Below are 112,673 nucleotides of genomic sequence, written 5' to 3'. Positions count from 1 at the left end.
CACCCTCTTCCGGCGGCGGTGCGCCCTCCTCGGCCGGCTGGAAGATCAGCATCACCTGGCCCGGCAGGTCCTTCTTCATCGACACCAGTGCTTCGGCCACGCCGAGCAGGGTCGCGGTGTGGGCGTCATGGCCACAGGCATGCATCACGCCCACGGTCTGCCCGCGGTACTGGTCAGTGGCCTTGGAGGCGAACGGCAGGCCGGTCTGCTCGGTCACCGGCAGCGCGTCCATGTCGGCGCGCAGGGCGATCTTCGGCCCCGGCTTGCCGCCCTCGATGATCGCCACCACGCCGTGGTGGGCGATGCCGGTCTTCGGCTTCAGGCCCATCGCACGCAGGCGCTTGGCGACCTCGGCCGAGGTGCGCGCCTCGCGGTTGGACAACTCCGGATGCTGGTGGAAATCGCGGCGCCATTCGACCACCTTGGCCTGCAGCCGCTGCGCGGCGGCGGTCACTTCCGGGCGCTGCCCGTCCTGGGCGTGGGCAAGGGCCGGCAGGGCCAGCAGCAGGGCGGACAGCAGCAGCGAACGGCGCATCGCAATCTCCACGGCAGAAGGGTTCCAGCTGAATGTAGGGCAACACCGCCGCCACGGGAACCTCCGGCGCTCGATCCGGTCTTAGCGCCCGTCCCATCCGTCATGCAGGAAACGTGATGTGGCACAGGTATGCTTTGCGCATTGCCCCGGCGTCCCGCCTGGTCCAGCCCTCTCGGAGTCCTCGTAATGTCACGTGTTTGGAAGATCGTGCTGCTGGTCGTGGCAGTGCTGGTGCTGGCCGTGGTCGGCCTGCGCGTCATGGGCGGGGGCAAGGACAAGGCCGGTGGTGCAGCTGCGGGGGCGCGCCAGGGCGGCGAGGATCCGAATGCCGGTCCAGTACCGGTGACCGTGGTGGAGGCCACGCGCCAGGACGTGCCGGTGTATGCCAGCGCGCTGGGCACGGTGACTGCGATGAACACCGTTACCGTCAGCCCGCAGGTCGGCGGCCAGCTGATGAGCCTGAATTTCCGCGAAGGCCAGGAAGTGAAGCAGGGTGACGTGCTGGCGGTGATCGATCCGCGCACGGCCCAGGCCAGCTATGACCAGGCCGCCGCAGCCAAGCGCCAGAACGAAGCCCTGCTGGCCACTGCGCGCTCCAACTTCCAGCGCTCGAACGCGCCTGAGTATCGCCAGTACGTCGCCAAGACCGATCTGGATACACAGCGAAACCAAGTGGCACAGTACGAAAGCGCCGTGGCCGCCAACGAGGCCAGCATGCGTTCGGCGCAGGTGCAGCTGCAGTACACCAAGGTCACCGCACCGATCTCCGGCATCGCCGGCATCCGCGCGGTCGACGCGGGCAACGTGGTCAACGCCGGCACCGCGCTGGTCACGCTGACCCAGATCCATCCGATCCACGTGCTGTTCAACCTGCCCGAGCGCCAGCTCGGCGACGTGCGCCAGGCGCAGGCCGCCGGCACGGTGCCGGTGGCCGCGCTGGACCGTGCCGATTCGCATGTGTTGTCCGGCGACGGCAAGCTCGACGTGGTCGACAACCTGATCAGTGCCGACAGCGGCACGTTCAAGGCGCGCGCGATTTTCGACAACACCGACAACGGCCTGTGGCCGGGCCAGTTCGTCAACGTGCGCATGCAGCTGCGCACGATCGCCGGTGGTGTGGTCATCCCTACCCAGGCGGTGCTGCGTGGCCCGGATGGCGAGTACGTCTACATCGTGCAGGGCGACAACACGGTAAAGATGCAGACCGTGCGCAGCGGCGTGGAAGTGGGCGACAGCCAGGTGCAGATCGCCGAAGGCCTGAAGGGCGGCGAGCGGGTGGTCAGTGAAGGCCAGTTCCGCCTGAAGCCGGGCAGCAAGGTCACCGCGCTGAAGCCGGGGGAGACCCCGGCCGCACCGACCGAGGCCGAACTGAAGGCGGCCGAGCAGAAGAACGCAGGCGGCGGTGGCCGCCGCGGTGGTGGCCCGCGCTGAGCGCAGGCCACTGATCTCCCTCGCGCCGGCATACCCGCCGGCGCCGACATTGAAGTGCCAGCAAGGATCAGTCCGTGGGCTTTTCGACGATCTTCATCCGCCGCCCGATCGCCACCTCGCTGTTGATGGCGGGCCTGTTGCTGCTGGGCATCCTCGGTTACCGCAAGCTGCCGGTGTCGGCGCTGCCGGAAATCGATGCGCCCAGCCTGGTGGTCACCACCCAGTACCCCGGCGCCAACGCCACCACCATGGCCTCGCTGGTCACCACCCCGCTGGAGCGCCAGTTCGGGCAGATTTCCGGGTTGGAGCTGATGACCTCCGACTCGTCGGCCGGGTTGTCGACGATCATCCTGCAGTTCTCGATGGACCGCGACATCGACATCGCCGCGCAGGACGTGCAGGCGGCGATCCGCCAGGCCACCCTGCCCTCGTCGCTGCCCTACCAGCCGGTCTACAACCGGGTGAATCCGGCCGACGCGGCCATCGTCACCCTGAAGCTGACCTCCGACACGCGCCCGCTGCGCGACGTCAACAATTACGCCGACTCGATCCTGGCCCAGCGCCTGTCGCAGGTGCAGGGCGTGGGACTGGTGTCGATCGCCGGCAACGTGCGCCCTGCCGTGCGCATCCAGGTCAATCCGGCGCAGTTGTCGAACATGGGCCTGACCCTGGAGCAGCTGCGCAGCGCACTGACCCAGGCCAACGTCAATGCGCCCAAGGGCTCGTTGAACGGCAAGACGCAGTCCTACAGCATCGGCACCAACGACCAGCTGGCCAGCGCCGCCGAGTACCGCGACACCATCATCAGCTACAAGAACGGCCGCCCGGTGCGCCTGTCGGACGTGGCCGAGGTGATCGATGGCGTGGAGAACGACCAGCTGGCCGCCTGGGCCGATGGAAAGCCGGCGGTGCTGCTGGAAGTCCGGCGCCAGCCTGGTGCCAACATCGTGCAGACCGTCGAGCGCATCCGCGCGATCCTGCCGCAGCTGCAGGGCGTGCTGCCGGCCGACGTGCACCTGGAGATCTTCAACGACCGCACTGAGACCATCCGCGCCTCGGTGCATGAAGTGCAGTTCACCCTGATCCTCACCATCGGCCTGGTGGTGGCGGTGATCTTCGTGTTCCTGCGCCGGTTGTGGGCCACGATCATCCCGTCGGTGGCAGTGCCGTTGTCGCTGGCCGGCACCTTCGCGGTGATGGCCTTCGCCGGGATGTCGCTGGACAACCTCTCGCTGATGGCGCTGGTGGTGGCCACCGGCTTCGTGGTCGACGATGCGATCGTGATGATCGAGAACATCGTGCGCTACATCGAGCAGGGCAAGAGTGGCAAGGAAGCGGCCGAGATCGGCGCGCGCCAGATCGGCTTCACCGTGCTGTCGCTGACCGTCTCGCTGGTGGCGGTGTTCCTGCCGCTGCTGCTGATGCCCGGCGTCACCGGACGCCTGTTCCACGAGTTCGCGTGGGTGCTGAGCATCGCGGTGGTGCTGTCGATGCTGATCTCGCTGACGCTCACCCCGATGATGTGTGCCTACCTGCTCAAGCCCGACGCCCTGCCCGAGGGCGAGGACGCGCATGAGCGCGCGGCAGCGGCCGGCAAGCAGAACCTGTGGACGCGCACCGTCGGCCTGTACGAGCACAGCCTGGACTGGGTGCTGGGCCACCAGCGCCTGACCCTGGCCGTGGCCGGCGGCGCGCTGGTGCTGACCGTGCTGCTGTATGTGCTGATTCCCAAGGGCCTGCTGCCCGAACAGGACACCGGCCTGATCACCGGCGTGGTGCAGGCCGACCAGAACATCGCCTTCCCGCAGATGGAACAGCGCACCAAGCAGGTCGCCGAAGCACTGCGGCACGATCCGGATGTGACCGGCGTGTCGGCGTTCATCGGTGCCGGCAGCATGAACCCCACGCTCAACCAGGGCCAGCTGTCGATCGTGCTGAAGGAGCGCAGCCAGCGCGATGGCCTGGACGAGATCCTGCCGCGCCTGCAGAAGGCGGTGGCCGGCATTCCCGGCGTGGCGCTGTACCTGAAGCCGGTGCAGGACGTGACCCTGGATACCCGCGTGGCCGCTACCGAGTACCAGTACTCGCTGTCGGACGTCGATTCGGCAACGGTGGCCACCCAGGCCACGCGCCTGACCGAAGCGCTGCGCAAGCGCCCGGAACTGGCTGACGTGGACAACAACCTGTCCAACCAGGGCCGCGCCCTGGAGCTGAACATCGACCGCGACAAGGCCAGTGTCCTGGGCGTGCCGATGCAGACCATCGACGACACGCTCTACGATGCGTTCGGCCAGCGCCAGATCTCCACCATCTTCACCGAGCTCAACCAGTATCGCGTGGTGCTGGAAGTGGCGCCGGAGTTCCGCACCAGCACCGCGTTGATGGAGCAGCTGGCGGTGGCCTCCAACGGCGCCGGCGCACTGACCGGCACCAATGCCACCAGCTTCGGCCAGGTCACCTCGTCCAACTCGTCGACCGCCACCGGCATCGGCGCGCAGAACACCGGCATCACCGTCGGCGCCGGCAACATCATCCCGCTGTCGGCGCTGGCCGAAGGCAAGGTCAGCAGCGCGCCGCTGGTGGTCAGCCACCAGCAGCAGCTGCCGGCGGTGACGGTCTCGTTCAACGTGGCGCCGGGCTATTCGCTGTCCGAAGCGGTGCGTGCAATCCAGGAGACCAAGGACAGCCTGGACATGCCCACCCACCTGCATGCCGAGTTCATCGGCAAGGCCGCCGAGTTCACTGGCAGCCAGACGGACGTGGTGTGGCTGCTGCTGGCCTCGCTGGTGGTGATCTACATCGTGCTGGGCGTGCTGTACGAGAGCTACATCCACCCGATCACGATCATCTCCACGCTGCCGCCGGCCGGTGTCGGCGCGCTGCTGGCGCTGATGCTGTGCGGCCTGAGCCTGTCGGTGGATGGCATCGTCGGCATCGTGCTGCTGATCGGCATCGTCAAGAAGAACGGCATCATGATGGTGGACTTCGCGATCGAGGCCCGCCGCGCCGGTGCCAACGCGCACGAAGCGATCCGCCGTGCCTGCCTGCTGCGCTTCCGCCCGATCATGATGACCACCGCCGCGGCCATGCTGGGCGCGCTGCCGCTGGCCCTGGGCACCGGGATCGGCTCGGAGCTGCGCCGCCCGCTGGGCATCGCCATCGTCGGTGGCCTGCTGCTGTCGCAGCTGGTGACCCTGTACACCACCCCGGTGATCTACCTGTACATGGAGCGCTTCTCCGAGTGGCTTGCCCGCCGCCGCGAGCAGCGTGCGTTGCGCGACGGTTCGCTGCAGGAGCCGCAGGCATGATCCACGCCCCGCTGCTGCAAGGGGCCGCACGATGAACCTGTCCGGCCCCTTCATCCGCCGCCCGATCGGCACCGCGCTGCTGGCCATCGGCCTGTTCATGGTCGGCCTGATCTGCTACCTGCGCCTGGGCGTATCGGCACTGCCGAATATCGAGATCCCGGTGATCTTCGTGCATGCAAGCCAGTCCGGCGCCGATGCGGCGACCATGGCCTCCACGGTCACCGCGCCGCTGGAACGCCATCTCGGCCAGCTGCCGGGCATCGACCGCATGCGCTCGTCGAGCTCGGAAGGCAGCTCGCTGGTGTTCATGATCTTCCAGAGCGGCCACAACATCGATTCGGCCGCGCTGGACGTACAGACCGCGATCAACTCGGCGCAAGCCGACCTGCCCTCGGGCATGGGCTCGCCGATGTACCAGAAGGCGAACCCGAACGACGACCCGGTCATCGCCATCGCGCTGACCTCGCAGACGCAGTCGGCCGACGAACTGTACAACGTCGCCGATTCACTGCTGGCGCAGCGCATCCGCCAGATCAGCGGCGTTGCCTCGGTCGACATCGCCGGTGCCTCCACGCCAGCGGTGCGGGTGGACGTCAACCTGCGCCTGATGAACGCGCTGGGACTCACTGCTGACGACCTGCGCAACGCCGTGCGCGCGGCCAACGTGACCTCGCCCACCGGCTTCCTCAGCGATGGCAACACCACCACTGCGATCATCGCCAACGATTCGGTGGCGCGTGCGGCCGACTTCGCCGACCTGGTGGTCAAGACCCAGGGCGATGGCCGGGTGATCCGCCTGAAGGACATCGCCAATGTCTACGACGGCCAGCAGGATGCCTACCAGGCCGCATGGTTCGACCACAAACCGGCGGTGGTGATGTACGTGTTCACCCGTGCCGGCGCCAACATCGTGGAGACCGTGGACCGGGTCAAGGCGCAGATCCCGACCCTGCGCGACTACCTGCAGCCCGGCACCACGATGACGCCGTACTTCGACCGTACGCCGACCATTCGTTCGTCGCTGCATGAAGTGCAGATCACCCTGCTGATCAGCCTGGCGATGGTGGTGCTGACCATGGCGCTGTTCCTGCGCCGGCTGGCACCGACGCTGATCGCCGCAGTGACCGTGCCGCTGTCGCTGGCCGGTGCCGCGCTGGTGATGTACGTGATGGGCTTCACCCTGAACAACCTGAGCCTGCTGGCGCTGGTGATCGCGATCGGCTTCGTCGTGGACGATGCGATCGTGGTGATCGAGAACATCATGCGCCACCTCGATGAGGGCATGCCGCGCATGCAGGCGGCGCTGACCGGTGCGCGCGAGATCGGCTTCACCATTGTCTCGATCACCGCCTCGCTGGTCGCGGTGTTCATCCCGCTGCTGTTCGCCAGCGGCATGATGGGCGCGTTCTTCCGCGAGTTCACCGTCACCCTGGTGGCGGCCATCGTGGTCTCGATGATCGTTTCGCTGACGTTGACCCCGGCGCTGTGCAGCCGCTTCCTCAGCGCCCATGACCACAGCGCGCCGCCGTCGCGCTTCGGACGCTGGCTGGATGCCGGCCACGAGCGCATGCTGCGCATCTACACCGTGTTCCTGGACTTCTCGCTGCGCCACGCGCTGCTGCTGTCGCTGACGCCGCTGATCCTGATCGGCGTCACCATCTTCCTGTTCGGGGCGGTGAAGAAGGGCGCGTTCCCGCCGCAGGACACCGGCCTGATCTGGGGCCGCGCCAATTCCAGCGCCACCGTCTCCTTCGAGGACATGGTCGCCCGCCAGCGTCGCATCACCGACATGCTGATGGCCGACCCGGCAGTGAAAACCGTGGGTGTGCGCCTCGGCAGCGGCCGTCAGGGCTCCAGTGCACAGTTCAACATCGAGCTGAAGTCACGCAGCGACGGTCGCCGCGAAACCACCGCACATGCGTTGGCGCGACTCAGTGCCAAGGCCGATCGCTACCCCGACCTGCAGCTGCGCCTGCGCGCGATCCAGGACCTGCCCAGCAACGATGGCGGCGGTTCCAGCCAGGGCGCGCAGTACCGCATTTCCCTGCAGGGCAACGACCTGGCTGCTTTGCAGGAATGGCTGCCCAAGCTGCAGGCGGAACTGAAGAAGAACCCGAAGCTGCGTGACGTCGGCACCGACGTGGACAATGCCGGACTGCGCCAGAACATCCAGATCGACCGCGCCAAGGCCGCGCGCCTGGGCATCACTGTCGGCGCCATCGACGGCGCGCTGTACGGTGCGTTCGGCCAGCGCCAGATCTCCACCATCTATTCGGACATCAACCAGTACAGCGTGGTGGTCAACGCCCTGCCCTCGCAGACCGCCACCCCGGCGGCGCTGGATGAGGTGTACGTGCGTGCGCGCAACGGCGACATGGTGCCGATCACCGCGGTGGCCACACAGATGCCCGGCCTGGCTCCCTCGCAGATCACCCACGAGAACCAGTACACGACGATGGACCTCAGCTACAACCTGGCTCCGAACGTGAGCATGGGTGAGGCCAAGGCGATCATCGATGCCACCGTCGCCGGCATGCGCATGCCTGGCGACATCCGCCTGGCCGACGATGCGGGCTTCGGCTTCAATTCAGATCCCAGCGACATGCTGATCCTGGTGTTTGCCGCGATCCTGACCGTCTACCTGGTGCTGGGCATGCTCTACGAGAGCCTGATCCACCCGGTCACCATCCTGTCCACGCTGCCGGCGGCGGGCGTCGGTGCGCTGCTGGCGTTGTTCGGCACCAACACCGAACTGTCGGTGATCTCGATGATCGCGCTGGTTCTGCTGATCGGCATCGTCAAGAAGAACGCGATCATGATGATCGACTTCGCCCTGGTGGCGCAGCGCGAGCATGGGCTGGCGCCGCGCGATGCCGCACGCGAGGCCAGCATCGTGCGCTTCCGCCCGATCATGATGACCACGATGGTCGCGATCCTGGCGGCGGTGCCGCTGGCGATCGGTCTGGGTGAAGGGTCCGAGCTGCGCCGCCCGCTGGGCATCGCGATGATCGGCGGCCTGCTGTTCTCGCAGAGCCTGACCCTTCTCAGCACGCCGGCGCTGTACGTGATCTTCTCGTGCCTGGCCGAGCGTTGGCGCGCACGCCGCGCACGCAGGCGCGAAGCCAAGCTGCTCAAGCGCGCGCAGCGGGCGTAGAAGGGCCCATCCACGCGCGGCGTGGATCTATGGGTAGAGCCGGCCGCTGGCCGGCTTTCTCCGTACCGCAAATCTGCCGGCCAGCGGCCGGCACTACCACTACCGTGGGTGCGGACCGTTGGTCCGCACTCCATATTTCACCCCACACCCGCAATAATGGTCGGAGACCCTTCCGCCGAGCCTGCATGTCCGCCCGACAATCCCGCCTCAGCCGCCTGTGGGCCCACGAGAAGGCCAGTTACGGCCTGCGGGTGTTCATCGCCCTGACCGCGGCGCTGGCGGTGTGCTGGCAGCTGGATGCGCTGACCGCCCTGCCCGGCGTGTTCCTCGGCATCATCGCCAGTGCCATCGCCGAAACCGATGACAACTGGTGGGGCCGGACCAAGGCGGTGGCGCTGTCGCTGCTGTGCTTCTGCATTGCCGCAGCATCGGTCATCTGGCTGTTCCCGTGGCCGTGGATCTTCATCGGCGCGCTGGCGCTGTCCACCTTCGGCCTGACCCTGCTCGGCGCGCTCGGCGAGCGCTATGCGTCCATTGCCCAGGCCACGGTGACGCTGGCGATCTACACCATGATCGGCCTGGAACAGCACGGTGCCAGCGACCTGCACAGTGCGCTGGAAGCGGTCAGCCACCTGCTGGCCGGTGCGGTCTGGTACGGCCTGCTGTCGATCCTGTGGACCGCGCTGTTCGCCAACCGGCCGGTCCGCGAGCGGGTGGCGCGACTGTACGTTGAGCTGGGCCGCTACCTGCAGCTGAAGGCCGCGCTGTTCGAGCCGGTGCGCGAAGCCGACCTGCAACGTCGCCAGCTCGACCTGGCCGAACAGAACCGCCGCGTGGTCGGCGCGCTGAACGAGGCCAAGACCGCGATCCTGGCCCGCTTCGGCCGCTCCGGCCGACCCGGCGTGAACTCCGGCCTTTACCTGCGCCTGTACTACATGGCGCAGGATTTCCACGAGCGCGCCAGTTCCTCGCATTACCCGTACGGCGCGCTGGTGGACGCGTTCTTCCACAGCGACGTGCTGTACCGCTGCCAGCGCCTGCTTGACCTGCAGGGACAGGCCTGTGCCCGCCTGGGCGAGGCAATCCGGCTGCGCCGTCCGTTCGTGTACGGCGAAGGCAACCAGCAGGCCGGGCGCGACCTGGCCGATGCGCTGGCCTACCTGCGCGACCAGCAGCGGCCGCAATGGCAGCGCCTGCTGGGCTCGCTGGACCTGCTGGTGCACAACCTGCGCAGCATCGAACGGCGCCTGCTGGATGCCGAGCGCTCCGAAGCCAGCCTGGACAACGTCGATACCCGCCTGCGCGACAGCAACCCGCACACCCTGCGCGAGATGGGCGTGCGCATCCGCCAGCAGCTCACGCCCGGCTCGGTGCTGTTCCGGCATGGGCTGCGCATGGCGCTGGCGCTGATTGCCGGCTTTGCAGCGATCCGCCTGTTCAATGCGCAGAACGGTTCGTGGGTACTGCTGACCATCGTGTTCGTGTGCCGGCCCAACTTCGGCGCCACCCGCCAACGCCTGGCCCAGCGCATCGTCGGTACCCTGGCCGGACTGGTGCTGACCTGGGCGCTGCTGCAGCTGTTCCCGCAGCTGCACGTGCAGCTGCTGATCGCCTTGCTCTCTGCACTTCTGTTCTTCTTCACCCGCACCGACCGCTACCTGGTGGCGTCGGCGGCGATCACGGTGATGGCACTGACCTGCTTCAACCTGATCGGCGACGGCTTCGTGCTGATCGTGCCGCGCATGGTCGATACGGTGCTGGGTTGCGCGATCGCAGCGGCGGCCGCGTTCCTGGTCCTGCCCGACTGGCAGGGCCGGCAGCTGCATCTCGTCCTGGCACGCGTGCTGGACACTGCGGCTCGCTACCTGGATTCGGTGCTGGGCCAGTACCGCAGCGGCATGCGCGACGACCTGGCCTACCGCATCGCGCGGCGCGACATGCACAATGCCGATGCCGCGCTGTCCACCGCACTGTCGAACATGCTGCGTGAGCCCGGCCATGTGCGCCGCAATCTGGATGCCGGCTTCCGCTTCCTGGCGCTGTCCAACACACTGCTGGGACACCTGTCGGCGCTGGGCGCGCATCGCGACCAGGTGGACAGCTATGCGGGCGACCCGCTGGCATTGGCGGCCGGCGAGCGCGTGCGCAAGGCACTGCAGCAACTGGCCTCGGCGCTGACCGCACGGCAACCGGTCGCCGACGATGACAACGACGCCGACCGCGCGGTGGCCGCCGAGCTGGAGCAGATCGACGAGGCGATGCCGCCGAAACTGCAGCTGATCCGCACGCAGATGGCGCTGGTACTGCGGATGCTGCCGAAGGTGCGGGCAGCGGCCAATGAAGCGGTGACCAGCCTGACCTGACTCCTCATCGCTGATCGGAGATCCCACCCACGCGTGGCATGGGTCAATTGCGCCGTGTGCAACGGCGCGTTGCGCCTGGCGCTGCGGTTCGATCACGCGGCCGCGCGGATACTGGGCAATCCCCCCGCTCCGGACTATCGCCATGAAAATCGAGCTCAGTGGCCGCACCGCGCTGGTCACCGCCTCCACCGCCGGCATCGGCCGGGCCATCGCCCAAGGACTGGCCAGCGCTGGTGCGCGAGTCATTCTCAATGGCCGCAGCACCGACAGCGTCGAGCGCGCCCGCCGGCACCTGCTCGCCACCGTGCCGGGAGCCGACGTGGTCGGCGTCGCCGCCGATCTCTCTGATGCAGCCGGTGTCGAAACACTGTTGGCCGGCCTGCCCAAGGTCGACATCCTGGTCAACAACGCCGGCATCTTCGGCCCACAGGACTTCTTCGAGACCGATGACGCGACCTGGGAGCGCTACTGGCAGACCAACGTGATGTCGGGCGTGCGCCTGTCGCGTGCGCTGCTACCGGCAATGGTCGATGCCGGCTGGGGCCGCGTGCTGTTCATTTCCTCCGAATCAGCGCGCAACATTCCCGCCGACATGATCCATTACGGGGTCAGCAAGACCGCGCAGCTGTCGTTGTCGCGCGGCCTGGCCAAGCGCGTGGCCGGCAGTGGCGTCACCGTCAACGCGGTGCTGCCCGGCCCGACCCTCTCCGACGGTTTTGCGGCGATGTTCGAGGATGAACGCCAGCGCAGCGGCAAGCCGCTGGAGCAGATCGGCCGTGAGTTCGTGATGGCGCACCGGCCGTCCTCGGTGATCCAGCGCACCGCCACGGTCGAGGAAGTGGCCAACATGGTGGTGTACCTGGCCTCGCCGCAGGCCTCGGCAACCTCGGGTGCGGCGCTGCGCGTGGATGGCGGCGTGGTCGACGATATCGTCTGAGAGTGCTGGCAGGTGTGCGGACCAACGGTCCGCACCCACAGGTCCGCATCCACAGCGGAGGGGAAGGAATGCTAGGCTGCGCCGGTCAAGGAGGTTCCATGTCCGGTCACAACCAGTTCGCCCTGCTGCGCCAGCGCCGTTTCCTGCCGTTCTTCGTGGTCCAGGCGCTCGGTGCGTTCAACGACAACGTGTACCGGCAGGCGATCATCAGCATGTTGCTGTTCATGGCTGTGCCGGAGGAAGAACTGGGGTTGTACGCCACCCTGGCACCGGCCATCTTCATCCTGCCATATTTCCTGTTCTCGGCGCTGGCCGGGCAGATCGCCGACAAACTGGAAAAATCGCGACTGATCGTGATCACCACCACCATGGAGATCGTGATCATGTCGCTGGCGGCCACCGGCTTCCTCACCCAGAGCCTGCCGGTGCTGCTGGTCGCGCTGTTCTGCACCGGCATGCAGTCCACCCTGTTCGGCCCGGTGAAGTACTCAGTGCTGCCGTCGGTGCTCAGGCCAGAAGAGCTGACCGGCGGCAACGGCCTGGTCGAGATGGGCACCTCGATGTCGATCCTCTCCGGCATGATCGTCGGCGGCCTGGTGTTCACCGTGGCTGGCAGTCACGGCACGGTGGTGGCCGCGTGCGCGATCATCGCCCTGGCGATCTGCGGCAACATCGCCGCGCGCCTGATTCCCAAGGTCGATGCCGGCGACCCGAATCTGAAGATCAACTGGAACCCGTTGCCGGAATCGCTGGCGGTGCTGCGCATGGCGCGCCAGCAGAAAGCCGTACGCAACTCGATCCTGGGCGTGTCCTGGTTCTGGTTCGTCGGCACCGTGCTGACCTCGCAGTTGCCGGCCTATGCGGTGACCAACCTGGGCGGCCAGCCGACCCTGTACATCTTCGCGCTGGCCCTGTTCTCGGTGGGCACCGGCGTCGGCTCGCTGCTGTGCGAGAAGCTGTCAGCACGTACGGTGGAAATCGGCCTGGTACCGCTGGGCGCGTTCGGCATGACCGCGTTCCTGCTCGACCTGTACTTCGCCCGCAGCGGCGAAGCGACAGTGCACGGGCTGACCATCGGGCCGTTCCTGCAGCAGCCCGGCAGCATCCGCATCGTCATCGACCTGATCGGCATCGGCCTGTTCACCGGCATCTTCGTGGTGCCGCTGTTCGCACTGATCCAGAGCCGCACGCCGAAGGCGCAGATGTCGCGCGTGTTCGCCGCACTGAACATCCAGAACTCGGGCTTCATCGTCGCTGCGGCGCTGCTGTCGCTGGCCGCCCACAAGCTGCTGCACTGGACCATTCCGCAGCAGTTCCTGGCGCTGGCCATCGCCAACGCGCTGGTGGCGATCTACATCTTCACCATCGTCCCCGAATTCCTGATGCGCTTCCTCAGCTGGCTGATGGTGCGCACCCTGTACCGGCTGCGCCCGCACGGCATCGAGGCCAACGTGCCGGACGAAGGCGCCGCACTGCTGGTCTGCAACCACGTCAGCTACATGGACGCGCTGATCCTGTCGGCGACCATCCCGCGCCCGGTGCGCTTCGTCATGTACTACAGGATCTTCAACATCCCGGTGATGCGCTGGATCTTCCGGACCGCCAAGGCGATCCCGATTGCCGGGGCGCGCGAAGACCCGGCGCTGATGCAGCGTGCGTTCGATGAGATCGACGCGGCGCTGGCCGAAGGCGAACTGGTCTGCATCTTCCCCGAGGGCGCGCTGACCCGCGACGGGCAGATGGCGCCGTTCAAGTCCGGCGTCGAGAAGATCCTCGAGCGGCGGCCGGTGCCGGTGGTGCCGATGGCGCTGCGCGGCATGTGGTCGAGCATGTGGAGCCGCCGCGACAGCCGCCTTGGCCGCATGCGGGTGCCGCGTCGTTTCCGCGCCACGGTCGAGGTGGTGGCGGCACCGGCCGTGGATGGCCGCATCACCAGCGCCCCGGTGCTGGAGGCCCAGGTGCGGGCCCTGCGTGGTGATCACGCCTGATCGACCGCACGGACACGGGTAGACCGTCCCAGCGACAAGCCCCCATCCTCGCCCTCCGATGCATCGCAGAGGTCCGTCAGATGCGTCAGATCAAGGGCCATACCGGCCAGTATCTGACTGTAACCGCATACATGCAGCGCGGGTTGAGGTAGATTACGCACCCACAGGGGGGAGGTTCGGCCGTTTCATCATGGCCGGCCACCAAGGAATGGAGTCTTGCTTTGAATCAACCGCCACCGCTCAGCCGCCCGGTCTACATCCCCAACCATCTGGTCTGGGCGATCCTGACGACGCTGTTCTGCTGCCTGCCGTTGGGCGTGGTGTCGATCGTCTATGCCTCCCAGGTCGATAGCCGCCGCGCCGCCGGCGACCTGCCGGGGGCCTACAGTGCGTCGCGCAAGGCGGGCTGGTGGGCGGTGGCTTCGGCCGTGGCCCTGCCGGTCCTGTTGCTGTTGTGGTTCGGGCTGTTCGGCGGCTTGGCCGTACTGGGCGCTCTTTCCGACCAATGATTCACCACCACCACCCATCAAGGAGCTTGAACCCATGAACACCGCCACTCCGCAGGTCCCGAACAATCTGGTCTGGGCCATCCTGAGCACCCTGTTCTGCTGCCTGCCGGCCGGCATCGTGTCGATCGTCTACGCCGCGCAGGTCAACGGCAAGCTGGCCGCTGGCGACATCGCCGGTGCCCAGGACTCCGCCGCCAAGGCCAAGAAGTGGGCGATCTGGTCGGCCATCGCCGCCGTCGTGGTCGGCGTGCTGTACGGCATCCTGATCGTCGCTGTCGGCGGCATGGGTGCAATGAACAACAGCGGCTACTGATCCGCGTGGACGGATCCGGCGCCTGCGCCGGATCCGTTGCTGCAATGTCCGCACTTCCCGCCCGCTCCCGATTCGCCCGCTGGGCACCGCTGCTGGCCGCCACCGGCCTGGCCGCCGGTGCCGCGGTGGTGCTGCGCAACGTCAATCCGTATGTCGCCGGCAATCCTTTGCCGAGCTGCCCGCTGTACGCGCTGACCGGCCTGTACTGCCCGGGCTGTGGCAGCACCCGCTGCCTGTATTCACTGGTCCATTTCGACCTGCCCGGCGCGATGGCGATGAACCCGCTGCTGGTCATCAGCCTGCCGTTCCTGCTGCTGATGCTGCTGAACGTCGCCGGCATCCGTCCGCGCGTGCTCGACCCGCTGATGCGGGTACTGGCCAATCCCACGTTCTGGCTCTGGGTGCTGCCCGGGTATGCGCTGCTGCGCAACCTGCCGTGGGCACCGTTCACCGCACTGGCACCCGTCTAGGTTTTCCAGCCAACGGCGCAGCCCCTCGCGGTGGGCGGCGTTTGAAGGCAAAAGCCTTGGGGTTGGCCGGACGGGATGGGTTTGCGGGGGACGCCGTGAATCCGTCCATGGAGGCTTGGCCGCGGCATCCATGCCGCGGACACCCCCGCAAACCCATCCCGCCCGACCACGGACAGTTTCCGTGTGCCCACCACGGAAAAGAAAGAGAAGATCAAAAGCGGAAGCGGATCGCTTCGCTCTGTATCCACGCATGGCGTGGATCGACCGTGTCGACCAAGGTCGACACCCACCGGCAGTCGCGGTTGACCCACCGTCACCGGGAAACTGTCGGGGGTGGGGCGGTGTGGGGCAGCAGGACCGTTGGCGCCATGGATGGCGCCATCGAGCCCCCAGGGACGGGTTTACGACGTGTCCTGCAGCCCCACACCGCCCCGCCCAACCCTCAGCAATCCAGAGCCGCTTTGGCTTTGGCTTTGGCTTTGGCCTCTGCAGGTGCAGGGCTGCAAGCCCTGCAAAGCAACTACGTCACCCAGCCTGCAATCACCAGCAGGGCGAGGACCGCCAGCCACAGCAGCAGCATCCGCCACACCAGGCTCATCGCATCACGCAGGTCCGGCAACCGCTGCCACACCGGCAGCAACCCTGCCTCGGTGTAATCGTGCGCATCCTCACGCAGCTCGGCGTTGACGCTGGCCCGCGCCACCGCGCCAAGGAACCCGATGTTGCCGGCCAGGCGTTCGCCATGGGCCTGGCGCCAGGCCTTCCACGCCGTATCGAAATTGCCCACCAGCGCCATCGAGAAGGCCATCAGCTGCGCCACCGGCCACTCGATCCAGCCCAGCAGGCGCTGCGCCAGCGCCAGCGGCTCCACCGGCACGCGTGCGCGCATCGGGCTCTCCGCCATCAGCGCCAGCAGCCGGTAACCGAGCGCGCCAGCCGGGCCCAGCAACAGGAACCAGAACAGCACCGCGAACCAGCGCCGCAGTGCGTTGAGCACCGTCGCCTCGACCAGTGACGGAATGTCCTCGCGCAGGCTGCCGCCGGCCGACTGCAGGTTGCGCACTGCAGCCTGCCGCGTCGCCGCATCATCGGCATCGATAATGGCCTCGATATCGCGGTCCAGGTCACGCGGGCCCCAGCACCAGGCCAGCACCGCCACGCCCAGCAGCAGCGACGGCAGGCCGAACAGCACCCCGCGCAACAGCCACGCCAGCAGCACCATCAGCAACAGCGGCGGCAGCAGTGCCAAGGCAACGCCGGCCGGTCCCTGCCAGGCCTTGCCACCACGCGCATCCAGCCAGCCCAGCCAACGCCGGAAACCGTCGAAACGGCGCAGCGAGGCAGCAGCGGCCGGAGCAACATGGCCCAGGGCCAGTGCCACCAGCACGGCGGCCAGAGTGGTGAACATGGCAGGTCTCCCTACGAAACAAAACGCTCGGCGCCGCTACCTTACCTGTCGCAGCGGCGCCCTCCGCGATGACCCGCACTGTAACCCGGGCCGTGTTCAGGTGGCGGCAATGCAATCGCCCCAGCCGGCCCGGCTCAGCCCTTCTGCTGCCGGTACCAATGCTCGATCAGGCCGCGCGAAATCGAGATCGGCGGCGACAGGCGGATACCCTGGCCATCGTCCTCCACGTCGCGCGCCAGTGCCGCGCCGACCTCGTCGGCACTGAACCAGCGCGCGTCTTCCAGCTCACCGTCCACGGTCGGCAGGTCATCCTGCGCCTGTGCGCGGAAGCCAACCATCAGCGCACCCGGGAATGGCCAGGGCTGCGAACCGAGGTACTGGCAGGCCGTCACCCGCACCTTGCTCTCTTCATGGACTTCGCGCACCACGGTCTGCTCGAAGGTCTCGCCGGGTTCGACGAAGCCGGCCAGCACCGAGTAGCGACGCGGGGCCCAGTTCGACTGCCGGCCCAGCAGCAGCCGGCCCTGGTTTTCCACGGCGACGATCACCGCCGGGTCGACACGCGGGTAGTGCTCGGTGGAACACTGCCCGCAGCGGCCGACGAAGCCACCACGGGCAAACGCCACGGCGCCGCCGCACACGCCGCAGAAGCGGGTGCGCGAGTGCCAGTACGACATGCCGCGGGCATAGCTGAAGGCGGTCGCATCGGCCATCGACCACAGCAGCGCGGCCTGGCGCAGATCAAGCCGGCGTGGTGCGCTGATGGTGACGTTGGTGGCTTCAACCGAGAACCACGCCTGCTCTCCGCGCAGGCCGAGGAAGATCGCGGCACCCGGGCCGCCGCCGATGTCGGCGCCGGTCAGCGCCAGTGGCTGATCGTCATCGCCGGTGAAGGCGCTGCCGTCCTGATCGAGCACGAGAATGCGCGCGCCCGGCCACAGGCGCGCCAGTGCATCGGCATCTTCGCGCAGGGCATCGGCGCGCTCCAGCGGTTCACCCACGAAGGCGAAACCGGAAAGCGGCGAAGGAGTATTGGGCATCCTGCAAGCGTGCCGCCAATCGATGCGGGTGGCAAGGTCGGCGCTGTGCGCAATCTGCCGTTGTGGATGCAGGAAGGATCATCCACGCATGGCGTGGATCTACCCGCTCTGGCAGGTGCCAACCCTGGTTGGCACATTCCGGCCACAGGCCTTTTACATGCTGAAGCTGCTGCCGCAGCCGCAGGTGGTCTTTGCGTTCGGGTTGCGGATCACGAACTGGGCACCGGTCAGGCTCTCGGTGTAGTCCACCTCGGCGCCCATCAGGTACTGCAGGCTCAGCGGGTCGACCAGCAGGGTCACCCCGCTGGTCTGTACCGCCAGGTCATCCTCGGCACGGTTCTCGTCGAACTCGAACCCGTACTGGAAGCCCGAACAGCCGCCGCCCTCGATGTACACACGCAGGGCCAGGTCGGGGTTGCCCTCTTCCTGGATCAGGGATTTGACCTTGGCGGCCGCCGACTCGGTGAAGTTCAGCGGGCGCTCCAGCGATTGGTAATCGGGCGCGGCAAGCGGGGTGGCGCCGGGCAGGGAGACTAGCGTGCTCATGGTGCCAGCATGGGGGTGCCGGGGATGGCTTTCAAGCCATCGCCTCGGCCAGCTTGCGGCGTGCGGCGGTGTCGCCCTTGCCGCCATTGGCCTCATCGCCTTCCGGCGCCGGCAGGGCCGCCATCGGGGCGCTGGCATGGATCAGGCGGCCGTTCAGCTGGGCGCCCGCATTCATCTCCACCACCTGGTAATGGACGTTGCCATTGACCCGTGCGCTGGGGGTCAGCTCGACCTTCTCGGTGGCGTGTACATCGCCGTCCAGACGGCCGCTGATGACCACCACCTGGGCCCGGATCTCACCCTCGATCACGCCATGCTCGGCGACCGTCAGGGTCGCGCCGCTGGCGCCTTCTGTGGCGATCACCTTGCCGTGGATGCGACCTTCCACATACAGGCCACCACTGAATTCCACATCACCGCGGATCACCACCTGGTTGCCGATCAGGGCATCCACCACCAGCTGGCCTTCACGGTTGGATTTGCTGCTTCCGAACATCTGCCTACTCCCCTTTGCTGGCCGGCGCGCCGGCCTGTTTCCAGTCGAATACCTGGGTGGTACCCCCCGTACCACTCCCCAATGTCACCCGCACGCGTTGCGGGGTGAAGTCAGCCGGCAGCATCACGCTGCCGGTGAGCTGCTGGAAGTACCGGAACGAGTAATCCTGTCCCGGCACCTTGCTGCGCTGGTGCAGATCATCCCAGCTGATCGTGGCCAGCTTGCCGTTCTTCACGCCTTCCACGGTGAAGCGCATCTGCCCCTGGCTGATGGCGCCGCGGTTGAGGTTCTGGGTCAGCACGGCGGTGTACTGCCAGGTGCCGGCCGCTTCCGGGCTGAACTCGATCGAGTGGGTGTTCAGGCCCTTGCGCTGGCTGGTCGAACCCACCAGGCGCTCATAGAAGGCAACGTCGGCGCGCAGGCCGGCGATTTCCTCATCGCGCTCGGCCAGCGAGGACTGCACCTCGTTATTGGCGGCGCGGCTGATGCGGTCGGAGGCTTCCAGCGTGGCCTGCTTCTGGCGCAGCTCGGTCAGCTGCGCCTGCAGCGTCTCGGCGCGCTTCTCGGCAGCCTGCAGGCGCTGGCCCTGGGCATCGCGTGGCGTGGCCATCCAGCAGCCACCCAGCACCGCCAGCACCAGGCTGAGCAGCCAGATGCCGCCGATCACCAGTAGGCGGCGACGGTCGGCCGGCGGTTGCGGCGCGCCGGGCAGGCGTACCTGCACGCGCATGGGAGGACGGTTGGTCATGGGTGGTTTCCGGGGTATCGCGAGGGCGACACCGGTACGGCCCCTGTGGCAAACGACGGGCTAGTGTATGACAGGACGGGTGGGTTTCCTGCGCCGTGGCCGGCCACGGTCTGTGGCGTTCAGGCATGCCATCGTCGATAGTGTGGTCCCCTGCACAGTTCCGTCGCCGGAGCATCGCCATGACCGAAGCCCACCTGTTCGTGATCGGCATCCTGCTGGCCTGGCTGGCCGGCATCCGCGTCTACCTCACCGTGTTCGGCGTCGGCCTTGCCGGCCTGCTCGGCTGGGTCGACCTGCCGCCCGCCCTGCAGGCCACCGAATCCTGGTGGGTGCTGGGCACGTCGGCGGCGCTGGCCATCGCCGAGTTCTTCGCCGACAAGATTCCCGGCGTGGACTCGGTCTGGGACCTGGTGCAGACGCTCGCACGCGTGCCGGCCGGCGCGTTCCTCGCAGCGGCTACCCTGTCGCCGGACGGTCAGCTCGGCGCCGGCGCACTCGCCGCCGGTGCCGGCGTCGCCCTCGCCAGCCACGGCCTGAAGGCCGGTACCCGCGCGCTGCTCAATACCTCGCCGGAACCGGCCAGCAACTGGGTCGCCTCCGCCGCCGAGGACACCGTGGTAGTCGGTGGCCTGGCGCTGGCCCTGGCACACCCGTGGATCGCGCTGATCGTGGTGCTGGCCTGCAGCCTGGCCGGCGCGCTGCTGGTGTGGCTGGTCTGGCGCGCGCTGTGGAAGGGCGTGCGCTGGCTGGCGCGCGGTGCATCGGCAGCACCGCCGGGGCACAGCAGTACCGGTTGAGCACCGGGCTTGTCGCATAATGGACGCGAACACCAGGAGCACCGATGGCCGCAAACGAATCCCCCGCGGGCGCCCGCCCGGGACGCGCTGAAACCCCTCCGGCCGATCATTGGCAGCGCTGGGCGCCCGAGGCGGCAGGCCCCGCTGTGGCCGCACCGACGGCTGCGACCCCGCCGCCCATCGCGACCGATGCCCCGGCGCCGGTCAACAGCGCACCGCCGCCGCTGCCCGGCCCGATCGCACTGGCCGAAGCCGGCAACAACGATCTGGCCCCGCCGCCCGCGGACTCGCCCTACCGCGTGCTGATCGTTGAAGATGATCGCGCCCAGGCGCTGTTCGCGCAGAGCGTGCTGCACGGCGCCGGCATGCAGGCGATCGTGCACAGCGATGCCGATGCCGCGCTGCAGGCGATCAAGGAGCACCGCCCCGACCTGATCCTGATGGATCTGCACCTGCCCGGGCTGGACGGCATGCGCCTGACCGCGCTGATCCGCCAGCAGCCCGGCCTGCAGCTGCTGCCGATCGTGTTCCTCAGCGGCGATCCGGATCCAGAGCGCCAGTTCGAAGTGCTCGACAGCGGCGCCGACGACTACCTGAGCAAGCCGATCCGGCCGCGCCACCTGATCGCAGCGGTGGCCAACCGCATCCGCCGCGCGCGTGCCCAGGCCGCGACCCTGCCGGGCGCCACCGGCGCACCGGCCACCAGCAATCCGGAAACCGGCCTGCCGACGCGCCACCATGTGCTGCAGCAGCTCAACACCGCACTCGCCCACCGCGACCGGGGCGGCGTGTTCTTCATCGAAGTGGCCAGTGCGCTGGGCCTGCGCGAACGCTATGGCTATGCCGCGTTTGAACGGCTGATGGTGCAGGCCGGGCAGCGCCTGGCCGAAGCCGGCCATCCGCACCTGCTGGCGCGGCTGAACGACAACAGCTTCCTGCTGCTGGCCCGCAACGCCGACGAGGACGCCCTCGAAGGCATCGCCGCGAGCTTGCGCGAGCAGCTGTCGGCCCGCGCCTTCGTGATCCGCGACGACGAATCCGTGCATCTGCGCGGCGTGGTCGGCTATGCGCCGCTGTCGCCGGGCTTCGAGGATGCCAGCAGTGCGCTGGAAGCGGTTGAGCGCACCACCCTGCAGGCGCGCCTGCTCAGCGCCGGCGTGGCGGGCCATGTGCATCGCCAGGCAGTCACCGAACAGGAACACCTGGCGCTGCTGGAGGGCCAGCTGGAACTGGCCTACCAGCCGATCGTCGCCGTGGCAGGCGGCAACACCGCGCAATACCAGTTGCTGCTGCGCCTGCGCCAGGCCGATGGCACGGTGCTGGCGGCCGGCCAGGTGATCCCCGCCGCGGAAGCCGCCGGGCGCATCGCCGACCTCGACCAGCAGGTGATGGACCACGCACTGGGCCTGCTGGATCTGTACCGGCACGCAACGCAGCCGCTGAGCCTGTTCGTCTCGCAGTCGCTGCGCACCCTGCAGCGCGATGCCTTCGCCGACTGGCTGCTGGAATCACTGCAGCAGCGTGACCTGCTTGGCAGTGCGCTGGTGATCGACGTGCGCCTGCCCGACGCACTGATCCACACCGTGCCGCTGCAGCAGTTCTGCCAGCGCATGGCCAGCGCGGGGGTGCGCTTCTGCCTGAGCCAGTTCGAACCCAGCGGCGAGGCCGATGCACTGCTGACCCAGCTGCCGCTGTCGTTCGTGCGCATGGCTGCGCGCTTCTCCAGCAGCCACTCCAATCCGGCCACGCGCGAGGCGCTGCGCAAGACGATCGAACAGGCCCATGCCGCCGGACTGCAGATCATCGGCCAGCAGATCGAGGATCCGCAGGCTGCAGCGGCGATGTGGGTAGGCGGCGTCGACTACATCCAGGGCAACATGGTGCAGTCGGCCGGCAGCGACCTGAACTTCGACTTCCACAACGCGGTGCTCTGACGTGCCGCTGTGGGGCGTGCTGCTGGTTGCCCTTGCTGCGGCCGCCATCGCGCTGCTGCTGTTGGGCCTGCGCCTGCGCGCGCGCAACCATGCGCTTGCCCAGCTGCAGCGCACGCACAGTGCGCTGGCCGCCGAACGCGACCAGCTTCGCCATACCACCGAACGCCAGGGCCAGCTGGAGCAACAGCTGCTGCAGGCCAAGCAGGCCGCCGAGGCGGCCGTGCTGGCCAAGGGCGAGTTCCTGGCCACGATGAGCCACGAGATCCGCACCCCGCTCAACGGCATCCTGCCGATGCTGGAGCTGATCGCACGCGGGCCGCTGGGCGAAGACCAGCGGCAGATGCTGGCCACCGCCTCGGCCAGTTCGCAACAGCTGCTGCGCATCGTCGACGACATCCTCGACTACTCCCGGCTGGAAGCGCAGGCGCTGGAACTGGAGATCACCAGCTTCAACCTGCGCGACCTGCTCGATGGCGTGGTACAGCTGATGCAGCGGGCCGCCGACGCCAAGGGCCTGGCCCTGGGCCTGCAACTGGATCCATCGGTGCGCCTGCCGGTGCGCGGCGACCCGGTGCGCCTGCGCCAGGTGCTGAGCAACCTGCTGGCCAACGCCATCAAGTTCACCGCCCGCGGCCAGGTGCAGCTGCGCGTGCTGCGCCTGGGTGAAAGTGCCGCGCAGCACCAGCTGCGCTTCGAGATCATCGATACCGGCATCGGCATCGACGACGCGCTGCAGGCACGCCTGTTCCAGTCCTTCAGCCAGGCCGACGCATCCACCACCCGCATCTATGGCGGCACCGGCCTGGGCCTGGCCATCTGCAAGCGCATCATCGACCTGATGCACGGGCACATCGGCGTGCACTCCACGCCGGGCCAGGGCGCAACCTTCTGGTTCGAGATCCCGCTGCTGAAGGTCGCTGGCGACCTGCCGGCGATGGCGCGCGCACCGGCACCGCTGCTGCTGTTCAGTGCCGATGCAACGCTGCAGGCACGTATCGAGCGCATCGCCGCCCACCATGGGCTGCAGGTGCAGGTGCTGGCACAGCTGGATGCCGTGGTCGAGCGCCTGCGCGCTCCCGCGCGGCCCGGACAACCGGCACCGGCATGGCTGCTGGTCGATGCCCGCGCACGCCGCAACGGTGAGGCCACGCTGCAGCTGGCGCTGAGTGAACGTGGTGACGACGATGCGCTGCAGGTGCTGTGGCTGCAGGAGGGCGCACTTCCACAACGCCAGCGCCAGCGCCAGCTGCCCCCGCACTTCGACGATGCGGCCCTGCATGCACTGCTGGCTGCACCGGTCGCCCCCGCCCGCCCCGCTGCGCTGCTGGCCAGCGCGGACAACGAGCAACCGGCTGCCACGCTGCCGCCGTTGCATCTGCGTGTGCTGCTGGTGGAGGACAATACCGTCAACCGGATGGTCGCCGAACAACTGCTGCGCGTGTTCCAGTGCGAAGTGCGCAACGCCGCCGATGGCGAGCAGGCGCTGGCCGCCCTCCGCGAAGGCGGCGTGGACATCGTGTTGATGGATTGCCAGATGCCGGTGCTGGACGGCTACGCCGCCACGCGCCGCTGGCGCGCCGAAGAAGTGGAGACCGGGCGCGCGCGCCTGCCGATCATCGCCATGACCGCCAACGCCATGGCCGGTGACCGCGAGCGCTGCCTGCAGGCGGGCATGGACGATTACCTGTCCAAGCCGATCGCGCGCGCCACGCTGCATGCGCTGCTGCTGCGTTGGGGTGGCGGCAAAGCTGCATCACCTGGACAATTTTCTGTGGAGCCGTCTGCAGAGCCGAGCCATGCTCGGCTGACGGCCAGTGGCACTCCCACTCCATCAGCCGAGCATGGCTCGGCTCTACAGGAGACGACAAGCCAAGCCGCGCCGAAACCGGTGATCGACCGCGACGTGCTGGATGAACTGCACACCGTGATCGGCGACGCTGCCACCCAGATCGTCATGGTCTTTCTTGAAGATGCGCCGGTGATGGTGCAGCAGTTGCAGCTGGCCGCGCAGAACGGCGATGAGCTGCGCTTGCAGGCCACAGCGCACAGCCTGAAGTCATCGAGTGCAAACGTCGGCGCATTGTCGCTGTCGGCGATCGCGCAGCGGATCGAGCACGAAGCCCGTAGTGGCAGCCTGCAGCGCCCCGCGGTGGCGGTGGCGCTGCTGGTTGCGGAATTCGCCCGGGCGCGCGTTGCACTGACGGGCTACCTGGCACAGCACCGCCCCGGCCAGGGCGGCTGACTCACTCTTCCAGCTTGCTCAGCAGGTACTTCGGCTCGCCGATACGCTCGATCAGGTCCAGCTGGGTTTCCAGCCAGTCGATGTGCTCCTCTTCCGAATCGAGGATCTTCACGAACAGCTGGCGGCTGACGTAGTCGCCAACCGAATCGGAATAGGCCACGGCCTCGCGCAGGGTGACCACGCCATCGCGTTCCAGCGACAGGTCGCACTGCAGGATCTCGGTCGGGTTCTCGCCGATGCGCAGCTTGCCCAACGCCTGGAAATTCGGCAGGCCTTCAAGGAACAGGATGCGGTCGGCGAGCATGTCGGCATGCTTCATCTCGTCGATCGATTCCTTGTACTCGTGTTCGGCCAGTTCCTTGATGCCCCAGTTCTTCAGCATCTTGGCGTGCAGGAAGTACTGGTTGATCGCGGTCAGCTCGTTGTAGAGGACCTTGTTGAGGAATTCGATGACCTTGGTGTCGCCCTTCATGGGGGTGCTCCTGCACGCTGAAAACGCAGGCACTTTAACGCCTCGCGTGCGCTCGTGAAGGAACGCGAATCGTGCGCATTGGCCTGCCGCGGCCGAAGGTGAAGGATGCGAAAGCGCGGCGTCAATGCGCCGCGAAAAGGCGATCAGGCGACCTGCGCCAGGCCCAATACCGGCAGCGGCAGATCGTGGGTCGCACGTGCCTTGGCCAGCAGGTCGCCGGCCATGTCCAGGCAGGAACCGCAGGTGGCACCACAACCGGTACGCATGGTCAGTTCGGCCACCGTGCTGACGCCATGGCTGGCGGCTTCGCGGATCTGGTGGTCGGTGACTCCGTTGCAGATGCAGACGTACACAGGCGTGAACCGGGCTGACAGGCCACAAGCGGCCTGGTGGCTATTCCAATGGAAACGAGAATGGTTGTCAATCAGAGACCTGAACCATTCTCGATACCGTTCAGCCGGTCAGCTGGCCGGGCCGTCGCCCGTGACCTTCTTCGGCCAGTACCCTCGGGTCCGCGGGCGCTTGCGCGGGCGATCGTGCCCGGCGGTGTGGCCCGGCATCCAGGCCTCGGCGGCGCTCTTGGGCATGGCGGTGACGCCCTGCCCGGCCACGCCACGCGCCAGTGGCGCCAGGTGTCGCAGGGCACGCGCATAGACGCCGCGTTTGAACATCACCACGTGCTCTACCGGGTACCAGAAGTCGACCCAGCGCCAGTGGTCGAACTCGGGCGAGTCGGTGTGGTCCAGCGTCACGTGGGATTCGTCGCCGGTCAGGCGCAGCAGGAACCAGACCTGTTTCTGGCCGATGCAGACCTGCCGCTCGTTGCGGCGGATGGCCCGCGCCGGCAGCTTGTAGCGCAGCCAGCCGGGCGTGGCCCCGAGCACTTCCACATGCTCAGGCAGCAGGCCGGTCTCTTCCTGCAGTTCACGATACATGGCCTCGACAGGCGTCTCGTCGGTGTTCATGCCACCCTGCGGGAACTGCCAGCCATCCCGGCGCACGCGTCGTGCCCAGAACACCTGGCCGTCCTGCCGCATCAGCACGATGCCGACGTTCGGTCGATAGCCGTCCGGATCGATCACGATGCGGACTCCTAAGAAAATCTACTGGTCGGGACTATCCCATGCCCTCTGTCGGCCCACAAGCACGACACAAAAGTGTTGACAGGGTCGATACACATCCGCAGAATAGCGGGCTCACCAAGGCTATGTAGCTCAGCCGGTTAGAGCACAGCACTCATAATGCTGGGGTCGGTGGTTCGAGTCCACCCATAGCCACCACACTGAAAATCAAGTTGTTTTTCAGTGTGAAAAGTGAGAAAATAGTTGCACGTTTTGCCCCGTCGCCAAGCGGTAAGGCACCTGACTCTGACTCAGGCATTCGGTGGTTCGAATCCATCCGGGGCAGCCAAATTAAAAGCAAAAGGCCAGATCGAAAGATCTGGCCTTTTGCTTTTAATTTGATCGCGCATTCCACCTTATCCCCGCGCCTGTCGGCGCACCCCCTTGAACAACAAGGGGGCTCCTCTCCAGAGAGAGGCCCGGGGTCGGATCCTTTTCCAAAGGAAAAGGCTCTGACCCCACCCCTTCCGAGATGCGAAACCCCGGGTAGTGCCGGCCGCTGGCTGGCAACCAGGAAATCCACAACCCCAGAACGACAAAAGCCCGGCCGAAGCCGGGCTTTTGCTTTTCCAACCAGCGGGCTCCCGCAGGAGCCCAACCAGGCGCGGTAGATCAGCGCTTGGAGAACTGGGTGGCGCGGCGGGCCTTGTGCAGACCGACCTTCTTACGCTCGACTTCACGGGCGTCACGGGTCATGAAGCCGGCCTTGCGCAGCTCGGACTTCAGGGTTTCGTCGTACTCGACCAGCGCACGGGCGATGCCCAGGCGGATCGCACCGGCCTGGCCGGTGGTGCCGCCGCCAGCGGCGGTGACCAGGATGTCGAAGCTTTCGGTGTTCTTGGTCAGCTCGAGCGGCTGGCGCACGATCATGCGCGCGGTCTCACGACCGAAGAACTCGTCCAGCGGACGACCATTGACGGTGATGTTGCCCGAACCCTTGCGCAGGAACACGCGAGCGGTGGAGGACTTGCGGCGGCCAGTGCCGTAGTTTTGAGTGATAGCCATGATTAGATATCCAGAACCTGCGGCTGCTGTGCGGCGTGCGGATGCTCAGTGCCGGCGTAGACCTTGAGCTTGCGGTACATCTGGCGACCCAGCGGGCCCTTCGGCAGCATGCCCTTCACGGCGATCTCGATCACGCGCTCCGGGTGGCGCTCCAGCGCCTGGGCCAGGGATTCGGTCTTCAGGTTGCCGATGTAGCCGGTGAAACGGTGATACATCTTGTCCTGCAGCTTCTTGCCGGTGACGGCAATCTTTTCTGCATTGATGACGACCAGGTAGTCGCCGGTATCAACGTGGGGGGTGTAGACCGGCTTGTGCTTGCCGCGCAGACGGCGGGCCAGCTCGGTGGCGAGACGGCCCAGGGTCTTGCCCTCGGCGTCGACGAGGTACCAGTCGCGCTGGACGGTCTCGTTCTTGGCAGTGAAAGTGCTCATGAAGAACTCTAGGTTAGGTCGGGCTCATTGCGGCGAAGGACTCGCCGGAACTCTGCCACGCGTTGTGAAAGGTGAAGCGCAAGAGGCGGGATTGTACGCAGGTCACGCCCTCGGTGCAAGCTGGCCCTGCCCCGGGTTGGCAGGGGAGCGGGGGCGGGCGAGAATCGGCGGGTCTCCCGCCCCACCGCGTGCCGCCATGACCGTGCTCCGCCAGACCACCCCGCTGGACCACCTGCTGACCGAGGCGCAGCGCGCCCTGGACACGGTGTTCGGCAACCCTCCGGCGGCCCGCCCCTACCCGGCCGCAGGCACCGGCGAGCCGGGCATGGACCGCGCCGAGCGCCGCCACGCCGCGGGGCTGATGCGGATCAACCATGTCGGCGAGGTCTGCGCACAGGGCCTGTACTTCGGCCAGGCGGCCGTGGCCCGCGACCCGGCCACCCGTGAACACCTGCTGGAAGCGGCCCAGGAAGAGACCGATCACCTGGCCTGGTGCGCGACCCGGCTGGATGAACTGGACAGCCGCCCGAGCCTGTTCAATCCGCTGTGGTACGCCGGCAGCTACACCATCGGCACCCTGGCGGGTCTGCGCGGCGACGGCTGGAACCTGGGCTTCGTGGTTGAAACCGAGCGCCAGGTGGAAGCCCATCTGGACGAGCACCTGGTCGACCTGCCGGCCGGCGATCTGCGCAGCCGCGCGGTCATCCAGGTGATGAAGGAGGACGAGGCCCGCCATGCGGAGCACGCCGAACAGGCCGGCGCACGCCGCCTGCCGTTCCCGATCCCGGGCGCGATGGCGCTGGCTTCCAGGGTGATGAAGACCATCGCCTACCGCATTTGAAGGGTCGCCCGCACCAACGGTGCGGGCCTACCAGGAGGTGCGGGGGGCGACGGTGGGGCCCGACCGTTGGTCGGGCCATCAATCAGTTCGGCGAGACCAGCTTCAGGCCGATCACGCCGGCTACGATCAGGCCCACGCAGGCCAGGCGGGCCGGCGACGCACTGTCGTTGAACAGGTAGATACCCAGCACCGCCACGCCCATGGCGCCGATGCCGGTCCAGATCGCGTAAGCGGTGCCGACGGGGATGCTCTTCATCGCCTGGCTCATCAGGTACAGGCTGATCAGGGCGGACACCACCGTGGCAACGGTGGGCAGGGGTTTGCTGAAGCCTTCGGAGTACTTCATTCCGAGGGCGAAACCGATCTCGAACAGGCCGGCCAGCAGCAGATAGATCCAGGGCATGGGTGGGGGCTCCTTACCTTTTTGGGAAAAACGAAACGGCCCGGTGTTTTCACACCGGGCCGTGGGTCGGTACATCACCGTGGAACTGTAACGCGTGCGAGGCACTGGTTCCACGGGGCGGGTCGTCCCGCCTGGGCGGCGATGCCTGCGGGCATCGCACATGGGGCTTACTCGGACAGGTTCCGGCCGTGGAACAGCTCTTCGATCTCGCGCTTGAGCAGCGCTTCGATCTTCATGCGTTCCTTGAACGACAGGTTCTTGGCCTTTTCCTCGAACAGGTACTGGTCCAGGTCGAAGTCCTTCAGGTGCATCTTCGTGTGGAAGATGTTTTCCTGGTAGACGTTGACGTCGAACATCTCGTAACGCGACTTGATGTTCTTGGCCAGGAAGTTCTGGATCGAGTTGATCTTGTGATCGATGTAATGCTTCTTGCCCTTCACATCGCGGGTGAAGCCACGGACACGGTAGTCCATGATCACGATGTCCGATTCCAGGCTCTCGATCAGGTAGTTCAGGGCCTTCAGCGGCGAAATGACGCCACAGGTGGCCACGTCGATGTCCGCGCGGAACGTCGCGATGCCTTCCTGCGGATGGGTTTCCGGGTAGGTATGGACAGTGATGTGGCTCTTGTCCATGTGCGCGACCACGGCGTCGGGAATCAGTTCCTTGCCGGCCTGCTTCTTGTCGATCACCGGCTCTTCGGAGATCAGGATGGTCACCGAGGCACCCTGCGGGTCGTAGTCCTGGCGGGCCACGTTCAGGATGTTGGCGCCGATGATCTCGGCGACATCGGTCAAGATTTGAGTCAGCCTGTCGGCGTTGTACTCTTCATCGATGTATTCAATGTAACGCTGACGCTCCTCTTCGGTGCGCGCGTAACACACGTCATAGATGTTGAAGCTCAGCGCCTTGGTGAGGTTGTTGAAACCCTGCAGCCTCAGGCGAGGCAACGGCTTGACCACGGCGGTCGATTCCTGTGTAAGAAGGGAAAGGGGGAATTATGGGGCAAACTGCCCCCGGGGGGAACGTGAAGACGCAAGAGTTCTGGCACACTGTTTGCCCTTAACAATTGCGCTGGTTAAGCTCCGCTATCGACCCCGTGAATCCGTTCATGCGCAGAGGGAGCGCCCCTATCGTGTCAACCGTGCGCCTAGCTAGCAGTCCACTGGCCCTGGATATCGCCACAATCGATCGTTTCCTGGCGCACAGCCACAGGCGGCGATATCCCACCCGTACCGACGTCTTCCGACCCGGTGACCCGGCGGGAACCCTGTATTACGTCATCAGCGGCTCGGTTTCGATCATGGCCGAGGAAGATGACGATCGCGAGCTTGTGCTGGGCTACTTCGGTGCCGGCGAGTTCGTCGGCGAGATGGGCCTGTTCGTCGAATCGGACCGCCGCGAGGTGATCCTGCGGACCCGTACCGCCTGCGAGCTGGCTGAAATCAGCTACGAGCGCCTGCATCAGCTGTTCCTCGGCCCGCTGTCGGCCGACGCCCCGCGCCTGCTGTACGCGCTGGGCCAGCAGATCTCCAAGCGCCTGCTCGACACCAGCCGCAAGGCCAGCCGCCTGGCATTCCTGGACGTTACCGACCGGATCGTGCGCACCCTGCACGACCTGGCGCAGGAACCGGAGGCGATGAGCCATCCGCAGGGCAGCCAGCTGCGCGTCTCCCGCCAGGAGCTGGCACGCCTGGTCGGCTGCTCGCGGGAAATGGCCGGCCGCGTGCTGAAGAAGCTGCAGACCGACGGCCTGCTGCATGCCCGTGGCAAGACCGTGGTGCTGTACGGCACCCGTTGACCGTTGAGCACCCGGTGGGTGCGGACCTTGGTCCGCACTCCTTCGCGCGCTAGGCTCGGGGCATGGAACTGAGCAGCGAATTCTGGTGGTTCATCCTCATCGGCCTGGGCGCACAGCTGGTCGATGGCGCGCTGGGCATGGCGTTCGGCCTGGTGTCTTCGTCGGTGATGCTGAGCATGGGCCTGCCCCCGGCGCAGGTCAGCGCCAGCATCCACACCGCTGAAGTGTTCACCACTGGCGCCTCGGGTGTGTCGCACCTCGCAGCCGGAAATGTCGAGAAGCGCCTGTTCCTGCGCCTGGCCCTGCCTGGCGCGGTGGGCGGTGCCGTGGGCGCGTACGTGCTCACGCAGATCCCGGGCGAGATCATCCGGCCACTGATCTACCTGTACCTGCTGGTGCTGGCGATCATCATCCTGGCCCGCGCGGCCGGACGCTGGATGCCCAAGGGCGAGATCCGACGGGTACCGGTGCTGGGCTTCTTCGCGGGCCTGCTCGACGCCAGCGGTGGCGGCGGCTGGGGGCCGATCGCCACGTCCACCCTGCTCGCCCGGGGTGGCCAGGCGCGCACCACGATCGGCACGGTCAATGCGGCGGAGTTCGTGGTCACGCTGACGGTGTCGGCGACCTTCCTGCTGTCGATGGGGGTGCAGCACCTGCAGATCGTCGCCGGCCTGCTGATCGGCGGCATGATGGCCGCGCCGGTAGCCGCCATCCTGGTCAAGCGGGTGAAGGAGCGCTGGGTGCTGGTGGCCGTCGGCGTGCTGGTGCTGGGGATCAGCCTGTTCCAGATTGGCCACGCGGTGTACGGGCACCTGTACCGCTGAGCGTTTGCCGGCCAGCGGCCGGCACTACCGGGACAGAGAAGCGCCGGCACAACCGCGACGGAGAAGGGTAGTGCCGGCCGCTGGCCGGCAGATCCATCACCGTGCGGCGGGATCAGGCCTTGTCGCCGCCCCGGTCCACGCAACCCCAGTTGAGGATGCGGGTGCCCGCCGGCAGCACGCGGCGGAAGAACGCCACCCGGCCCGGCTTCGGGTTCACCACTACCGGCGCCTTGGCTGCCAGCAGCAGCGGCAGGTCGGCGGTGCTGTCGGAATAGGCGATATCGATGTCGCCGTAGCCGCGCTCGCGCAGCATGCGCATCTTCTCTTCATTGTGGCAGTGGCGGGTCGGGCCGACGCCGCCCAGCCGTGGGCCGACCTCGGTGCCGATCACCGGTACGTCCTGGTGGGCCACGAAAGCCAGGATCGCGCGCGCCAGCTCCGGCGGCGCACCTGTGGCAACCACCACGCGGTCACCCTTGGCGCGGTGCGCGGCGAACACCTCCAGCGCCTGCGGCAGCAGCTTGGCGCGCATCTGCGCCTGGTTGCGCAGCACATAGGCGTCGATCACCTTGTTGAAGTCACGCGCACGGTGCAGGCCGAAGCTGCCGATCCACACATAGACCGAGATGCCCGCGCGACGGGTCGGCAGCATCGCCACCATCGGCCCGGCGATCGGCGTGACCAGCAGCGCCGCCAGCATGCGCAGCGGGTTGCGCTTGATCAGCGAGGCGAACAGGTGGGTGCCCGAATCGCCGTCGTACAGGGTGTGGTCGAAGTCGAAGACCACCAGCGGCGCATCCTCGCGCGGCGTTGGATAGTGCGTTGTCATGCCGCGAAGAATAGCTGACGCAGGCCCTCGCCCGGCTCTTCCACGCGCATGAAGGCTTCGCCGACGAGGAAGGCATGGATGCCGGCGTCACGCATCAGCGCCACGTCCTGCGGGCCAAGGATGCCGCTCTCGGTGACCAGCAGGCGGTCACGCGGCACCGCGTTCTGCATCTCCAGCGTGGTCTGCAGCGACACTTCGAACGTGCGCAGGTTGCGGTTGTTGATGCCGATCATCGGCGCCGGCACCTGCAGCGCACGCTCCAGCTCGTCGATGTCGTGCACTTCCACCAGCACGTCCATGCCCAGCGACAGCGCCAGTTCGGACAGCGTGGCCAGCTGGGTGTCGTCCAGCGCGGCGACGATCAGCAGGATGCAGTCGGCGCCCAGCACGCGTGCCTCGTACACCTGGTAGGCGTCGATGACGAAGTCCTTGCGCAGCACCGGCAGCGTGCACGCCTCGCGCGCCTGCTGCAGGTAGGCGTCGGCGCCCTGGAAGAAGTCCACGTCGGTCAGCACCGACAGGCAGCTGGCGCCGCCGAACTCGTAGCTGACGGCGATGTCGGCCGGGCGGAAGTCCGGGCGGATGACGCCCTTGGACGGGCTGGCCTTCTTCACCTCGGCGATCACCGCTGGATCGCCGTTGGCCACCGCCGCCTGCAAGGCGCGCACGAAGCCACGTACCGGCGGGGCGCTGGCCACGGCGGCCTGCAGCGCCTCGAGCGGGCGCTGGGCGCGGCGCTGGGCCACTTCTTCGGCCTTGCGGGCCAGGATCGTCTGCAGGATGTCGCTCATCGTCTTCGGTTCGGTGCGGGGGCGGTGAGGACGGCCATTATCGGCCATCGACGGGGTCAGGCTGAACCGCGCGCTCAGGCAACCAGCGCGCGGGTGGTCTCAACATACTGCTGCAGGCGCTGGCGGGCACTGCCGTTGGCGATGGCGGCACGGGCGCGGGCCAGGCCGTCGCCGATGTCGCTGGCCACGCCGGCAACGTACAGCGCGGCGCCGGCATTCAACGCAACGATGTCCAGCGCCGGGCCGGGCTCATTGTCCAGTACCGCGCGCAGCATCTGGATGGACTGCTCCGGGCTGTCCACGCGCAGGTTGCGGCTGGCCGACATGGCGATGCCGAAGTCCTCCGGGTGGATCTCGAACTCGCGCACCTTGCCGTCGCGCAGTTCGCCCACCAGCGTGCCGGCACCCAGCGAGATCTCGTCCATGTTGTCGCGGCCCCAGACCACCATGGCGCGCTCGGTGCCCAGCTCGCGCAGCACGCGGGCCTGGATGCCCACCAGATCGGGATGGAACACGCCCATCAGTACCGACGGTGCGCTGGCCGGATTGGTCAGCGGGCCGAGGATGTTGAAGATGGTGCGCACGCCCATCTCGCGGCGCACCGGCGCGACGACCTTCATCGACGGGTGATGGATCGGCGCGAACATGAAGCCGATGCCGGTCCGGTCGATGGCCGCTGCCACCTGATCCGGCTGCAGTTCGATCACCGCGCCCAGCGCTTCCAGCGCGTCGGCACTGCCGGACTTGGAAGATACGCTGCGGTTGCCATGCTTGGCCACGCGCGCGCCGGCGGCGGCCGCGACGAACATCGAGCAGGTGGAGATGTTGAAGGTGTGCGAGCCATCGCCACCGGTACCGACGATATCAACCAGGTTGGAGGTATCGGCCACCGGCACTGGCCGGGCGAATTCACGCATCACGGTGGCCGCCGCGGCGATCTCGTCCACGGTCTCCTTCTTCACGCGCAGCCCGGTCAGGATCGCCGCGGTCATCATCGGCGAGACGTCGCCGCGCATGATCTGCCGCATCAGGTCGACCATTTCGTCGAAAAAGATTTCGCGGTGTTCGATGGTGCGATGCAGGGCTTCCTGGGGGGAGAAGCTCATGGGAATGCTCCTTGGATCAGGCCGCCGGGCGCTGCAGGAAATTGCGCAGCAGGGCGTGGCCGTGTTCGGTGAGGATGGATTCGGGATGGAACTGCACGCCTTCCACCGGGAACTGGCGGTGGCGCAGGCCCATGATCTCTTCGATCGAGCCGTCGTCGTTCTCGGTCCAGGCGGTCACTTCCAGCACATCGGGCAGGCTGTTCTTGTCCACCACCAGCGAGTGGTAGCGGGTGGCCTGGTAGCGGTCCGGCAGGCCGGCGAACACGCCCTTGCCTTCATGGCGGATCGGCGAGGTCTTGCCGTGCATGATGTTGCCGGCACGGATGACCGTGCCGCCGTAGACCTGGCCGATGCCCTGGTGGCCCAGGCAGACGCCGAGGATCGGCGTGGTCGGACCCAGGCGCTGGATCAGCTCCAGCGACACGCCCGCTTCGTTGGGCGTGCACGGGCCGGGCGAAATGACGATGCGCTCGGGCTTCTGCGCGGCGATCTCGTCCACGCTCATCGCATCGTTGCGCACCACCTTCACCTCGGCGCCCAGCGTCTGCAGGTACTGCACGAGGTTGTAGGTGAAGCTGTCGTAGTTGTCGATCATCCACAACATGGTCAGGTTCCGTCGCTTATCAGGAAAATGGCGTACACGTTTTCGGTGTAGGTGATGGGGCCGGCTTCAATGGATTCGGGCTCAGCGGGCGCGGGCGCGGGCGCGGAGGCGGGCGCGTAGCTGCCGGTCACCGAGATCCTGTCGAGGTCCCCGCCGTCCTCGCCCTGCTGCGGCCATTGCCCGGCCCGGATGCCGTAGGCGAAGTCCGGCGCCACATCGGAGATGCTGTACAGGCCACGCACTCTTGTTCCATAGGCCTTGGCCAGGCCCTGCGCGGACTCGCGGGTCTGGGCCGCTGCCTCGCCCTTGAGTTCGCGGCGCAGCGCCACTTCGCCCGAATAGGTCGGCGCCAGGCTGCTCACCTGTACGTTCTCGTTGGCCTTCAACGCCCCCAGCACATCCTGCATCGCCTTCACGCTGGCGAAGCTGGCACGCAGCTGGCGCGATACGCGGGTACCGATGAAGACCTGCCGGTTCTGCTCATAGCGCGTGGCCGGGCCGATCCGCAGGTTGTCCGCGCGCACGCTGCCCTCCACCGCCTTGTGCTGCTTGAACAGTGCCAGCACGCGGGCAACGTTGTCCTGCACGCGGCGGCGTGCGGCGTCGGCGTCCATGTCGGTCTCTTCGATGTTCAACTGCAGGCCGAACCGATCCGGCATCACCGTGCGGCTGCCCTGCCCCTTCACCAGCAGGTGCGGCTGCGAGGGAATCGTGTTGGCCTGCGCCCACGCAGACGGGGCCATCGTGGCCAGCAGTGACGACCACAGCAATGCGCTCAGCAGCTTCATGCGGTACTCCTTGTCTTGAATGGGAACAGCGGAAGGTGCCGCGGCGCAGGCCACGGCACGGGGAGGATCACAGGCCCTTGGCGGCCTGGGCGACGGCGCGGAACAGCGCGCGGCCCTTGTTCATCGTCTCGTCCCATTCCTTGTCCGGGTCCGAGTCGTAGACGATGCCGGCACCGGCCTGCACGTACAGGCGGCCATCCTTGATCACCGCGGTGCGGATCGCGATCGCGGTATCGGCATCGCCGTGCCAGCCGATGTAGCCGATGCTGCCGGCGTAGACATTGCGCTTGATCGGTTCCAGCTCGCGGATCACTTCCAGCGCGCGGATCTTCGGCGCGCCGCTGACCGTGCCGGCCGGGAAGGTGGCACGCAGCACGTCGGCATAGCTCAGGCCCGGCTGCAGCTGCCCGGTCACTTCGCTGACGATGTGCATCACGTGGCTGTAGCGTTCGATCACGAACTGCTCGCCCACCTCCACGGTACCTGCCTTCGAGACGCGGCCGGCATCGTTGCGGCCCAGGTCGATCAGCATCAGATGCTCGGCGCGTTCCTTCGGATCGGCCAGCAGCTCGGCTTCCAGCGCCAGGTCCAGCTCGGGCGTGGCGCCACGCGGGCGGGTGCCGGCGATCGGGCGCACGGTGACTTCGCCATCCTGAAGGCGTACCAGGATTTCCGGCGATGAACCGACCACCTGCAGGTCGCCGACATCCAGGAAGTACATGTACGGCGACGGGTTCAGTGCACGCAGCGCGCGGTACACATCCACCGGGCGCGCCTTGAACGGCACGCTCAGGCGCTGGCTGAGCACCACCTGGAAGATGTCGCCGGCGCGGATGTATTCCTTGCTGCGCTGGACCGCATCGACGAACCCTTCGCGGGTGAAACCGGAGACGAAATCCGATTCGTCCAGCACGTCGCTGTTGAGCGGCGCCGGATAGCCGGCACCCGGTGCACGCAGCTTGGCAGTCAGTGCATCCAGGCGCGCCTGGGCCTGCTCGAAGGCACCGTCGACGCGCGGGTCGGCGTGCACGATCAGGTACAGCCGGCCCTTGAGATTGTCGAACACCGCCAGCTCGTTGGAGTCCAGCAGCAGGATGTCCGGCGTGCCCAGCTCATCGCGGCCGGCCGGCGGGGCCAGGCGCGGCTCGATGTAGCCGATGCACTCGAAACCGAACCAGCCGACCAGGCCACCGGTGAAGCCCGGCAGGCCGTCCAGCTTCGGCACCGAGTGGGCGCTGCGCAGCGCCTCGACCTCGGCGAACGGGTCGGCCACTTCGCGGGTGTCCACCACCTGGCCGTCTTCGCGCACGGTCAGCGTGTGGCCATGGAAGGCGTAAACGCGACGCGCCGGCAGGCCGATGATCGAGTAACGACCAAAGCGCTCGCCGCCTTCGACGGATTCAAACAGGTAGGTATTGGGGCCGTCGGCGAGCTTCAGATAGACCGAAAGCGGCGTGTCCAGGTCGGACAGCACTTCACGGACGACGGGAATATGGGTGTGGCCTTCAGCGGCCTGCTGCTGAAACTGAGCGTGCGAGTTCAAGACGACTTTCCTTCCGGGACACAGCGTTATGGGGGCGGACGACGGCAACGGGCCACCATCGCCACCAACGGCGTGCGGAAGAAAGGGTATGCGGGGTCGTCAGGCTGGACACCCCTTGACTGTATCGCAGCTTGGTCGGCAGGGGAACCCTGGGAAACTGAACCACGGGACGGGCGGGGCCGGCCACGGGAACCGACGACGCGGTCCGGTAGAGTCGACTGTTGGTCGACTTGCGCGCGTCGCGCGGGGTTCTACGCCGTCGGAACGAAGAGCAGTCGACTGACAGTCGACTCTACCCCCTACCCATCTACCCCCTGCCCCGCCAGCAACGGGCAACCGACCGGCAGGTGCATCCGCACCCTGCCCGGCACGCACGCGATGCGGAACTGGCGGGCCTGCACCGGCTCGCCGTCCAGGTTGAGCGTCAGCGGCCGCTCGGCTTGCACCTGCAGCCACGGCAGCCTCGCACGCGTGGCCAACTGTTCGAGTGCGGCCTGCGTGCCCGACTTCAGCATCTGGCCGAGGGTCGCGGTGACCTCCCCTTCCAGCTCTGGCAGCACGGTGACATCCAGCAGCCCGTCGTCGATCAGGGCCTGCGGGCACAGCTGCTGGCCACCGCCGGCCTGGCGGCCATTGCCGATGCCGAGCGCGATGAAGTCGCCTTCCCAAGCGAAATCCGGGCCGGACAGGCGCGCGGTGATCGGCTCGATGCGGCCCAGCTTGGCGATGCCGGTGATCACGTAGGCCAGCCCACCCAGCATCTTCTTCAAGCCGGCATCGGTCTCCACCGTCACCTGCGTGCCGAAGCCACCACTGGCGAGGTTGGCGCACCACCAGGGCGTGCCATCGGCGTCCACGCGCAGCAGGTCGATGGCATGCGGCGGTGCCTGGCCGATCAGGGCGAAGGCCTCCTGGGGCCCGGTCGGGATGCCGGCAGCCGTGGCGAAATCGTTGGCGGTCCCCATCGGGATCAGCGCCAGCGAAGGCAGCGCCTGCGCCGGTTCATCGCGATGGGCCAGGGTTTCGGCCACGGCACTGAGCGTGCCGTCGCCACCGGCGGCCACGATCACGTCCACGCCATGGTCGATGGCTTCGGCAACGTAGCGTTCGGCGTCGCCGTCTTCCCAGGTCACCCGCACGTCCAGCTGCATGCCCTGCCCGCGCCAGTGGCCGACGGCATCGCGCAGCTCCTCGTTGCCAGCGGATTTTCCATTGAGGATCAGGCGCCAGCGCGGGGTGGTCATGCAAAGCTTCCAAAGATGGGGACGACCAAGGCTAGCAGCGCCCGACGACGGGCCTGGTGAAGTCGGCGAAACCGTTCAGCCAAGCGCAACGATCCCAACCCTGAGGGGACGTTCTTCCGTGTACATCGGCTCCTCTGTGTCGGCGTCGATTTCGTCATCGGCATGGTCCTGTTCAACGCACATGTATCGAGAGTTGTTCCAATCGTCGACCACGATGGCCTGTACAACACTGCGGATATCCGTCGTTTCAATGAGGTGGCAGCCAAATGGCAGACGACCGTGCTCGGATGACACCAGGCTCAGGCGCAGCTGGCGCACCAGCATGTCGTGCCAGCAGTAGAACGTCATTGCATGACCTGCGATCTGCGCAGACCGGTGCGCGGCAACCCTGTGAAGGAAGGCAACCACCTGTTCGACATCCAAAGTCACTTCCGCTGGCGGAGAGAATGCGCAGAGATTTCCGCGCGCCTCAGCGTTGATGTGCTCCAGATCCATCACCAGCGCATCTTCTGTTGCAAACTGAAACCACGATTCAAGCAGGTCGGCGACATCATTCTTCATCTGCGCACTTTAGTGCGCCTGTGCCAGTCCCGACAGGGCGATTAACGACATCATGTCACCAGGTTGTCATTGAAGACCCGGAGAATGGAAGGCCATAGCAGGGACGACGGATGGAGGCAGGATCAGCCTCCCACGCATGCAGCGAAGCCACGCCCGTGATGGGCGTGGCTTTTTTTTGCCCGGCCGTAGATCCACGCCGTGCGTGGATGCACGTCATCTCACCCGTTGGCGAAATCGTGCAGCGCCTGGCCCTGCAGCCGGTACACGGTCCACTCGTCCTGCGGCTTCGCGCCGGCAGCGGTGTAGAACGCGATGGCCGGGGTGTTCCAGTCCAGCACCGACCACTCGAACCGGCCGCAGCCTTCGGCCACGGCCTGGCGGGCGATGTACTTCAGCAGCGCCCTGCCAGCGCCTGCGCCACGCTTTTCCTGGCTGACATACAGGTCTTCCAGGTAGATGCCCTTGCGGCCCAGCCAGGTCGAGTAGTTGTAGAAGTACACGGCGTAACCGATGGCCTCGCCACCGGCTTCGCAGATCAGGGCGCGTGCCGTGGCATCGGGTCCGAACAGGCTCTCGGCGATGCCGATCTCATCGGTCTGCACCGAGTGCTCGGCCTTCTCGTAAATGGCCAGCTCGCGGATGAAATGCAGGATCAGACCGGCATCGGCCACGGTGGCCGGGCGGATGTTCAACACGGCCACCGTGCTCATGGTTCAGCCCCGCGCCGCGGCAACGTTGGCGCGCATCTGCGCGATCACGTCCTGGTAGCTGGTCTTCGCATTGAAGATGGCCGAACCGGCGACGAAGGTATCGGCGCCAGCGGCAGCGATCTGGCCGATGTTGTCGGCCTTCACGCCACCGTCGATCTCCAGGCGAATGTCCTTGCCGCTGGCGTCGATCATCTTGCGCACGACCTTCAGCTTGTCCAGCGCCGAGGGGATGAAGGCCTGGCCGCCGAAGCCCGGGTTGACCGACATCAGCAGCACCAGGTCCAGGTCCTCCAGCACCCAGTCGAGGATGTCCACCGGCGTGGCCGGATTGAGCACGATGCCCGGCTTGCAGCCCAGCGAGCGGATCAGCTGGATGGTGCGGTGCACGTGGCGGCTCGCCTCCGGATGGAAGCTGATGTAGGTGGCACCGGCCTCGGCGAAGTCCGGGATGATGCGGTCCACCGGCTCGACCATCAGGTGCACGTCGATCGGTGCGGTCACGCCGTGCTTGCGCAGCGCCTGGCAGACCATCGGGCCGATGGTCAGGTTCGGCACGTAGTGGTTGTCCATCACGTCGAAGTGGACCCAGTCCGCGCCGGCGGCGAGGACGTTGTCGACTTCCTCGCCGAGGCGGGCGAAGTTGGCGGACAGGATGGAGGGGGCGATGAGGCAGTGGGACATGGCCGGGGCCTTCGGAACGGGGAAAAGGTTCTCCCGCCCGCAGGCGGGACTCTGGAATCAGCGCTTGCGCAGGGTCTTGATGCGGTCGTAGGCGGCATTGATCCGCCGCGACTTCTGCTCGGCCTGCTGCTGCAGCTCGGGGGCGGCACCGCCCAGCTTGTCGGGGTGGTACTGCGAGATCAGCTTGCGGTAGGCGCGCTCGACCTCGGCATCGGTGGCCTCGGAGGTCAGCCCAAGCTCCCGGTACGGGTTCTCCTTGTTCAGGCGGAACCAGTCCGAATCGAAGGCGTGGCCGATCAACAGGCCGACCACCGCGCCGAACAGCGGATTGGGCCGGAACAGCAGGGCGCCGGCGATGAATCCGAGCAGTTTTCCGTACCAGCGCATGGCGCTCCGGGGTCGACCGACGAAATGGACGCTCATTTTACGTCACAGCGGGCCCGGACCGCTTTACACTAGGCCGCCCGCTGGTCAGCGGGCCCGCCGGGTCCGTTGGGCAGCAGCCGTATCGACAACGCCCCAGGAGTGCCCGTGCCAACCACGCTGTTGCAATCCGATCTCCCCGGCCTGCCCTTGCGCCATCGCGGCAAGGTGCGTGATGTGTTCGATATCCCGCGCGAGCGGCTGCCAGCCGGAACCCCGCCGGGCGAGTACCTGCTGATGGTCGCCACCGATCGCCTGTCGGCGTTCGACGTGGTGCTGCCTGACCCGATTCCGGGCAAGGGCGAGATGCTCTGCCAGGTCTCCAACTTCTGGTTCGCCAAGACCGCGCACCTGATGCCCAACCACCTTACCGGCATCGACGTGGCCAGCGTGCTGCCCGAAGGCGTGGACCCAGCCCTGTACGCCAAGCGTGCGGTGGTCACCCGCAAGCTGAAGCCGGTGCCGGTGGAAGCGATCGCCCGCGGCTACCTGATCGGCAGCGGCTGGAAGGACTACCAGCGCACCGGCAAGGTCAGCGGCATTGACCTGCCCGATGGCCTGCGCCAGGCCGAGCAGTTGCCGGAGCCGATCTTCACCCCCTCGACCAAGGCCGCCGTCGGCGACCATGACGAGAACATCGATTTCGATGCGATGGTGAAGCAGGTCGGTGCGGAACTGGCCGAGCGCGTGCGCGACGCCACCCTGCGCATCTACAAGTTCGCGGCCGATTACGCCCGCGAGCGCGGCATCATCCTGGCCGATACCAAGTTCGAGTTCGGTACCGACGCCGATGGCCGCCTGTACATCATGGACGAGATGCTGACGCCGGATTCCTCCCGTTACTGGCCGGCCGACGAATACGAAGTGGGCACCAGCCCGCCGAGCTACGACAAGCAGTTCGTGCGCGATTACCTGGAGACGCTGGACTGGGGCAAGACCGCCCCGGGCCCGAGCATCCCGGCCGAGATCATCGAGCGCACCCGCGCCAAGTACGCCGAGGCGCTGCAGCGCCTGGCCGGGATCAGCGTCGACTGATCCCCCCGCGTCCCCCCCGGCCGGAAAGGCGGGGGGCGCTCTGATCGCGGTAGTGCCGGCCGCTGGCCGGCAACCTCGCGAACTCGGCTATGCTCTGGAGTGCCGGCCAGCGGCCGGCACTACCGTTGCCCGAGGAAGCGACGCAGCATGCAGACATCCACCCAGCTTGCGCGGCCGATCGACCGCTATTTCGCCAGCTACTCCGACGACCACCGCAATGTGATCAACCAGCGCATCCACGTGGTGGCGGTCCCGGCGATCCTGTGGTCGGTGGTGGCCCTGCTGTGGTGCCTGCCGCCGCTGATCACCTGGTTCCAGTACGGCATCTGGTCGGCGTTGGCGATGTTCAGCGCGTGGTGCTTCTACAACAAGTTGTCGCGCCCGCTGGGCATCGGCATGCTCATCCAGTTCTTCGTGTTCGGCTGCCTGTGCCGGCTGCTGGAGGCCGAGATCGGCCTGCAGGCCCTGCGCTGGCTGGCGGTGGGCGTGTTCGTGGTGGCCTGGATCGCGCAGTTCATCGGCCACAAATTCGAGGGCCGCAAGCCCAGCTTCCTGACCGACCTGACCTACCTGCTGATCGGCCCGGCCTGGGTGATGGCCAAGTTCTACCGCAAGCTGGACTGGCGCTACTGACCTGGCGGCGGCCGACAGCGGCCGTCGTTTCCTGAACGGGCGGATTCCGTCACCCGTAGTCCACGGGAGCCCTGCCAGCCTGCGCCGGTGATCCGCTCCCCATTGCCCGCCCGTCGACGGCAGCCCCTGTGCGACAGGGCCTGCGGTCTCCCTGCGTGGGCGTAGGGTGTCCCCCGAGGGCAGCCAGGGAAGGGATGCAGGAATGTGATGTTGCATCGCAGAAAAAATGAATCAGCGAACGTTACATGCAATTGATCGCTGTTCGATGGGTTTCGGCGACATTTCGCAGCCTGTTATCCTCCCTGACCTGCTCGTGAATCATGGATTCCCTGCATGCTCCCCAGCCTGCCCCTGCTGCTGGCCCTGCCGTTCCTGATGGCAGCGGCTGTTGCGGCCTTCCCCCGTAGTTCGCGCTCGACTGCTGCCTGGCTGGCGGCGCTGGCGCCGTTGGGCGGGCTGGCCATCCTCGGCTGGCTGACCCCGTCGGTGCTCGATGGCCAGGTGGTCCGCACCCTGGTGCCCTGGCTGCCGCAGATCGGGCTGGACTTCACCCTGCGACTGGACGGGCTGGCCTGGATGTTCGCCGGGCTGGTGCTCGGCATCGGCGCGCTGGTGGTGCTGTATGCGCGCTACTACCTGAGCCAGCAGGACAACGCGCACCGCTTCTACTGCTACCTGCTGCTGTTCATGGGCGCCATGCTGGGCATGGTGCTGTCGGGCAACCTGCTGTTGCTGATGATCTTCTGGGAAATGACCAGCATCAGTTCGTTCCTGCTGATCGGCTTCTGGTCGCACCGCCAGGACGCCCGCGAAGGCGCACGCATGGCGCTGGTGATTACCGGTGGCGGTGGCCTGGCCCTGCTCGGTGGCGTGCTGCTGATCGGCCGCATCGTCGGCAGCTTCGACCTGGACGTGGTGCTGGCTGCTGGCGAGCAGATCCGCGCCAGCGCGCTGTACCCCTACGCCCTGTTCCTGGTACTGGCCGGCATCTTCACCAAGAGCGCGCAGTTCCCGTTCCACTTCTGGCTGCCGCACGCGATGGCGGCGCCGACCCCGGTCTCGGCCTACCTGCACTCGGCCACCATGGTAAAGGCCGGCGTGTTCCTGCTGGCGCGCCTGCATCCGGCACTGGCCGGCAGCGACCTGTTCTTCTACACGGTCAGCGGCATCGGCGCACTGACCCTGCTGATCGGCGCCTGGAATGCGATCTTCCAGCATGACCTGAAGGGCCTGCTGGCGTACTCGACCATTTCCCACCTGGGCCTGATCACCCTGCTGTTCGGCCTGTCCACGCCGATGGCGGTGGTGGCCGGCGTGTTCCACATCCTCAACCACGCCACCTTCAAGGCCTCGCTGTTCATGGCCGCCGGCATCATCGACCACGAGACCGGTACCCGAGACATGCGCAAGCTGGGAGGCCTGCGCAGGCTGATGCCGTTTACCAGCGCGCTGGCGATCATCGCCTCGCTGGCGATGGCTGGCATCCCCCTGCTCAATGGCTTCCTGTCCAAGGAAATGCTGTTCGCCGAAGCGATCACGGCCGGCGGCCCGGGAATCATGCGCACGGCGGTGTCGATCGCAGCGTTGCTGGCGGGCGTATTCGGGGTGGCGTACAGCCTGCGCTTCGTGCACGACACCTTCTTCGGCCCCGGCCCGCACGACCTGGACCGCGTGCCCCACGAACCGCCGCGCTGGATGAAGGTGCCGGTGGAACTGCTGGTGGTGATCTGCGTGGCGGTGGGCGTGGCACCGGCACTGACCGTAGCGCCGGTGCTGCACGCCGCTGCGGCCTCGATCCTCGGCGACGCCATGCCCGAGTACAGCCTGGCGGTATGGCACGGCTTCAACCTGCCGCTGGCGATGAGCGCGATCGGCGTGATCGGCGGCGTGGCGCTGTACTTCGGCCTGCGCAAGCTGATCAACCTGCACGCCGTGACCAACGTCAGCACTGGCCGCAATGTGTTCCATGCGCAGCTGGACGCGATCTCCGCACTGGCCATGCGCCTGACCAACGGCATCGCCAACGGCAGCCTTCAGCGCATGCTGCTGGGCCTGGTGCTGGTGGCGATCGTGGCCGCCGCCGCGCCGTTCGTGGCCAACCCCGCCTCGCCGAACTGGACCAGGCCACAGCCGATCCCGCTGCTCGGCTGGGCGCTGTGGCTGGTGATGATGGCCTGCGCGGTGGCTACCCTGCGTATCTACAAGCAGCGCCTGCTGGCGGTGCTGCTGGTCGGCGGCGTCGGCCTGATGGTGGCGCTGACCTTCGTGTTCCTGTCCGCGCCGGACCTGGCCCTGACCCAGCTGCTGGTGGAGATGGTGACCCTGGTGCTGATGCTGCTGGGCATGAACTACCTGCCTGCGCAGTCCGGGCCGGAGCGGCCGCGCTGGCGCAAGCGCCGTGACGCGGTGATCGCGATCATCGCCGGTGCCGGACTTGGCGCCTTGGCCTATTCCGCGATGACCCTGCCGCCGAACACCATGGCCGGCGAGCTGCTCGCCCGTGCCCTGCCCGAGGCCTATGGCCAGAACGTGGTCAACGTGATCCTGGTCGACTTCCGCGGCTTCGATACCTTCGGCGAGATCACCGTGTTCGGCATCGCCGCGCTGGTGGTGCATGCCCTGCTGCGGCGCACGCGGATGGCGCCGGAGCAGATCATGCCCGGCCCGCCGATCAAGCTGCCGGTGCCGGCCGACCTGGCCCAGATCATGTTCCCGCTGACCTTGACCGTGTCGATCTTCCTGTTCCTGCGCGGCCACAACGCGCCGGGTGGCGGCTTCATCGCCGGCCTGGTGCTGGCGGTGCCGCTGCTGATCCAGTACGTGATCCAGGGCACCGCGTCGGTGGAGTCGCGCTTCGGCTTCGACTACATCCGCTGCATCGGCATGGGCCTGCTGATCGCCCTGCTCAGCGGCAGCGCGTCGATGCTGTTCGGCGTGCCGTTCCTGACCAGCGGCCACCTCGACCTGCACCTGCCGCTGATCGGCGACGTGCCGCTGGCCAGTGCGATTGGTTTTGACATCGGCGTCTATCTGGTGGTGTTCGGCGGTGCCATGCTGATGCTGTCGATGATGGGCACGATCAAGCCATCGCGTACCCGTACCGCCCGCAAGGGTGAGATCGACCTGCAACGCCGCTCGGCACGCACCGGGGAGATGCACTGATGGAACTGGCCCTGGCTACCGCGATCGGCGTGCTGACCGCCATCGGCATCTACCTGCTGCTGCGTGCGCGCAGCTTCGATGTGATCCTCGGCATGACCTTCCTGTCCTATGCGACCAACCTGCTGATCTTCGCCGGTGGCCGCGTGGTGCTGGGCAAGGCGCCGGTACTGCAGGAAGGCGTGGACAGCCACCTGGGCAACTACACCGACCCGCTGCCGCAGGCGCTGGTGTTGACCGCGATCGTGATCGCCTTCGCGATGACCGCGGTGAGCATCGTGCTGGCCATGCGCAGCCGCAGCGACAACCACAGCGACCATGTGGACGCCCACGAGCCGGATGACGACCTGCAGGATGAGCGCGTGCCGCCACGCCAGGGCGAGGACCGCGCATGAACCACCTGGTGATCCTGCCGATCCTGATTCCGCTGCTGGGTGCGGCACTGTCGCTGTTCGTCGAACACCGCCGCTATGGCCCCAGGGTGCAGCGCGCGGTGGCCTGGACCGCGCTGTCGGCGCTGGCGCTGGCGGTGGGCCTGCTGTTCGCGTCGACCGCGGGCGGTGATATCAACGTCTACCTGCTGGGCGACTGGCCGTCGCGGCTGGGCATCGCGCTGGTGGCCGACCGGCTTTCGGCGTGGATGCTGCTGACCACCCTGCTGCTGGCCATTCCCTGCCTGCTGCACGCCTGCTCGGGCTGGGACCGCCGCGCACCGCACTTCCATGCGCTGTTCCAGTTCCAGCTGGTCGGCCTCAACGGTGCGTTCCTGACCGGCGACATCTTCAACCTGTTCGTGTTCTTCGAGGTGATGCTGATCGCCTCCTACGGCCTGCTGCTCAGTGGTGGCCGTGGCCTGCGCATGCGCATCGGCCTGCACTACGTGGTGTTCAACGTCACCGCCTCGACCCTGTTCCTGATCGCGCTGGGCCTGCTGTACGCCACGCTGGGTTCGCTGAACATGGCCGAGCTGTCGCAGCGCATCGCCGAAGTACCGCCGGCGCAGCTGACCCTGGTGAAGGCGACGATGGGCCTGTTGCTGCTGGTGTTCTGCGCCAAGGCCGCCCTGATGCCGCTGTACCTGTGGCTGCCGGAAGCCTATTCGCGCGCACCGGCGGCGGTGGCTGCGCTGTTCGCGATCATGACCAAGGTCGGCCTGTACTCGGTGCTGCGCATCCAGATGCTGTGGTTCGGCGACGATGCCGGCGCGATGGCCGGCTACGGCCGTGACTGGCTGCTGTGGGCCGGTGTGGCGACGCTGGTGCTGGGCGGCCTGGGCGCCCTCGCCGCGACCCGCCTGCGCGTGCTGATCTCCTACCTGGTGATCGTGTCGGCAGCCACGCTGTTCATCGCCTTCTCGGTCGGCACACCGCAGGTGCTGTCGGCCGGCCTGTACTACCTGCCGCACAGCAGCTTCGTCGCCGCCGCGCTGTTCCTGATCGCCGACCTGATCCGCCGTCGTCGCGGCGGTGCCAGCGACCGCAAGGAAGTGGTCGCGCCGATGCCGGGCAAGGAGACACCCGCCGTGCTGTTCCTGATCGGCGCGGTGTCGGTGGCCGGCCTGCCGCCGCTGTCCGGTTTCCTGGCCAAGGCCGCACTGCTGGCCGGCATGCCGGCGCAGTACACCGCTCCGGTCTGGACCGCGGTGCTGGTCAGCAGCCTGCTGGTGATCATGGGCCTGACCCGCGGCGGCATCCGCCTGTTCTGGCGCGTGCCGCCTGTCGATCCGGAGGCACCGAAGCCGCGCAAGGCTCCTCTGCGCCGGGTGGAGCTGTACGCCGCGTGCATCCTGCTGGCCTACGGTATCGCCATGACCCTGGCCGCTGCACCGTTGATGCGCTACACCGACGCCACCGCCGCACAGCTGCTGCAACCCAGCGAGTACGTGCAGCAGCTGCGCGCGACCGCACCGGAGATCCGCCAGCCATGACCGCCCAGCGCTCCCTGTTCCGTCGCCTGATTCCCTCGCCAATGCTCAGCATCATGGTGGTGGCGTTCTGGCTGCTGATGTCCGACAGCTTCACCCTCGGCCAGATCGTGCTGGGGCTGGTGCTGGGCGTGGTGGTGCCGCTGTTCGCCGCACGCCTGGACCGCGAGTTCGCGCGCATCGGCACGTTGCGGCCGCTGCCCAAGCTGGTGTGCGTGACCCTGTGGGACATCCTGATGTCCAACATCCGCGTGGCCCTGCAGGTGCTGGGCCCGGAGAAGAAGATCCACCCCGGTTTCATCTGGCTGCCGCTGGACATCGCCAACATCCACGGCATCGCGGCGCTGACCAGCATGATCACGCTGACCCCGGGCACGGTCTCGGCCGCGCTCAGCGACGACCGCAAGTTCCTGCTGGTGCACGTGCTGCACCTGGAGGACCCACAGGACCTGATCGATACGATCAAGCGCCGCTACGAGGCACCGTTGATGGAGATCTTCCCATGACTGGATTCCAGATCATCCAGACCACGCTGGTGGTGTGCATGCACGTGGTCGGCCTGGCCATGCTGCTGGCCACCTGGCGCCTGCTGCGCGGACCGACCGTGCCCGACCGCATCCTCGCACTGGACACGTTGTCGGTGACCGCCATTGCCGAGCTGATGCTGTTCGGCATGTACCTCAACTCCGCGATCTACTTCGAAGCCGCACTGGTCATCGCCATGCTCGGCTTCGGCAGCACCGTGGTGCTGAGCAAGTTCGTGCTGCGCCGGGACATCGTCGAATGATCACCGCGATACAGATCGGCCTGTCGATCCTGCTGCTGTTCGGCTGCTTCTTCATCCTGGTCGGCGCACTGGGGCTGGTGAAGCTGTCCACGTTCTTCAAGCGCCTGCACGCGCCGACCAAGGCCAGCACGCTGGGCGTGGGCTGCGTGCTGGTGTGCTCGGTCTGCTACCACATCTTCCTGGGCCAGGACCCGCAGCCGCGCGAGCTGCTGATCACCGTATTCCTGTTCATCACCGCGCCGATCAGCGCCCACATGATGGCCAAGGCGGCGCTGTCGCTGCTGATGGAAACCCGTCCCAGCCTGCCGGGCAACGAGCCGGCTGCCGAGGAACAGCTTCCGCCGCCGGAACCGGCGCGGGAAGAGGAAGCCACGCAGAACCGGTAGTGCCGGCCGCTGGCCGGCAGTGGCAAGGGTTCCGTCAGAGGCAATGAGGTTGCCGGCCAGCGGCCGGCACTACCTCATGCCGCGCCGACCAGCAGCAGCTCCAGCACGAACCAGCCGGCGAACGCGACCAGCAGGATTCCGCCTTCACTGCGGCTGATCTTCAGGTCGCCACGCAGCATCGGGTACAGCACCAGGGCGAACGCCAGCAGTGCCGGCAGTTCCAGGCGCACGAACGAGGCCGGCAACGCCAACGGCTGCAACACCGCCATCGCCCCGATCACCAGCAGCAGGTTGACCACGCTGGAGCCCAGCACGTGGCCAAGCACCATGTCGCCGTGGCCGCGACGCGCGGCAGCAATTGCGGTTGCCACCTCCGGCAGTGCGGTGCCGATCGCCACCGGCAGCAGGCCGACCAGCAGCGGTGTCCAGCCCAGCGCGGCACCGAAGTCAGCGGCGGCGCCCACGACCAGGCGCGCGCCCCAGTACAGCGTCAGCGCTGCGATCAGCACCCGCAGCACGTTCAACGGCAGGCTGGTGCGGCTCAGGGCGGACTCGGCGATGGCCGCCTGCACCTCGGCACGCTCAACGCGGCCGCGGCGCAGCAGCAGCACCTGCATGACGATGAAGCCTGCCACCAGCACGCCGCCTTCCCAGCGCGCCAGGCGACCATCCAGCCCGAACAGGACCAGCAGCACGCCGGCCACCAGCAGCGACCACCACAGCACCGTCTGCAGGCGCGCGCGCAGCAACAGGGGCGCGGCGATGGCTGCCACCGCCAGGGTGAAGCCCAGGTTGACGATGCTGCTGCCCACGGCATTGCCCAGTGCCAGCTCCGGTTGGCCGACCGCCAGCGCGCGCGCATTGACCGCCAGTTCCGGCAACGAGGTGGTCACCCCGAGCAGCAGCAGCCCGGCAGTGAACGGGCTGGCCCCGAAGCGCTGGGCCAGGCCGGACACGGCCTTGACGATGGAATCCCCGCCCAGCGCCAGCAACAGCAGGCCGAGCAGGAACCAGGCAATGGCAATGGCGATCATCGAGCACTCCCCAGCAGTGGTGGCGCGATTCTACGCTTGGCCCGAGCGCATGGCTGGGCGGTGGATCAAGGATCAGCCACAGCCTTCGGCGTAATCGACCTGCGGGGTCTGGCCGACGCGCCAGGCGCTGACCCGACCATCGGCGCCGAGCGCGAAGTCGATGACCGCCCCGCCTTCCTGCGCCGGCCGCACGCGCAGGTGCTGCGCTTTCTCGTCGTACTTGTCAGGACCGACGTCCGCGCGCTCTGGGTACAGCACCTGCAGCTCGCCCAGGGTCATGCCGACCTTGCCGCCGCCCGGAGCGACGATCGCCGCACTGCGCACGTCATAGCGCACCAGCTTGCGTGCCTCGATCATCAGGCGAGGGTCTTCGGCGCCCTGCGGACGCAGGAAGTAGCAGCCGTCGTTGCTGTCGTCGGCCGGCAGGGGCTTGCCATTGGCGTCGGTGCCCAGTCCCTGCAGCGGCGTGCCGAAGCCGCTGCGGACCTCGGCGATGCCGGCGCCCAGCGTGACGCCGCCGAAGCCGTCCAGGCGCGCTGGACTGTCCTTGCGGAGGTCGTTGGCCGGGCGGGCGGCCAGGTCGGGATCCGCCGACTGCGCGGGCCCGGTCGCCGAGGCGGTTTCGGCCGGAGTGTCGCTGCCACTGCCGGCCGCCCCCTGCTTGTCGGGGCCAGCACTGCAGGCGGTGAGCGAAAGGAGCAACAGACCAGCAAGCGGAAGGTGCTTCATCGGTGCGGTTCCCTGGCACGAAGATGGCTGCACGCTAGCCCATCCCGTGTGCAGGCGCTGCATTGTCATCGCGGTTTCATCGCCTTCGTTCAGGCTCGGCGTGCACCGACTTGGCTGTCCCTTCCATGCAACCGCGCAAGACCGAACTCGCCCGAACCGCGCTGCAGGCCCATCGCGCGCCGCTGGACATGCGCCAGCGCCGGCTGCTGATCCTGTGCGACGGCCAGCGCAGCATCGCCGATCTGACCGGCCTGCTCGGCCAGGACGCGCCCGCCATGGTCATCCAGCTGGTGCAGGCCGGCTACCTGAGCACCGGTACCGGCGCCACAGCCGCACCGCCACCACCCGCAGACGCGGCAGCACCGGCACCCACCACGCCGGCGGCGGCACCGGCTGCACCCGCAACCGGCAGCGAGCGCCGCCGCTCGCTGGTGGCCGCGCGCATCTATGTACTGGGCATCCTGGAAATGCAGCGCCACCCGCAGGCGGCGGCGCTGTTCCGCGACCTGCAGCAGGCGCGCGCCGAAAGTGAAGTACTGCAGGTGCTGCACTCGGCGATGCAGATGCTGCCCGGGCTGACCTCGGAGGGTTATTGCCAGCGTGTGCGGCAACGCCTGCTGGAAGCGCTGCCGCTGGAGCATTGCGACGCGTTCACCGAGGCCGCCTGAAGAAAAAGGGGACGGAGGGGATTAAGTCGTTTCAGGCACACGTGTGCTGATTGCGGCTTAATCCCCTCCGTCCCCTTTTCCGGGTCAGCGGTAGTTGTTGCGCAGGCCGTTCCAGCACTGCTGGTAATCGCCCTGGCGATGGCCGGCGGCCAGCGCCTGCGCGGTCGGGCGGATCACCGCGCGGGTCTCGAACATGAAGGCCATCGTGTCCTTGATCACATCGGCCTTGGACAGATCGGCATTGGAGGCCTTGTCGAAGGTCGGCGCATCCGGGCCATGACCGCTCATGCAGTTGTGCAGCGATGCGCCACCCGGCACGAAGCCTTCGGCCTTGGCGTCGTAGGCGCCATGCACCAGGCCCATGAACTCGCTGGCGATGTTGCGGTGGAACCACGGCGGGCGGAACGTGTTCTGCGCCACCAGCCATCGCGGCGGGAAGATCGCGAAGTCCATGTTGCTGGTGCCGGGTGTGTCGCTGGGCGAATGCAGCACCAGGAAGATCGACGGGTCCGGATGGTCGTAGCTGATCGAACCGATGGTGTTGAAGCGACGCAGGTCGTAGCGGTACGGCGCGTAATTGCCGTGCCAGGCCACCACGTCCAGCGGCGAATGGTCGATCGGCGCGCGCCACAGGCGGCCCTCGAACTTGGCGATCAGTTCGAAATCGCCATCGACATCCTCGAACGCCGCGTGCGGGGTCTCGAAGTCACGCGGGTTGGCCAGGCCGTTGGAACCGATCGGGCCAAGGTCGGGCAGCTTCAGCAGCGCGCCGTAGTTCTCGCAGATGTAGCCGCGGCTCGGGCCATCGGGCAGTTCCACGCGGAACCGCACGCCGCGCGGGATCACCGCGATCTGCTGCGGCTCGATCTCGATCACGCCCAGCTCGGTCAGCAGGCGCAGTGCGCCCAGCTGCGGCACGATCAGCAGTTCACCGTCGGCGTCGTAGAAGTAGCGGCCGACCATGTCGCGGTTGGCAGCGTAAAGGTGGATGCCCACGCCGGCATGCGCGTCGGGCGAGCCGTTGCCACCCATCGTGTACAGGCCTTCGACAAAGTCGGTCGGCAGCTCCGGCAGCGGCAGCGGGCTCCAGCGCAGCTGGTTCGGTGAAGCCGGCTGTGCGCCGAAATCACACTGCAGCTGCGACTGCGCGAACGGAGTGAACTCGCCATGGGTCACCGCCGGGCGGATCCGGTACAGCCAGCTGCGGCGATTGCTGCCGCGCGGCGCGGTGAAGGCGGTGCCGGTCAGCTGTTCGGCGTACAGGCCGTGGGCCACCTTCTGCGGTGAGTTCTGCCCGACCGGCAGCGCGCCGGCGACGGCCTCGGTGGCGAATTCGTTGCCGAAGCCGGACTGGTAGCCGCGGGCGGTGATGGCGGGGGACATGGGAACTCCAGAGATTGCCGGCCAGCGGCCGGCACTACCATTCGGACAGGCAATGCCGGCGGGACGCCGACATTGCCTGCGGACCTTACAGCACGCCGCGGCGGATCTGGTCGCGCTCGATGCTTTCAAACAGCGCGGTGAAGTTGCCTTCGCCGAAGCCTTCGTTGCCCTTGCGCTGGATGATCTCGAAGAAGATCGGGCCAATGCAGTTCTGGGTGAAGATCTGCAGCAGCTTGCGCTGGTGGGTTTCCGGATCGGCGTCGATCAGGATCTTGTTCCTGGCCAGGCGCGCCACGTCTTCACCGTGGTTCGGCACGCGCTGGTCGATCACGTCGAAATAGGTTTCCGGCGTGTCGAGGAAATCCACGCCCTGCGCGCGCATCGCTTCGACGGTCTCGTAGATGTTCTCGGTGAAGCAGGCGATGTGCTGGATGCCCTCGCCCTTGTACGCGTCCAGGTACTCGTTGATCTGGCTCTTCGGGTCGGACGATTCGTTCAGCGGGATGCGCACGATGCCATCCGGCGCGGTCATCGCCTTGGACACCAGGCCGGTCTTCAGGCCCTTGATGTCGAAGTAGCGGATCTCGCGGAAGTTGAACAGGCGCTCGTAGTAGTCCGACCACTGCTGCATGTTGCCGAAGTACAGGTTGTGGGTCAGGTGGTCGATGAAGGTCAGGCCGAAGCCGAACGGGTGCAGGTCGGCCCCTGCGATCGGCTCGTAGTCGCCGTCGTAGATGCTGCCGGCGCTGCCATAGCGGTCGACCAGGTACAGCATGCAGTCGCCGATGCCCTTGATGACCGGCGCGCTGACCGCCTTGCTGTCCGGCTTGAAGGCGATGGCTTCGGCGCCGTTGCCCAGCGCGGTCTGGTAGACCTCCTGGCCCGGCTTCTTGAAGCGGATGGCGAAGCCACAGGCGCAGGGGCCATGCTTTTCGGCGAAGTCGGCGGCGAACGAATCGGGGTCTTCGTTGACCAGGAAGTTGACGTCGCCCTGGCGATAGACGGTAATCGGACGCTGCTTGTGCTTGAGCACCGCGCTGAAGCCCATCTTCCGGAAGTACTCGTGCAGCTCCTGGCCACGGCCGGCCGGGGCGGCGAATTCGACGAACTCGAAGCCGTCGATGCCCATCGGGTTCTCGAAGGTGGTGACCTGCATGCCGGGGTTGGGATGCGAGGCGGTCGGGACTGCGGTATTCATGGCGTGGCTCCGAATCGGTACCGCATCGGTACAAACCAGGTGCGGGCAGGTAGGGACCCGGCGAGAATGCAGGGTCTGGACCCACCCCTTATAGTTACACTTGAAACCACCAGCAAGGTGCACCGCAACATGAGCCCCGCCGATCCCGTTTCGACCCGCCTGCGTGCCTCGCACGTCCTGCTCGACCTGGAACAGTTCCTGCCGTACCGGCTGAGCGTGCTGTCCAACCGGGTCAGCGGCAACATCGCCAAGCTGTACGGCGATCGTTACGGTCTGGCGATCCCCGAGTGGCGGGTCATCACCATCCTGGCGCTGTACCCGGGCTCCTCGGCCAGCGAGGTCTCCGACCGCACGGCGATGGACAAGGTGGCGGTCAGCCGCGCCGTGGCCCGCCTGCTGGAGCGCGGCTTCATCAAGCGCGAGACCCACGGCGACGATCGCCGCCGCTCGGTGCTGGCGCTGTCGGCCGCCGGTTTCGAGGTGTACGAGACCATCGCGCCGATGGTGATCGAGATCACCCGCAAGCTGATGTCGGTGCTGAGCGAGGAGGAAGAGCAGGTGCTGGAGAAGCTGATCCTGCGCCTGGCCGGCGAAGGCCTGGAGCGGATGGGCGAAGGCGTCTGAAAGAAAAGGGGACGGAGGGGATTAAGCCGCATCAGGCACACCTGTGCTGATTGCGGCTTAATCCCCTCCGTCCCCTTTTTTCAGCTGAGGTGCTTGCGGCGTGCGTGGATCCACGGCACGGCCAGTGCTGCGATGGCGCCGCCGGCGAAGCCCAGCGAGGCGGCCACCGTCGCTGCTTCGACCGCCCCCGGCAGCGCCAGCGCCGCCGCCACCAGCAGCAACGACGGCAGGCCGACGAAGGTGCCCAGGAAGAAGTGCCAGCGCGGTGACCAGGTGTTGAGCTGCAGCAGGCTGACCGGCTGCCAGGCGTCCGAGGCGGCGTCCTCGGCGATCTTCGCCACGGCCTTGGCCAGGTCCACTTCCGGCAGCGCGCGCCCCAGGCGGGCGGTCGCCAGCAGCTCGGCCACCGCTTCCACCGGCGGGAAGCTGGACGGCCACGCAACCGGCGCCGGCACGCCGTAGGCGGTCAGCAGCGGCACGCTCAACCACGGCGCCACCAGCGGGCGCATGCGGCGGCGCCCGTGCACGCACCAGATCTGCGGCTGGCCGTGCGCAGTGACGCTGTACAGCGCCAGTTCGTTGGCCGGCGGATAGCCGAGCATGGTCACCCGCGCGGCCAGGCTGTCCTGGCCCATCGCGCGCAGGAAGCCGGGGCGGCTGCGACCTTCCTGCATCCACGCCAGGCCCAGTGCGCCCACCAGATACGCCTCGGCGACGTCCTTGCTGCCGGCCGTGGCGCGCTCGTCACTGGCCAGATACCACGCCAGTGATTTCGGTTCGGCCACATCGTCCAGGCCCCAGCGGCTGTCATCGCCCAGTACGTGCCGCACCGGCAGTCGCGCGGGAGCGGTTTCGCCACGTTCGCCTGGCTGCAGGAAGGGCAGCACGCCCTGGATGAAGGTGGACAGCTCGATCGCGCGCGCGCCGTGGCCCTGCCATTCGGGCGGCAGCAGCCCGGCCAGCTGGCCTTCGGCGGCCAGCGCATCAAGCCGGGACTTCTGCTCGACCAGCTTCTGCACCGCCCCCTTCAGCACCACGTTGTCGGGCAGCGCGATCTGCGGCAGGCGATGGCGTGGCGGCGCCAGTTCAACGGCGTCCTCGCCGGTGCCCGCGTCGTCCAGCAGGGCCTCCTGCGCTGGCAGGGTCACGCCCTCGCCTGCCCCACCCTCGGCCAGGTCGCTGGCGGGTTCGGGCAATCGTTCGGCGTGGTCGCTGTGCATGGGCGTTCCGGAAGGTTGCATCGACGGGATGTCGACTGAGGTCCTTGCCGGTAACGGCGTGCTCACGGTGAAGTTGAGACGCCGATTCAGAGAGTGTGACGGTACGCGCAGTAGATCCGCGCCAGGCGTGGATGCGCCTCAGTGCCGACCAACGGTCGGCACCCACCGGGGTGGGCGGTCAGCGGTCGGCACCCACCAGAGCATGCCGGCCAGCGGCCGGCACTACCCTATTCCGGTTTGTCAGGCGCCCACTGCTTGAGGAAGGCACTCACCCGCGCAGGCTGGAACGCCTCGCCCCTGCGCAGCTCGCCGGTGGCCTGCGATACCAGCAGGCCGCCATCTGCATCGAGCACCAGCAGGTACGGGTAGTCGCGAGCCATCACCGGGTACTGGGCGAAGAAGGCGGTGTTGGGCTGCTCGTCGCTGGCGTTGACCTTCACCCACACGTAGTGGGCATCGCGGAAGCGACGCAGGTCGCCGTTGCCTTCCACCACGTCGTCCAGCGCCCGGCAGCGCTCACAGGCGGCGTTGCCGACCTCCAGCAGGATCCGCTTCTTGCCACGCTGGGCTTCCACCTTGGCGGTGGCCAGGTCGTCGGCGGGGTTGCGGGCCGGGTCGAACTGCGCGCCGAGCCCGGCGATGGCGGCGATGTCCGCCGCCACCGGGGTGTTGCCCGAGGCCACCGGTTCGCTGGGGTCAGCAACCGGTGGCTCGGTGGGTCGGGTATCCAGGGGCTGCGTGGGCTCGGCGGCGGCAGGCGGTTGCGGTTGCGAACAGGCGCCGATCAGCGCCGCACAGACCACCACCATTGCACCACCGAGCTTGCTTCGCATGCCTTCTACCCTCTCATCATTACTTGACGCCGTGCATCAGCTTGTTGATCAGCGGGGCGATCAGGAACAGCACCACGCCGGAGCCGATCAGGGCCCAGAACCCGAAGGTATACCCCTTCAGGGCCGACTCGACCGTCATGCCGCCTTCACCACTGACCACGCCGGCGAAGATGCCCGACAGGTTGTTGCCGATGCCGGTGGACAGGAACCAGCCACCCATGCCGAAGCCGACCAGGCGCACCGGGGCCAGCTTGGTCACCATCGACAGGCCGATCGGCGACAGGCACAGCTCACCCACCGACTGGATGACGTAGACCATGAACAGGGTCCAGAACGGGATCTTGCCGTCAACGACCATCTGCGACAGGGCGAACATCAGCAGGGCGAAGGCGGCGCCGTTGAACAGCAGGCCCAGGCCGAACTTGCGCGGGATGGACGGATTGGCGCGGCCCATGGCCACCCAGATCCAGGCGATGACCGGCGCCAGGGTGATGATGGCCACCGAGTTGACCGACTGGAACCACGCGGTCGGGAAGGTCCAGTCACCGAACTGGCGGTTGACGATGTTCTCGGCCAGGAAGGTGAACGAGCTGCCGGCCTGTTCGAAGAACATCCAGAACATCACGTTGAAGGCGAAGATGATCAGCATGGCGATCACGCGGTCGCGCTGCACCTTGCCTTCGCGGACGCCCTCGACCAGCAGCAGGATGGCCAGCGCGGTGAACATCGCGCCCAGGATCCAGGCCAGCGCGGTGGCACCGGTAGCCAGCAGGAAGTACGCCACCGGGATGGCGACCACGGCACCGGCAAGCACCATGATGATGCGGCCGAAGCCTTCAGCGCCGGCCGGCGGTGCACCGATGCCCTTCAGGCCGGCGCGACCGATGTAGAACCACACCAGCGAGATCAGCATGCCCACGCCCGAGGCAATGAACACGACCTTGTAGGACGGCATCGCGTCGGTACCGAACACCTTGCGGGCCAGGTACTCGGTCAGCACCGGGGCGATCATCGCGCCGATGTTGATGCCCATGTAGAAGATGGTGAAGCCGGAGTCGCGGCGCTCGTCCTTCAGGCCGTACAGCTTGCCGACCATGGTCGAGATGTTGGGCTTGAACAGGCCGTTGCCTACGATGATCGTGGCCAGGCCAAGCTTGAAGATGTGCTCCTGCGGCAGCGAGATCATGAACAGGCCTGCGGCCATGATGATCGCGCCGGTCAGGATCGAGCGCTGGTAGCCCAGTACCCGGTCGGCCACGTAGCCACCGAAGATCGCCGCGGCGTATACCAGGGCCAGGTAGGCGCCATAGATGCGGCTGGCGTCGCCTTCACCGGCAGCGCTGCCGTTGTAGAACTGGGCGACGATGTACAGCACCAACGCCCAGCGGATGCCGTAGAACGCAAAGCGCTCCCAGAACTCGGTCATGAACAGCATCCACAACGGGCGCGGGTGGCCCAGCGTGGTCTTGAAGTCCGGCAGCGCCGGCTCTGGGGTGTTCGCAGTGGCGTTTACGCTCATGCGGATTTCCTGGTTCGGTGGATGACGAGCACGTCCGCTGTGCAGTTGGAGCAACGCGCGAGGATCACCGACTTCTGCCGTTCACGTCAAATACACGCCGTTTGAGGCAGGTGCCAGCCTGCTCGCTGAACTTGCATCTGAAACGATCCAGCCAATGGCCGGGGTCCAAGCTGAATGGGGGTCAGCCCAGTTCTGCCGGGGGTGCCGCCTGCAGGCTGGTGCGCACCTGGAACAGTTCGGGGAAGAAGGTCAGCTCCAGCGCCTTGGCCAGGAAGCCCACGCCGGACGAGCCGCCGGTGCCGCGCTTGAAGCCGATCACGCGCATCACCGTGCGCATGTGTCGGAATCGCCACAGCTGGAAGGCGGTCTCCAGGTCCACCAGGTCCTCGCACAGCGCGTACTCGCGCCAGTAGCGGTCGGTGTCCTGGTAGATGCGTTCGAAGACCGGCTGCAATGCGTCGTCAGCCACGTGCGGCTGGGTCCAGTCGTGGGCCTCGTAGACCGCCGGCACGGCATGGCCGAAGCGGGCCAGGTACTTCAGGAATTCCTCGTACAGGCTCGGCGCCTCCAGCACGATGCGCAGCTGCGCCTGCCCGGCCGGGTCGTGCTCGAACACCTGCAGCATCTGCGCGTTCTTGTTGCCCAGCAGGAACTCGATGTAGCGGTACTGCAGCGACTGGAAGCCCGAAGACGGCCCCAGCACGTCGCGGAAACCCATGTATTCGGACGGGGTCAGCGTTTCCAGCACCGACCACTGCTCGGTGAGCTGGCGCAGCACCTGCTTGCTGCGCGCCAGCACCTTGCGGCACTGCCAGACTTCATCGCGCTGCAGGAAGCCGATCGCCGCACGCAGTTCGTGGCCGAGCAGCTTCAGCCACAGCTCCGAGGTCTGGTGCTGGATGATGAAGAGCATCTCATCGTGGTGCGGCGGGTTGGACAGCGGCTGCTGCGCGCTGAGCAGCTGGTCCAGCCGCAGGTAGCCGCCGTAGGTCAGGCGTCCCTGCAGGTCGGTGTGGATGCCGGCTTCGAGATCGCGTTGGTTGTTGTCGACGGACATGGGCGGGACCAGATCGGGGGCGGCAAGGGTAGCGCGTTGCCGCCGCGCTGGCAGCCGCCGGGTCCATACCGGGGCGTGCGGTGCCCCGTGGAGCATTGGCCGATGCGGGGCCTGCGCGTGGAACCGATCGGGTTGTTGCGCCAGCAGTCAGCCAGAGGCGTATTCTGATGCTTTGCAGCAACGACTGAATACGTTGTTGTTATTGGCCCCCCACCCGCCGGCAGGGGTAAAACAGGGCGTTGCCGTGTTGCGGCGCAGGAAGGCTATTCCGTACGCGTTCCTTAACATGGCGATTCATATCATTTGTAACTTCTCTGTCGAAGGTGCAGTACGCAATGACGGTTGCCGCTGAATTCAAGATCGAATACCTGCAGTACCTGGATACGGACGGCAAACTCGTCCGCGATGACCTGCCCGCGTCGCTGCGCGACCCCCAGGTCCTGGTACCGCTGTTCAAGCAGATGCTGTTCGTACGTACGTTCGACAGCAAATCCATCGCACTGCAGCGCACCGGCAAGCTGGGCACCTATGCCGCCTGCCTGGGCCACGAAGCCGCGCACGTGGGTATCGGCGCGGCGATGCAGAAGGACGACGTGTTCGCGCCTTCGTACCGCGAGTATGGCGCGATGTTCATGCGTGGCGTGCGCCCGCACGACGTGCTGATGTACTGGGGCGGCGACGAACGCGGCAACGATTACGGCGGCAACGCGGCCAAGGACTTCCCGTTCTGCGTGCCGATCTCCACCCAGTGCCTGCATGCCGCAGGCGCCGCGCTGAAGTTCAAGCTCAACAAGGAACCGCAGATCGCCGTGGCGGTGTGCGGCGACGGCGGCAGCTCCAAGACCGACTTCTACGCGGCACTGAATTCGGCCGGCGCCTACAAGCTCCCGCTGATCCTGTGCATCGTCAACAACGGCTGGGCCATCTCGGTCCCGCGTTCGGCCCAGACCGGTGCCGAAACGCTGGCGCAGAAGGGCCTGGCTGGTGGCCTGCACTGCCTGCAGGTGGACGGCAACGACCTGATCGCCGTGCTGGCTGCCATGGAGCAGGCGCGCGAACGTGCGCTGGCCGGCGACGGTGGCACCGTGCTGGAACTGATGACTTACCGCCTGTCCGACCACACCACCGCCGATGACGCGCGCCGCTACCGCGACGATGCTGAAGTGAAGGATGCCTGGCAGCGCGAGCCGATGCTGCGCCTGCGCAAGTACCTGATCAACGCCGGTGTGTGGAGCGAGGATGAGGAAAGCGCCTGGGTCGCCGAGTGCGGCAAGCGCGTGGACGAGGAAGTGAACCTGTACCTCAACACGCCGGTGCAGCCGGTCGAGGCGATGTTCGACTTCCTGTATGCCGATCCGCCGCCGGACCTGCTGGCCCAGCGTGCCCAGGCGATCGCCCTGGAGAAGCGCCATGGATGAGATCAAGAACGGCGCGCCCGGCGCGCACACCAACGCCGCCGACAGCGCTGCGGTCGCGCGCGGAGAAGAGAGCATGACCACCACCCCGATCACCCTCATCGAAGCCATCACCCAGGCGCTGGCCTGGGAGCTGGAACACGACCCGTCGGTGCTGGTGCTGGGCGAGGACGTGGGCGTCAACGGCGGCGTGTTCCGCGCCACCGCCGGGCTGCAGCAGCGCTTCGGCTCGGACCGCATCCTCGATACCCCGCTGGACGAAACCACCATCGCCGGCCTGACCATCGGCCTGGCCGCACAGGGCATGAAGCCGGTGGCCGAAGCCCAGTTCGACGGCTTCATGTACCCGATGGTCGACCATATCGTCTGCCACGCGGCACGCCTGCGTTACCGCACGCGTGGCCGCCTGCACTGCCCGATGGTGCTGCGCGTGCCGTGGGGCGGTGGCATCCGCGCGCCGGAACACCACAGCGAAGCCAACGAGGCGATCTTCACCAACGTGCCGGGCCTGCGCGTGGTGCTGCCGTCGTCGCCGCAGCGTGCCTATGGCCTGCTGCTGGCCGCGATCCGCGAGCCGGATCCGGTGATCTACATGGAGCCCAAGCGCATCTACCGCCAGTACAAGGAAGTGGTCGTCAACGACGGCGAAGCCTTGCCGCTGGACGTCTGCTTCGTGCTGCGCGACGGCACCGACGTGACCCTGGTGACCTGGGGCGCGCAGGTGAAGGAAGCGCTGGAAGCGGCGGACAAGCTGGCCGGCGAAGGCATCAGTGCCGAAGTCATCGACGTGGCCACGCTGCGTCCGCTGGACTTCGCCACCATCGCCGAATCGGTGGCCAAGACCGGCCGCTGCGTGATCGTGCAGGAGGCCCCGAAGACCGCGGGCTTCGGCGCCGAGATCGCCGCGCGCCTGGCCGAGGAATCGATCTACGACCTGCTGGCACCGGTCGAGCGCGTCACTGGCTACGACACCCACATTCCGCTGTTCCGCCTGGAAATGAAGTACCTGCCGAGCGTTGAGCGGATCGTGGCTGCGGCCAAGCGCGCGGTGGCGGCCGGCTGACATGCGGGCCCGCCTTCTGGGGGCTTACCGCAGCCAGTATCCCAACCCGCTCCGGTTCCGCACCGGCCAGATCGTCGAAGTAGGTGTCCGTGACGAGGAATGGCCGGCGTTTGCCTGGGTACGCACCAACGATGGGCGCGCTGGATGGGCGCCCATCGCCTGGTTGCAGCTGCTGGACGAGGGTCGCGCCGAAGCGCTGTGCGACTACGACGCCCGCGAGCTGGATGTGGAAAGCGGCGAGATGGTGAAGCTTCATCACGAACACGGCGGGTGGTGGTGGTCCGAGCGCGCCAATGGCGCGACGGGCTGGCTGCCGGCCCGCGAACTGGAACTGCTGGAAGAGAACTGCAAATGAGCCAGACCAAGAACTTCAACCTGCCCGACCTGGGCGAAGGCCTGCCGGACGCGACCATCGTCGAGTGGTTCGTCAAGGAAGGCGATGTGATCAAGCTGGACGAGCCGCTGGTGTCGATGGAGACCGCCAAGGCCGTGGTGGAAGTGCCCTCGCCGTTCTCCGGCAAGGTGCTGAAGCTGTCCGGCGGCGCCGGCGACATCATCCCGACCGGCTCGGTGCTGGCCAGCTTCGAACTGGACCCGAACCTGCCGCAGCGAGCCGATGGCCAGGACACCGGCCACAGCCATGGCCACGCTGCACCGGCGGCCGCACCGACCCCGCCGCCGCTGCCGGCTGCGGCCGCTCCGGTTGCCGCCGAGGAGGCCAAGCCCGCCGCGGCCGAGCGCGATGACGCCGGTACCGTGGTCGGCGCGATGCAGAGCTCCAATGCCGTGCATGCCGAACAGGCGCTGGCCGTCGGTGGCGTCAAGGCCGTGCCGGCCGTGCGTGCGATGGCCCGCAAGCTGGGCGTGGACCTGAGCCGCGTGGCCGCTACCGGCACCGATGGCGCGGTCACCATGGCCGACGTCAAGCAGGCCGCCGCCAATGGCACCGCCAAGCTCGGCGCTGCTCCGGCACCGGTTGCCGCTGCTGCCTATGCCGCGCCGTCCCCGGCGCAGGTGTCTGCCCCGGTGCAGAGCGAAGCCCGCACCCCGCTGTCTGCCGCCGGCAAGCCGATGCGCACCCAGCCGCCGGGTGTGGTCGCCAAGGGCCAGCCGGAACCGCTGAAGGGCGTGCGCCGCAACATGGCACGCGTGATGGCCGATGCGCACAGCAAGGTCGTGCCGACCACGCTGAACGACGACGCCGACATCCACGCCTGGCTGCCGGGCAACGACGTCACCGCGCGCCTGGTGCGTTCGATCGTGGTCGCCGCGCAGAAGGTGCCGGCGATGAACGCCTGGTTCGACGGTGAAGCGCTGACCCGTACCCTGCACGCGCAGGTGGACATCGGCATCGCCGTGGACACCGACGACGGCCTGTTCGTGCCGGCCCTGCGCAACGCCGACATGCTCGACGCACGCGGCATCCGCGAAGGCGTCAACCGCCTGCGCGAGCAGGTGGAATCGCGTTCGATCGCGGCGTCGGAACTGAGTGGCTACACCATCTCGCTGTCCAACTTCGGCATGTTCGCCGGCCGCTACGCGACCCCGGTCGTGGTGCCGCCGTGCGTGGCCATCGTCGGTGCCGGCCGTGCCCGCCACCAGATGACCCCGGTGATGGGCGGCGTGGAAGCACACAAGGTGATCCCGCTGTCGGTCACCTTCGACCACCGCGCAGCCACGGGTGGTGAAGCTGCCCGCTTCCTGCGCGCGATGATGGACGACCTGGCGCTGGCCAGCTGATCGGCCACCTGACCGGCAGGTGCCAACCGTTGGTTGGCACATGACTTGGAGAAAACGCCGGGCATTGCCCGGCGTTTTTTTTCCGGCATCCACGCATGGCGTGGATCTACACAATGCGGGCGATCAATTCCGCGCGACCATGCCTTCGGCGCGGCTGTACACACGCAGGCGGTGGCCATCAGGGTCGGCACCGACGAAGGTGTGGCCGAACTCCAGCGTCACCGGCGACTGCAGGATCTGCACGCCGAGCCCACGCCACGCATCGTGCATCTGCTGCACGGCCTCGGGGTTTGCGACCACCATCGCCAGTTCGGCGGCGCCAGCCTGCGCAGACACCGGCGGTTGCACGCCGTCACGTTGCCACAGGCCGAGTGCGGCGCCATCGCCGAGCAGGAACAGGGCGAAGCCAGGCGACTGCTCGACCGGCGGTTTGCCGAGGATGCCGCTGTAGAAGGTGGCGCTGGTGGCGACGTCGCGCACGTACTGCAGCAGGGTGCTGGGCGTGAACATGGGGAAGCTCCGTTGTTGGGAGCGATCATGGTGGTACGAGCCTGCTGACAGATTCTGTCAGTAGCGGCGAGCGTGCTCTACTGCTGTCGCTCCTGCCCTGGTAGAGGCCGAGCCTGCTCGACTGCCGTTGCCACTGCCCTGGTAGAGGTCGAGCTTGCTCGACTGCTGTTCGCGAAGATCAAAGGCGGTCGAGCAAGCTCGCCCCCTACCAGGAGCAAAGTGCGAAGGCCGCCCTCCCCCAGAGGCAGGAAGCAGAACGCAGCAGCAGTCGAGCGGACCCGACGCTACGAACGGTCCAGCCAGTCCGGCGCGATGCCCTGCGCCTTCTGCCAGCGCCGCAGCAGCGTGGCGCGTGGTACGAGGTAGTGCTCCTCCAGCACGCGCACCTGGCGGATGCGATCCAGGCGGAAATGGCGAAAATCCTCGCGGCGCTCACACCACGCCGCCAGCATCGGCACCTCATCGAAGTAGCCCAGCGCGAACGGCCAGACGATGCGCTCGCTGCGCTGGCCGTGCGCGTCCTCATAGCCGAACTTCAGGCGCTGCTGTGAACCGACAGCCTCTCGCACGGCCTGCAGACGAGCTGGGGGAACCTTGGCCGCCGCACGCGAAGGGCCCACCCGCAGGCCACTGTCACGCAGGGCCTCGCGCCGCGCTGCGGGCAACACATGGGCGATACGCGCCAGGGCATCGCGTGCGGCTTCGGCCAACGCGGGTTCGGTACGGGCCGCAACCCAGCGCAGGCCCAGCACCAGTGCGTCGATCTCGGCCGGTGGCAGGGTCATCGGCGGCAGGGTGTCGCTGGGCGTCAGCTGGTAGCCGACGCCGGCCTCGCCGCGCAGGTCGGCGCCCTGCTCGCGCAGGGTTTCGATATCGCGGTACAGCGTGCGCAGGCTGATACCCAGCGCGTCGGCCAGCACCTGCCCGGCCACCGGCCGCCGATGGCGGCGCAGCAGCTGTTGAAGCTGGGTCAGGCGCAGCGCACGCGACATCAGCCGGCCAGTGCGCTCGATGCCACCACGTGCTCACCCGGTTGCGGGGCCAGCGCGGCCTCGACCAGCGCCTTGGCGATCTCGTTGGCCGGGTTGATCCGCCACGCCCGCGGCAGTACCGGCCCCAGCACGCCCAGCACCTTCAGCGCGAGACGCTCACCGCGCCGCACCTCGTTGCGCTCGCCACCGATCAACCCTGGGCGGACCAGGGTCAACGAGGTGAAGCCCAGCGCGCGCAGATCGCGCTCCAATTCACCCTTCACCCGGCTGTAGAAGATCGACGACCGCGGATCGGCACCGGCTGCGGAATTCAGCACATAGGTCTGCGCACCCTGTGCCTGCGCCAGGCGGGCGAACGCCAGCGGGTAATCATGGTCGATGCGATGGAAGGCCTCGCGGCTGCCAGCCTGGGCAATGGTGCTGCCGAGCGCGCAGATGACCGCGTCCACGCACGCCCACCCGGCTGCGGCGGGCAGCGCATCGAAGGCCAGTACCGGGTTCTCCAGCTTCCCGTGGGCTGCGCCCAACGGGCGACGGGCCGGGGCGATCACGGCGCTGCAGCGCGGGTCGTCCAGCAGCCGGGGCAGGGTCAGCCCACCGACCAGGCCGGTCGCCCCCAGCAACATCACGCGCATCACCACCTCCACTGCGGCATCCTGTCGCCCATCCTAGCCGTTCAAGCCGTCGGCGGCCGCGCCGATATGCTGGAACCAGTCCCTGCCAGCCCCCAGGATTCGCTCCATGACGGACCAGCCCGACCACCGCCCTGCCCCCGGTACCGCCCTTGGGCCGCCGGCACGCGTGCGCGCGGTGGTGGACGATGGGCTGGGCGACCGCGTGGTGCTGCAGGGCGGCGGTGGCGTGGCGCTGCAGCAGCTGTTCGCAGGCGCCGACGCGCCGGAACCGCTGCTGGCCGCGTTCGCCAACGGCATGGCCACCCTGCCCGGCGAGCTGGGCGACATGGGCGACCGCCTGCAGTCGGCGCAGGCCAGTGCCGATTGGCCGCGCTACGGGCGCGCGATGCGCCAGTTGATCGACAAATACATCCGCACCATCGAACAGCATTCGCCGGATGGGCAACCCGAAAGCCTGCGCCTGTCCGAGCAGCTGCGGCTGCTGCTGGGCGGCGCGGTGGTGGCGCTGCTGCAGCACGACCCGGACCTGCGCGAACAGGCGCAGGCACTGGCCATGCACCTGCGCCAGTGGCAGCCAGGCACGGCGCTGGAACCGATCGAGCAGGGCGTGCGCGAACTTGGCCACCAGGTCGGCGTGCGTGCCGAGAGCTGGCAGGAGCAGCAGGCACTGCTGCTGGAGCTGTTCGCGCTGCTGCTGGAGAACGTGAGCGAGCTGCTGGATGACCGCAGCTGGCTGCAGGGCCAGATCGCCGCGGTACGCCAGCTGCTGGACGGGCCGTTGGAAGCTGACGCGGTCGAGCGCACCCGCGCCGAACTGCGCGAAGTGATCTACAAGCAGGGCCTGCTGCGCCAGGGCATCGACGATTCGAAGGCGGCGATGCGCGGGCTGATGGGCGAGTTCATCGAGCGCATGGATGGCATGGCCACCAGCACCGGCGAGTACCACGATCGCATCGGCAGCTACGCACTGCAGCTGCGCGAGGCGCGCAGCATCGCCGACCTCAACCAGCTGCTGCAGGACGTGATGCGCGACACCGGCAAGGTGCAGCAGCAGGCCGCGCAGGCGCGCGATCACCTGGCCAACGCACGGCAGGAAGTGGAGCGTGCCGAGCAGCGCATCGCCGAGCTGGAGCAGGAACTGCGCGCGGCCGGTGACCTGGCACGCATCGATCCACTGACCCAGGCGCTGAACCGCCGCGGCCTGGACGAACTGCTGCAACGCGAGCTGGCCCGTGCCGCACGCAACAACTCGCCGCTGGGCGTGGCGGTGATCGATCTGGATGATTTCCACCAGACCAACGATGCACATGGTCATGCCGGTGGCGATGCACTGCTGCAGCACCTGGTGGCCGTCTGCAAGCTGCTGCTGCGCGCCACCGATGGCATCGCGCGGCTGGGCGGCGACGAGTTCGTGCTGGTGCTGCCGGAAACCCAGGGCGCCGACAGCATGGCCACGGTGCAGCGCCTTCAGCGTTCACTGGCGCATCGCGTGCTGACCGTGCAGGACCGGCGCGTACCGGTGCATTTCAGTGCCGGGCTGGCGCAATGGCAACCCGGCGACGACACCGAAACCCTGCTGCGGCGCGCGGACGACGCGCTGTATGCCGCCAAGCGACAGGGCAAGAACCGCGTGCAGGCAGGCTGACCGTCCGGACCGCAGCAAACTACGTTGGTAGGTGCCAACCTTGGTTGGCACACGCAGAAACAAAGCGCCGACCAAGGTCGGCCTTTACCCGGCGACCCGCCGGCGATGATCCCGACCACCCTGAGCCGCTTTGGTAGGTGCCAACCTTGGTTGGCACACGCAGGAAACAAAGCGCCGACCAAGGTCGGCCTCTACCGGGGAACCTGCCGGCGACTACTTGCCGCGCAGCTTCTGGAACCCGGTCACCGCCGCCAGCACGATGGCGCCGGCGATGATGCCCACCACCATGTTGCCCGCCGCGCTGACCAGCCAGCCCCACTGGCCCTCGCCGCCCAGCGCCTGTACTGCGTGGTGCAGCGCCGGCACGTTGTGCACCAGGATGCCGCCGCCGACCAGGAACATGGCAATGGTGCCGGCCACCGACAGGAACTTCATCAGCCACGGTGCCGACGCGACCAGGCCGCGACCGAAGGCGGCAACAGCCCCACCCTTGCGCGACAGGTACAGGCCCACGTCATCCAGCTTGACGATGCCCGCCACCAGCCCATAGACGAAGACCGTCATCGCCAGTGCAACCACGGCCAGCGTGACCAGCTGGTTGGTGAACGATGCGGTGGCGACCACGCCCAGGGTCAGTACGATGATCTCGGCCGAAAGGATGAAGTCGGTGCGGATCGCACCCTTCACCTTGTCCTTCTCCCACGCGACCATGTCCACCTGCGCGTCGGCCAGCGCCTTGCGGCGTTCGGTCTGGCGCTCGGCATCGTCGTCGGCCGAATGCAGGAAGCGGTGCGCCAGCTTCTCCACGCCCTCGAAGCACAGGAAGGCACCACCGATCATCATCAGCGGCACGATCAGGGGCACGTTCCAGCCGCGGCTGTGCAGCCAGGCTTCCAGCGCACTGATCGCCAGGGCCGCCGGCACCAGGATCACCTTGTTGACCAGCGAGCCCTTGGCCACCGCCCACACCACCGGCAGTTCGCGGTTGGCGTTGACCCCGGTGACCTGCTGCGCGTTCAGCGCCAGATCGTCACCGAGCACGCCGGCGGTCTTCTTCGCGGCGACCTTGGTCAGCACCGAGACATCGTCGAGCAGGGTGGCGATATCGTCGAGCAGGGCGAACAGGCTGGCACCGGCCATGGGGCGTCCAAGAAAGGGAATAGGCGGATTCTGACCGATCCGGTGTGGACTGCGGAAGACACCGGATTCACCGCGTGCCCACCGCCCCCCGGCGACACTGCGGAATCCGGACATTGCCGGCCCGCAGCCGGCGCTACCTGTCTTCGTCGCATGGGAGTCCCGCTTGAGCAATCCGTCCGCCGCCAATGGCAATCCCCCGCTGGTCAAAGGCATGAACCGGCGCAGCCAGATCCTGCGCCTGCTGATGCGCTACCGCCATTCGGGCGTGTTCTCGGGCATGAACCTGGATGCGGCAAGCAACCAGGCCGACGTGCCCGCCGACGGCAATCCGGAACAGTTCGTCAGCGACCTGGAAGCGTTGGGGCCGACCTTCGTCAAGCTGGGCCAGATGCTGTCCACGCGGCCGGACATGGTGCCGGTGGAGTTCGCCACGGCGCTGGAGCGCATGCAGGAGAAGGTGGCGCCGATCCCGGTCGAGCGCATCCACGCGATCATCGAGCAGGAACTGGGCGTAGGGGTGAACAAGCTGTTTGCCTCGTTCGATCCCGAGCCGTTGGGCTGTGCTTCGATCGCGCAGGTACATCGCGCGGTGCTGCACGATGGCCGCCAGGTGGCGGTGAAAGTGCAGAAGCCCGAAGTGGCCGCACAGCTGCGCTCGGACCTGGAGGCACTGCGCAGCTTCGCGCTGGCCGCCGACCACCTGACCCAGGTCGGTCGCCGCGTGCGGTTGCGCGACTGGCTCAACGAGTTCGCCAAGACCCTGATGCAGGAGCTGGACTACCACGCCGAGGCCGAGAACCTGGCGCGCTTCGGACGGCACCTGCGGCCGTTCCGCCGGCTGTGGGTGCCGCAGCCGATCTGGGACTACAGCAGCCAGCGCGTGCTGACGATGGAGCTTGCCACCGGCGTGCGCGTGGATGCGATCTCCGGCGTACGCCGCACCGAGCAGGACATGGACCCGTTGGCGGCGGCGCTGATCCGCGGCTACCTGGACCAGATCTTCGTGCATGGCGAGATCCATGCAGACCCGCACCCGGGCAACCTGCGGGTGATGCCCGATGGCCGGCTGGCGATCTTCGACCTGGGCATGGTCGCGCACATGCCGCCGCGCCTGCGCGAGCGTCTGCTGAAGATCCTGTTCGCTGCGGTCGACGGCCGTGGCGAGGAAGTGGCCGATGACCTGATCAGTATCAGCACGCGGCTGGAGGCCTTCGATGAAGAGCGCTACCTGCGCGAGACCGGTCAGCTGATCGCGCGCTATGCGGCCAGCGGCAGTTTCTCCGAAGGCCGCGTGGTGCTGGACATGGTGCGCATCGCCACCGCCTGCGGCCTGCGCACGCCGCCGGAACTGAGCCTGCTCGGCAAGGCCCTGCTCAACCTGGAAACCGTGTGCCGGCTGCTGGCGCCAGAGCTGGACACGCGCCGTATCGTCGAGCGCCAGCTGCAGCACGTGATGCGTGCGCGCCTGAAGAAGTCGCTGTCTGCAGCCAACATCGCCAGCGAGGCGATGGAGCTGCAGCAGCTGCTGCGTGATGGGCCGCGCAAGCTGTCGGACATCATGGCGCTGCTGGCCGAGAACCGCCTGCAGATGAAGGTCACCGGCCTGGAAGAATCGCGGCTGATGGAGAACCTGCAGAAGATCGCCAACCGCGTGGCGGCCGGCATCATCAGCGCCGCATTGATCATGGCCGCCGCGATGATGATGAGGATCGACACCGGCTGGCACCTGTTCGGTTACCCGCTCATCGCCCTGATCCTGTTGTTCATCGGCGTGGTGCTCGGCCTGGGCATCGTAACCAGTGCATTGCTGTTCGACCGTCGTGCGCGGGCACGCGAAGAACGCGGGCATCGCTAGCGCATCGACGAAAACGCCCGTATTCATGGAGTTTTTAATGCAATCCAGCTACCCCTTTCACGCTCGTTTTACCTTCTGAGCGCGATTACGCGCGCGTTATTTCAACAAACATTTCAGTCAGGTTCGTGCATGCACTATCGGGTCATCGGCCTGTCACATGCATGTGCTTGCGGCAGCGCCGGTCGGATGGACACGCGTCGGTACGACGTCCATCACCACCACCCCGTCACTGCCGAAGCTGCCTATGCTCTGGATACTGCTGCTGTCGTTGTTGCTGTTGTGCTGGTTGTTCCTCGCGTCCGACAAGTGGGTGTGGTGGAAGGCCGGCGCGTTCTCGCTGCTGCTGCTCATGCTCAGCGCGTGGTGGCTGATCGACAAGCTGTCCGGTGATGGGCTCAATGCCGCCACCCTGTACCACCTCGGCGCCGACATGGAAGGTGCCGGTGTCTCCGACTTCAAGGGCTACATCGCCGGCTTCATCGTGTTGGCGCTGGTCTCGCTGCTGCCACTGTTCGCCACACGGGTGAAGCGCTGGCGCCGGCCCGGCCACGGTGGCGCGTTGTTCGCCGGTTTCGCGGCCGTGTGGGTGGCCACGATCATGATCAGCCCGCTGGCCCGCGACGGCCAGCGCCTGTACCAGCAGCTGCGCCCGGTCGACTTCGCCCGCATCGCCCCTGAGTACCAGGTGCCGACGCAGCCGCTGCAGCGCCCGCGCAACATCGTCTGGATCTACGGCGAAAGCCTGGAACGCACCTATCTGGACGAGGCCGTGTTTCCCGGCCTGATGCCCAACCTCAACCGCCTGGCGTCCGAGTCGCTGGACGTGCGTGGGCTGGCCTCGGCCGAAGGCAGCGGCTGGACCATCGCCGGCCTGGTGTCGTCGATGTGCGGCGTGCCGCTGACCACCTCGCAGGGCGATGAAAACAGCATGGACCGCATGGGCAGCTTCCTGCCCAAGGCGGTGTGCCTGGGCGACTACCTGAAGCAGCAGGGCTACACCAACCACTATCTGGGGGGGGCCAACGGCCAGTTCGCCGGCAAGGGCCAGTTCCTGGCCAGCCACGGCTTCGACGAAGTGCATGACCTGGCGTGGTTCAAGCAGCAGAAGAAGATCGGCCGCATCCACTACTCGGCCTGGGGCGTGCACGACGACGTGCTGCTGGACACCGCCTACCAGCGCTTCGAACAGCTCTCGCGCGCCGGTTCACCGTTCATGCTGACCACGCTGACCATGGACACCCACCACCCGGCGGGCCACCTGCCGGTATCGTGCAAGGGCGAGCGCTACCAGAGCCAGTACGGCAACATCAACATGCTCAACGCGCTCAAGTGCAGCGACCGGCTGATCTCGCAGCTGGTGCAGCGCATCCAGGCCAGCCCGTACGGCAAGGACACGCTGATCGTGATCGCCTCCGACCACCTGGCGATGCCCAACGATCTGACCCACATCCTGACCCGGCAGAAGCGCGAGAACCTGCTGCTGTTCCTGGGCGATGGCATTGCCCCGCAGCAGCTCAGCGCCGACGCCGGCACCACCCTGGATTCGGGTGCGACCCTGCTCAGCCTGCTGGACCCGAACCTGAAGACGATGGGCTTTGGCCGCTCGTTGATCGACAGCCAACGCGCACCCAGCGCCAGCGTGGCGGCCCGGCGCGATGGTGGCCGCGACTACCCGCAGTACCTGGCCTTCGCCCGCTCACTGTGGCTGGGCGAACCGACCCGCGAACTGAAGATCGATGGCGATGACCAGGTGGTGGTCGGCCTGCAGCACGTGCAGCCACCGGTGCTGCTGGAGTACGACAAGGACTGGGGACTGAAGTCGGTCTACCTGGAGAACACCTCGCGCCAGTTCGATGACGCGGATCCGGACAACACGCTGGCCTATGTTGATCGCTGCACCGCATTCGAGGACGGCTCGGCCGACGGCGACTGGTGTGCCCTGCTCGTCAACCGCGACAACGGCATCAAGCTGTACCGCGACAACGACCTGCGCGGCGGCATCGCGGTCGATGCACCGCTGGACGCATTCCAGGGCCCGCGCCCGAGCGTGCGCCAGGCGCACATGATCACCCAGAAGGGCCGCCGCACCCGTGCCGGCCAGTACATGCTGCAGCTGGTGGCGAGCACGCGCCCGGATCGCGGTTTCTGGATCGAGGCGGTGTCCTCGCAGCGCAAGGTGGTGCTGGCCCAGCAGTGGGTGCAGCCCGATGCCGATGGCAAGATCAACGTGTCGTTCGGGCTGGACCATGAAGTGGATGATCTGGAGATCCGCGCGTGGTTGAACCATGCCGAGAAGCTGGCGGTGGATACGTTCGCACTGGTGCCCTCGCGCAGCCGACCACGGGGGTAGGGTTTTGCAGGGCTGCGCCCTGCACCCGTGGTAGTGCCGGCCGCTGGCCGGCAACCTCAGAAGCAACGGCAACAGCGTGCAATCCGTGGTTTGGCAGGGCGGTGTCGACCTTGGTCGACACACTCTGTCAGATATCGAAAATCAAGATGGGGTCAGATCCGTTTTCCTCCGGAAAACGGATCTGACCCCAAGAGCATTTCCGACAGATCGCGGGAAACTGTCGAAGGCGGGGTGGGTCCGGTCGCGGGAGTGTCCGCGGCATGGATGCCGCGGCCAAGCCCCCATGGGTGAGGGCGCTTTGCTTGCGAAGCACTGCTTCGCAAGCGCCCGAACGCACAGCCGCCAGCGGCTGGGCCGACCTGGGGGTTTACGGCGTCTCCCGCAACCGCGCCGACCCCGCCGTCCCGCAGGAAATCAGCTGTTGCTGTTGCTGTTGAAGTTGCCGGCCAGCGGCCGGCACTACCGCGGGTGCAGGGCGCAGCCCTGCAACACAACCCCTACTCCTGCGGGTCGCGGATGATGTGGATGTCGGTCGGGGTCGACAGCGGGATGTTCCGCTCGGCCAGGATCTGCAGCAGGCTGAAGTACAGATCGCTGCGGGTTGCATACACCTGCCGCGGGCTGGCCACGTAAGCGAAACTGTTGATGGTGATCTGGCCACCGGCAATGCTGTCGATGTAGACCGTCGGCGCCGGCTGCTTCAGCACGTTGGTGTGCGCGGTGTACGCATCCAGCAGCGCCTGCCGCAGGTTGCCGACATCAGTGCTGGGCGGCACCGCGAACTGGATCTGGATGCGGCCCTGGTTGTTGCCCATCGTCATGTTGCGCACGGTCTTGGTGACCAGCTCGGAGTTGGGCACGATCAGCGTCGACTTGTCGCCCACCTGGATCTCGGTCGATCGCAGGCTGATGCGGCGGATGTCGCCCTCCTGGTCACCCAGCTTCACCCAGTCGCCGATCTTCACCGGGCGCTCGGCCAGCAGGATCAGGCCCGAGACGAAATTCTGGGTGATCACCTGCAGGCCGAAGCCAATACCCACCGACAGTGCGCTGACCAGCAGGGCCAGCTTGCTCAGCTGCAGCCCCATCGCCGACAGCGCCCAGATCACCGCGATGATGATGCCCACGTATCGGGCAACGGTGCTCACCGAATTGCGCGCGCCCAGGTCCAGCTCGGTCTTGGGCAGGTAGGTGTCGGTCAGCCAGCGCTGCACCAGCTGGGTGATCGCCAGGCCGGCCAGCAGCGCCAGTACCGCCAACACGATCCCCGCCGGTGCCAGCTTGGTGCCACCGATATCGAATCCGGTCGTGAACAGTGAAGTGAAGCGCTCCACCACCGCGCCGATGTTGCCGAACGGTGCCACCAGCGCAAGCAGCGTGATCAACACAACCACGGTACGCAGCGCCGCCGACAGCAGCACGCCCGCCTGTTCCAGCCGCGATACGCTCAGGCCGGTGCTGAGCAGGATGGTCTGGCCGACCTTGCTGTCGGCGTTGAGCATCCACGTGCTCAGGTCATCGACGAACTTGAACAGCAACGTCGCGGCCAACACCACGATGCTGCCGCCGATCAATTGCTGGTTCACGAACTTGGCGAAATTCAGGTAGCCCAGCAACGTGGCAATGATGGCGGCCACCACCGCGATGTTGCCCGCTACCCGGGCCAGTACCAGCCAGCTGCTGCGGCGCACCGGCGTGGCTGCACCCACGCCATCGGCCTGCGCTTCCAGCTTGGCCTCGGCCTCGGCGGTCTGCCGGCGATGCAGGCGCGCCAGGGTCACCAGCATGGCCATGATCAGGCCGAGGTAAGTCAGCGCAATCAGTCCGTCCAGCGCCACCGTGGTGACGTCGCTGGTGCGCGTGGCCTGGTCCAGGGCCACCAGCACCGTGCTCAGCCAGGCCAGCGCCGCCGCGCCCCAGGCGTATTTGCGCAGCTTCAGCGCGGCGGTGTCGTCCAGGTTCAACAGCCGCCATGACGGGCGCTTGGGCACCAGCAGGCAGGCGCTGAGTGCGGCGATGAAGGCCGCGCGGAACGTTGCGGTCTCCAGGCCGTCGGCCACCACCTGCAGGCGCGGCGCGATTCCATCGATGGCATCCAGCGCCGCCATCAGCACCACCACGGCATAGCCGGGCAGCAGCGTACCGACCAGCAGCAGCCACATGGCCAGGCCGGACCGGCGCAGTCGACCATCGGGCGCACGTTCGGACGCAGCAAAACGGCGCCCCAGCCTGCGCAGCCACAGCCGCAGTGGGAACATCATCACCAGCGCGGCCAGCAGGCCCAGCAACGGCGTGCCCCAGCCATGGGCGCGGATACCGGCGACCAGCGCATCGCGGCCCTGCCCGGCCAATGGCGCAACCCGCGCGATATCGATCGGCAGACGTTCGGCCACCTTGCTCCACAGCGCGGGCGACAACGGCGAGGCCACCTTCTGGCCCAGTTCTTCCGTGCGTTGCGCGGCTCGCTGCTGCTCGATGTCCGCCGCCAGCTGCTGCGCACGCACGGAACTGGCCTTGGCCTGCACCACCGAAGCGGCCAGGCCGTCACGCTGCTTGGTGAGGGTGCGCCGTTGCGCCGCCAGCTCCGGCGGCTCAGCAGCCCCTTCTGCCGGCGTTCCCAGCTGCGCCAGCTGTTCGTTGAGTCGGTCCAGCTGCGGCTGCAGCGCCTTTTCCAGCGCCTCGGCATCGCGCCGTGCCTGCGAGGCATTCTCGGACAGCATCGCCAGCGTCTCGGTGGCTTCTGCATCGCCACGCTTGCGCTCCACATCCTTCAGGCTGGAATCGATATCCGCCAGCTGCTGCTTCGGCGTGGGGTCCTCATCCTGCGCCAGCACCGGCGCGGACAGCAGGAAGGCGGTGCACAGCAGCAGGACCCACCAGGGCCCCCGTGCACGGATCGATCGCAGGAAAGAAGACACGCAGCCACACCGGTTCGCGCGGACCACCGCGCCTGCGCGCGACTATACGGCAGAGCCGGTCAAGGCCGGATGGGCGGCCCCGCCAGCGTCGCGCATCAGTACTTCAGCCGAAGCTCTTCCACCGTCGGCTGCTGCAGCGCATACCAGTCCTGGAACTCTTCCTCGGTGATCTCATCGGGCGCGTACACCGCCACCGGGTGCCAGTCGTGGTCGGTCGGCAGCGGCTGGCGCGGGCCGGCGCGCAGGCTGTAACTCACACCTTCGTAGTCGACCAGTTCGTCGACCTGCGGCCACTGTTCGCGCGCGAACGCAGATTCACTCTTCAACAGGATCACCTGGTACATCGGCACCTCCACCTCGGTTGGATCAGGAAAACACGGCGCTGGCGGCAGGATACCCCCAGGCCGGTGACAACGGGCGCTCCGCCGGGGCGACGGAACGTTCTGGACACGGCCATCGCCCCGGCTTCACCCGCCCATGGCAAGGCCATCGGCATCGTGGAGGCCCACCCCTGCCACGACCGCCGATGACCGAGCACCCGCCGCTGAAAACCGTCGCCGACCTCAAGCTGCCGCGCTACCTGGGCACCTGGTACGAGATCGCACGCCTGCCGATGCGCCACGAGCCGGAAGGCTGCACCGACGTATCGGCGCACTACACCCTGCTCGACAACGGCAACGTCGGCGTCACCAACCGCTGCCGCATGGACGGCGAGATCGAAGAGGCCACCGGCGAGGCCTGCGCTGTCGACAACGACAGCGCGCGGCTGGAGGTCAGCTTCCTGCCCAAGGGCCTGCGCTGGCTGCCGTTCGCCAAGGGCGACTACTGGGTGATCCAGATCGCCCCGGACTACAGCGTGTCGCTGGTCGGCAGCCCGGATCGCAAGTACCTGTGGCTGCTGGCGCGCGAGCCGCGCCTGGACGCGACCGTGCAGGACCATTATCTGGCGGCGGCCCGCCTGCAGGGCTTCGATCTGTCCGAACGGATCCAGACGCCACATACCGGCAAACCCACAGCCTGAGCCCCACGCACGCATGGACCTGAAAAGCGGTTACCCGTGGTGGGCCGTACGCAACGGACTGATCCAGGCGTTCCCCCCGCTGGAGAAGGATCTGCGCTGCGATGTGCTGGTGGTCGGTGGCGGCATCACCGGCGCGCTGATTGCCGACGAGCTGTCCCACCATGGCCATGACGTGGCCGTGATCGAGCAGCGCGATATCGGTTGGGGCAGCACGGCCGCGAGCACCGCGCTGCTGCAGTACGAGATCGATACCCATCTGCTCGAACTGGCCGAACGCTACGGGCAGGACGCCGCAGCACGGGCGTACCGGGCCTGCGCGGAGGCAATCCCGGCACTGGGCGAAGTGGCACGCGGGTTGAAGGACGTGGATTTCCAGCGCATGGACAGCCTGTACCTGGCCAGCCGCCATCGCGACGTGCCGCGCCTGATGGCCGAAGGTGAGGCGCGGCGCAGCATCGGCCTGGATGCCCGCTGGCTGGACCGCGAAGCGCTTCGCGAGCGTTTCGACGTGGAAGCCGGCGGCGCCCTGCTGACCCGCCAGGCGGCGCGGGTCGATCCCTACTGTCTCACCTACGGCCTGCTCAAACGAGTGCGCCGCCGCGGCGGCCATGTGCACGACCGCACCGTGCTGCACACGCTCAAGCCTGGCGCGCAGGGCGTAACCGCGATGACCGAGGCCGGCGCCTCGGTCCGTGCCCGCCACGTGGTCCTGGCCATGGGCTATGCCAACCAGACGTGGCTGGAACAGCGGGTTGCGCGCAACCGCAGCAGCTATGCCTTCATCACCGATCCCATCGAAGCGGACGTGCTCGGCAGGCTGCGCAACACGATGGTGTGGGAAAGCGCCCGCCCGTACCTGTACCTGCGCGCCACCGGCGACCGCCGCCTGCTGGTGGGTGGGCTGGACGACGCCATCGATATCCCCGCCCGGCGCGACCGGCGCGTTGATGGCAAGGCCGGCAAGCTGATGAAGCAACTGCGGCACTGGTTCCCACGGCTGGATCCGATACCCGCCTTTTCCTGGGCCGGCACCTTCGCCGAAACCGCCGACGGCCTGCCCTTCTTCGGCCCGCACGCGCAGTGGGGGCCGCGGGTCCATTTCGCCATGGCCTACGGCGGCAACGGCATCACTTATTCGATGATCGGCGCCCAGCTGCTGCGGGCCCGGATCGAGCGGCGCAAGCATGCGCTGGAAAGGCTGTTCGGGTTCGGGCGGTTGTGACCTGCAGCCGGCCGCGGCCGGCTCTACCCCAATCCGGCGCCGACAGGCATCATTCAAGCAACCCCTGCTAGCGTCGGCCTGTACCGCCGCGAGTTGCGCGGCCACCTGTCCGCTGGAGCGCCGTCATGATCCGCCCCCTGACCCTGCTGCTGTGCCTGGCCCTGCCGGGAACCGTGCTGGCCCAGTCCGCCGCTGGCGCCACTGCGCCGCAGGCTGCCGGCCTGGACTTGACGCTGCCGCAGGCGCCGATGCGCTACCTCAACGACCCGGCCCTGCAGCAGGACCCGCCCGGCACCTATTACGGTGACAAGAGCGGCCCGCGCGTGCACGACGATGCGAAGATCGCCGACGTGACCGACGACAAGGTCAAGGTGTCCGGCAGCTTCACCACCGGCATCGGCTATTCGAAGAACGGCGGCAACAGCCACTACAACGCGGCCACGCTGAACCTGAGCAAGAACTACACCACCGATGAAGGCAAGACCCATGGGGTCAACCTCAACATCCACGTGAGTGAGGGCAAGGGCCCGGGCTTCTTCGGCCCGTATGGCGGCTACTACGGCCGCGGGCCTGGCTGGGATTACCCGCCGCCGTACGGCTGGTAAGCCAGCCCCTGTAGAGCCGAGCCCATGCTCGGCTACGGTTGGCCGCAAAGCCGAGCATGGGCTCGGCTCTACAGAGGCCAACGTCAATCCAGCCAGCCATCGCGCTCGCTGTGCAGGATGCGGCCGTCATAGCCGCTCACGCGCACCTCTACCTTCTGGTTGCGGGCATTGCGGGCTTCCAGCGACCAGGTCGCACCATCGCGTTCCAGCGAATGGATCTCGCGCAGGCCATGCGACTGCGCCCGTGCCAGCACCTGCTCGGTAGTCAGCAGCGCGCGGCCGCTGTGCTCATCGAAGATCTCGCCGGTCTTCGGGTCCACGTAGACCTCGCTGAAGCGGCCATCGGCGCGGCTCACGTCAGCCTCCCACAGGCCATCATCGCGTTCGATCTCGTGGATCTGGGTGTAGCCGGCCTTGCGCAGGGTCTGTTCAACCTGGGCCATGCCCAGCGGCGCGGCCTGTACGGCCGGCGCGACGGCAAGCAGGGCAACAGTGGCGAGGGTGAGCGACTTCAACATGGGGGTTCTCCTGTTCGTGGCCGGACCATCCCGGCAACGCCACGATGCATGGCCCGGTTAACAGCGCCTTAGCCGTGGCTGTTAGCCGGCTGTTAGTCATCCCCGCCACACTCGCGCCTGTACCCCTCTCTCTTTCCTTACCCGCATGCTCGCCACCCTGCCCCTGCTGCTGGCCCTGGCCAACGCCCCGACCGCCGCCGCGCCCCTGCAGGACCCGGCGCAGCAGGTCGCGCGTCGCGCCGTGCAGCAGGGCCGCTACATGCCGCTGGAGAGCGTGGTGCGCGATGCGCTCAAGCGCTACCCCGGCCAGCTGCTGGAAGTGGAGCTGGACGACGGCGTCTACGAAGTGGAGATCCTGCGCGGCGACGGCGTGGTGGTGGAGCTGGACTATGATGCGCGCAGCGGAAAGCTGCTGAAGACGGAGCTCGACGACTGATGCGCATCCTGTTGGCCGAAGACGATGCCGCACTGGCACAGCGCCTGGTGCCCCTGCTGGAACAGGCCGGCTATGTGGTGGCGGTGGTCGCCGACGGTCGCCAGGCCGAAGAAATCGGCCAGATCGAAGACCTGCAGGCCGCCATCGTCGACCTCGGCCTGCCCGGGCTGGATGGACTGAGCGTGATCGAGCGCTGGCGCGGCAACGGCCGGGGGTTTCCGGTGCTGGTGCTGACCGCGCGCGGGCGCTGGCACGACAAGCTGGCCGGCTTCGATGCCGGCGCCGACGATTACCTGACCAAACCGTTCCAGGCCGACGAACTGGTGCTGCGCCTGCGCGCCCTGATCCGTCGCAGCCATGGCCACGCCAGCCCGCGCCTGCACTGCGGCCCGCTGCAGCTGGACGTCAATGCCGGCCGCTTCGAGCTGGATGGACAGGCGCTGCCACTGAGTCCGCAGGAATTCCGCCTGCTCAGCTACTTCATCCACCACAGCGGACAGGTGATCAGCCGCGACCGGTTGGGCGAACAGGTGTTCGACGGCGGCCACGACCCGGACTCCAACGCACTGGACGTGCTGCTCGGACGCGTGCGCCGCAAGCTCGGCATCGACCTGATCCAGACCGTGCGCGGCCAGGGCTGGCGGCTGGCCGCGCCATGAACCGGCAACCGTCGCTGCGGCGGCGCCTGCTGCTGGCCGGCGGCGTCGGGCTGCTGCTGGTCTCGCTGCTGGCCAGCGCGCTGCTGGGCGAGCTGTTCAAGCGCAGCGCGCGCGACCGCCTCGACCACGAACTGCAGCAGGACATGCTGACCCTGCTGGCACAGGCCGAAGTGGACCCGGACGGGCAGCTGCGCCTGCGCCAGGAACCCAATGATGCGCGCTTCCAGCGCGTGTTTTCCGGTGCCTATTGGCAGATCGCCGGTGCCGATGGCCACGTGCTGCTGCAGTCGCGCTCGCTGTGGGATGAAACCCTGCCGGCGAAGGCCGCCGGGCCGGCCACGCGCAATCTGCCCGGGCCGCTGCAACAATTCCTGCGTGCACGCGTGCAGCAGGTGCGCCTGCCACGCGCCAGCGAACCGTTCGTGGCCGTGGTCGCCACCGACCGCAGCGCGCTGGATGCCGATGTTGCCGCGTTCCGCAAGCGCACCGCCATCGCACTGGGCGTGCTGGTCGCGGCGTGGCTGGCGGTGCTGGCCAGCCAGGTGCACTTCGGCCTGCGCCCGCTGCATCGCCTCGGTGCGCAGCTGGAACGGGTACGTCGCGGCGATGCGCAGCGCATCGACACACAGGGACTGGGCGCGGAGGTCGCACCGCTGGGTGAAGAACTCAACGCGCTGCTGGACCACCAGCAACGCATGGTCGCGCGTGCGCGCACCAGTGCACAGGATCTGGCGCACGCGCTGAAGACTCCACTGAGCGTATTGGCCACCGAAGCTGACAGCGACGGCACGCATTGGCGTGCCACCGTGCGCGAGCAGAGTGCGCGCATGCAGGCCAGTGTTGACCGTTACCTGGCTGCAGGACTGGCTGCCGACCATCGCCAGCGCACCGACGTGGCGGCCGTCGCACAGGCGATGTGCCGGCTGATGGCACGCGTGCATGGCGAACGTGGCATTGCGTTCACGGCGGCAGGCATCGATCCGGCGCTGCAGTTCGCCGGCGCCAGTGCGGATCTGGAGGAGATGCTGGGCAACCTGCTGGACAACGCCGGGCGCTGGGCGCAACAGCAGGTCACTGTCGAAGCGGAAACCAGCGAAGGGCAACTACGCATCGAAGTGCGCGACGATGGCCCCGGCCTGGCCGCAGACGCGCTGGAACGGGTCACCCAGCGTGGTGTGCGGCTGGACGAGCGCGAAGGCAGCAGCGGGTTGGGCCTGGCGATCGTGGGCGATATCGCTGCCAGCTATGGCGGGCGCGTGGCGTTGGAAAATGCGCAGCCGGGCCTGCGTGCGACGTTGTGGTTGCCGGTGGCGTGACGCGGCCAACCCAACGGTGGGTAGTGCCGGCCGCTGGCCGGCAGCCACGTGATCACCGGGAACACCCAGCGGAAGCCGGCCAGCGGCCGGCTCTACCGAGCGCCAATCCGACCGGTCGCCGTGCACCCGGTAGGTGTCGACCTTGGTCGACACGCACCAAGCATCAACGGTGATGCATCCACCAGCAATCAATCGCGTCCAGCAATATGTGGATGATCAGACCGATACCGAACAACCGCGTTTTCTTCGGCACGCACAGCCCCGCATAGACCGCGATGGCCGGTGCGGTGTGCAGCGGGTGGAACCCGATGCTGCAGCGGTTCGGTGCATAGATCGGCTCGGCCAGCAGATGGTCCAGGTCGATGATCCAGCCCAGCAGCATCGGCAGCCACGCCGAGGCAAAGCGCTTGCGCCAGAACAGCCATGCCAGCAACGCTGGCACGGCGGCATGCAGGAACAGGTGGAAGATCGCGCGCGCGCTCATCGGCAACGGTGGCACCGGGCGGGCCCGGTGCCGTCCATCACACCAGCGGCTCGTCGGACAGGTAGGTGTAACCGGTCAGGCCGGCTTCCAGCGCGTCCGACAGTTCCTGCGCGCGTTCCGGCGACAGCTGCGCCGCAGCCACGCGCTGCGCATAGGTCGCACGCAGTTCGTCCAGGCGGTAACCCACGTAATCCAGCATCACGTCGGTGGTGTCGCCGCGGCGCTGCTGGGTGATGGCGTAGCCATCGGCATCGGCCAGCACTTCCACCGCGTCGGTATCGCCGAACAGGTTGTGGATGTCGCCCAGGATTTCCTGGTAGGCGCCGACCATGAAGAAGCCGATGCGATAGCTCTCGCCCGGCCTCATCTTGTGCAGCGGCAGCGAGCTGTCCAGGCTCTCGTTCTCGACATAGGTTTCCACCATGCCGTCCGAGTCGCAGGTCATGTCGGCGATGATGCCGCGGCGGTCCGGGGTTTCATCCAGGCGCTCGATCGGCACGATCGGGAACACCTGGTCGATCGCCCACACGTCCGGGATCGATTCGAACACGCTGAAGTTGACGAAGTACTTGTCGACCAGGCGCTCGTTCAGTTCGTCCAACACCGGGCGATGGCTCTTCTCGTCGTAGCTCAGGCGCGCACGCACGCCATGGGCGATGGCGTAGAACAGGTCGTCGATGCGTGCACGCTGCGGCAGGTCGATCTGGCCCAGCGCGTAGCTGGCCAGGCCTTCGGCATGGAAATGCTGCGCTTCCTGGAACAGCTCCACCGCCGGGCGCACGTCAAGCTCGTCGTGGATCTCGCGCAGGTGGCGGATCGCTGCCGGCTCGTCGTCGTGCTGGTCCGGCACGCGGCCTTCCTGTGCCTCTTCCACTTCCGACACGTTGGCGATCAGCACCGCGTGGTGCGCGGTCATTGCGCGGCCGCACTCGGTGACGATGCGCGGCGGGGTCAGGCCGAACTCTTCGCAGGCATTGGCCAGCGGCTGCACGATGTTGCTGGCGTAGGAATGCAGGCCGTAGTTGATCGAGCAGAAGCTGCGCGAACGGGTACCTTCGTAATCCACGCCCAGGCCCCCCCCCACGTCGACGTGGGTGATCTTCGCGCCCAGGCGCGACAGCTCCACGAAGTAGCGGGTGGCTTCGCGCATGCCGTTGGCGATGTCGCGCACGTTGGAGATCTGCGAACCCATGTGGAAGTGCAGCAGGTTCAGGCAGTCGGCGTACTCGGTGTCACGCAGCGACTTCCACAGGTCCAGCAGCTGGCGCGGCGACAGGCCGAACTTGGCCTTGTCGCCACCGCTGTTCTGCCACTTGCCGGCACCCAGCGAGGCCAGGCGCATGCGCACGCCCAGGCCCGGCTTCACGTCCAGCGCCTTGGACTCTTCCAGCACCAGCTTCAGCTCGGACGGCTTCTCGATGACGATGAAGGTCTGCAGGCCCAGCTTGCGGCCGATCAGGGCCAGGCGGATGTACTCGCGGTCCTTGTAGCCGTTGCAGACGATCAGGCCACCCGGGCGCGACAGCGCCAGCACGGCCATCAGCTCGGGCTTGCTGCCCGCTTCCAGGCCGAAGCCTTCGCCGTGGTGGCTGGCCAGGGTGCCGGCCACGCCGCGGGTCTGGTTGACCTTGATCGGGTACACGGCGGTGTAGCCGCCGCTGTACTCCCAGTCCTGCTGGGCCTGGGCGAAGGCCGCCTGCAGCTTGCCCAGGCGCTGGCCGAGGATGTCCGGGAAGCGCACCAGCAGCGGCAGCTTGGCACCGGCCGCGCGCGCAGCGTCCACCACCTTGGGCAGCGATACCACCGGGCCGTCCGCCCCGGTCGGTCTCACCACCATGTGCCCGGCCTGATCCACGTCGAAGTAACCGTCCGCCCAATGCGGGATCGAGTAGGTCTTGCGGGCTTGGTCGAGGGACCAATCGGTCATTTCAGTCGGCCTTGTTGGCAATAAAAGGGGGGGCATGATAACGCCTATATGCCCACAGGTTCGTTATCATGCGCGCCCGCGCCCGTGACAGGTTCCAACCTGAACGGGCCGATCCGTCCGGATGTGGCATCTGTGCCACGCGGCCCCGCCCGCCAGCCCGGCTCCACCCCTCCGAACAGGACTGTTTTCCAATGACTGACAGCAACAACTGGTACATCGAACACTTCGAGCGCACCGGCTCGGCCATCGGCTACCGCATCACCGGCAAGCTGGACGAGGTGCAGTCGCCGTTCCAGAAGATCGAGATCTTCCAGACCACCGACTGGGGCAACCTGATGACCATCGACGGGGCCATCATGCTGACCAGCAAGGACAACTTCTTCTACCACGAGATGATCAGCCACCCGGTGCTGTTCACCCACGCTGCGCCCAAGCGCGTGGTGATCATCGGTGGCGGCGACTGCGGCACCCTGCGCGAAGTGCTCAAGCACAAGGGCGTGGAGAGCGTGACCCAGTGCGACATCGACGAGCAGGTCACCGTGATGGCGCGCAAGCACTTCCCGGAACTGTGCGACTCCAACGACGACGCCCGCGCCGAGCTGCTGTTCGACGACGGCGTGGCCTACATGGCCAACTGCCCGGCCGGCAGCGTGGACGTGGTGATCGTCGATTCGACCGACCCGGTCGGCCCCGGCGAAGGCCTGTTCAACAAGGCCTTCTACGAGAGCTGCTTCACGGCCCTGAAGGACGACGGCATCCTGGTGCAGCAGTCCGAATCGCCGCTGATGCAGCTGGACCTGATCAACGAAATGCGCACCGAGATGGGCAAGGCCGGCTTCGGTTCGTTCAAGACCCTGCCGTTCCCGCAGCCGTGCTACCCCACCGGCTGGTGGAGCGTGACCATGGCGCGCAAGGGCGACAGCAGCTTCGACTTCCGCCAGGCCGACTCGGCCGCCAAGACCTTCAACACCCTGTACTACACCGCCGCGCTGCACACCGGCGTGCTGGTGACCCCGCCGTTCGTGCAGGCGGCACTGAAGGGTTGATCCAAACAAAAACCCGCGCTGGCGACAGCGCGGGTTTTTTCATGTTCCGGTAGTGCCGGCCGCTGGCCGGCAACCTCATGTAACGATCAAAGCGCCCAGATACCGGCGATCACCGCCACCACCAGGCCCCACTTGATCAGCTGGTAGGCCACCACGCTGCGCTCGCGCAGTGCCTTGGCCTTCAGGCGCACCTTGTAGACACTGCCGAACGCCTTGTTGACGCCACCGGTCGGGTCACCCGGCAGGTTCGGCGATGCACCACCGGCCAGCAGCGTGGCCGCCACCGCGCGGTTGAACAGGCCCGGCAGGCCGAAGCGCAGCGGGCGGGCGATGTCGCAGAACAGGATCACCCGGTCCTGCTGCGTCTCGTTGTGCGCATGGTGGATGTAGGTCTCGTCGAACATCATCCACTCGCCGTCGCGCCAGCTCTTCTTGATGCCGTCCACTTCGATGTAGCAGGCATCGTCGTTGGGCGTGCTCAGGCCCAGGTGCAGGCGCAGCGAGCCAGCGAACGGGTCGCGGTGCGGGCGCAGCTCACTGCCCGGTGGCAGCTGCGCGAACATCGCCGCACGCACGTCCGGGATCGACTCGATCAGCGCCGTGGTCTTCGGGCACAGCGTCTTCGCGGACGGGTGCGACGGGCCGTACCACTTCAGGTAGAAGCGCTTCCAGCCACGACGGAAGAACGAATTGAAGCCGGCATCGTTGAACGTGCTGGAGGCAGCGATCTTCTGCGCGTCGCGCAGCGCCAGCGCCTCGTCGCGGATCATCTGCCAGTTCTGGCGCAGCGGCTCCAGCTGCGGGAACTCTTTGCCCGGGTCCAGGAACGGCGTGGTCGGCACCTTCGAGAACATGTACATGACCACGTTGATCGGGGCCATGAAACTGGAGTGGTCCAGCAGCTGGCGCGACCAGCGCGCGCGGACCTTGCCACGGAAGTGGATGTACAGCACGCAGGCCACGAACAGCGCTGCAATGACGATTTTGATGATCAAAGCACTTTCCTCCAGCCGCGGCCGGAACGGGAAACGGGGCGATGCACGGCCAGGCGGCCAGCACCGGTTCGGAACGCGGCAGGGGACGGGGACGTGCCGGAGGGGGGCGGCCGCCGATGTCGCGGGTTAACAGCTTATGGTCGGCAGGGCGTGCGCCGGGGTCAAGCCGGACGTGCGTGGCGTTCAGCGCGCCGCCGATGAATGGGCTGGAAGCGCGCCCAACTCATTGATCCAGCAGGGCAAACCTTATAAGTGAGACGGAATTGTCCGATTCTGCGTGACGAACTGTTCCAGCCACGACCCCGACATTTCTCCGACAAATCGTGGAATAGCGAACTGGCGAGTACTAAAATTAACGAAAACTTAGTAACTCCCTGTAACACCGGTTCGCTTGACGCTTTGCGCCACCCACCGGGTCGTCCGAGACCCCGACATGCATCTTCCTGCTCTTCCCCCCTCCTCCTGCGGCAATGATGCCGCCTCCCCGCTGCTGCTCAAGCGCGGCGAACGTTTCCTGGCCCCCGACGTCTACCGCACCTGCCTGGACGGGCGCGAGGCGGTCATCAAGGACTACTCCCGCTACCGCGGCACTCCCGTTTCGCTGATCGCGCGGCTGATGGTGCGCCGTGAAGCACGCATGCTGCAGCGCCTCGGCGGCTGGAAGCATGCCCCCGCGCTGCTCGGCACCCTGGGCGGCCTGGCACTCGGCATGGAGTTCATTCCCGGCCAGACCTTGAGCACCGCGCAGGCCGTCGGCAATGACGTGTTCGAGCAGCTGCAACACGCGCTCAGCCGCCTGCACGCCGCCGGCATCACCCACAACGACCTGCATGGCACCAACGTGGTGGTCAGTGGCGGCGTGCCGGTGCTACTGGATTTCACCTCCGCCTGGCGCGTACCCCGCTGGCTGCGCCGCGGCCCGCTGAGCCGGCAGATGCGCCGCAGCGACATGAAGAACCTGCTGAAGATCCGCCAGCGCGTGACCGGCCAGGCGCCGAGCGCCGCGCAGGCCGCACTGGTGGCCGACCCGGGCTGGGTCGCCGCCGTGCGCCAGGGCTGGAAGCGGTTCTACAAGTGGGCCAAGCGCCGGTAGGGGTCGAGCTCGCTCGACCGCGTTACCGCTCTTTGTAGAGCCGAGCCCGCGCTCGGCTGCTGTTCCTGCATCGCGCGAAATGCAGCCGAGCATGGGCTCGGCTCTACAACATCCCGCCGAGCGGGTTACAACGCGTCCGCGTCCAACTCGCCGGTACGGATACGCACCACGCTGCCCAGGTCGTACACGAACACCTTGCCGTCACCAATCTTGCCGGTGCCGGCGGCCTTCACGATGGCCTCAACCACCGCCTCCACCTGGTCATCGGTCACCGCCACTTCCAGCTTCACCTTCGGCAGGAAATCGACCACATACTCCGCGCCACGGTACAGCTCGGTGTGGCCCTTCTGGCGACCAAAGCCCTTCACCTCCGTCACCGTGATCCCGGTGACCCCACGCTCGGCCAGCGCTTCGCGCACGTCGTCGAGCTTGAACGGCTTGATCACCGCCATGACCATCTTCATCGTCTATCTCCTGTCTTCCGGCGTGGAGGATAGCGCCTGAACGCGGCCCGTGCGAAGCCGCTGCGGCCTGTCCGGGCAGTGGGTGCCAGCAGTATCCTTGTGCCCGAATGGCCTGCCCGCGCCGGATGCACGGGCCCACCCCCACGGAGCACCCCATGATCGACCTGAACCAAATCGATGACCTCGCCCGTCGCCTCAGCGACCTGGTGCCGCCGGGCCTGCGCGAATCGCGCGAGGAACTGCAGGCCACCTTCAAGAGCGCGCTGCAGGCCGGCCTGGCCAAGCTGGACCTGGTCACCCGCGAGGAGTTCGAAGTGCAGCGCGCCGTGCTGCTGAAGACCCGCCAGAAGCTGGATGCACTGGAAACTGCCGTGCGCGAGCTGGAAGGGCGCGGCGCCGCAGAATGAAAAAAGGAGGCGCACTGCGCCTCCCGTTTACAGATTATTTCCCGGATGGGCCCTTGCAGCAAGGCCCACCGGACGCCCTAGACTCGCCGGCCTGTCGATCCGGCAGCACAGAGAGGGGCAGCAGCGATGGCGCAGGACACCGATTGGACACCCGTTTCGCATGACACCTGCGACCAGGTCGCCGGGCCGTTCTATCACGGCACCCGCGCTGATCTGGCGGTGGGCGAGCTGCTGAGCGCGGGCTTCCGCTCCAACTATCGCGACAGCGTGGTGATGAACCACGTCTACTTCACCACGATTGCCAAGGGCGCCGGGCTGGCTGCGGAGATGGCCCGCGGTGAGGGGCGGCCGCGCGTGTATGTGGTGGAGCCGACCGGGCCGTTTGAAGACGATCCGAATGTGACCAACAAGAAGTTTCCCGGGAACCCGACGCGGTCGTATCGGAGTGCGCGGCCGTTGCGGGTGGTTGGGGAGATTGTGGAGTGGGAGCTCTACGACCCGGAGTTCGTTCGGCAGTTGAAGGCATTTGTTGCTTCGGGGAGTGGGGAGATCATCAACTGATGGCCTGCTGGCGCTGGGCGTTGCGCACTTCTTCATCGGCTTCATAGATGTCCAGCCCGAGCTCAATGCCGCGCTCACCCAAGGCGAGTAGCGCGCGAGGCGAAAGCGAGACACCACCGTTGCTGCTGCCCATGAAAAGACCGCAGAACAGATCAGGTCGGAAGCGTGCCAGAGACTGCCATACGGCGAGATCGCCGGTGAGCTGATCGAGGATTTCGAAGATCTGAGCGTCCAGATCTTCAGGCTCACGACGCTCCGCATCAAGTTGCCAGCTTCCAGTCCTGGCGATACGCACGGTGCCTGATTGGTTGCCTCTGAGTTCCTGCCCCTTGTGATGCGATGCGGTTGGAGTGGATCCGAGCAAGGCACTGACTTCTTCGGGCAGGAGGTCGTCTCCGAGGAATCGGAGGGTTACCAGGGAATGATCGAATGCGGCCATGGTAATCCAGTTGTCCTTTTCGGAATGTATTCCAGTGCGTAGGCCTCGTTGATGTCAGATTCCGGCCGGAACCGAACGACAGCAGCTTCAGAATAGGCCGAACCGGGGGAATCGGCTTGGGCTCAAACGGAGAGCTGGCCGGTCCCTACTTGAACATGTCCAAAAAGCCCAGCCGTAAAAATCATCAAGCCCCATCCGGAAGGCGGACCTGCGCCGCGCATTCTGCCGCAACGGACGCAACCGATGTGCCCTTCAGTCGTGAAAGTGCCGCAAGCGTACGTCGTTCATACGCCTCCGCGACTCCCGGATCTGGCTCGATGAACGGCGATGTGCAGATGTCCTCGAGCTTGAATCCCTGGGTGGTCAATGCCAAGACCCGCTCAGGCGCTTTGGGCAATGCACGGGCTACCGCGTAATTGATGGATAGCGAGGCACCCGCATCTGAAAACGGCTTTAGCGCAGCCGCAACCTCGAGCCATGCACGATCGCCTGACTCGATGCCAGAGGTGATCTGCCCAAACTCCCGCTCGTGCTGCCACAGGTCCCAAAGCACCTTGCGCCCCCCTTCGTTGGCAATCCGATTGAGCACGGCGTGTGACGAAGGGCTATCCGCTGCGACTGCAGCTGGACTGGCAAGCGCAAGCACGAGTAGGAGCACTGCCATGTTTCTCATGGGACCTGACTCCCTGGTGGATGGATGGACACTTGGGTCCGGTCATACGACCTGCCCACAAAGCACCATGTGGCGTGCTTTCCCCTGATACAGCGCGACCCTAGGGCGGCTGGGTTCGGCCATCAAGCCGGCGCATGGCCAGATCCAGGCATAGGATCAGACGCCCCGCGAAATCCACGTTCAAGACATTTGGGCCATGTCCGCTACGGGTCGCTGGCTGGTCAGTGATCCACAGGAAATACCCTGCGCGAGCCAATGTCCGCTCTCGGCCAGTGGTGGACATTCGCGAACGCCATGAGTTGAGCCGCGAAGTGCTTCAGATCGAAAGAACGCCCAGCATCGACCAGTAAGCCTCCTTCTCGTACGAGACACTCTTGCTGTGCCAGTGATTGCCGCCCCTTAGAGCTTCGTAGTGCCCGATCTCCGTGCTGGACAAAGGGCGCCAGCCAGATCCGCGGCGAAAGCCGCTTGCGACCTCGACGCCAAGGGGGAAACTGGAAAGAGCATTCTGCTGCGCTTGCGCCAGAGACTCGCCGTTGGCTCCGCCGGTGGATGTGGGGTTGGCAAGTTGCACTCCGTCATCCTCCCAGTTGCAGATCGGACATATGGCATGGGACCCGTAGACGTCTTCCAGGGTCAGGAAGCCACACGATGGACAAGGCAGATCGATCATTGAGAACCAAGAACCTCAGGTAGACGAATCACTGGACTGGCAGGTGTCGCGTAGGGCTGAAGGGGACGAACGTCCGCTTCGGATCGAGAGCGGCCTCTAGCATTCCGGGTCGCGTTGTCTGGCGCCGGCACGTTTGCATTCAGCCAAGAGCGGGCATCAATCGCAAGAGCCTTCTCTGGGCGCGGTTGCGCTACTTATAGCAGAAGGCGCGCACGACCTTTCCCCTCTTGCCACCCGTGGTGCCAGCATCAAGGAACAGATGGTTGAAGAGCACCCACGGCTTGAACAGCGAGCACACTGGCATGAATCCCGAGAAGATCACCTTGAGCTGGGGCCGGAGAATCGAGAAGTCCTTGTTCGGCCCTCTATGTTCCTGTCGCGCGCCCCCATCAATGCGCAGCCTGCGCCTTCAGCGCGCTTGAATCCCTGCGCAGCAGGTACAGCGCAACCAGGAACGGCCACAGCGAGTTGATCGACGAGAACAGGCGCTGTGTCAGCCCCCTGAATCCCTCCGGATCCGCCCCCACCACGTTCAACCAGAGATAGACAATCCCCGCGATGCTCACCACAGCGGTCACGGCGTACGCCCTTCGGTTGGCCGACCACGCGCTCAGTTCGATGTGCGACATCGCCGGTGCAATGATGTTGGCGATACCGATGGTGTAGAAGCCGTGCATCGGATGGCCCATGGGCCAGAGCCCGTTGGTCAGCATGGAGATGCCAAAGATCGCCCAGCAGATTGCGCCTACGGCAATCCGCCGGCCGGACTCCCGCCATATCCCGATGGCAAACGCCACGAAGCCCACGCCGGAGCCGAGGGCGGCGATCCTGCCGCAGATGCTTGCAAGCGTGGGCGCCTGCAGCAGCTCGCTGGCGTGCTGCGCAAGCGGGTTGTAGCCCGGCGCGAGCACGGCGGCAACGCTGGTCCAGAACAGGAACCACGGAAGCGGGAGCAGACCCGCGCAGAGAAGCAGTCGGCTGCGGCGTGACACGTATAGTGGTCCTTGTTTGGCCTGCGCCAGTGGGTGGAATCCGTTCAAACACCGCAGAACCTTCCTGATCGGGGCAGGGTGGCTCCGGCTGACTACAGAGGTAGTCACCTTCTGCGCGACGCCCTAAGGGGTCAATAGGCAGAAAGTCACTCATGCCCGCAAGCGATGCAGACAACAACCTCATCATTCTGGTCCAGCCTGAGCGTCCACCATCTCTGGCTGTAAAGTCGACGTGTCCCATGCTCAGGTTTGCCATGTCCGCCGTCGACCAGAATGACATTGTCGGTGCACAGCACGAAGTGCAACAGCTTCTTGGCCGTTGCATTCTGCGACTTCAGCAGTGCGAGCAACTGATGAAATCCATGCTCGCCTTTCAGAAGTTGTTCGGTACGCCGGAAACACTCCCAATGGCTTTGGACAAGCGCAAAGCAGAGATCAGCGGCAAGACCATGGGGGTGCTGGTAGGTCACCTGACTGCCGAATGCGTGGTCAAAGAGGGCAGCGAAGCCCCTGGCGGCCCATCGGGTTACGACAGCAATTCAAGCTTCGTCGCTCTGCACATGGGGCTAGAGTTTCCAGAGCAATCCCATGCAACGCTGCAAGCCGACCTGCGCGAACTGGTGAACCTCAGGAACGTGCTCGTTCACCACTTCATCGAGCAATACGATATCCAGACTGTCGAAGGATGCCTGAAGGCACAGGCTGCACTCAGCCGTTCCTACGCTCAGATCGACCGCCAGTTTCAACGGCTGCGTGCACTTGCGGCAGATGTTGCGCGGGGAGCGAAAGCCTTTGCGGAGCTGGTTCACTCTCCCCAGTTCCATGAGTTTATGGTCAACGGCATCGCGCCTGATGGGCAGATCCATTGGCCGCTCACAGGTATTGTCAGTGCGCTGAGACAGGCCTTCCGAGAACGGGCGATCGACGGCTGGGTGAGTGTGGACACAGCCGTTCGCTGGGTAGCAGAGCACCACCCGGAACAAACCCCCAAGAAGTACGGCTGTGCCCGATGGCGGCACGTCATTCACGAATCTCGTCAGTTCGAACTGCGCCACTTCGCGCACCACGGCCAGTTCGGGGCTTGGTTCCGCGAGCGGCCAGATTCGACTGGCTAGCCAGGCGCCGCTATTGGTAGTAGCAATACGCTTTCGCCTACCAAGTGCTGTCGCATTTGCCGCTCCCTGCGTCTCTAGCGGAAGGTTCTGACGACTCCGTTCCAGAAGTGCCGCTGCGCCAAGCACGCCAAGGCTCTCGCCGCTTCCGGTGCTATGCGACAATGCCAAAAGCGTCTCGGGTTTTGGCGGCATTGCCCCCCACCCGTTGGAATTCCGAACAACAGCAGGTAATCGTTACTGCGCCACCGTGCATCGGTGGTCGGGACTCGAAAGCCCGTTTTGTTGGGAAGTAGTTTGCGCTTGCCAGCCGGCACCACCGCGCGTGGTGCCGGCTGGCAATCCGTCTGCCGGCTATGGCGGGCGGGGCGTGGGGGTCTTGTACCCGCCGGTTCCCAACATCCGGTTTTCGAGCCACGCTCTGCCCGCCACCTTTATCGGTGGCGGCGTCCGCCTGCATGCACGGAGCCCGCCGTGACCACGCCGCACTCCCCTCCCCCACGCCCGATCCAGCAAGCGCCCTCGGCCGCTCCGGCCCTGGCCCCCAACAGCCTCATCGCCATCCTGCACGCCATCGGCGCGGGCGCTGCGGCCGACGGCCAGCCTTGGCCCGAGCGACACCCTCTACGCAGCCGGCAGATGCAGTTGTCCGACGCCGACTGCGCGCTTACCGGCCAGCGCATCGTGCAGGAGATCCTGCTGGCGGCCGAGCGCACGCGCCAGAACGGGGAGCCGGAGCAGTACGTCGGCGACCGGGTGATGGAGGGGCTGGTGATGGCCGATCTGGCGCTGACCGCCTTCATCCACGAGCGGATGCGACCCAAGGAATGAGCGCGCTTATGGCGCGGACCTTTCTGCCTGTGTGCGGGGTGACGAATGAAGATGCACGGCCTTGCCGCTGCGATGGTGTGCATCGCGGTGATCGGCGCGATGTGGGTGGAGTGGCCCGAGCCAGCGGGCGATCAGGTGTGGGCCTACCAGAAGCTACAGCCGGCCGATTACCGCCTGCTGCACAGTGATGCACTCGGCTTCGTGACCGCGAAGGCCCACGAGGGTTTTGAACTGCACACGCGCCATGCCGGGGCGACGTCCTTCGAGATCCGCTGCAAGGGCGTGCTGGTGATGGAGGTGGAGAACGCGCCCTCGCGCGTGCTGATCCGCATGCCTGCCGATGCACGCTGGCGGGCACCGGATATCGAACGTCTGCGCATCAGCTTCGAGCGCTGGCTGGATCTGCACCAGAGCCAGGGGCGGTTGCTGGTGGAAAGTGCGGGGCCTTCGTGGGTTGAGACGCGGTTTGGGCGCTTCAATGGGTTGGTGCTGGATGAGCAGCGGTGCCTGCTTGGGGCCCCAGGCCGCCGCCAGCCCGATCCCACCAACTACTTCAGCGCTGAAGTGCCATCGTAGGCTGACGCTCACAGTTGCGCTGTGCCTGCACCGCAAGGGGCGCAGCAACTGGTCAAGGGCCAAACCCCAGTGCCATCGCAACCACTTTTCCATCCCGGACGTAGAAGCAAATGCTCGATCCACCTTCCGAGAACCCACAGGTGCGCTCGACCTTGAAGCCCCCCAGCGTTGCCTGCTCTGTGTCCCTCGGGCCATACCCGCCTGCTGCGCTGGCAGCCTTGGACGCCGGGTCACCCATGGCAACGCCTTTCAGCTTCACGCCGCGCAAGCTCTCGGTTCTGCCTGCAGCGGGTTGCCCCGCGCTGATCGATGAAACGCGGATCTCATCGATGGTTCGGAACTCCGGAGCGACGTCAGGGTTGGAGGTCATCAGCACCTCCCATCGGGTGGTGGGATCCAGGTACCTGCGCCGCATCAGTCCTGCCGTGTCCACGACCATCTCGCCATCACCATAGCGGCGCAGGACATCCCGCTCGCTGTAGACATGCGGGATGAAACTTCCATCGCGGAAGGCTTTCGATACAAAGTCCACACGTGGACTTCCTGCGGGAAAGCCTGCAGCCGCAGGCAACATACCCAGCGCAATCAAAATGAATCTGCGTGTCTTCATGACAACTTCGTCCATCCATCTGAAGGAATGATCACAGGACATTGGTGACTCATGCGCGGATAGCCCATTCCTTCCAGAGGCGTATCACCATTCCGGGTGATAGCAGTCCTTGTACTCGTCTTGAATCAGTCCTTGGTTCACATAGCGCCCCTGACTGGTCCTCAGCACGTCCCGCGCGAACCTCAAGGCACCGTCAACCGAATCAAACGTCCACTCGGTACCAAAGGGATGATCCGGATCCACCGCCTCGAACTCGTACACGTCGATGAAGCCAGGCGCTCCATTGTCAAACACTTCGCAAAGACGAACCCTCCAGGCGTTCAGATTGGCCTGCTCAATGGAGACAAAGCGAATCACACGCTGATCCAACTCATATCGATCGGGGAGCAGCTGCTCGACATCGCGGCCCGCCGAAAGATTGCCTGTTACATCCAGAACACAAAGATAGCGCTGCAATGGCCCCCCATTCCGTTGAGAAAACTGACCAGCCAACAAGCATCGGTGACTTCCGGAGCGACTAGGACGCCTCGCCCGAGGCATAGTGCCATGCACCCGACGATTGGCCGTTGTAACGGCTATCGATGTCCTCCAGCCATACCTTCAGATCCATCAGAAACCTTGCATGGTCGAAGTCCTTGAACTTCACCCTGCCCAGTTGCTCCGCCAACTGCTCAAGCAATTCGCGGGAGACATACCGCATTTTCTCCTTCATCGAGAGCGGAACGATGGTCGGCAGGTCAAGCATCACATCGGTATAGAACTCCGCCTTCTTTCGTCGAAACTGCACTCTTCGCTTGAAATCCAGCTCGGGATCTCGACACACGAAAAGCAATGCCACAGAAGCCACTTCGTTCCCGTAGCTCCTGGACTCGAATGTGGCGGAGCGCTCTACGTAATGACTTTTTATCCTGCCAACATGCGACTCCCAGTCGCAGTCCGCCACGAAGTTCAGTTTCATCAGTCCCACGCTCCATGTCAGTGCTGCGCGCGCATCCCGCACCTATTCGAGCAGGTCGTGTAGATCGATGCCAGACGGATTCGCCAGGCGCTTCTCGCGACCCACTTGGTGAAGCTCGAAGATGCCTTTCTCTGAATCGATGACACGGGTGCCATCAAGCACCGCCAGAAACCCGAAGACCGCCGAACGGGCAGCTTCACCGGCAACGGCTCGCAACATGTCGGCTTCTACAGCGGACAAGCTGTTGAACCATTCGGACCGTGCCAACAGGTCTGGGGCCACCCGACGGCCCGGTGGATACGCCAGGTTCGAGATCGTACTACCCACGGATGATTCAAGCACATAGCGCTGGATAGCGGATACAAATTCGTCAGCTTTCATACCACTCCCCCGGCTTCGAAAATGAGCCGGAACACATTCGCCTGTCCGGACCTACTGCCTCTTGTCCCCGCTCAGCCCGCCTCTCGCAGGCAGTGCGGCACAGCATGAACTCAATCCCGTCCAGACGAGTTCAGATCAAGCGGAATACCCTCCGCAACACAGATTTTCCGCAACGCGGCCTCCAGCTTGCTGCCGTTTTCCAACGTTTTCAGTGTCACTGCAATCCCACCAGTGATCCCAAGCTTCCTCTGTGCACTTTCGGAGAGAGACAGCTCAAGCTCCATGCGCCGCAGAGAGATATGCACCAGACCGCCATAGCAAGGCTCAAGACCTCCACCGACCTCGATATGGGCGTGCGCCATGCCCAACTCTTCGTCCTGGTCGTCATACGCCTTCGCGTTCTGCAATACCACGTAACGAGACGGATTCGTCGAGCTGTCGGCCAAGCCAACTACGATGCAGTAGTCATCTTCCTCCATGGAAACGACTTCGGCCTTGAATCTGTACATTTCCCGGGTACTCCTGACATGTGGAAAACTCAATGTCTACTCCGCCGCTGTCCTGGTGCCGCTCTCAGCACGCAGGGTCGCATCGTTGTCACCCTTCCAGCCCACCTGGGTGCCACTCGCCCCGCCTGCGAGCCCATCCGTACTTTTGTCTGTTCGCCCGCCGCTCGATCATCAAGGACGGCGCCAACGTCAGGGGCGGTCTGTACTGACGGAAACCGAGCCGTCTTCCAGCAGGTGGACGCTTACATATGCGTCTGGCGGAGGTGTCCGATCGATCGACGCCCCTGCGGGGAGAATGTCCCAACTTGTGATCGGGCCGCAGACTGTCCTATGCACCAATCGGCGACTATCCAACCCTCGCTTGGCAAGCTCGGCCACAACTACTTCAGGAGGCTGGCGGTCGAAGCCCTTGTAGGCTGTGCACGTCTCTCCCGTCTGGCCAATGGGATACGTTGAACTCTCCACCTCATCCCGGCACCCCGGCAGGCCCATGGCGAGCGAGAGGGCCATCAGTACTCGAATGCACTGCATTTCAGCTCGCTCCTTTCCTTCACTGCCCTGTAGTACGCCTTGTCTGACGCAAGACCTGCGAGACCGCCATCCCAGAGCCGCGCTGCACAGATCATTTGCCCTCGATGCGCACGCTGCGCCCTTTGCAGGCAGAAATACCCCGAGACGCATTGCCGGCAAACCCCGATAGTCCCACGCAGATTACCTGCCGCATCATCAGGCGTCTTTCTGCAGGAATCCACACATGAGCCTGGCGCTGGTCCACAGCCGTGCCCGCGCCGGGGTCGATGCCCCGCTGGTGCGGGTGGAAGTGCACCTCTCTGGCGGCCTACCCGCCACCCAGATTGTCGGCCTGGCCGAGACCAGCGTGCGCGAATCCCGCGAGCGCGTGCGTGCCGCGCTGCTCTGTGCACGCTTCGACTTTCCGCAGCGGCGCATCACGCTCAACCTCGCGCCTGCCGACCTGCCCAAGGAAGGTGGGCGCTACGACCTGGCCATCGCGCTGGGCATTCTTGCCGCGAGTGGCCAGGTCGATCCGCAGTCGCTGCTGCAATACGAGTTCCTGGGCGAGCTGGGGCTGACCGGCGAACTGCGGCCGGTGGCCGGAGCGCTGCCTGCTGCGATTGCGGCGGCTGATGCCGGCCGCATCCTGGTGGTGCCGCCCGGCAATGCCGCCGAGGCGGCGCTGGCCGAGCACGCGGATGTGCGCGTGGCGCGCACGCTACTGGAGTGCTGTGCCGGTCTGGGCAATCCGCGCCTGCTGCCGCCCGTGGAGCGCGTGGACACGACACCGTTGCCCCTGCCCGATCTGGCCGACGTGCGGGGGCAGGCGCATGCACGGCGCGCGTTGGAAGTGGCGGCCGCCGGTGGGCACCATCTGTTGTTGATCGGCAGCCCTGGCTGCGGCAAGACGCTGTTGGCTTCGCGCCTGCCCAGCCTGTTGCCGGATACCGAGGAAGCCGAGGCGTTGCAGCTGGCCGCGATTGCCTCGGTGAGTGGCGAAGGGCTGGACCCCAGACGATGGCGGCAGCGGCCCTTCCGGGCACCGCACCACAGTGCGAGCGCGGCGGCATTGGTAGGCGGCGGCAATCCACCCTGCCCCGGTGAGATCTCGCTGGCCCATCACGGTGTCCTTTTCCTTGATGAGCTTCCAGAGTGGAACCGCAGCGCGCTGGAGACCCTGCGCGAGCCGCTGGAATCCGGCCACATCCGCATCGCCCGCGCGGCACGCAGCGTGCAATATCCGGCGCGGTTCCAGCTGGTGGCGGCGATGAATCCCTGCCCCTGCGGCTGGGCCGGTGACCGCAGCAACCGCTGCCTGTGCAGCGACGAGCGTATCAACCGTTACCGTGCGCGGGTGTCTGGTCCGTTGCTGGACCGTATCGACCTGCATATCAGTGTGGCCCGTATGGACGCAGTGGAGTTGCGGGAGAGCACGCCGCTGGGGGAGCCCAGTGCGGCGGTACGTGCACGGGTGGAAGCCGCCCATGCCAAGCAGCAGGTGCGTGGCGGGCTCAACGCGCATCTGCCGCCGGCGGCACTGCGGGCCTGTACCCGACTGAGCGAGGCAGATCAGGACATGCTGGAACAGGCCATCGAGCGCCTGCAGCTGTCGGCGCGGGCGATGCACCGGATTCTGCGGGTGGCGCGCACGATTGCCGATCTGGCGGGTTGCGAAACGATCCAGACGGCGCATCTGGCCGAGGCCATTGGCTACCGGCAGTTGGACCGCGGGAAGGCGAGCACGTAATTGCAGCGGGCAGAATCAGGCCGCGTCATGCGGGCACACGTTCAAAAAGATCCGGCAGCCATTCCGGCTTGAACAGGGAAGCAGGCTGTTCTCTCATCTCTTCTACGCGCCACCATTTCCACGCCCTGATCGTGGCATTTTCCTCCTCCGTCCATCCGTCACGCTGGATGTCGGGCTGGTTGGGGCTGCGGACCAGAAAATACTCTTCCAGCCATCGCGCGGGCGTTGATCGGGCGACCGCGTAGACGGCATCGCGCTTTTCCAGCCGCACGCCTATCGGCAGATCCAATCCGGTCTCCTCCCTGAGCTCACGCCGTGCGGCGTCCGCATATCCCTCCCCGGGCAGAAGCTCCCCACCCGGTGTAGCCCAGAAGGGAGCGTGGTGTTCATCGTGATATCGGAACAGCAGCACCGCATCCTCAGCAACGATCACAAGGCGTGCAGATCGTCTGATTTCCATCGTTTCCCGTCCTTACCGGCCCGCCCCAGAATAGGCCAAAAGCAGGCGGACCGAGATAAAGCCATCAACGCGTGTCGATTCCTGGCCAGTGATTCACTTTCCCGGCGTGGGCGCTTGTCGCCGGACGGCAACGGACGCCATGCGGCGGCTGACAAGGCCGAAGAGGTCCTGCAGTTCGGCTGCGCGCTCGGGCGTGCTGTTGCTACCGAAAAGCACACGCGCCAGCGCGGCTTCACGGGTGTCATGCGGGAACCGCAGGCGGTCCCGGTACACCTTCTGGCACACCAGCCAGGCCCGACGCAGCCCGCCGCCGGGCAGTGGGCGGACCACGCGTTCGTAGACCTGCCAGAACTGGTACTCGCCCTGCAAGTCGATCGCCGGCGCCACGGAAAGCGCCGGCCGGGGCCGTCGTGGGCCGCCGATGCCGAACAATCGGGTTGGCGGGGTGTGCTGTGCCATGCCAACAGAATGACCCAGCAACATTGTGGGAACCTTGCGTCGCTGCCAGAAAACCCCTGTTGTTTGCGCAAGGCGGGCTTCCGGGCGGGTTTTGGGGGTCGGATCCCTTTGCGCAGCAAAGGGCTCTGACCCCACCCTCGCTGCCTCAGAACGCCATCGAGGTACTGAACATCAGCTGCCGTGGCGCGCTGCGCTGCAGGGTCTGGTAATCCCCCGAGAACGACGAGCCGGCGATGGTGGCGGTGCCGATGTTGTGGCGGTTGAACAGGTTGCTCACGTCCAGCCGCAGCTCCAGGCCGGGCACGGCGCTGTCGGCACCGAAGCGGTAGGCGGCATAGGTGTTGACCTGCCAGAACGTCGGCACGCGGATGTCGTTCTCGTAGGTGAAGGGCTGGCGCAGGTACGAGGTGCTGGTGGCACCAAAACGCCAATCGCCGAAATGCGCCGACAGGTCGCTGACCAGCGAGATCTGCGGGTAACCCGGCTGGGCGTTGCCCTTGATCGGGTACACCGTGTCGCCCACCACGAAGTCACTGTCGTAGTAGGAACGGGCCACGGCCACGCCCTGGTAGAACTGCAGGTGGTCGCTCAGGTCGGCGGTGATGCCAAGGTCAGCGCCGATCACGTGCATCTTCGGCATCAGCCGCACGGTGTTGATCTGCGCGAACTGGGTACCGATGGCGGCCGACAGCAAGCGGTTGCGGATGTCGTTGTAGAACACGTCGCCGGTGATCGTCAGCCGGTCGAAACGATGCGATGCGCCCACGGTGAGGTTCCAGTTCTTCTCCGGCCGCAGCGTACCCGCCACGCGGTCAAACTCCTCCTGGTCGGTGATGGTCCACGCCGAGGCGGTGTAGCCGATGTTGCCGCGCTGGGCCACGCGGTAGCCGTTCATGGTATTGGCCAGGTCGATGAAGGCATCGGTGGATTCGGTCGGGCTCCAGAACAGCGAGACATGCGGCAGGAAGTTGCTCTTCGCGCGCAGCGTGCCGTTCACCGGCCGGTCCTTGGCATCACCGAGGCCGCCACCGCTGGTGCGGAAGTCCACGGCCTTGAAACCAACGCCCAGCTTCAGCGTGTCGTTCAACACGATGTCGTCCTGCAGGTAGAACTGGCGCGAGCGGGTCACCCAACTCGATGCGTTGTCGGTCTTGAACGCGGGGCCGTACACATCGAACGGACCGGTGGCCTTCAGCGGCGGGCCCTCGCCCAGCAGCGGCTGCTGGTACCACTCGGTCTTGGCCGCGGCCTTGCTCTTCTCCTGCCAGAAACCGGCGGTGAAGGTGTGCGCGCCGGTCTCGAACTGCAGATTGAGCATGCCGCCCAGCCGGTTGAGGCGCGGGGTCTGCACCTGTTCGGAGAACGGCGCGCCGTTGGGCGACGGCACGTTCGGGTCGGTCAGCGTGGCCTGGGTGTGGCTGTTGGCGTTGTACAGCTGCACGTTGCCGCTCAGCGCCGGACTGATCTGGAAGCGGTGGTTGATCGAGGACACGCGGTCACGCGTGCTCTGGCCGGTGTCGTAGGGAATAAGCCCGGACAGTTCACCACAGGTATAGGCGCCGCAGGATTTGTCTGCGTTCTCCGGCGAGGCCACGTAGTACGCCCAGGCGTAGTCCGGGTAGAAGATGTCGGCCTTCCAGCCCAGCTTGCTGATCATGTCGAAGGAAATGTTGTTGTAACCCCAGACCTTGGCCTTGCTGTCGGACAGGAACACGGTGACATCGCCCCAGGCGACGTCCTGCTGCAGCTTCAGGTCGCCGCGCAGGAAGTTCTGCGTGCCCTCGCCCTGGTACTTGTCGGCGGACACGCGCTGCAGGTCGACCAGCACTTTCGGGCCATGCTCACCGAGCTGGCCGGTCTGCCCGGATACGGTGGTGACCAGCGTGCTGTTGCTGCCCACGCCCTGCTTCACGCGCAGGCTGGGCGTGTCCTGCAGGTCGCGCAGGCGGTATTCCAGGCTGCCGCCGTTGACGCTGCTGGAGAACACGCTGACCGGTGCGCCACCGGGGCTGACCGTGATCGCGCCGATGCCATCGGGCACGCCCACGTTCACCACGCTGGTGCCGGTGAGCGAAAGGAAGCCGTTGTCGTTCAGCGGCACGCCTTCGAAGGTGATGCCCATTTCGTTCATGCGGAAGCCGCGCACGAACAGGCTGGTGGCGGAGATATCCAGGCCCAGCCCATCGGTGGCGGTATAGCTCGCGCCCGGCACCTGCTTCAGCATGGCCAGGCCGTTGTTGCCGGTGACCATCGCGTCGAGGTCTTCGGCCTTGATGATGTAGCGGTTGGGACCGACCACCTGGGTCGGTGCCACGGCCGCACCGCGCGGCGTGGCGATGACCTGCAGGGCGTTGAGCGTGGTGGGCGTGTCGAGCGCGGCGTCGTGCGTTTCTGCGGCGTAGGCAGGTGCAGTGGTGGCCGCGATGATGGCCAGGGCGAGGCGCGTCGTGGGTGGGGTGTTCATGGCGGTAGATCCAGGGTGCAGGGAGAGAGCCGCGCAGGCGCACGCCCAGCGCGTTGCAGCGCCGGTGTCGGCGCCCTGGCTGGCGGTGCGATTGCGTTGAGAGAGCGACGGCGCGGTGCGCGCCGGTCAGCAGAGGAAGACGATCATCTGCCGCAGGATTCGATGGCGTGATTTCGACGTGCGAAATTCTTGCATCGCGCTGCCGCATACGCCATTGCGCGGTGGTACAGCGCCGATGGCGGTGGGGATGGGTGGGCTATACGTGGGTATAGCCCCGGCATGGTGGGGGCCGACCTTGGTCGGTGCTCGTGTGCCAACCAAGGTTGGCACCCACCGGGACGAATGGGGCCTGGTAGAGGCCGACCTTGGTCGGCGCTTGCCGTTTGTGTGTGCCAACCAAGGTTGGCACCCACCGGGACGAATGGGGCCTGGTAGAGGCCGACCTTGGTCGGCGCTTGCCGATTGTGTGTGCCAACCAAGGTTGGCACCTACCGGGGCGAATGGGGCCTGGTAGAGGCCGACCTTGGTCGGCGCTTGCCGTCTGCGCGTGCCAACCAAGGTTGGCAGCTACCGGGGCGAATGGGGCTTGGTAGAGGCCAACCCTGGTCGGCGCTGGCCGCCTGCGTGTGCCAACCAAGGTTGGCACCTGCCGGGGCGAATGGGGCCTGGTAGAGGCCGACCTTGGTCGGCGCTTGCCGATTGTGTGTGCCAACCAAGGTTGGCAGCTACCAGAGCATAGGGACGCGCGGTTACTGCAGGACGAAACGCTCGATCGCGCGCGCCACGCCTTCGTCGGCATTGCTGCTGGTCTCAAACCGCGCCACCGCCTTCACCGCGTCGATGGCATTGCCCATCGCCACGCTGGTGCCGGCGTACTGCAGCATGGTCAGGTCGTTTTCCTGGTCGCCGATGGCCATCACGTTGGCCCGCTCAATGCCCAGGTGCTCGGCCAGCTTCTGAAGGCTTGGCCCCTTGCCCGCGCGGTGGTCGAACACTTCCAGGAAGAACGGTGCGCTCTTCAATACCGCGAAGCGCTCGGTCAGCGCGCTGGGCAGGCGCGCGATGGCAGCGTCCAGCACCTCGGGTTCGTCGATCATCATCAGCTTGATGAAGGACATCGACGGGTCCATGTCTTCCACGCGACGATACGACAGCGGCATCCGCGAAAGATGCGAGTCGGCCACGGTGTAGTAGCTGATGTCCTGGTTGGGCGTGTACATGCGCTGGCTGTCCAGCCCCTGGAAGTGCACGCCCAGGTCGCGGGCGACCTGCTCGCAGAACAGGAAGTCGTCGAAGCTGAGCGGGTACTCGACCACGGTTTCGCGCGTGCCGATGCGCTGCACCAGGCCGCCATTGCAGGCGATGCAGTAGTCGTCGTTGCCGGTGATGCCGAGCTCGTGCAGGTACGGCGCCAGGCCCGGAACCGGGCGGCCACTGGTCAGCACGATGTGCACGCCCAGCGCCCGCGCCTGCGCGATGGCCTTCCTGGCGCGGGGGGTGAGCTGGTGCGACGGGTCCAGCAGCGTGCCATCCATGTCGATGGCGACCAGTTCGATGGTCGATTGCCTGCGGCCCATGTCCATTGCGTTCAACTCGTGCGGGGCACGCCAGTTTACCCCCTCATGCCCGGTTCACCTCTTTGCCCACGTTGGCCGGGATACTGCAGGAGCCTGTGCGTCCCCCACCGCAGGACGGCCCGCTGACCGCCCTTCCCTGGAGAACCTTGCGACGCATGACCTACCGTGCCCCCGAAACCAACGACAGCGCCCCCCTGGCCCAGCAGATCGAGCAGATGATCGACGAGCTGCCCGGCGACCAGGTGAGCGTCGGCACCCTGCTCAGCGCGCTGGGCGATGAGGGCCTGCTGCTGGTCGTGATCCTGCTCTCGGCCATCTTCATCATTCCGGTGTCGATTCCCGGGCTGAGCACGGTGTTTGGCGCCTCGATCCTGCTGATCGGCCTGAGCCGGGTGCGCAACCGCCCGCTATGGGTGCCGCAGAAGCTGGCGCGCCGCGAGATCGCCACCGACAAGCTGAAGGCCAACCTGGGCCGTGCGCTGAAATGGGTGCACCGCATGGAGCGGCTGTCGCGGCCGATGCGGCTGGCGGTGATGGTGCGCTCGAAGAGGATGATGCGCCTGAACAACCTGGCGCTGGTCGTGGCAACCCTGCTGCTGATGGCGCCGGCCGGGCCGATTCCCTTCAGCAACACGCTGCCCGCACTGGCGCTGATGTCGTTTGCGATTGGCTTCATCCAGCGCGATGGTGCGGCGGTGGCAGCCGGCTACGGCTTCGTGGTGGCCACGGTGGTGTACTTCGGCGTGCTGCTGGGCGGCGTGGGATTTGCCGCCGAATCGGTGTTCAGCGGGTTCCGCAGCAGTACCGCCGAACTGTAGAGCCGAGCCCATGCTCGGCTGCTGTTCGCTCGGTGCACGGAAACCCGCGCGCTGCGCGCGTAAGCCGAGCATGGGCTCGGCTCTACAAAGGCCGGATCCACAGCAGTCGAGCGTGGCTCGACGCTACACAGCTATTTCGCCGACACCCGCCACACCACGTCGCCCACGTCGTCGGCCACCAGCAATGCACCCTCGGCATCCATCGCCATGCCCACCGGCGCGCCCATCAGGGTCTTCTCGTCCTTCGAGGTGAAGCCGCTGACCACGGTCTGCGGCCGCCCGGTCGGCTTGCCGTCCTTGAACGGTACGTAGACCACTTCGTAGCCACTCAGTGGCGAGCGGTCCCAGCTGCCGTGCTCGCCGATGAAGGCGCCGCCGTGGTACTGCGCCGGCAGTGCCTGGCCGGTGTAGAACAACAGGCCCAGCGGTGCCACGTGCGAGCCGATGGCATAGTCCGGCACGATCGCCTTGGCCACCAGGTCCGGCCGCTGTGGCTGCACGCGCTCGTCCACGTGCTGGCCGTAGTAGCTGTAGGGCCAGCCGTAGAAGCCATCTTCCTTCACCGAGGTGAGGTAATCCGGCACCAGGTCGGCACCGATCTCATCACGCTCGTTGGCCACGGCCCACAGCTGGCCAGTGCTCGGCTCCCAGTCCAGCCCGGTCGGGTTGCGGATGCCCGACGCAAAGATGCGGCTGCCACGGGTGGCTACGTCCACCTCCAGCACGACCGCGCGGCGGTATTCGACGGCCAGGCCATTTTCAGTAATGTTGCTGTTGGAGCCGACGCCCACGTACAGCTTGCTGCCATCGCGGCTGGCCAGCAGTTCCTTGGTCCAGTGGTGGTTGATGGTGCTGGGCAGGTCGGTGAACTCGCGGCCCTTGTCGGACATGCGGGTTTCGCCGGGCACGTAGTGGTACTGCATGATGTTGCCGGTGTTGGCCACGTACAGCGTGTCACCGATCAACTGGATGCCGAACGGCGAATGCAGGCCTTCGATGTAGACGTGCTGGGTCCAGGTGTTGGTGCCCGGCGTGCGCCGCAGCAGCGTGACCCGGTTGCCACCCTTGCCAGCCTTGCCCGAGCGCGCCTTCACCTTGCCGGCGATCCACTGCTTGGGCGTGGTGACCGGCTCTTCGCCAGGGCCATTGCCTTCCACCACTAGCACATCGCCGTTGGGCAGGGTCAGCAGGCGCCGCGGGTGCAGCAGATTGGCGGCGATGCGCTCGATCTTCAGGCCTTCGGCCACCGTGGGGGTCTGTCCATCAGCCCAGCCAACGCCCTTGGGTACCTGCATCGGCGGCATCAGGAAGTTGGCCGGCTTGGGCAGCGGCGGCTGCGGGCCCGACTGGTCGGCCGGATGGTATTCGGCCTTGCCCGCGCAGGCCGACAGGATGACGGCCAGTGCCAGCGCGGCGACGGTGGGCAGGATGTGCTTAGCCATGACGACCTCCCTGCAGCACCGGCGGCTGCAATGACAACAGGATCAGGCCCAGGGCGATCAGGGCCACGGTCAGCGCCGACAGGATCGTGCCCAGCACAGCAACGGCATACGCATCGCGGCTGTGCACGAAGGCGTTCCAGATGGCCAGCACCACCGCGACCAGGTTGAGGAAGAAGTCGATGCGGTCGATGCGGGTGGCCGTGCCGTTGCGGCGCCAGACCGCGAACAGGTTGATCAGGCGCGGCACGATGGCGATCAGCAGGCCGAAGGTGATCAGCCAGGCGGCGGCCTTGCCCCACATCACCTCGGCGCTGTTGAGGTAGATCGCGTCGAAGATCAGTGCACCGACGAAGAAGCCGAAGGGTATCGGGTTCAACAGGCTGAACAGCGTGGTGCCGAGGCCGCGATGGGCCTGGGCGAGCGGATTGACCATCATCGTGCTCCGTGCGGAAGGGTGCACGGGCTGTAGTAGCACAGCGCGATGTGAGGGCGCGCGATGATGCTGGGTAGATTCGCGCCATGCGTGGATACGCGTGCCAACCAAGGTTGGCACCCACCAGATGCGGGCCGCTGCAGCCGTCATTACCCCACGGAATAAGTGTTTGTGACGCAATTTGCATATTCGTACATTGCGGATGTGAAGAGGTAGGGGGTTCTCCGTTGTGTCGCGTTTGGCTCGTTGCGATGGGGCAGTTCCGCCCCGCCGTCCTGCCATGCCGATTCACAACAGAAGGATTCGTGTATGAAGCGACACACGCAACGCTCCGCGCCACCGCGCTCTGCGCGCCTGGCCCTCGCCACTGCCCTGGTGCTGGGCAGCCTGGCCGTCACCGCCCAGGCCCAACAGGCCGATCCGCTGGCGGGTATCCAGTGGCACCTGCTCAATACCGGGCAGACGGTCCCGGCCGACACGCTGCCGGTAGCCGGCAACGATCTGAACGTGGATGGCCTGTTCCGCAATGGCATCCGTGGCCAGGGCGTCACCATCGCCATCGTCGACGATGGCCTGCAGATCGCGCATCCGGACCTGGCGGCCAACGTGGCCGCGGTGGCCGGCAAGAACTTCACCAATGGCTCGAACAACCCCACCCCGACCAACCCGGATGTCGACAACCACGGCACCATGGTCGGTGGCATCGCCGGTGCGGTGGGCGCCAACAACCTGGGCGTGCGCGGTGTGGCCCCGGCGGCGACGCTGAAGGGCTTCAACCCGATTTCGCGCTCAGCCCTGGGCAACCAGCAGAGCAACATCGAGTACGCCTGGTGGGACGGCGCGGAGTCGGCCGACGTGCAGGTGTTCAACAACAGCTGGGGCGCCGGCCCGGGCAATCCGAACCTGCCGTTGGCGTACAGCGAAAACACGATTCGTTCGTATGAGCAGGCCCTGTCGGGGACGCGCGGTGGCCGTGGCGGCATCTACGTGAAGTCGGCCGGCAACAACTTCAACAATGCCTCGATCAGCCAGACCCAGGATGTCTGCACCACCGACACCAAGAACCGCAACACCGGCTGCGTGCCGGCTGGCCGTGATCCGCGCAACAACCTGTTCAACGTGATCACGGTAGGCGCGGTGCGTGCCGATGGCGTGCGCTCGTCGTATTCCTCCACCGGCTCGGCGCTGTGGGTGTCGGCCTTTGGCGGCGAGTACGGCCTGCAGGCGCAGTACGCCCCGGGCCTGGTGGCACGCGCCTACGACCCGGCCATCGTCACCACCGACGTGACCGGGTGCGCGCAGGGCAGCAACAAGAACACCAACCGCCAGAACACGCTGGACAGCAACCTGTCGGCCATCGACAGCACCTGCAACTACACCGCCAAGATGAACGGCACGTCCGCGTCGGCACCGATGGTGTCGGGCGTGGCCGCACTGGTGCTGGAAGCCAATCCGAACCTGTCCTATCGCGATGTGAAGTACATCCTGGCCACCACCGCCACCCGCAACCACCCGAACCAGCCGGCGGTGACACTGGCCGACGGGCGCACGCTGGTGCCGGGCTGGACGGTGAATGCTGCCGGCCGTGCCTACAGCAACTGGTATGGCTTCGGCGTGGTCAACGCTGCACGTGCAGTGCAGGTCGCCGAGAACTTCCAGTCGCTCGGTGCGCTGGTCGACAGCGGCTGGCGCAACACCACGCGTACCGTGGCCATCGGCAACACCTCGGCTGCCGCCGCACGCCTGACCTTCCAGTTGGCCAACGGCGCGCGCAACATCGAAAGCGTGCAGCTGGGCTTCCGGGTCAACCACCGCAACACGCGCCAGCTGCAGTTCGTGCTGGTGTCGCCCAGCGGCACCCGCAGCGTGGTGCAACCGGCGTTCACCGCGATCGGTTCGGGCACGGGTGGCGCGCAGAGCAACTTCACCAGCTGGGACCTGCTGTCCAGCAATGCCTTCCTGGATGAGAGTGCCAGCGGCACCTGGACGCTGGAAGTGACCGACATGGGGCAGGCCGCGACCGCTGCATCGCGTGGCAACCTCGAATTCTTCAAGATCCGCGTTCTGGGGCACTGATGATGAAGACCACCATTCTGTTGAGCACGCTCGCCTTCGCGGCGATGACCTCCCCTGCCTGGGCACAGAGCTCGGGGCAGACCCCTCCGGCCAGGACCCTGTCGACCGTGGATGCTCAGGAACTGAAGGCGTCCGCTACCGGCCGCTCGTTCGATGTGGGCGGCACGCGTTTCCAGCTGTCGCCCTCGGCAACGGTAAAGCAGGCCAGCGGCGGCCAGTTCACGATCACCCCGCAGGCGGCGGCGACCACCAGCTCGCGTACCAAGCGTTCGCTGGATGGCGCCGCGGCGGCGCCTGCTGATGCCGGTGCCGGCAAGTTCGCGGCGGCGGTCTCCCGTGACGGAGCGCCGGTGGTGGCGACCTCGCGGGTCAAGGTGTTCTTCACCGATGCAGCATCGGCCCAGCGCGCGGCTACGGCCACCGGTGGCACCGTGGTGAAGGTGTCGAAGGCTTCGGGCCAGGCCATCGTGGAGTACCCGTCGGTGAACGCGGCACTGGATGCGACCACCAGGCTGCTGTCCACCGCCGGTATCCGCGCCACCGAGCCGGACGTGGTGCAGTGGGAAGAGACCAAGTAAGGCGTTGAGCGGTGCCCCGGCCGGCTGGCTCTCCTGGCCGGCCGGGGATTGGCGTGGGGGTGTGCCCGACCAACGGTCGGCACCCACCGCGGTAGAGGTGGCGTCAGCGGGCGGCCAGTGTGCCGCTGTGCTTGAGGTGGCAGCTGGCCAGTGCGTCGTTGCCGGCGGCCGGGTGGCCGGGCTCGAGCAGCAGGCGCTGCACGTCCGAGAACAGCTTTTCCACCGGCATGCCGTACGGCGCGAACAGGCGCAGGCGGCCCTGGCGGTCGAACACGTAGCCGCCGGCAATGTGGCTCATGGTGTAGGTATCCGGTACCTGACCGGGTTCCTTTTCGTAGAACGCCTTGAAGTCGCTGGCCATCGCGGCCAGCTGCGCATCGTTGCCAACCAGCGCGATTGCCTTGGGATCGAACGCTTCCACATAGGTGCGCGCGACCTCGGGCGTGTCGCGGGCCGGGTCGACGCTGACGAACACCACCTGTAGCTGATCGGCATCCTTGCCCATCAGGTGCTTGACCTGGCTCAGCTCGACCATCGTGGTCGGGCACACGTCCGGGCAGCTGGTGAAGCCGAAGAACAGATAGGTCACCTGCCCCTGCAGGTCCTTGGGGCCACGCACGGTGCCGTGGCTGTCGGGCATCGACCACTGCTGGCCAAGTTCTTCGCAGGCGATGTCCTTCGCATAGAAGTCCATGCGCGACTGCGCGCTGCAGCCGGCCAGCAGGCCGAGCAGCAGGCCTGCGGCCAGGCGCAGGCCACGATGGGGGAACGCAATGCCTTTCACGGTTCGCAGGCTCAGTTGATCATCATGTGGTAGTGCATGCTCCAGATGATCCAGACCGACAACGCGACGACGATGAACAGGATCACCAGGGTGAACACGAAGCTGGCCAGGTTCCAGCCACCTTCGGACTTGCGGTCCATGTGCAGGAAATAGACCAGCTGCACCAGGATCTGCGCCACTGCGAAGCCGACCAGCAGGAACAGCGTGAGCGGCCGCGACAGCACCGGATTCATCACCAGTGCGAACGGCACCACGGTCAGCAGCGCGCACAGCACGAAACCGATCAGGTAGGACTTGGTGGAGCCGTGCGCATTGCCGGCGCGCGAGGTTTCGACGTGGGCCATGTCAGAAGGCTCCGATCAGGTAGACGAAGGTGAAGACGCAGATCCACACCAGGTCCAGGAAGTGCCAGAACAGGCTCAGGCACGACACGCGGGTGATGTTGGTCGGGGTCAGGCCACGGCGGTAGACCTGGTGCATGACCACCGCCATCCAGATCAGGCCGCTGGCCACGTGCAGGCCGTGGGTGGCGACCAGCGCGAAGAACGCCGACAGGTAGGCACTGGTGCTCGGGCCCGCGCCTTCGTGGATCAGGTGCGAGAACTCGTAGATCTCCATGCCGATGAACGAGGCACCGAGCACGAAAGTCACGCCCAGCCAGCGCAACACCGCCGAGGTGTCGTGGCGATGCATGGCCAGCACGGCCTGGCCGTAGGTGATGCTGGAGACCAGCAGCAGGAAGGTCTCGGCCATCACGAACGGCAACGAGAACAGGTCCTTGCCGGTGGGGCCGCCGGCGTAGGCGGTGCTGAGCACCGCGTACGAGGCGAACAGGGAACCGAACAGCACCAGGTCGGACATGAGGTACACCCACATGCCGAACACCTTCATGCCGCCCTGTTCGTGGCCATGGTCGTGCTCGTGGTGGTCCTCGTGCGCCTGCGTGTCGCTGGCCAGCTCCGGGCGGGTCAACAGGTTCATGCGCGTACCTCCTTCAGCTTGGCAAGGTTGGCCGCTTCGGTGCGCGCCACCTCTTCGGAACTGACGTAGTAATCCACGTCCTCATCGTAGGACCGCACGATCAGGGTCACGATCATCGCGATGAAGCTGGCTGCGGCCATCCACCAGATGTGCCAGACCAGGGCGAAGCACAGCACCAGGATCCAGATGTTGAGGATCAGCGGCACGCCGGTGTTCTTCGGCATGTGGATCGGGGCGTACGTCTTCGGCGGCGGCGGCAGGCCGCGCTTCTTCGCTTCGTGGAAGGCATCCAGCTCATCGGCCTTGGGCACCACGGCGAAGTTGTAGAACGGCGGCGGCGACGGCGTGGCCCATTCCAGCGTGCGTGCGTTCCACGGGTCGCCGGTCAGGTCGAGGTTGCGCTTGCGGTCGCGCACGCTCACGTAGATCTGCACCAGCATCAGGATGATGCCCGCGAACACGAACAGTGCACCGATGAAGGCGGCGATCAGGTACGGCGTCCACGCCGGGTTGTCGTACTGGTTCATGCGGCGGGTCATGCCCATGAAGCCCAGCATGTACAGCGGCATGAAGGCCAGGTAGAAGCCGATCACCCAGCAGGCGAACGACCACTTGCCCAGGCGCTCGTTGAGGGTGAAGCCGAACACCTTCGGGAACCAGTAGGCGAAGCCGGCCAGGTAGCCGAACAGCGCGCCGCCGATGATGGTGTTATGGAAGTGGGCGACCAGGAACAGGCTGTTGTGCAGCAGGAAGTCCGCGCCCGGGATGGCCAGCAGCACGCCGGTCATGCCACCGATGGTGAAGGTGACCAGGAAGGCGATGGTCCACAGCATCGGTACGCTGAACTCGACGCGGCCGCCGTACATGGTGAACAGCCAGGTAAAGATCTTCACGCCGGTGGGGATGGCGATGATCATCGTCATGATGCCGAAGAAGGCATTGACGCTGGCACCCGAGCCCATGGTGAAGAAGTGGTGCAGCCAGACGATGAACGACAGGATGCCGATCGCCAGCGTGGCGCCCACCATCGACTTGTAGCCGAACAGCTTCTTGCGCGCGAACGTGGCGGTGACTTCAGAGAAGATGCCGAACGCCGGCAGCACCAGGATGTACACCTCCGGGTGGCCCCAGGCCCACACCAGGTTCACGTACATCATCGGGTTGCCACCCAACGTGTTGGTGTAGAAGTTGAAGTCCAGGTAGCGGTCCAGGGTGAGCGCACCCAGCGCCACGGTCAGGATCGGGAAGGCGGCGATGATGATCACGCTGGTGACCAGCACGGTCCAGGTGAACACCGGCATCTTCATCAGGGTCATGCCCGGCGCACGCATGCGCAGGATGGTGATGAACAGGTTGACGCCGGTCAGCAATGTGCCGATGCCCGAGGCCTGCAACGCCCAGATGTAGTAGTCCACGCCTACGCCCGGACTGAACTCGATGCCCGACAGCGGCGGATAGGCCACCCAGCCGGTCATGGCGAACTCGCCAACGCCCAGCGAGATCATCATCAGCGCAGCGCCAACCACGAAGATCCAGAAGCTGAAGGCGTTGAGGAACGGGAACGCCATGTCGCGTGCGCCGATCTGCAGCGGCACGATGATGTTCATCAGGCCGACCACGAACGGGGTGGCCACGAAGAAGATCATGATCACGCCATGCGCGGTGAAGATCTGGTCGTAGTGCTCCGGTGGCAGGAAGCCATCACTGCCTGGCCCGGCCGCGGCCAACTGCGCGCGCATCATCAGCGCGTCGGCGAAGCCACGCACCAGCATGACCAGCGCCACTACCACGTACATGATGCCGATCTTCTTGTGGTCCACGGTGGTGAACCAGTCGCGCCAGAGCACGCCCCATAGCTTGAAGTACGTCACCGCGCCAAGCAGCGCGAGGCCACCCAGCACCATGGCCGCCAGCGTGACCACGACGATCGGCTCGTGCAGCGGCACGGCCTCCCACGTCAATTTACCCAACATGTTCGTTACTCCTGGGAAACCTGGGCACCACCGGCAGCACCCGCCGGGGACGCAGCAGCGGTGTTCTCACCGACGCCGATGAACTGGTCGATGACCTTCTTGAACAGCAGCGGTTCGACGCTGGAGAAGTGCTGCACCGGCGCGTTCTTCGACGGTGCGGCCAGCGCCTTGAACTGGTTGAAGTCCAGCGCCTGTGGTGCGCTGCGTACCTCGGCCACCCAGCGCTCGAACTCCTCGTTGCTGCTGGCGGTGGCAATGAACTTCATGTTCGAGAAGCCATGCCCGCTGTAGTTGCCGGACATGCCACGGAACTGGCCGGGCTCGTTGGCGATCAGGTGCAGCTGCGTGCGCATGCCGGCCATCGCGTAGATCTGCCCACCCAGCTGCGGGATGAAGAAGGTATTCATCGTCGAGTTGGAGGTGATGTTGAACGCCAGCGGGCGGTTGGCCGGGAAGTTGAGCTGGTTGACCGTGGCGATGCCCAGGTCCGGGTATACGAACACCCATTTCCAGTCGGTGGCGATCACGTCCACGTGCAGCGGCTCACCGGCCACGTCCAGCGGCTTGTACGGGTCCAGTTCGTGGGTCGACTTCCACACGATCACGGCCAGGCCGGCAATGATCAGCAGCGGCACGCCCCAGACCACGATCTCCACCTTGGTGGAATGCGACCAGTCCGGCGTGTATTTCGCCTTGGTGTTGCCGGCGCGGAAGCGCCAGGCGAATACGAAGGTCAGCACGATGGCCGGTATCACCACGATCAGCATCAGGCCGATGCAGATCAGGATCAGGTCGCGCTGGGCGAGCCCGACCATGCCCTTCGAATCCAGCAGCACCCAGTCACAGCCCGACAGGCCGACGCAGGCCAGGGCGACCAGCGCCAGGCGGATGCGGTTCCAGCAGATATTCATTGGAGGTCAACCCTGTTGAAGAAGCGCGCTTGACCGGCTCGCCTGCGCGCAGCGCCCGGGCGTGGAGCGGCTACACTGTGGGTACGAGGTCGCCTACAAG

The 112,673-nt window shown here is 66.5% G+C and carries 111 protein-coding genes, 2 tRNA genes and 1 pseudogene (1 of these 114 only partly in view); 51 read left to right on the top strand and 63 right to left on the bottom strand.

The genetic code is table 11. From position 1 onward, the window contains the following. Positions 1-535, bottom strand: the start of a protein-coding gene (locus VG566_RS10230; protein ID WP_032957881.1) for a M20 family metallopeptidase. The gene continues 785 nt to the left of window position 1, outside the view; 535 of the gene's 1,320 nt are visible here — the first part of the coding sequence; the start codon lies at positions 533-535; the stop codon falls past the left edge of the window. Positions 536-721: 186 nt separating this feature from the next. On the opposite strand from VG566_RS10230, the gene VG566_RS10225 reads away from it, so the two are divergent. The 9 genes from VG566_RS10225 to VG566_RS10185 all read left to right on the top strand — a co-directional run bounded on the left by VG566_RS10225 (position 722) and on the right by VG566_RS10185 (position 15,008). Then, a complete protein-coding gene (locus VG566_RS10225) occupies positions 722-1,966 on the top strand; it encodes an efflux RND transporter periplasmic adaptor subunit (RefSeq protein ID WP_014648647.1) in 1,245 nt (414 codons plus the stop codon). 74 nt (positions 1,967-2,040) lie between these two features. Continuing rightward, the gene (locus VG566_RS10220) at positions 2,041-5,274 is read left to right on the top strand and encodes an efflux RND transporter permease subunit (protein WP_032957879.1); all 3,234 of its coding nucleotides are present in this window, start codon (positions 2,041-2,043) and stop codon (positions 5,272-5,274) included. A gap of 31 nt (positions 5,275-5,305) precedes the next feature. After that, the gene (locus VG566_RS10215) at positions 5,306-8,428 is read left to right on the top strand and encodes an efflux RND transporter permease subunit (protein ID WP_049403847.1); all 3,123 of its coding nucleotides are present in this window, start codon (positions 5,306-5,308) and stop codon (positions 8,426-8,428) included. Positions 8,429-8,613: 185 nt separating this feature from the next. Beyond that, positions 8,614-10,791 (top strand): YccS family putative transporter, encoded by a 2,178-nt coding sequence (yccS, locus tag VG566_RS10210; protein ID WP_014648650.1) that lies wholly within the window; start codon positions 8,614-8,616, stop codon positions 10,789-10,791. Between the two features lie 142 nt (positions 10,792-10,933). Continuing rightward, complete coding sequence (locus tag VG566_RS10205) at positions 10,934-11,728, top strand: SDR family NAD(P)-dependent oxidoreductase (protein ID WP_049403844.1); 795 nt, start codon at positions 10,934-10,936, stop codon at positions 11,726-11,728. Between the two features lie 98 nt (positions 11,729-11,826). After that, a complete protein-coding gene (locus tag VG566_RS10200; RefSeq protein ID WP_241884500.1) occupies positions 11,827-13,716 on the top strand; it encodes an MFS transporter in 1,890 nt (629 codons plus the stop codon). A 221-nt stretch (positions 13,717-13,937) separates the two neighbouring features. Then, the gene (locus tag VG566_RS10195) at positions 13,938-14,225 is read left to right on the top strand and encodes a CD225/dispanin family protein (RefSeq protein WP_241884499.1); all 288 of its coding nucleotides are present in this window, start codon (positions 13,938-13,940) and stop codon (positions 14,223-14,225) included. 34 nt (positions 14,226-14,259) lie between these two features. Next, on the top strand, positions 14,260-14,538 hold the full coding sequence (locus tag VG566_RS10190; protein ID WP_014648653.1) for a CD225/dispanin family protein: 279 nt from the start codon (positions 14,260-14,262) through the stop codon (positions 14,536-14,538). A gap of 44 nt (positions 14,539-14,582) precedes the next feature. Continuing rightward, positions 14,583-15,008 carry a DUF2752 domain-containing protein gene (locus VG566_RS10185; protein WP_241884498.1) on the top strand — a complete coding sequence of 142 codons (426 nt, stop codon included), beginning with the start codon at positions 14,583-14,585 and terminating at the stop codon, positions 15,006-15,008. 520 nt (positions 15,009-15,528) lie between these two features. Here VG566_RS10185 and ampE read toward each other — a convergent pair. The 5 genes from ampE to VG566_RS10160 all read right to left on the bottom strand — a co-directional run bounded on the left by ampE (position 15,529) and on the right by VG566_RS10160 (position 19,246). Further along, on the bottom strand, positions 15,529-16,416 hold the full coding sequence (gene ampE, locus VG566_RS10180; protein ID WP_014648654.1) for a regulatory signaling modulator protein AmpE: 888 nt from the start codon (positions 16,414-16,416) through the stop codon (positions 15,529-15,531). A 134-nt stretch (positions 16,417-16,550) separates the two neighbouring features. After that, the gene (gene nudC / locus VG566_RS10175; protein ID WP_014648655.1) at positions 16,551-17,456 is read right to left on the bottom strand and encodes an NAD(+) diphosphatase; all 906 of its coding nucleotides are present in this window, start codon (positions 17,454-17,456) and stop codon (positions 16,551-16,553) included. A 153-nt stretch (positions 17,457-17,609) separates the two neighbouring features. After that, on the bottom strand, positions 17,610-18,002 hold the full coding sequence (erpA, locus tag VG566_RS10170; RefSeq protein ID WP_046432858.1) for an iron-sulfur cluster insertion protein ErpA: 393 nt from the start codon (positions 18,000-18,002) through the stop codon (positions 17,610-17,612). A gap of 31 nt (positions 18,003-18,033) precedes the next feature. Beyond that, the gene (locus VG566_RS10165) at positions 18,034-18,498 is read right to left on the bottom strand and encodes a bactofilin family protein (protein WP_032956754.1); all 465 of its coding nucleotides are present in this window, start codon (positions 18,496-18,498) and stop codon (positions 18,034-18,036) included. 4 nt (positions 18,499-18,502) lie between these two features. Further along, a complete protein-coding gene (locus VG566_RS10160; RefSeq protein ID WP_032956752.1) occupies positions 18,503-19,246 on the bottom strand; it encodes a DUF6776 family protein in 744 nt (247 codons plus the stop codon). 179 nt (positions 19,247-19,425) lie between these two features. On the opposite strand from VG566_RS10160, the gene VG566_RS10155 reads away from it, so the two are divergent. The 3 genes from VG566_RS10155 to VG566_RS10145 are packed head-to-tail and all read left to right on the top strand — an operon-like array spanning position 19,426 to position 24,219. Beyond that, the gene (locus VG566_RS10155) at positions 19,426-20,043 is read left to right on the top strand and encodes a DUF4126 domain-containing protein (protein WP_049407839.1); all 618 of its coding nucleotides are present in this window, start codon (positions 19,426-19,428) and stop codon (positions 20,041-20,043) included. A 44-nt stretch (positions 20,044-20,087) separates the two neighbouring features. After that, complete coding sequence (locus VG566_RS10150) at positions 20,088-21,977, top strand: EAL domain-containing protein (protein ID WP_241884497.1); 1,890 nt, start codon at positions 20,088-20,090, stop codon at positions 21,975-21,977. 1 nt (position 21,978) lies between these two features. Then, positions 21,979-24,219: an ATP-binding protein gene (locus tag VG566_RS10145; protein ID WP_241884496.1), complete on the top strand. Its 2,241-nt coding sequence runs from the start codon at positions 21,979-21,981 to the stop codon at positions 24,217-24,219. 1 nt (position 24,220) lies between these two features. Here VG566_RS10145 and bfr read toward each other — a convergent pair whose 3' ends face one another. From bfr to VG566_RS10130, 3 genes are all read right to left on the bottom strand, one after another. Beyond that, positions 24,221-24,691, bottom strand: coding sequence for a bacterioferritin (gene bfr, locus VG566_RS10140; protein WP_005419804.1), 471 nt, complete (start codon positions 24,689-24,691; stop codon positions 24,221-24,223). Positions 24,692-24,834: 143 nt separating this feature from the next. Beyond that, positions 24,835-25,044, bottom strand: coding sequence for a (2Fe-2S)-binding protein (locus tag VG566_RS10135; protein WP_005411309.1), 210 nt, complete (start codon positions 25,042-25,044; stop codon positions 24,835-24,837). A 108-nt stretch (positions 25,045-25,152) separates the two neighbouring features. Further along, entirely contained in the window at positions 25,153-25,773 is a 621-nt protein-coding gene (locus tag VG566_RS10130) for an RNA pyrophosphohydrolase (RefSeq protein ID WP_014648660.1), read from the bottom strand. A gap of 121 nt (positions 25,774-25,894) precedes the next feature. Here VG566_RS10130 and VG566_RS10125 point away from each other — a divergent pair. Beyond that, a tRNA-Met gene (locus VG566_RS10125) sits at positions 25,895-25,971 on the top strand. 55 nt (positions 25,972-26,026) lie between these two features. Then, positions 26,027-26,101: transfer RNA gene (locus VG566_RS10120), tRNA-Gln, on the top strand. 323 nt (positions 26,102-26,424) lie between these two features. On the opposite strand, the gene rpsI is transcribed toward VG566_RS10120, so the two are convergent. Both rpsI and rplM read right to left on the bottom strand, forming a co-directional pair. Next, positions 26,425-26,817 carry a 30S ribosomal protein S9 gene (gene rpsI, locus VG566_RS10115; protein WP_005411311.1) on the bottom strand — a complete coding sequence of 131 codons (393 nt, stop codon included), beginning with the start codon at positions 26,815-26,817 and terminating at the stop codon, positions 26,425-26,427. Positions 26,818-26,819: 2 nt separating this feature from the next. Next, positions 26,820-27,248 (bottom strand): 50S ribosomal protein L13, encoded by a 429-nt coding sequence (rplM, locus tag VG566_RS10110; protein ID WP_005414692.1) that lies wholly within the window; start codon positions 27,246-27,248, stop codon positions 26,820-26,822. Positions 27,249-27,444: 196 nt separating this feature from the next. Here rplM and coq7 point away from each other — a divergent pair, with 196 nt between their 5' ends. Continuing rightward, positions 27,445-28,089: a 2-polyprenyl-3-methyl-6-methoxy-1,4-benzoquinone monooxygenase gene (gene coq7, locus VG566_RS10105; RefSeq protein WP_014648661.1), complete on the top strand. Its 645-nt coding sequence runs from the start codon at positions 27,445-27,447 to the stop codon at positions 28,087-28,089. Positions 28,090-28,171: 82 nt separating this feature from the next. On the opposite strand, the gene VG566_RS10100 is transcribed toward coq7, so the two are convergent. Beyond that, entirely contained in the window at positions 28,172-28,492 is a 321-nt protein-coding gene (locus VG566_RS10100; RefSeq protein WP_005419816.1) for a DMT family transporter, read from the bottom strand. Positions 28,493-28,659: 167 nt separating this feature from the next. Then, a complete protein-coding gene (gene speD / locus VG566_RS10095) occupies positions 28,660-29,454 on the bottom strand; it encodes an adenosylmethionine decarboxylase (protein WP_014648662.1) in 795 nt (264 codons plus the stop codon). A gap of 149 nt (positions 29,455-29,603) precedes the next feature. On the opposite strand from speD, the gene crp reads away from it, so the two are divergent. Together crp and VG566_RS10085 are read left to right on the top strand one after the other, a co-directional pair. Further along, the gene (gene crp / locus VG566_RS10090; protein ID WP_010482649.1) at positions 29,604-30,293 is read left to right on the top strand and encodes a cAMP-activated global transcriptional regulator CRP; all 690 of its coding nucleotides are present in this window, start codon (positions 29,604-29,606) and stop codon (positions 30,291-30,293) included. Positions 30,294-30,355: 62 nt separating this feature from the next. Next, positions 30,356-31,117: a sulfite exporter TauE/SafE family protein gene (locus VG566_RS10085; protein WP_014648664.1), complete on the top strand. Its 762-nt coding sequence runs from the start codon at positions 30,356-30,358 to the stop codon at positions 31,115-31,117. A gap of 112 nt (positions 31,118-31,229) precedes the next feature. Here the strand turns inward: VG566_RS10085 and VG566_RS10080 are convergent, their stop codons facing one another. The 11 genes from VG566_RS10080 to VG566_RS10030 form a co-directional block, all read right to left on the bottom strand. Continuing rightward, positions 31,230-31,946 (bottom strand): haloacid dehalogenase-like hydrolase, encoded by a 717-nt coding sequence (locus VG566_RS10080; RefSeq protein WP_005419826.1) that lies wholly within the window; start codon positions 31,944-31,946, stop codon positions 31,230-31,232. Continuing rightward, on the bottom strand, positions 31,943-32,737 hold the full coding sequence (gene trpC, locus VG566_RS10075) for an indole-3-glycerol phosphate synthase TrpC (RefSeq protein WP_241884495.1): 795 nt from the start codon (positions 32,735-32,737) through the stop codon (positions 31,943-31,945). Before trpC ends, VG566_RS10080 begins: the two co-directional genes overlap by 4 nt. A gap of 74 nt (positions 32,738-32,811) precedes the next feature. Then, positions 32,812-33,843: an anthranilate phosphoribosyltransferase gene (gene trpD, locus VG566_RS10070; RefSeq protein ID WP_032960711.1), complete on the bottom strand. Its 1,032-nt coding sequence runs from the start codon at positions 33,841-33,843 to the stop codon at positions 32,812-32,814. Between the two features lie 16 nt (positions 33,844-33,859). Further along, positions 33,860-34,447 (bottom strand): anthranilate synthase component II, encoded by a 588-nt coding sequence (locus VG566_RS10065; RefSeq protein WP_014038739.1) that lies wholly within the window; start codon positions 34,445-34,447, stop codon positions 33,860-33,862. 2 nt (positions 34,448-34,449) lie between these two features. Next, positions 34,450-35,235, bottom strand: a complete 786-nt coding sequence (locus VG566_RS10060; RefSeq protein ID WP_049404521.1) for an SIMPL domain-containing protein — start codon at positions 35,233-35,235, stop codon at positions 34,450-34,452. A gap of 67 nt (positions 35,236-35,302) precedes the next feature. After that, a complete protein-coding gene (gene trpE / locus VG566_RS10055) occupies positions 35,303-36,778 on the bottom strand; it encodes an anthranilate synthase component I (RefSeq protein ID WP_100450706.1) in 1,476 nt (491 codons plus the stop codon). Between the two features lie 299 nt (positions 36,779-37,077). After that, complete coding sequence (gene yegS, locus VG566_RS10050) at positions 37,078-38,022, bottom strand: lipid kinase YegS (RefSeq protein ID WP_241884494.1); 945 nt, start codon at positions 38,020-38,022, stop codon at positions 37,078-37,080. A gap of 75 nt (positions 38,023-38,097) precedes the next feature. Beyond that, on the bottom strand, positions 38,098-38,583 hold the full coding sequence (locus VG566_RS10045; protein WP_154331291.1) for a hypothetical protein: 486 nt from the start codon (positions 38,581-38,583) through the stop codon (positions 38,098-38,100). A 218-nt stretch (positions 38,584-38,801) separates the two neighbouring features. Then, on the bottom strand, positions 38,802-39,284 hold the full coding sequence (locus VG566_RS10040) for a GNAT family N-acetyltransferase (protein WP_057494390.1): 483 nt from the start codon (positions 39,282-39,284) through the stop codon (positions 38,802-38,804). 12 nt (positions 39,285-39,296) lie between these two features. After that, positions 39,297-39,974: a ribulose-phosphate 3-epimerase gene (gene rpe, locus VG566_RS10035; protein ID WP_064239392.1), complete on the bottom strand. Its 678-nt coding sequence runs from the start codon at positions 39,972-39,974 to the stop codon at positions 39,297-39,299. 57 nt (positions 39,975-40,031) lie between these two features. Beyond that, positions 40,032-40,361: a J domain-containing protein gene (locus VG566_RS10030; protein ID WP_005411327.1), complete on the bottom strand. Its 330-nt coding sequence runs from the start codon at positions 40,359-40,361 to the stop codon at positions 40,032-40,034. A 144-nt stretch (positions 40,362-40,505) separates the two neighbouring features. Here VG566_RS10030 and VG566_RS10025 point away from each other — a divergent pair, with 144 nt between their 5' ends. From VG566_RS10025 to VG566_RS09990, 8 genes are all read left to right on the top strand, one after another. Further along, positions 40,506-41,432, top strand: a complete 927-nt coding sequence (locus VG566_RS10025; protein WP_014648673.1) for a phosphoribosylaminoimidazolesuccinocarboxamide synthase — start codon at positions 40,506-40,508, stop codon at positions 41,430-41,432. 147 nt (positions 41,433-41,579) lie between these two features. Further along, positions 41,580-42,065, top strand: a complete 486-nt coding sequence (locus tag VG566_RS10020) for a DUF962 domain-containing protein (RefSeq protein WP_014648674.1) — start codon at positions 41,580-41,582, stop codon at positions 42,063-42,065. A 333-nt stretch (positions 42,066-42,398) separates the two neighbouring features. Then, entirely contained in the window at positions 42,399-45,227 is a 2,829-nt protein-coding gene (locus VG566_RS10015; RefSeq protein ID WP_049440037.1) for a monovalent cation/H+ antiporter subunit A, read from the top strand. After that, positions 45,227-45,619 (top strand): Na+/H+ antiporter subunit C, encoded by a 393-nt coding sequence (locus VG566_RS10010; RefSeq protein WP_005419863.1) that lies wholly within the window; start codon positions 45,227-45,229, stop codon positions 45,617-45,619. Before VG566_RS10015 ends, VG566_RS10010 begins: the two co-directional genes overlap by 1 nt. Further along, positions 45,616-47,151 (top strand): monovalent cation/H+ antiporter subunit D, encoded by a 1,536-nt coding sequence (locus VG566_RS10005; protein ID WP_049404530.1) that lies wholly within the window; start codon positions 45,616-45,618, stop codon positions 47,149-47,151. Before VG566_RS10010 ends, VG566_RS10005 begins: the two co-directional genes overlap by 4 nt. Beyond that, on the top strand, positions 47,148-47,654 hold the full coding sequence (locus VG566_RS10000) for a Na+/H+ antiporter subunit E (protein ID WP_032957141.1): 507 nt from the start codon (positions 47,148-47,150) through the stop codon (positions 47,652-47,654). The genes VG566_RS10005 and VG566_RS10000 overlap by 4 nt, the downstream gene beginning before the upstream one ends. Continuing rightward, on the top strand, positions 47,651-47,935 hold the full coding sequence (locus VG566_RS09995) for a K+/H+ antiporter subunit F (protein ID WP_006399171.1): 285 nt from the start codon (positions 47,651-47,653) through the stop codon (positions 47,933-47,935). Before VG566_RS10000 ends, VG566_RS09995 begins: the two co-directional genes overlap by 4 nt. Then, entirely contained in the window at positions 47,932-48,321 is a 390-nt protein-coding gene (locus tag VG566_RS09990; RefSeq protein WP_014648679.1) for a Na+/H+ antiporter subunit G, read from the top strand. The genes VG566_RS09995 and VG566_RS09990 overlap by 4 nt, the downstream gene beginning before the upstream one ends. A 74-nt stretch (positions 48,322-48,395) precedes the next feature. On the opposite strand, the gene VG566_RS09985 is transcribed toward VG566_RS09990, so the two are convergent. After that, positions 48,396-49,355 (bottom strand): sodium:calcium antiporter, encoded by a 960-nt coding sequence (locus VG566_RS09985; RefSeq protein WP_014648680.1) that lies wholly within the window; start codon positions 49,353-49,355, stop codon positions 48,396-48,398. Positions 49,356-49,427: 72 nt separating this feature from the next. Continuing rightward, complete coding sequence (locus VG566_RS09980; protein WP_046432891.1) at positions 49,428-50,084, bottom strand: hypothetical protein; 657 nt, start codon at positions 50,082-50,084, stop codon at positions 49,428-49,430. 125 nt (positions 50,085-50,209) lie between these two features. Here VG566_RS09980 and VG566_RS09975 point away from each other — a divergent pair, with 125 nt between their 5' ends. Continuing rightward, positions 50,210-50,752 carry a hypothetical protein gene (locus VG566_RS09975; RefSeq protein ID WP_046432894.1) on the top strand — a complete coding sequence of 181 codons (543 nt, stop codon included), beginning with the start codon at positions 50,210-50,212 and terminating at the stop codon, positions 50,750-50,752. An 84-nt stretch (positions 50,753-50,836) separates the two neighbouring features. Here the strand turns inward: VG566_RS09975 and hmgA are convergent, their stop codons facing one another. Together hmgA and hppD are read right to left on the bottom strand one after the other, a co-directional pair. Continuing rightward, on the bottom strand, positions 50,837-52,135 hold the full coding sequence (gene hmgA, locus VG566_RS09970; RefSeq protein ID WP_032957134.1) for a homogentisate 1,2-dioxygenase: 1,299 nt from the start codon (positions 52,133-52,135) through the stop codon (positions 50,837-50,839). An 85-nt stretch (positions 52,136-52,220) separates the two neighbouring features. Then, a complete protein-coding gene (gene hppD, locus VG566_RS09965) occupies positions 52,221-53,333 on the bottom strand; it encodes a 4-hydroxyphenylpyruvate dioxygenase (RefSeq protein ID WP_014648684.1) in 1,113 nt (370 codons plus the stop codon). A gap of 129 nt (positions 53,334-53,462) precedes the next feature. Here hppD and VG566_RS09960 point away from each other — a divergent pair, with 129 nt between their 5' ends. After that, on the top strand, positions 53,463-53,957 hold the full coding sequence (locus VG566_RS09960) for a MarR family winged helix-turn-helix transcriptional regulator (RefSeq protein ID WP_014648685.1): 495 nt from the start codon (positions 53,463-53,465) through the stop codon (positions 53,955-53,957). 80 nt (positions 53,958-54,037) lie between these two features. Here the strand turns inward: VG566_RS09960 and VG566_RS09955 are convergent, their stop codons facing one another. From VG566_RS09955 to VG566_RS09940, 4 genes are all read right to left on the bottom strand, one after another. Then, positions 54,038-55,177: a hypothetical protein gene (locus tag VG566_RS09955; protein WP_075076646.1), complete on the bottom strand. Its 1,140-nt coding sequence runs from the start codon at positions 55,175-55,177 to the stop codon at positions 54,038-54,040. A gap of 227 nt (positions 55,178-55,404) precedes the next feature. After that, positions 55,405-56,010, bottom strand: a complete 606-nt coding sequence (locus VG566_RS09950) for a thioredoxin family protein (protein ID WP_014648687.1) — start codon at positions 56,008-56,010, stop codon at positions 55,405-55,407. 19 nt (positions 56,011-56,029) lie between these two features. Continuing rightward, entirely contained in the window at positions 56,030-57,529 is a 1,500-nt protein-coding gene (locus VG566_RS09945; protein ID WP_014648688.1) for a peptide MFS transporter, read from the bottom strand. A 181-nt stretch (positions 57,530-57,710) separates the two neighbouring features. Then, positions 57,711-58,586, bottom strand: coding sequence for a tryptophan 2,3-dioxygenase (locus VG566_RS09940; RefSeq protein WP_049404537.1), 876 nt, complete (start codon positions 58,584-58,586; stop codon positions 57,711-57,713). Between the two features lie 335 nt (positions 58,587-58,921). On the opposite strand from VG566_RS09940, the gene pdhA reads away from it, so the two are divergent. From pdhA to VG566_RS09920, 4 genes are read left to right on the top strand one after another with little or no spacing between them, the layout of a single operon-like run. Next, complete coding sequence (gene pdhA, locus VG566_RS09935) at positions 58,922-60,004, top strand: pyruvate dehydrogenase (acetyl-transferring) E1 component subunit alpha (RefSeq protein ID WP_049404539.1); 1,083 nt, start codon at positions 58,922-58,924, stop codon at positions 60,002-60,004. Beyond that, the gene (locus VG566_RS09930; RefSeq protein ID WP_005414714.1) at positions 59,997-61,064 is read left to right on the top strand and encodes an alpha-ketoacid dehydrogenase subunit beta; all 1,068 of its coding nucleotides are present in this window, start codon (positions 59,997-59,999) and stop codon (positions 61,062-61,064) included. Before pdhA ends, VG566_RS09930 begins: the two co-directional genes overlap by 8 nt. Before the next feature lies 1 nt (position 61,065). Further along, complete coding sequence (locus VG566_RS09925; RefSeq protein WP_012512332.1) at positions 61,066-61,419, top strand: SH3 domain-containing protein; 354 nt, start codon at positions 61,066-61,068, stop codon at positions 61,417-61,419. Beyond that, positions 61,416-62,804, top strand: coding sequence for a dihydrolipoamide acetyltransferase family protein (locus VG566_RS09920; RefSeq protein WP_241884493.1), 1,389 nt, complete (start codon positions 61,416-61,418; stop codon positions 62,802-62,804). Before VG566_RS09925 ends, VG566_RS09920 begins: the two co-directional genes overlap by 4 nt. A gap of 123 nt (positions 62,805-62,927) precedes the next feature. On the opposite strand, the gene VG566_RS09915 is transcribed toward VG566_RS09920, so the two are convergent. The 3 genes from VG566_RS09915 to VG566_RS09905 form a co-directional block, all read right to left on the bottom strand. Further along, positions 62,928-63,314, bottom strand: coding sequence for a VOC family protein (locus VG566_RS09915; RefSeq protein WP_049404541.1), 387 nt, complete (start codon positions 63,312-63,314; stop codon positions 62,928-62,930). Positions 63,315-63,598: 284 nt separating this feature from the next. Further along, positions 63,599-64,306, bottom strand: a complete 708-nt coding sequence (locus tag VG566_RS09910; protein ID WP_032958826.1) for a helix-turn-helix transcriptional regulator — start codon at positions 64,304-64,306, stop codon at positions 63,599-63,601. Further along, on the bottom strand, positions 64,306-64,941 hold the full coding sequence (locus VG566_RS09905) for an NAD-dependent dehydratase (protein WP_172412053.1): 636 nt from the start codon (positions 64,939-64,941) through the stop codon (positions 64,306-64,308). The genes VG566_RS09910 and VG566_RS09905 overlap by 1 nt, the downstream gene beginning before the upstream one ends. A 106-nt stretch (positions 64,942-65,047) precedes the next feature. On the opposite strand from VG566_RS09905, the gene VG566_RS09900 reads away from it, so the two are divergent. Next, the gene (locus VG566_RS09900) at positions 65,048-66,586 is read left to right on the top strand and encodes a GGDEF domain-containing protein (protein WP_241884492.1); all 1,539 of its coding nucleotides are present in this window, start codon (positions 65,048-65,050) and stop codon (positions 66,584-66,586) included. Positions 66,587-66,799: 213 nt separating this feature from the next. On the opposite strand, the gene VG566_RS09895 is transcribed toward VG566_RS09900, so the two are convergent. Further along, positions 66,800-67,726, bottom strand: a complete 927-nt coding sequence (locus tag VG566_RS09895) for a DUF808 domain-containing protein (protein WP_014648696.1) — start codon at positions 67,724-67,726, stop codon at positions 66,800-66,802. Positions 67,727-67,934: 208 nt separating this feature from the next. Between VG566_RS09895 and VG566_RS09890 the strand changes: the two are divergent. Together VG566_RS09890 and VG566_RS09885 are read left to right on the top strand one after the other, a co-directional pair. Further along, positions 67,935-69,581: pseudogene (locus VG566_RS09890) on the top strand (ABC1 kinase family protein); the annotation flags it as partial. Between the two features lie 244 nt (positions 69,582-69,825). Then, positions 69,826-71,931 (top strand): phosphoglycerol transferase I, encoded by a 2,106-nt coding sequence (locus VG566_RS09885; protein ID WP_053496302.1) that lies wholly within the window; start codon positions 69,826-69,828, stop codon positions 71,929-71,931. 497 nt (positions 71,932-72,428) lie between these two features. On the opposite strand, the gene VG566_RS09880 is transcribed toward VG566_RS09885, so the two are convergent. Both VG566_RS09880 and VG566_RS09875 read right to left on the bottom strand, forming a co-directional pair. Then, positions 72,429-74,849, bottom strand: a complete 2,421-nt coding sequence (locus VG566_RS09880) for a DUF3772 domain-containing protein (RefSeq protein ID WP_241884491.1) — start codon at positions 74,847-74,849, stop codon at positions 72,429-72,431. Between the two features lie 95 nt (positions 74,850-74,944). Next, entirely contained in the window at positions 74,945-75,193 is a 249-nt protein-coding gene (locus VG566_RS09875; RefSeq protein WP_014648700.1) for a hypothetical protein, read from the bottom strand. 182 nt (positions 75,194-75,375) lie between these two features. On the opposite strand from VG566_RS09875, the gene VG566_RS09870 reads away from it, so the two are divergent. From VG566_RS09870 to VG566_RS09860, 3 genes are all read left to right on the top strand, one after another. Further along, on the top strand, positions 75,376-75,870 hold the full coding sequence (locus VG566_RS09870; protein ID WP_241884490.1) for a lipocalin family protein: 495 nt from the start codon (positions 75,376-75,378) through the stop codon (positions 75,868-75,870). A 13-nt stretch (positions 75,871-75,883) separates the two neighbouring features. Beyond that, on the top strand, positions 75,884-77,092 hold the full coding sequence (locus VG566_RS09865; protein WP_241884489.1) for an FAD-dependent oxidoreductase: 1,209 nt from the start codon (positions 75,884-75,886) through the stop codon (positions 77,090-77,092). A 125-nt stretch (positions 77,093-77,217) separates the two neighbouring features. Then, positions 77,218-77,697: a hypothetical protein gene (locus tag VG566_RS09860; protein ID WP_014038776.1), complete on the top strand. Its 480-nt coding sequence runs from the start codon at positions 77,218-77,220 to the stop codon at positions 77,695-77,697. 83 nt (positions 77,698-77,780) lie between these two features. On the opposite strand, the gene VG566_RS09855 is transcribed toward VG566_RS09860, so the two are convergent. Beyond that, positions 77,781-78,215, bottom strand: a complete 435-nt coding sequence (locus tag VG566_RS09855; protein WP_241884488.1) for a PepSY domain-containing protein — start codon at positions 78,213-78,215, stop codon at positions 77,781-77,783. Positions 78,216-78,360: 145 nt separating this feature from the next. On the opposite strand from VG566_RS09855, the gene VG566_RS09850 reads away from it, so the two are divergent. From VG566_RS09850 to VG566_RS09840, 3 genes are read left to right on the top strand one after another with little or no spacing between them, the layout of a single operon-like run. After that, on the top strand, positions 78,361-78,651 hold the full coding sequence (locus tag VG566_RS09850) for a PepSY domain-containing protein (protein ID WP_014648704.1): 291 nt from the start codon (positions 78,361-78,363) through the stop codon (positions 78,649-78,651). Continuing rightward, complete coding sequence (locus tag VG566_RS09845) at positions 78,651-79,310, top strand: response regulator transcription factor (RefSeq protein WP_069117716.1); 660 nt, start codon at positions 78,651-78,653, stop codon at positions 79,308-79,310. Before VG566_RS09850 ends, VG566_RS09845 begins: the two co-directional genes overlap by 1 nt. Next, on the top strand, positions 79,307-80,626 hold the full coding sequence (locus VG566_RS09840; RefSeq protein ID WP_241884487.1) for a sensor histidine kinase: 1,320 nt from the start codon (positions 79,307-79,309) through the stop codon (positions 80,624-80,626). Before VG566_RS09845 ends, VG566_RS09840 begins: the two co-directional genes overlap by 4 nt. A 163-nt stretch (positions 80,627-80,789) precedes the next feature. Here the strand turns inward: VG566_RS09840 and VG566_RS09835 are convergent, their stop codons facing one another. Both VG566_RS09835 and speA read right to left on the bottom strand, forming a co-directional pair. Then, complete coding sequence (locus tag VG566_RS09835) at positions 80,790-81,110, bottom strand: DUF6122 family protein (RefSeq protein ID WP_241884486.1); 321 nt, start codon at positions 81,108-81,110, stop codon at positions 80,790-80,792. Positions 81,111-81,147: 37 nt separating this feature from the next. Further along, complete coding sequence (speA, locus tag VG566_RS09830) at positions 81,148-83,037, bottom strand: arginine decarboxylase (protein ID WP_014648708.1); 1,890 nt, start codon at positions 83,035-83,037, stop codon at positions 81,148-81,150. A gap of 191 nt (positions 83,038-83,228) precedes the next feature. On the opposite strand from speA, the gene speE reads away from it, so the two are divergent. Beyond that, entirely contained in the window at positions 83,229-84,083 is an 855-nt protein-coding gene (gene speE / locus VG566_RS09825; protein WP_053495283.1) for a polyamine aminopropyltransferase, read from the top strand. An 86-nt stretch (positions 84,084-84,169) separates the two neighbouring features. Here speE and VG566_RS09820 read toward each other — a convergent pair whose 3' ends face one another. After that, entirely contained in the window at positions 84,170-85,075 is a 906-nt protein-coding gene (locus VG566_RS09820; RefSeq protein ID WP_032954620.1) for an aspartyl/asparaginyl beta-hydroxylase domain-containing protein, read from the bottom strand. A 436-nt stretch (positions 85,076-85,511) separates the two neighbouring features. On the opposite strand from VG566_RS09820, the gene VG566_RS09815 reads away from it, so the two are divergent. Then, on the top strand, positions 85,512-86,171 hold the full coding sequence (locus VG566_RS09815) for an RIO1 family regulatory kinase/ATPase (protein ID WP_032958814.1): 660 nt from the start codon (positions 85,512-85,514) through the stop codon (positions 86,169-86,171). A gap of 125 nt (positions 86,172-86,296) precedes the next feature. On the opposite strand, the gene VG566_RS09810 is transcribed toward VG566_RS09815, so the two are convergent. After that, positions 86,297-86,635 carry a P-II family nitrogen regulator gene (locus VG566_RS09810; RefSeq protein ID WP_005411374.1) on the bottom strand — a complete coding sequence of 113 codons (339 nt, stop codon included), beginning with the start codon at positions 86,633-86,635 and terminating at the stop codon, positions 86,297-86,299. A gap of 155 nt (positions 86,636-86,790) precedes the next feature. Between VG566_RS09810 and ubiK the strand changes: the two genes are divergently transcribed. Next, positions 86,791-87,042: a ubiquinone biosynthesis accessory factor UbiK gene (gene ubiK, locus VG566_RS09805; protein WP_005419983.1), complete on the top strand. Its 252-nt coding sequence runs from the start codon at positions 86,791-86,793 to the stop codon at positions 87,040-87,042. 126 nt (positions 87,043-87,168) lie between these two features. After that, positions 87,169-87,603 (top strand): NAD(+)--rifampin ADP-ribosyltransferase, encoded by a 435-nt coding sequence (gene arr / locus VG566_RS09800; RefSeq protein ID WP_241884485.1) that lies wholly within the window; start codon positions 87,169-87,171, stop codon positions 87,601-87,603. Here the strand turns inward: arr and VG566_RS09795 are convergent. The 4 genes from VG566_RS09795 to VG566_RS09780 all read right to left on the bottom strand — a co-directional run bounded on the left by VG566_RS09795 (position 87,596) and on the right by VG566_RS09780 (position 90,380). After that, positions 87,596-88,042 (bottom strand): DUF4279 domain-containing protein, encoded by a 447-nt coding sequence (locus VG566_RS09795; RefSeq protein WP_032958811.1) that lies wholly within the window; start codon positions 88,040-88,042, stop codon positions 87,596-87,598. The two genes, arr and VG566_RS09795, sit on opposite strands and share 8 nt — an antisense overlap. A 184-nt stretch (positions 88,043-88,226) precedes the next feature. Beyond that, positions 88,227-88,715, bottom strand: a complete 489-nt coding sequence (locus VG566_RS09790) for a hypothetical protein (RefSeq protein ID WP_164166540.1) — start codon at positions 88,713-88,715, stop codon at positions 88,227-88,229. A 316-nt stretch (positions 88,716-89,031) separates the two neighbouring features. Then, the gene (locus VG566_RS09785; RefSeq protein ID WP_032958808.1) at positions 89,032-89,388 is read right to left on the bottom strand and encodes a CPCC family cysteine-rich protein; all 357 of its coding nucleotides are present in this window, start codon (positions 89,386-89,388) and stop codon (positions 89,032-89,034) included. Between the two features lie 389 nt (positions 89,389-89,777). Next, complete coding sequence (locus VG566_RS09780; RefSeq protein WP_164166542.1) at positions 89,778-90,380, bottom strand: DUF998 domain-containing protein; 603 nt, start codon at positions 90,378-90,380, stop codon at positions 89,778-89,780. A gap of 254 nt (positions 90,381-90,634) precedes the next feature. On the opposite strand from VG566_RS09780, the gene VG566_RS09775 reads away from it, so the two are divergent. The 3 genes from VG566_RS09775 to VG566_RS09765 all read left to right on the top strand — a co-directional run bounded on the left by VG566_RS09775 (position 90,635) and on the right by VG566_RS09765 (position 92,899). Next, complete coding sequence (locus VG566_RS09775) at positions 90,635-91,495, top strand: OST-HTH/LOTUS domain-containing protein (RefSeq protein ID WP_164166544.1); 861 nt, start codon at positions 90,635-90,637, stop codon at positions 91,493-91,495. A 471-nt stretch (positions 91,496-91,966) separates the two neighbouring features. After that, the gene (locus VG566_RS09770) at positions 91,967-92,323 is read left to right on the top strand and encodes a hypothetical protein (protein ID WP_049407996.1); all 357 of its coding nucleotides are present in this window, start codon (positions 91,967-91,969) and stop codon (positions 92,321-92,323) included. A 45-nt stretch (positions 92,324-92,368) separates the two neighbouring features. Further along, positions 92,369-92,899, top strand: a complete 531-nt coding sequence (locus tag VG566_RS09765) for a hypothetical protein (RefSeq protein ID WP_049407998.1) — start codon at positions 92,369-92,371, stop codon at positions 92,897-92,899. Between the two features lie 52 nt (positions 92,900-92,951). Here VG566_RS09765 and VG566_RS09760 read toward each other — a convergent pair whose 3' ends face one another. The 5 genes from VG566_RS09760 to VG566_RS09740 all read right to left on the bottom strand — a co-directional run bounded on the left by VG566_RS09760 (position 92,952) and on the right by VG566_RS09740 (position 95,357). Continuing rightward, a complete protein-coding gene (locus tag VG566_RS09760; RefSeq protein ID WP_241884484.1) occupies positions 92,952-93,509 on the bottom strand; it encodes a hypothetical protein in 558 nt (185 codons plus the stop codon). 84 nt (positions 93,510-93,593) lie between these two features. Then, on the bottom strand, positions 93,594-93,965 hold the full coding sequence (locus VG566_RS09755; protein ID WP_241884483.1) for a hypothetical protein: 372 nt from the start codon (positions 93,963-93,965) through the stop codon (positions 93,594-93,596). Positions 93,966-94,026: 61 nt separating this feature from the next. After that, positions 94,027-94,467 (bottom strand): hypothetical protein, encoded by a 441-nt coding sequence (locus VG566_RS09750; protein ID WP_049441965.1) that lies wholly within the window; start codon positions 94,465-94,467, stop codon positions 94,027-94,029. 42 nt (positions 94,468-94,509) lie between these two features. After that, the gene (locus VG566_RS09745; protein ID WP_241884482.1) at positions 94,510-94,848 is read right to left on the bottom strand and encodes a hypothetical protein; all 339 of its coding nucleotides are present in this window, start codon (positions 94,846-94,848) and stop codon (positions 94,510-94,512) included. Positions 94,849-94,958: 110 nt separating this feature from the next. Further along, complete coding sequence (locus VG566_RS09740) at positions 94,959-95,357, bottom strand: Imm10 family immunity protein (RefSeq protein WP_111190760.1); 399 nt, start codon at positions 95,355-95,357, stop codon at positions 94,959-94,961. Between the two features lie 754 nt (positions 95,358-96,111). Here VG566_RS09740 and VG566_RS09735 point away from each other — a divergent pair. Beyond that, the gene (locus VG566_RS09735) at positions 96,112-97,617 is read left to right on the top strand and encodes a YifB family Mg chelatase-like AAA ATPase (protein WP_014648717.1); all 1,506 of its coding nucleotides are present in this window, start codon (positions 96,112-96,114) and stop codon (positions 97,615-97,617) included. A gap of 25 nt (positions 97,618-97,642) precedes the next feature. Here the strand turns inward: VG566_RS09735 and VG566_RS09730 are convergent, their stop codons facing one another. The 4 genes from VG566_RS09730 to yidA all read right to left on the bottom strand — a co-directional run bounded on the left by VG566_RS09730 (position 97,643) and on the right by yidA (position 102,583). Beyond that, complete coding sequence (locus VG566_RS09730) at positions 97,643-98,077, bottom strand: NUDIX hydrolase (protein WP_032958800.1); 435 nt, start codon at positions 98,075-98,077, stop codon at positions 97,643-97,645. A gap of 93 nt (positions 98,078-98,170) precedes the next feature. Next, positions 98,171-98,560 carry a hypothetical protein gene (locus tag VG566_RS09725; protein WP_164109675.1) on the bottom strand — a complete coding sequence of 130 codons (390 nt, stop codon included), beginning with the start codon at positions 98,558-98,560 and terminating at the stop codon, positions 98,171-98,173. Between the two features lie 121 nt (positions 98,561-98,681). Next, entirely contained in the window at positions 98,682-101,000 is a 2,319-nt protein-coding gene (locus VG566_RS09720) for a TonB-dependent receptor (RefSeq protein WP_241884481.1), read from the bottom strand. A 749-nt stretch (positions 101,001-101,749) separates the two neighbouring features. Beyond that, positions 101,750-102,583 carry a sugar-phosphatase gene (yidA, locus tag VG566_RS09715; RefSeq protein WP_069117700.1) on the bottom strand — a complete coding sequence of 278 codons (834 nt, stop codon included), beginning with the start codon at positions 102,581-102,583 and terminating at the stop codon, positions 101,750-101,752. A 149-nt stretch (positions 102,584-102,732) separates the two neighbouring features. On the opposite strand from yidA, the gene VG566_RS09710 reads away from it, so the two are divergent. Then, positions 102,733-103,395: an exopolysaccharide biosynthesis protein gene (locus VG566_RS09710; protein WP_241884480.1), complete on the top strand. Its 663-nt coding sequence runs from the start codon at positions 102,733-102,735 to the stop codon at positions 103,393-103,395. A 131-nt stretch (positions 103,396-103,526) separates the two neighbouring features. Here VG566_RS09710 and VG566_RS09705 read toward each other — a convergent pair whose 3' ends face one another. Both VG566_RS09705 and VG566_RS09700 read right to left on the bottom strand, forming a co-directional pair. Continuing rightward, a complete protein-coding gene (locus VG566_RS09705; RefSeq protein WP_241884479.1) occupies positions 103,527-104,837 on the bottom strand; it encodes a PQQ-dependent sugar dehydrogenase in 1,311 nt (436 codons plus the stop codon). After that, positions 104,830-105,270, bottom strand: a complete 441-nt coding sequence (locus tag VG566_RS09700; RefSeq protein WP_100450738.1) for a DUF2231 domain-containing protein — start codon at positions 105,268-105,270, stop codon at positions 104,830-104,832. The genes VG566_RS09705 and VG566_RS09700 overlap by 8 nt, the downstream gene beginning before the upstream one ends. A gap of 309 nt (positions 105,271-105,579) precedes the next feature. On the opposite strand from VG566_RS09700, the gene VG566_RS09695 reads away from it, so the two are divergent. Together VG566_RS09695 and VG566_RS09690 are read left to right on the top strand one after the other, a co-directional pair. Next, positions 105,580-107,346, top strand: a complete 1,767-nt coding sequence (locus tag VG566_RS09695) for a S8 family serine peptidase (RefSeq protein WP_076739467.1) — start codon at positions 105,580-105,582, stop codon at positions 107,344-107,346. Further along, entirely contained in the window at positions 107,346-107,924 is a 579-nt protein-coding gene (locus VG566_RS09690) for a DNA breaking-rejoining protein (protein ID WP_329846290.1), read from the top strand. Before VG566_RS09695 ends, VG566_RS09690 begins: the two co-directional genes overlap by 1 nt. 103 nt (positions 107,925-108,027) lie before the next feature. On the opposite strand, the gene VG566_RS09685 is transcribed toward VG566_RS09690, so the two are convergent. Genes VG566_RS09685 through cyoA form a run of 5 tightly spaced genes read right to left on the bottom strand, consistent with a single transcriptional unit; the run spans position 108,028 to position 112,573 of the window. Next, the gene (locus tag VG566_RS09685; RefSeq protein WP_014648727.1) at positions 108,028-108,708 is read right to left on the bottom strand and encodes an SCO family protein; all 681 of its coding nucleotides are present in this window, start codon (positions 108,706-108,708) and stop codon (positions 108,028-108,030) included. Positions 108,709-108,719: 11 nt separating this feature from the next. Next, positions 108,720-109,052, bottom strand: coding sequence for a cytochrome o ubiquinol oxidase subunit IV (gene cyoD / locus VG566_RS09680; RefSeq protein ID WP_006399830.1), 333 nt, complete (start codon positions 109,050-109,052; stop codon positions 108,720-108,722). Between the two features lies 1 nt (position 109,053). Further along, positions 109,054-109,689 carry a cytochrome o ubiquinol oxidase subunit III gene (cyoC, locus tag VG566_RS09675; protein WP_080281857.1) on the bottom strand — a complete coding sequence of 212 codons (636 nt, stop codon included), beginning with the start codon at positions 109,687-109,689 and terminating at the stop codon, positions 109,054-109,056. Further along, the gene (gene cyoB / locus VG566_RS09670) at positions 109,686-111,662 is read right to left on the bottom strand and encodes a cytochrome o ubiquinol oxidase subunit I (protein ID WP_032958781.1); all 1,977 of its coding nucleotides are present in this window, start codon (positions 111,660-111,662) and stop codon (positions 109,686-109,688) included. Before cyoB ends, cyoC begins: the two co-directional genes overlap by 4 nt. A 5-nt stretch (positions 111,663-111,667) precedes the next feature. Then, positions 111,668-112,573: a ubiquinol oxidase subunit II gene (gene cyoA, locus VG566_RS09665; protein ID WP_014648731.1), complete on the bottom strand. Its 906-nt coding sequence runs from the start codon at positions 112,571-112,573 to the stop codon at positions 111,668-111,670. Positions 112,574-112,673: the final 100 nt, after the last annotated feature.

Source organism: Stenotrophomonas sp. CASM114, assembly GCF_049384325.1.
Classification (GTDB): domain Bacteria; phylum Pseudomonadota; class Gammaproteobacteria; order Xanthomonadales; family Xanthomonadaceae; genus Stenotrophomonas; species Stenotrophomonas muris.
Note: the sequence above shows the minus strand (reverse complement) of the source record. Positions and strands in the feature narration are given on the sequence as shown.

Coding starts and splice junctions, on each gene's coding strand:
- VG566_RS10185 (WP_241884498.1), top strand. CDS start 14,583: ATGTCCGCACTTCCCGCCCGCTCCCGATTCGCCCGCTGGGCACCGCTG.
- VG566_RS09775 (WP_164166544.1), top strand. CDS start 90,635: ATGTCCGCCGTCGACCAGAATGACATTGTCGGTGCACAGCACGAAGTG.
- VG566_RS09740 (WP_111190760.1), bottom strand. CDS start 95,357: ATGTACAGATTCAAGGCCGAAGTCGTTTCCATGGAGGAAGATGACTAC.
- VG566_RS09895 (WP_014648696.1), bottom strand. CDS start 67,726: ATGGCCGGTGCCAGCCTGTTCGCCCTGCTCGACGATATCGCCACCCTG.
- VG566_RS09765 (WP_049407998.1), top strand. CDS start 92,369: ATGAAGATGCACGGCCTTGCCGCTGCGATGGTGTGCATCGCGGTGATC.
- VG566_RS09855 (WP_241884488.1), bottom strand. CDS start 78,215: ATGTTGAAGTCGCTCACCCTCGCCACTGTTGCCCTGCTTGCCGTCGCG.
- VG566_RS10015 (WP_049440037.1), top strand. CDS start 42,399: ATGCTCCCCAGCCTGCCCCTGCTGCTGGCCCTGCCGTTCCTGATGGCA.
- yccS (WP_014648650.1), top strand. CDS start 8,614: ATGTCCGCCCGACAATCCCGCCTCAGCCGCCTGTGGGCCCACGAGAAG.
- VG566_RS09945 (WP_014648688.1), bottom strand. CDS start 57,529: ATGAGCGTAAACGCCACTGCGAACACCCCAGAGCCGGCGCTGCCGGAC.
- VG566_RS09915 (WP_049404541.1), bottom strand. CDS start 63,314: ATGTTCACGCCCAGCACCCTGCTGCAGTACGTGCGCGACGTCGCCACC.
- rpe (WP_064239392.1), bottom strand. CDS start 39,974: ATGTCCCACTGCCTCATCGCCCCCTCCATCCTGTCCGCCAACTTCGCC.
- hmgA (WP_032957134.1), bottom strand. CDS start 52,135: ATGTCCCCCGCCATCACCGCCCGCGGCTACCAGTCCGGCTTCGGCAAC.
- VG566_RS10100 (WP_005419816.1), bottom strand. CDS start 28,492: ATGCCCTGGATCTATCTGCTGCTGGCCGGCCTGTTCGAGATCGGTTTC.
- VG566_RS10225 (WP_014648647.1), top strand. CDS start 722: ATGTCACGTGTTTGGAAGATCGTGCTGCTGGTCGTGGCAGTGCTGGTG.
- nudC (WP_014648655.1), bottom strand. CDS start 17,456: ATGCCCAATACTCCTTCGCCGCTTTCCGGTTTCGCCTTCGTGGGTGAA.
- VG566_RS09995 (WP_006399171.1), top strand. CDS start 47,651: ATGACTGGATTCCAGATCATCCAGACCACGCTGGTGGTGTGCATGCAC.
- yegS (WP_241884494.1), bottom strand. CDS start 38,022: ATGACCACCCCGCGCTGGCGCCTGATCCTCAATGGAAAATCCGCTGGC.
- VG566_RS10155 (WP_049407839.1), top strand. CDS start 19,426: ATGACCGAAGCCCACCTGTTCGTGATCGGCATCCTGCTGGCCTGGCTG.
- VG566_RS09705 (WP_241884479.1), bottom strand. CDS start 104,837: ATGGCTAAGCACATCCTGCCCACCGTCGCCGCGCTGGCACTGGCCGTC.
- VG566_RS09720 (WP_241884481.1), bottom strand. CDS start 101,000: ATGAACACCCCACCCACGACGCGCCTCGCCCTGGCCATCATCGCGGCC.
- VG566_RS09790 (WP_164166540.1), bottom strand. CDS start 88,715: ATGAGAAACATGGCAGTGCTCCTACTCGTGCTTGCGCTTGCCAGTCCA.
- VG566_RS10020 (WP_014648674.1), top strand. CDS start 41,580: ATGCAGACATCCACCCAGCTTGCGCGGCCGATCGACCGCTATTTCGCC.
- VG566_RS09980 (WP_046432891.1), bottom strand. CDS start 50,084: ATGAAGCACCTTCCGCTTGCTGGTCTGTTGCTCCTTTCGCTCACCGCC.
- VG566_RS10030 (WP_005411327.1), bottom strand. CDS start 40,361: ATGCGCTGGTACGGAAAACTGCTCGGATTCATCGCCGGCGCCCTGCTG.
- VG566_RS09990 (WP_014648679.1), top strand. CDS start 47,932: ATGATCACCGCGATACAGATCGGCCTGTCGATCCTGCTGCTGTTCGGC.
- VG566_RS09905 (WP_172412053.1), bottom strand. CDS start 64,941: ATGCGCGTGATGTTGCTGGGGGCGACCGGCCTGGTCGGTGGGCTGACC.
- VG566_RS09940 (WP_049404537.1), bottom strand. CDS start 58,586: ATGTCCGTCGACAACAACCAACGCGATCTCGAAGCCGGCATCCACACC.
- hppD (WP_014648684.1), bottom strand. CDS start 53,333: ATGAATACCGCAGTCCCGACCGCCTCGCATCCCAACCCCGGCATGCAG.
- speE (WP_053495283.1), top strand. CDS start 83,229: ATGACTGACAGCAACAACTGGTACATCGAACACTTCGAGCGCACCGGC.
- cyoC (WP_080281857.1), bottom strand. CDS start 109,689: ATGAACCTGTTGACCCGCCCGGAGCTGGCCAGCGACACGCAGGCGCAC.
- VG566_RS09860 (WP_014038776.1), top strand. CDS start 77,218: ATGATCCGCCCCCTGACCCTGCTGCTGTGCCTGGCCCTGCCGGGAACC.
- VG566_RS09815 (WP_032958814.1), top strand. CDS start 85,512: ATGCATCTTCCTGCTCTTCCCCCCTCCTCCTGCGGCAATGATGCCGCC.
- VG566_RS10005 (WP_049404530.1), top strand. CDS start 45,616: ATGAACCACCTGGTGATCCTGCCGATCCTGATTCCGCTGCTGGGTGCG.
- VG566_RS10200 (WP_241884500.1), top strand. CDS start 11,827: ATGTCCGGTCACAACCAGTTCGCCCTGCTGCGCCAGCGCCGTTTCCTG.
- VG566_RS09835 (WP_241884486.1), bottom strand. CDS start 81,110: ATGAGCGCGCGCGCGATCTTCCACCTGTTCCTGCATGCCGCCGTGCCA.
- ubiK (WP_005419983.1), top strand. CDS start 86,791: ATGATCGACCTGAACCAAATCGATGACCTCGCCCGTCGCCTCAGCGAC.
- VG566_RS09920 (WP_241884493.1), top strand. CDS start 61,416: ATGAGCCAGACCAAGAACTTCAACCTGCCCGACCTGGGCGAAGGCCTG.
- VG566_RS09885 (WP_053496302.1), top strand. CDS start 69,826: ATGCTCTGGATACTGCTGCTGTCGTTGTTGCTGTTGTGCTGGTTGTTC.
- VG566_RS09725 (WP_164109675.1), bottom strand. CDS start 98,560: ATGTTGCTGGGTCATTCTGTTGGCATGGCACAGCACACCCCGCCAACC.
- VG566_RS09985 (WP_014648680.1), bottom strand. CDS start 49,355: ATGATCGCCATTGCCATTGCCTGGTTCCTGCTCGGCCTGCTGTTGCTG.
- VG566_RS09730 (WP_032958800.1), bottom strand. CDS start 98,077: ATGGAAATCAGACGATCTGCACGCCTTGTGATCGTTGCTGAGGATGCG.
- VG566_RS09955 (WP_075076646.1), bottom strand. CDS start 55,177: ATGCACAGCGACCACGCCGAACGATTGCCCGAACCCGCCAGCGACCTG.
- VG566_RS10060 (WP_049404521.1), bottom strand. CDS start 35,235: ATGAAGCTGCTGAGCGCATTGCTGTGGTCGTCACTGCTGGCCACGATG.
- VG566_RS09845 (WP_069117716.1), top strand. CDS start 78,651: ATGCGCATCCTGTTGGCCGAAGACGATGCCGCACTGGCACAGCGCCTG.
- VG566_RS09900 (WP_241884492.1), top strand. CDS start 65,048: ATGACGGACCAGCCCGACCACCGCCCTGCCCCCGGTACCGCCCTTGGG.
- VG566_RS10010 (WP_005419863.1), top strand. CDS start 45,227: ATGGAACTGGCCCTGGCTACCGCGATCGGCGTGCTGACCGCCATCGGC.
- VG566_RS10160 (WP_032956752.1), bottom strand. CDS start 19,246: ATGACCAACCGTCCTCCCATGCGCGTGCAGGTACGCCTGCCCGGCGCG.
- VG566_RS09810 (WP_005411374.1), bottom strand. CDS start 86,635: ATGAAGATGGTCATGGCGGTGATCAAGCCGTTCAAGCTCGACGACGTG.
- VG566_RS10085 (WP_014648664.1), top strand. CDS start 30,356: ATGGAACTGAGCAGCGAATTCTGGTGGTTCATCCTCATCGGCCTGGGC.
- VG566_RS09700 (WP_100450738.1), bottom strand. CDS start 105,270: ATGGTCAATCCGCTCGCCCAGGCCCATCGCGGCCTCGGCACCACGCTG.
- VG566_RS09785 (WP_032958808.1), bottom strand. CDS start 89,388: ATGATCGATCTGCCTTGTCCATCGTGTGGCTTCCTGACCCTGGAAGAC.
- VG566_RS09850 (WP_014648704.1), top strand. CDS start 78,361: ATGCTCGCCACCCTGCCCCTGCTGCTGGCCCTGGCCAACGCCCCGACC.
- erpA (WP_046432858.1), bottom strand. CDS start 18,002: ATGAGCACGCTAGTCTCCCTGCCCGGCGCCACCCCGCTTGCCGCGCCC.
- trpD (WP_032960711.1), bottom strand. CDS start 33,843: ATGAGCTTCTCCCCCCAGGAAGCCCTGCATCGCACCATCGAACACCGC.
- cyoD (WP_006399830.1), bottom strand. CDS start 109,052: ATGGCCCACGTCGAAACCTCGCGCGCCGGCAATGCGCACGGCTCCACC.
- VG566_RS09930 (WP_005414714.1), top strand. CDS start 59,997: ATGGATGAGATCAAGAACGGCGCGCCCGGCGCGCACACCAACGCCGCC.
- VG566_RS09950 (WP_014648687.1), bottom strand. CDS start 56,010: ATGCGAAGCAAGCTCGGTGGTGCAATGGTGGTGGTCTGTGCGGCGCTG.
- rpsI (WP_005411311.1), bottom strand. CDS start 26,817: ATGGCTATCACTCAAAACTACGGCACTGGCCGCCGCAAGTCCTCCACC.
- VG566_RS09840 (WP_241884487.1), top strand. CDS start 79,307: ATGAACCGGCAACCGTCGCTGCGGCGGCGCCTGCTGCTGGCCGGCGGC.
- VG566_RS10045 (WP_154331291.1), bottom strand. CDS start 38,583: ATGAAGAATGATGTCGCCGACCTGCTTGAATCGTGGTTTCAGTTTGCA.
- pdhA (WP_049404539.1), top strand. CDS start 58,922: ATGACGGTTGCCGCTGAATTCAAGATCGAATACCTGCAGTACCTGGAT.
- trpC (WP_241884495.1), bottom strand. CDS start 32,737: ATGAGCGACATCCTGCAGACGATCCTGGCCCGCAAGGCCGAAGAAGTG.
- VG566_RS10080 (WP_005419826.1), bottom strand. CDS start 31,946: ATGACAACGCACTATCCAACGCCGCGCGAGGATGCGCCGCTGGTGGTC.
- VG566_RS09745 (WP_241884482.1), bottom strand. CDS start 94,848: ATGAAAGCTGACGAATTTGTATCCGCTATCCAGCGCTATGTGCTTGAA.
- VG566_RS09710 (WP_241884480.1), top strand. CDS start 102,733: ATGACCTACCGTGCCCCCGAAACCAACGACAGCGCCCCCCTGGCCCAG.
- yidA (WP_069117700.1), bottom strand. CDS start 102,583: ATGGACATGGGCCGCAGGCAATCGACCATCGAACTGGTCGCCATCGAC.
- coq7 (WP_014648661.1), top strand. CDS start 27,445: ATGACCGTGCTCCGCCAGACCACCCCGCTGGACCACCTGCTGACCGAG.
- bfr (WP_005419804.1), bottom strand. CDS start 24,691: ATGAAGGGCGACACCAAGGTCATCGAATTCCTCAACAAGGTCCTCTAC.
- VG566_RS10065 (WP_014038739.1), bottom strand. CDS start 34,447: ATGTTGTGGATGATCGACAACTACGACAGCTTCACCTACAACCTCGTG.
- VG566_RS09865 (WP_241884489.1), top strand. CDS start 75,884: ATGGACCTGAAAAGCGGTTACCCGTGGTGGGCCGTACGCAACGGACTG.
- arr (WP_241884485.1), top strand. CDS start 87,169: ATGGCGCAGGACACCGATTGGACACCCGTTTCGCATGACACCTGCGAC.
- VG566_RS09760 (WP_241884484.1), bottom strand. CDS start 93,509: ATGAAGACACGCAGATTCATTTTGATTGCGCTGGGTATGTTGCCTGCG.
- VG566_RS09875 (WP_014648700.1), bottom strand. CDS start 75,193: ATGTACCAGGTGATCCTGTTGAAGAGTGAATCTGCGTTCGCGCGCGAA.
- VG566_RS09695 (WP_076739467.1), top strand. CDS start 105,580: ATGAAGCGACACACGCAACGCTCCGCGCCACCGCGCTCTGCGCGCCTG.
- VG566_RS10205 (WP_049403844.1), top strand. CDS start 10,934: ATGAAAATCGAGCTCAGTGGCCGCACCGCGCTGGTCACCGCCTCCACC.
- VG566_RS10215 (WP_049403847.1), top strand. CDS start 5,306: ATGAACCTGTCCGGCCCCTTCATCCGCCGCCCGATCGGCACCGCGCTG.
- VG566_RS09925 (WP_012512332.1), top strand. CDS start 61,066: ATGCGGGCCCGCCTTCTGGGGGCTTACCGCAGCCAGTATCCCAACCCG.
- VG566_RS10190 (WP_014648653.1), top strand. CDS start 14,260: ATGAACACCGCCACTCCGCAGGTCCCGAACAATCTGGTCTGGGCCATC.
- VG566_RS10165 (WP_032956754.1), bottom strand. CDS start 18,498: ATGTTCGGAAGCAGCAAATCCAACCGTGAAGGCCAGCTGGTGGTGGAT.
- VG566_RS09910 (WP_032958826.1), bottom strand. CDS start 64,306: ATGTCGCGTGCGCTGCGCCTGACCCAGCTTCAACAGCTGCTGCGCCGC.
- VG566_RS09690 (WP_329846290.1), top strand. CDS start 107,346: ATGATGAAGACCACCATTCTGTTGAGCACGCTCGCCTTCGCGGCGATG.
- VG566_RS09735 (WP_014648717.1), top strand. CDS start 96,112: ATGAGCCTGGCGCTGGTCCACAGCCGTGCCCGCGCCGGGGTCGATGCC.
- VG566_RS09975 (WP_046432894.1), top strand. CDS start 50,210: ATGCAACCGCGCAAGACCGAACTCGCCCGAACCGCGCTGCAGGCCCAT.
- cyoB (WP_032958781.1), bottom strand. CDS start 111,662: ATGTTGGGTAAATTGACGTGGGAGGCCGTGCCGCTGCACGAGCCGATC.
- rplM (WP_005414692.1), bottom strand. CDS start 27,248: ATGAGCACTTTCACTGCCAAGAACGAGACCGTCCAGCGCGACTGGTAC.
- crp (WP_010482649.1), top strand. CDS start 29,604: ATGCGCAGAGGGAGCGCCCCTATCGTGTCAACCGTGCGCCTAGCTAGC.
- VG566_RS09870 (WP_241884490.1), top strand. CDS start 75,376: ATGACCGAGCACCCGCCGCTGAAAACCGTCGCCGACCTCAAGCTGCCG.
- VG566_RS09795 (WP_032958811.1), bottom strand. CDS start 88,042: ATGGCCGCATTCGATCATTCCCTGGTAACCCTCCGATTCCTCGGAGAC.
- ampE (WP_014648654.1), bottom strand. CDS start 16,416: ATGTTCACCACTCTGGCCGCCGTGCTGGTGGCACTGGCCCTGGGCCAT.
- speA (WP_014648708.1), bottom strand. CDS start 83,037: ATGACCGATTGGTCCCTCGACCAAGCCCGCAAGACCTACTCGATCCCG.
- VG566_RS09960 (WP_014648685.1), top strand. CDS start 53,463: ATGAGCCCCGCCGATCCCGTTTCGACCCGCCTGCGTGCCTCGCACGTC.
- VG566_RS10000 (WP_032957141.1), top strand. CDS start 47,148: ATGACCGCCCAGCGCTCCCTGTTCCGTCGCCTGATTCCCTCGCCAATG.
- VG566_RS09750 (WP_049441965.1), bottom strand. CDS start 94,467: ATGAAACTGAACTTCGTGGCGGACTGCGACTGGGAGTCGCATGTTGGC.
- VG566_RS10150 (WP_241884497.1), top strand. CDS start 20,088: ATGGCCGCAAACGAATCCCCCGCGGGCGCCCGCCCGGGACGCGCTGAA.
- cyoA (WP_014648731.1), bottom strand. CDS start 112,573: ATGAATATCTGCTGGAACCGCATCCGCCTGGCGCTGGTCGCCCTGGCC.